Below are 87,019 nucleotides of genomic sequence, written 5' to 3'. Positions count from 1 at the left end.
GCCGAGAGGTCGGCAGATATGGGCTCAGGCGCGTCGTTCTACTTAGTCAGTAAGCGAACTTCTTACTGGCTTAGTAGAAAACCAAGCTTGTAGACTCGGAACTTTCGAGGCTTCAAGTTGTGTTCGCACCGATCCAGCCCATATCTGCCGACCGGTAAGGCGACCAGGCCACCAAGTTGCCTACTTTTAGGGCTACTGTTGTTGGTAGAACAGGCATGAGCCGTACTTTGGAACTTTCAACCCTTAGCTGTAAACTAAAAGGCACGTGATGGCTTCCCTCAAGGGGACCATCACGTGCCTTCTTAAATCAATTTAATTGGGAATTACTTCGTGAAATCAACAACCATCCGACCAACGATCGAGTTGTTCTTCATTTCATCGATGATGTCGTTAACTTCGTCGAGACGACGAGTTTGAACGATAGGGTGAACCTTGCCTTCAGCACCGAATTGGAAGGTTTCAGCTAAGTCTTGACGAGTCCCAACTAAGGAACCACGAACGGAGATACCGTCCAGAACCGTCTTAGCAATGTTCAATTCCATGTCCCCTTGAGGAAGGGCAACGGCAACTAACTTACCATCTGGCTTCAAGGCGTTAACGGATTGGGTGAAGGCGTCCTTGGTAACGGCAGTAACTTGGGCGTTATCAACACCGCCAACTTTTTCTTGAATCTGTTCAGCAACGTCACCATCATGACGGTTGATTAAGATTTCAGCCCCGTCCTTCTTAGCAGCAGCTAATTTGTCAGGGTTACCATCAACGGCGATAACGTGAGCGCCGAAGACGTTGTGTGCGTATTGGATAGCCAAGTTACCTAAACCACCGGCACCGACAACTTCAACCCATTGGCCTGGCTTCGTTTCGCCGACCTTCAAGGCCTTGTACATGGTAACACCGGCACAGGTCAGAGAAGTTGCTTCGATTGGGTCCAAGCCTTCTGGCACCTTAACGGCGTAGTTGGCATCAACGATACATTCTTCAGCCATAGCACCATCAACAGTGAAGCCAGAGTTCTTAACGTTACGGCAAAGCGTTTCACGACCGGACAGGCAGTATTCACAGTGGCCACAGCCCTTGAAGAACCAAGCGATAGAAACACGGTCACCAATCTTTAAGTTGTCAACGTCGTCAGCAACTTGGATAACTTTACCAACACCTTCATGGCCAATGATCCGGCCGGGTTGTTTGCCAAAGTCACCAGCGGCAACGTGTAAGTCGGTGTGACAAAGGCCACAATATTCCATCTTAACTAAAGCTTCACCGTGGGTAATGGGGCGGAGCGTAACGTCCTTAATGTCTACGTAACCATCAACTGAATCGCGAATAACTGCTGCTTTCATGAAAAATTCCCCTTTTCTATATTGTCTACAAGACCTAGTATACTTAATCCCCACACAAATTCAAGTGAAAATTTGAACAATTTGCCAATTAATTGATTTGCAGTACAATAATGTCTCTTATTTTTACGGGTTTAGAATGCCAATTGAGTTTTCTTACTAATGTGAAGTAAGTATATAGAAGCCCTTTCAAAAGCAACACTATCGGTAGAATACAACCGGTTGCAATTTCAAAAAATGCTTTATTCTATGATTTGATTTCTTACAGAAACGATAAATATGAGAGAGCTGACGGTTTTCGCATACAATTATGAGAAAATATGATAAAATTAAATGTTGAAATGAATATCGGACGGTCACGGTCGGTGAGGTTTAGCCGAAGGTGGCTGCAGCTAATTAGCCAGAGGAGTTAAAGCGCAATGAGTCGAATTTTAATTATTGAAGACGAAAAAAACCTTGCTCGTTTTGTCGAGCTTGAATTGAAGCATGAAGGATACGAAACCGATGTGCAGTTTAATGGACGGACCGGTTTGGAGGCAGCGTTATCGCAAGATTTCGATGTCATTTTGTTAGACTTGATGCTGCCGGAGCTCAATGGAATCGAAGTTGCTCGGCGGGTTCGCGAAGTTAAGAGCACACCAATTATTATGATGACGGCCAGAGACTCCGTGATTGACCGGGTCTCCGGTTTAGACCACGGTGCCGATGACTACATCGTTAAGCCATTTGCCATCGAGGAATTACTCGCACGTGTTCGGGCACTGTTACGACGGATTCATTTGGAAGGCGAACAGAAGAACACGAAGCAGACAACCGTAAAGTTTAAAGATTTAACGATTGAAAAGGAAAACCGAATCGTGCGGCGTGGTGATGAAGTCATCAACCTGACGAAACGGGAATACGAACTGCTCTTGGCCTTAATGGAAAACATTAACGTGGTTTTGGCGCGTGACGTGCTTTTGACCAAGGTTTGGGGTTACGAATCCGAAGTTGAAACAAACGTGGTGGACGTTTATGTGCGTTACTTACGAAACAAAATTGACGTGCCGGGCCAAAAGAGTTACATCCAGACGGTTCGGGGCACAGGGTACGTGATGCGTTCGTGAAATCGTCCGCAGCTGATTTAGCGGCAGATGAGGGGACACCAAAAGAATCTAAAGGGTTCCGCTTTTCCGTTAAGTGGGAGTGGGCTCTGTCCACCGCTTTTGGTGTTCTCGTCATCTTCGCGGTCATTGTCTTACTGATTTTTAATAGTTTTATGACGGTCCTCATGCGGCAGGAAAAGACGCACGTTGGGGATACCTTAAATGTCGTCGTTGAGAAGTTGAACACGCAACGAGAACCACTAACGGGCGCAGCGGTGAATAACTTATTGCGGCCTAAAGCGGTCTTGAATGAGGGCAAGAAACCAGCAGCTCCCTATACCAATGCGGTGATCACCAGTCTGGCTCGCGATAGTCAAACGGTGACCGTGTATGATCAGAATGGCAACCCGTTATTTACCACTCGGCAGGGAACCGTTCAGTTCAAACGGACTAAGCAACAACGGATTCAGACGCAAACGATTGCGCATCAAAAGAGCTTGGTCGGTCGGACACCAATTCGTTCTAAACAGGGAAATGTCATTATTGGCTACGTCCAGGTTACGGATAACTTGCGCGACTACCGAGCAACTCAGGTCAAGCTACTTCAGATTGAGGTGGTCTTGGGGCTTATGGCGGCTTTAGCAGCTGCCGTGTTAAGTTACATTTTGGCGACCTTTCTCTTGCGGCCAGTGGAAGCGATTCGAGAAACGATTCATGCCGTTCGTGAAGATCCCCAAACGGACATGCGAGTACCGGAAATGCATCACCAAGATGAGTTGAGTGACCTTGGTTTGCTGTTCAACAGCATGCTAGATACCACCCAGCGGTACATGGATCAGCAACAGCAATTTGTGGAGGATGTCTCACATGAGTTGCGGACGCCAGTGGCCATTATCCAAGGCCATATGGAAATGCTGGATCGGTGGGGCAAGGATGACCCCGAGGTGTTGAATGAGTCCATCAAGGCTTCCCTACAGGAAACTAAGCGGATGCAGAGTTTGGTTCAAGAGATGCTGGATCTACAACGAGCGGAACAGATCGAAGTGAACTACACCAACGAGGTTTCCGACGTAACGGAAGTCGTTACGCAGGTCTACGATAACTTTAAGATGATTCATCCGGACTATCTGTTTATCTTGGACGATGATGTGCATCAGCCGGTTCAGGCGCAAATTTACCGGAACCATTTGGAGCAGATCTTGATCATCCTGTTGGACAACGCGGTGAAATATTCGCAGAAACGCAAAGAGGTCCACTTGTCGTATGAGAGCGACTCCCGCAATATCGAGATTGCTGTTCAGGACTTCGGTGAGGGAATCTCGCAGGAGAACCGCGATCGGGTCTTTAATCGTTTCTATCGCGTGGATAAGGCCCGCTCACGGACGAAAGGCGGCAATGGACTGGGTTTAGCAATTGCCAAACGCTTGATTGAGGCCTACCATGGACACATTACGATTGAGAGTGCCTTAGGTCACGGGTCAGTCTTTCGGATCTCATTGCCGATCTTGGCGGATGCGGATGCAAAAATCCTTAACAAGAAAAAAGAACAGGCACAAGCAGCAAATGAAATTCCGGGCATTCAGTCCGAATTGTTGGTTGATGACTCGCAAGAAAAACCAAGCGATGATTCTCAGAAACGCACTGATTAAAGGACACACAATATGGCGCCACCGAATTTTCTCACTTACGAGAAAATTCGGTGGCGTCTTTTTTGGGTTGACACTGGATATAAAATTAGTTATTCTATGGTAACTACTTAGTTACTTGAGTAATTGACCAATACAGGGGAGCTTATCATGAAAATTTTAGGAAAGTTTTTAGCAGTTGTCGGCGTTTTAGTAGCATTAGCAGGGGTGGGAGCAATTGTATTACCCAATATGACGAAAAATAAGCATTCTGAGCTAGCGATGGCACTAGATAACGTGAATCCAATGGTCAAAACCGAGACGGTCTATGCATCAACGAATGCCAAACCAGTCCGGCATTTTATTGGCGGTGGTGGCGAAGATGAGTACACGTATCAATTGCTGACGTACAATTCAGCGGGTAAAGCGCGAACATTGACGTTTGATTCGCAATGGCGCTTGAAACCCCAGAAATATTTGAAGATTTCGACCAAGGGCCAGAATGTTGAGTCCTGGGGCGCAATTGCCAGGGAATCTGTTCCGAGTGGCGTTCGGCAGAATTTGATGATGGTGTAATGATATCAGTTAAAATAGTGAAAAGGGGGCAACGAACGGCAGATGACTTGGTTGTCAGACTTCAGGGTCACCAGCCAAGCACTTTTCGCTATACGCTTCAGCAATATATAATATATGCCACACACAAAACGGTCCTGAGATAAACATCTCAGGACCGTTGTTGCTTATTTGAAGGGATATTGTATCATGCAATTTCACCGAGGACGATTAAAATGCTATCTACAAATGATGAAAAAATGTGCCAATTAGGAATGACTGTCACCATTGGTACCCTTAGCAATCGTGATGTGGCGATGCCTTTTTTAGTTCTGCGAGTCAAAGAGAGGGTGATTAGCTTTAAACTGAGTCAATTTATCTGCGGCCGCGTTTGGGTTAGGGACGTTCGGGTGCATAAAAAAAGCCTGAGATTTTCGTCTCAGGCCCTAAATCTTCATCAATTATTTGCGATGTTGCTGTTTACCCGCGTTACGGTTGCGATTCTTTTGGCTCGTCTTTTGAACACTGGCTTGCTTAGCAGCCGGGGTAATAGGCTTAGGAACAACGGGTTGAACGGGAGCAGGTTGGTTCTTCATCTTCTCGGCGATGTCTTTACGAATCCGTGGCCGGTAGAAGTTGATGATCAACGTTTGTAGGCAGGCGAATAACCCACCGACGAAGAAGTACAGCCCTAATCCAGCTGGTGAACTGATTGTGAAGAACAAAATCATAACTGGAGAAAGGAAGAGGGTAAAGCGCATCTGCTTCTTCTGTTCTTCTGGCATGCCCAATAAGGACAGGTAGCCTTGTAACAAATAGGATAGGAAGGATAGGACAGCTAAGATCCAACTAGAGTGTCCCAGTGGGATGGTGAAGAAGACCGCCTTGGATAGTTCTGGTGAGTACCGAATAGCGGCGTACAGAGCAGCGAAAATTGGCATTTGAATCAACAGGGGCAGACAACCGATCCCACCAGTCATACTGATTCCGTTGTTCCGGTAAAGTGCCATCATGGCCTGACTAGCGGCCTGTTGTTCCTCTTGTGTTTTGGCGGCTTTCTGTTGTTTTTGTAAGGCCGTCATTTGTGGCCGGATCATGGAAACTTTTTCTTGTTGAACCGTAGCATCACGCATTTGCTTGACCATGATTGGTAATAAGACCATCCGGACGATCACGGTTAGAATGATAATGGCCCAGCCATAGCTACCACCAAAGATGTTGGCCAACCAGTCCATCACGTGTTGCCCAGGAATGGCCAAGTAGTCATAGACAAAGCCGTAGGGTTTACCGTTTTTGGTCTGCACACAGCCACTTAGAACTAGTGCCAGTGCCGCCAAAGCCGCGGTAACCGAAACTCTTTTGGAGATTTTCATTTTTATTTTGAACCCCTTTAGATAACATGTAGAGCGTAGACGCCCCCAAACGACCAAATTGCCGTTAACATCAAACATCTTACTTGATTTGAGGGGCTTTTTCAAATAATAATCCGAAAATCCCTAAAGTGATGAGCAGGACGGTCCGTGATATCTAGGTCCGTAATGACCACCCAGGGTGTTGTGCCTTGGCGGAGTTGCGCGATAAATGTGGCTAGTTGGTCGGGGTCACCGCTCGCCATGATGGCAACCTGACCGCTGGGGAGATTTTTGACGGTTCCCGTGATACCTAGCTGTTTAGCTAAGCGGGTCGTTGACCAGCGAAAGCCGACACCCTGAACCTGTCCGGTGACTAAAATATGCTTTGTTTCCAATTGGCGACCTCCTTTACAGGTGAAACTTTTAGGTTAATCATAACGCGCGGGTCCCAGTCTTGCCTAGTAGTATGGTAAGATTAAAGCGAAAGTGAAACTGAAAAACAGGTCACTAGTTGTGGGTGTGCCTGACGGGACTTATTGAAATCAATGAGCATGAATAAATTTGAGATGGGAGTCATCACCAGTGAGAGAAAAAATTACATCGGGTCAAAACAAAAAGGTCAAACAATGGCGGTCATTGACCAGCAAAAAAGGCCGCAAAGCGACCCAGACTTACCTATTAGAAGGTTGGCATTTAGTGCAAGAAGCCATCAAGGCGCACCAACTGTTGACTGCCATTATGGGAACAGCGGCGCAATTAGCCGACCATGCTGCTGAATTGCCGGCTGATGTGGCGATTTATGAACTAACTGACAGTATTGCCCAGACGTTGGGGGATACGGGAACGCCACAGGGGATATTTGCGACAGTTCCATTGCCAAAGGATACCGCTGGTGATCCCACAACGGCTAAAGGGGTGTGGCTTTTTCTCGATTACGTTCAGGATCCGGGGAATATTGGGACCATGGTTAGAACGGCAGATGCTGCTGGATTGACCGGCGTTGTCTTTGGCAAGGGGACGGCAAGTCGGTTCCTACCCAAAGTTTTGCGATCGATGCAGGGGAGTCAATTCCATATTGAGTTAGTTGAAGCGGACCTTCATGACTGGATTTCAACCTTTACAGGCCGCCAATTACCGGTCTATGGCACGAACCTTGACCCGCAAGCGAAGGACTATCGTGACGTTCCGGCATTAACGGCTGGTGCTATTGTAATGGGAAATGAAGGTAACGGCATGGCTCCTGACCTTCAGCAATTGACCACGCGAAACCTGTATATTCCGATTAAGGGACAAGCAGAATCTCTGAACGTGGCAGTTGCTGCTGGCGTGGTGATGTTCCGGCTGGTTGGTTAATCCGGACTGACGCGCTTGGTCGGGTCAGGTCGAACTGATGAGACCGATCCTCAGGAGAGATGCACAGCCTTGAGGGTGCCACCGCGCCACCGTTGACCGGATATTCTTTAAAAAATGGTAAATACCCTGACAAATAGAACGTAATGGTTGCAATTTACGCAAAAGAACGTATGATATAGGGTAATTAAGTGACTAAAAATCATAATTTAAAATGAAAAGGAAGCATTCTATGACCAAACTGACTTGGCGTGATGACCCCGAGTACCTTGCTTTAGTTTCTGATTTGTTGGCCAAGGAGCCGGTTCAACGCCTGGCGAATTATACCCAGCACCATCACTCTGACCGATTAACACACTGTATTTCAGTGTCCTACAACAGTTATTTGATCGCAAAGAAACTTGGTTTGAATACCCGGGCCGTTGCGCGGGGTGGGTTGTTACATGACTTGTTTTATTATGATTGGCGGACGACGAAGTTTAACTTGGGTTCGCATGCGTTTATCCATCCCCGAGTGGCACTCCGGAATGCTGAAAAGCTGACGGACCTGAGCCCGATGGAAAAGGATATCATCTTGAAGCATATGTGGGGCGCTACCTTAGCAACGCCGAAATACCGGGAAAGTGCGATTGTTTCTCTGGTGGATGATTACGAAGCAGTTCACGAATTCTGTGGTCCCGCCCGTAAACGTGTGGAAGCCCTGATGAGCAAACTCACGCCTAACGCCTAGTTTCAACGAAACGTGGATGGGAGGCAAAACTAATAATGCAAATGATATCACCAGATAAAAAGGATGAGCACACGGTTGATTTTGAACTGTGTCCTCGGTTCGAACAAACCTTCTCATTTCTGGGCAAGAAATGGAACGGCTTAATTATTGACGTTTTACTTCAAGAAGGACCACAACGATTCCGTGATCTGGCCCGGAAGATTCCGCGCTGTAGTGATCGGGTCCTAGTTGAACGGTTAAAAGAGTTGGAACTTAACGGCATTATTTTACGCCAAACGTTCCCGGACAATGCCTTGATCGAATACGAGTTAACGCAGAAGGGCCAAGAGTTTAAAGATATTATGACGGCTGTTCATGCGTGGTCTGATAAGTGGTATTGTCCAACCGAAAGTAACCAGAAGTAGGTTGACAGACCTAGCGAAGTTCGTTAGGCTTAAAATACGTAATATTTCAAAAGCGATGATGGAAAAGTAGTAGCCAGCGCGATTTGTCAGGAAGAGTTTGCCATGACTGGAAGCAAACTTCGGATTAGCGGGTGAATTCAGTTCCTGAGTTGGAATCGGGAGTCGTCAAGTTGACGATGAATGATTTTCCGGTAAGTGACCGTTATCACGACTGAGTGTGGTCGAAGTCTCTGGACTTTCGACTGAATCAGGGTGGTACCGCGAAGCTTCGTCCCTATATTTATGGGGAGGAAGCCTTTTTTATTGGCTTCAGACGCGGAATTGATGGAATGTTTTTGGTACTAGGATATAAAAAAATGGAGGATGACGTATGTCGTTAAAAGATAAATTAGACGAACTGCACCAACGCGGTCTGGCAGAAATCAAGAAGTCTACTGACCTAAAGGACGTTAATCAGGTGCGGGTCTCATTGCTGGGTAAAAAAGGTCCCATTACTGAAGTCCTACGGGGAATGCGCGACTTAGACGCCGAAGAACGGCCCAAGGTCGGTGCTTTTGCGAACGAAATTCGGGATGACTTGACGGCGGCTTTAACTAAGCGGCGAGAAGAGTTAGAAAATGCCGTGTTAAATGCACGGTTAGCCAACGAAACAATCGACGTGACCTTACCAGGGACGCCGGTAGCGAAGGGCGAACCGCACGTGATCCAACAGATCATTGACCAAATCGAAGATCTCTTCTTGGGCATGGGATACCAGGTGCTTAGCGGTCCTGAAGTTGAAGAAGACAAGTACAACTTTGAAATGATGAACTTGCCGAAGAACCATCCAGCTCGTGACATGCAGGATACCTTCTACATTACCAAGGAAATCCTGATGCGGACGCAAACCTCACCAATGCAGGCCCGGACGCTAGAGAAACATGACTTCAGTCAAGGCCCACTTAAGATGATCTCCCCCGGTGTCGTTTATCGACGTGATACCGATGATCCCACCCACTCTCACCAGTTCCATCAAGTGGAAGGGCTAGTTATTGACAAACACATCACGATGGCTGATTTGAAGGGAACCTTACAGGTCTTAGCGCACGAACTCTTTGGTGATAAATTCGACGTTCGGCTGCGACCTAGCTACTTCCCATTCACGGAACCTTCCGTTGAAGCCGATATCACCTGCTTTAACTGTGGTGGTAAGGGTTGTAACGTCTGCAAGAATACTGGTTGGATCGAAGTCCTCGGTGCCGGGATGGTGCATCCAAACGTCTTGAAGATGGCCGGTGTGGATCCCGACGTTTACGGCGGATTTGCCTTCGGGGTTGGTCCGGATCGGTTTGCAATGCTGAAGTACGGTGTCGATGACATCCGGAACTTCTACTTGAACGATGTTCGTTTTCTCACGCAATTCACAAAGAAAGGATAACCGCCAACCATGAAGATTTCATACAATTGGATTAAAGAATATTTAGATTTAGACGTTAAACCCGTCGACTTGGCGGAAAAGATCGAACGGACTTCCGTTGAAGTTGACGATGTGGTCACGCCCAGTGAAGGGTTAAAGAAAATCGTCGTTGGCCACGTCCTGTCCGTTGAAGCACATCCAGACTCAGATCATTTGCACATTTGCCAGGTGGATGTCGGCGAAGACGAGCCCTTACAAATCGTCTGTGGTGCCCCGAACATTGCCAAGGGCCAAATGGTCATTGTGGCTTTACCAGGCTCACGAATTGCGGGCAATGTGAAGATCAAGAAGTCTAAGATGCGTGGGATTCCCTCTGCCGGGATGATCTGTGCCTTACAAGAAATTGGTTTCTCCGATGACGTGGTGCCTAAGGATTACGTTGATGGTATCTACGTCTTACCGGCTGACGCAACGCCTGGGGATGACGTTTACGATTACCTGGGAATGAACGACAGTCTGATCGACTTAGACGTGACGCCTAACCGTGGGGACATGTTGAGTTTAAATGGGACGTTACGCGACTTGGCTGCCATCTATGACAAGCCAGTGACATTAGACCAACCCGAGGTTAAGGAAACCGGTGAGGCAATTGCTGATCAATTGACGATTCATGCCGATGCCGATTTGGCACCTCAATACCGGATGCGGTTAGTGAAGCAGGTAAAGATTACACCAAGTCCAATGTGGCTACAGATTCGGCTGTGGAACGCTGGCTACCGGCCAATCAACAACGTGGTCGATATCACGAACTACATTATGTTGAAGTACGGCCAGCCACTACATGCTTTCGACTATGACAAGTTTGCCGGACAAGATGTTTACGTTCGGAATGCCAAGGCGGGGGAAAAGTTAACGACGCTTGATGAAGGTGAACATGATCTAGACGACCACGACATCGTGATTGCAGATGACCAAGCCCCAATCGCCTTAGCCGGTGTCATGGGTGGACTGACCACGTCGATTACTGACGAAACGACTACGGTTGCAATTGAAGCCGCAGTCTTTGAGCATGATCACATCCGGAAGGCTGCCCAACGCCACAATCTGCATACAGACGCTTCCCAACGTTTCGAGCGGGGCATTAACCGTGCCGGTGTTCAGGATGCTTTAGATGCCGCTGCAGAAATGATGACGGACTTGGCAGACGGCGTCGTTCAGACGGGCACTGCTGTGGGATCGGACAATGTGCCGGAACCAGCCGTTATCCCACTGTCACTGACGCACGTGAATGCGGTCTTGGGCACGACTCTCGAGTTAGCTAAAGTCGTTCACATCTTAGAAAGCCTCGGCTTTACGGTTGCAACGGCTGGTGAAGACATGACGGTCACCGTCCCAATTCGGCGAAATGACATCCACATTCCAGCGGATCTTCTGGAAGAAATTGCGCGGATCTACGGTTACGATGAATTGCCAACGACTTTACCTACGGGGCGGATGACGATGGGAACGCTGACGAGTGCTCAGAAATTAATGCGGGCAACGCGGCATTCTTTAGAGGGCTTAGGATTGAACCAAGCTATTTCCTATGCGTTGACCACGGCTGACAAGGCCAAGATGTTCATGATGCAACCAAGTGCGGAGACTGACTTGGCTTGGCCAATGAGTACGGATCATGCCGTATTGCGGATGAACGTGGTGACGGGATTGTTAGACGACATTGCCTACAACACGGCACGGAAGGTGAAAGACGTTGCCTTGTACGAACAAGGACGGGTCTTTTACCGCGAAGATGGTAATGACCGGCCAAGCGAAGAAGAACACATTGCTGGAGCCATTACTGGGACATTGATGCCTGCCGGCTGGAACCAACCAGCTAAAGACGTTGATTTCTACCAAATCAAGGGGATCGTTGCGGCTTATCTGAAGGATATGGCTATCAACGGTGACGTGACTTATGAAGCCAATGCGGACATGCCAGAGATGCATCCTGGTCGGACGGCGGATATCTTAGTCCACGGTCACCGCATTGGGTTCATGGGCCAAGTTCACCCAACGATTGCGAAGAAGTTCAAGATTGGGGCCACTTATGTCTTTGAACTGAACCTCCAGGCCATTATTGATATGCCTAAACAGGAAAATCAATACGATGTGATCTCCCGTTACCCAGCAATTACACGAGACATTGCCATGTTAGTGCCAGATGAGGTCACGAACGACCAAATCGTCGCGTTGATTGAGAAGCGTGGCGGCGCGTTCTTACAATCCGTCAAGCTATTCGATGTGTACGATGGCGTGAAGGTACCAAAGGGCAAGAAGTCCTTAGCCTACACGTTGACGTATCAAGACAAACACGAAACGTTAGTCGATGATGCAGTTACTCAGGCCTTTGAAAAGGTTGAGAAGCGGCTCCAAGACGATTTAGGTGCTGAGATTCGTTAGTCTAAATACGTGTAGATTAGTAAGTTGCAAGTCGTTCAGAACTTGCTATCACCGCTAAAAACGATGCAAACTGAACAAGCCAAGACGTTGCCAATGCCCCCAGAATGGGTTGTGGCAACGTCTTTTGGTGTGAAATTAGTGATTGCCTGGGGATGACGGCTTGATGGGATGCGAAAACTGTGCCAGTAAGTTTAGGCGCTGCACATGCTGATCCATTACCAATACGAGGTTATCTGCTGGGAGACCGTGGAAAATGCTGACCGTTTCGAGCCAAAAGATTACATTTTCCTCAAAGTAGCGCTTTCCGGTTTCCGTGAACGGGGAAGTTCTGTATAATGGAGAAGACTATGGCATAGAACGGAGGAAATAAGTTGGATAATGGCACAAATCCCACCCCATCGCGGCAAGATTCGGGGAATAAACGCTCGTTTGTTCGGCGAATTATGGTTGGTGTGGTAAGCCTACTGGTCATTTTGGCCGTGGCGATTGGATTCATTGGGTATCATTATTTTCAATCAGCACTAAAACCGATGGATTCCAGCAACAATAACGTCGTTCAGGTTGATGTTCCTATGGGGGCGACGTCCAATAAAATTGGGCAAATTCTACAGGATAAAAAAGTGGTTAAGAGTGGTATGGTCTTTAACTACTACGTTAAATCAAATAAATTTACCAATTTCCGAGCAGGTTACTACCAGTTGAAGCCGTCGATGACGTTGAAACAGATCGCCAAGCAGTTACAAAAGGGCGGTTCAGCTGAACCAATTCAGAGTACAGCTGGCAAGGTCTTAGTTCGTGAGGGCGAGACGGTCGATCAGCTGGCTGCTGAGATTCCAATTCAGACGGACTTCACCAAAAAAGAGTTCATGAGTGTGATCACGGACAAGGCATTCTTTAACCAATTGGCAGCGAAACACCCACAGCTTTTGGGCTCAGCTAAACAGGCGAAAAATGTTCGGTACCGTTTGGAAGGTTACTTGGCACCAGCAACTTATCAAGCTGGCAAGAAGATGACCTTAAAGCAATTGATTACGGAAATGGTTGATAAAACGGATCAAAATTTGCAGGGCAGTTACGCGACGATCAAGAAGCAAAAGTTGACGGTGCAAGAAACGCTAACGCTGGCTTCGCTGGTTGAACGCGAAGGGGTGACCCAAGCTGACCGGAATAAGATTGCGGGTGTCTTCTTGAACCGGATTGATGCCGGAATGGCCTTACAATCTGATATTTCCGTTCAGTATGCCTTGAAGACGACGAAGAAGACCTTAACGTATAGTGACTTGAAGAAGAAATCGCCTTATAACCTTTACATTCATACGGGTTACGGGCCAGGACCTTTCGACAATCCAAGCGTTTCTTCCGTAAAGGCGGTCTTACACCCAACGGACCGGAAGAAGGGGTACTATTACTTCATCGCGAATACCAAGACGGGGAAGGTCTACTTCTCCGAAACTTATGCACAGCATCAGGAAAAAACGAGTTCATTAGCAAGCGATAATAAATAAAGGATGGCGACAGTGTTGGCAAACAAAAAGCGACCAATCATTATTGGGGTTACCGGGGGTTCTGGTAGCGGTAAGACGACCGTTAGTCGGGCAATCTTCAATCAGTTGATTGGACACTCCATTATGATCTTACAACAAGATTCGTACTACAATAATCAGGATGATATGACGATGGAAGAGCGGGCAGCCGTCAACTATGACCACCCCTTAGCCTTCGATACGGATCTCTTGGTTAAGCAACTGAAACAGTTACTGAATTACGAATCCATTGAGAAACCCGTTTACGACTACACCTTGTCAACGCGAAGTAAGGAGACGATTCACCAGGAACCACGGGATGTCATCATTTTGGAAGGTATCTTAATTTTGGATGATGAACGTTTGCGGGATCTCATGGACATCAAAGTCTTCGTTGATACCGATGATGATATTCGGATCATTCGCCGCATTCAACGGGATATGAACGAACGGGGTCGCTCGCTGGAATCTGTTATCCAGCAATACTTGGCAACGGTTAAGCCAACTTATCACCAATTCGTTGAACCAACGAAGCGTTACGCTGACCTGATTGTTCCAGAAGGTGGTGAGAATCAGGTGGCCATTGACTTGTTAGTCACCAAGATTCGGGCCATTTTGGAAGCCAGTGGGAATAAAGAAGTTTTTGACAATCCAGATACAAGCATATAGAATAGGACGGGTTAGCTGGATGACGGCTAACCTTTTCTAAAATTTAAAATTTAAAGTTGGTTCGCAGTGGCGGCCAATAACATAAAAAAGATAAAGGGGTGGCCAGTGTGGCACAAGACAAGATGTATCCAATGACTGAAGAAGGTAAGGAAAAGCTGGAAAAGGAGCTTGAGGACTTAAAAATGGTTCAACGGCCCAAGGTTATCGATCGGATCAAGATTGCCCGGTCGTATGGTGACCTTTCTGAAAATTCCGAGTATGAATCAGCTAAGGACGAACAAAGTATGTTAGAGACGCGAATCAGTACCGTTGAGCGGATGCTACAATACGCGCAGATCATCGACAATGATTCTACCGACAAGGATGAAATTACGGTCGGCAAGAAGGTGACCTTCAAGGAACTTCCCGATGAGGAACCTGAAGAATACACGATTGTTGGCGCCGCGGAAGCAGATCCAATGTCAGGTAAGATCTCTAACGATTCGCCAATCGCTAAGGGCCTCTTGGGCCACCGGAATGGGGAAGAAGTCACCTTCAACACACCAGGTGGCGACATGTCCGTTAAGATTTTAGCGGTTGAATAAACTTAAAAATTTCGGCTGAAAGTCGTGAATGGCGTCGCGGAGGGTAATTGCCGTGGCGTCATTTTTTTGACTACGGCGACTAGCCCAAATAGTCGCGGTCGATTGAGCACTTTACTGGCTAAGCACAATTAAATCGTGCATAATACAGTTTGTGAAATGATACTTGCCAAGGACCTCCTTGACGTGGTATAAATGATACTGAAAACGGATTCATAGTCTGCTTAAGAGGAGTCTTATAATTATGAAGATTACAGTTACTGATGCAGCCAGCAAATGGTTCCGTGATGAAATGGGAATGACTGGCCGGGGGATTCGTTTCTTTGGTAAGGTCTACGGCAAGACGCCCGTTCACCAAGGATTCTCTTTGGGAATGACCCCTGATGATAATCCGCGAGACCCCATCGTTACTGAAAAGAAAGACGATGTGACTTACTACATTACTGAAGGCGACCAATGGTTCTTCGTGGGGTACGACCTGACAGTTGACTATGACCCACAAACTGACGGCCCGACCTACATTTACGATGATAACGGTGAACTTGACCGTTAAATATAAAAAAATCTCACCACTGCGATTAGCGCACTGGTGAGATTTTTTTGACTCATTTACAAATCGTGTTTTACTGACGTTTTCGGAAGAACCACCAGCCACCGAGTAATCCGATGAACGTACCGCCGCTGATGAGCAGACCGGCATTTAAGAGTGGTGGCCAGTAGGCAAGTGTTACCGTCTGCTTGCCCTTAGGCAGCTTGACGGCAGTGAACATGTTCAACGTCTTGTAGGTCTTGACCGCCTTGCCGTTGACAGTAGCGTGCCATCCCTTGGAATAAGGGATTGAGGTGTTTAGAACTTGACCGGGTTGGGTCGTGGTAATCGTCCCACTGAAGTAACGATTTGAGTGCTTGGTTAGGTGCCAAGGGTGGGCTTGCAAGTGTTTGACCGCCCGTTGGAACGTGGCCGTATTCAGACGGTACAGTGTGAAGTTTTGGAGCCACAGCGACCCCTTCTTGAGCTGAATCGTGAGTTTCTGAGTCTTCCCTTTGGCATGATCAGCCGCACTCACTAGAATCGTGTTGCGATAAGTCTTGTATTGATCCAGTTGCTTGCCATTCAGGATGAAGGTCGCGTTGTCTGGATTAACGGTGGAGCCAAAAGTCAGGTAATAGGCATCATTGCTGGTTGGCTTAAATGTCAACGTGATCTTGGCGGGTTTCAGCAGGTTTTTCTTTTGCAGCATGGCCCCAGTGATCTTAGTTTGCTGACCAAGATTTTGGAAGTCGACCTGATTAAAGTTTTCTGCTGTGTAGAGGTGCTGATCATGCGCATTGCCAGTCAAAGCAGCTAGCCAGTTGGCCTGATATTGTGCAGGATCGGCCGTTTTATTCTTTAATGATAGAATCTGTGAGCTGGCGGCATACCCCATCGGCAGGGCGTAGGGGTTACGGTAAGTCGTGGCCCAGTGATCTTGGTTGGTGATACGGTAATCGGTTAGGTCGGCCTTATTGGTCGATGCTGGCAGAATGCTGGTCCCACCCAAAGCGCCCGCCAGTTGTTTTTGCTGGAAATAATATTTCATATTCAGCAGGGAATCGGTGACGAGTGTGCCATTACTGTATTCCACGAAGCCATCCCCGTCAGGGTTTCCAATGTTGCCGAAGAAGGCTGGGGTAGTCTTAGTCAGGACAGAGGAGAAGACACCGCCGCCATTGTAGCCCGTTTGAAAGGCATCCCCTTTAGTCCGTAAGAAGGTCTTGCCAATCCGGTAAGCACTGGTGTCTTGCTTTTGAACACGGTTAACTAAGCGTTGGAGTTCATTGGTATAATTACCATATTCACCTTGCGAGACGTAGCTGATGTTATTCAGTGAAATAAAGGCGTTGGCGCTGATTTCGGTGACCCCAATGACGAAGAAGGCCAGTGGGTAGATCCAGTGATAGTGAATCGGGAGCGTTATCAAGGCGAGGGCAAAGATGATAAATAGCAGGCCTAATAGCACTTGACTCCATGAGAGAAACGCGAACTTTTTCAGGTTGAGTGCAACGTAGGCACTGCCGGCCGCGACCAGTAAGGTGACAACGGCGATTGCCAGCCAACCAGGTTGAAAGTCGTTGGTCAGTGTTTGCGCGGCTAGCCAAATCAGCCAGAAACTGACGATAAATGAGAAGCGATACGGGTACCAAACGGGGAATTGACCAGCGTGCCACAGCAGATCCAGGGGTTGAACACACAAGGATAATGCGAGGAAAATGGTGATGAGGCCGGCCGTAAGCCGACTTCTGAGCCGAATGCGCCGATCGCTGAAGAAAAATAGGCTTCCTAGCAGGGCGATGGCGCCGATGAAGAGGTTGGCCGTCCCGTCAGGCATTTGGTCGAAGTTAAAGGCCCCCATAAAGAACTTCGCTAACATTTTGGGCGGGAAAAACTCAAATTTCCATTTAAAAGAGGTCACGGTGTATTGCGCCTTACTTTGGGAGAGTGACCACCAGGTCGGCAGCAGTACAAACGCAGCGAGTAGCCCACTAGCGGCCGAGGTCCAAGCAAACCGGAAAGTTTGACTCCAGAAATGCCGCCAATTAGTGAATCGGTCGACGGCAAACCAGATAAAGGCAAGAATCATAAAAAGGCAGATCATGTAAGCCATGTAGTAATTCACGACTAACATGATGGTCAGCCAGATGACGTACGTGTGCCATTTACCGGTCTGCATGAGCAGGTAGAGCCCGTAGAAAATCAACGGTAAGAGGTAGGCGGCATCAAGCCACATCACGTTCAGCTGGTTGGCAATCGACCAGCCCATTAAGGCGTAGGCCGTGGCGAAGGTAATGGCTTTCAAACCAGTCTGTTTCGTAGTTTTGTCCAACAACCAAGCGAAGGTCAATCCGGAAAGACCGTATTTGAAGACAGTCAGGAGGAAAACACCAGTTGTTAGGGACGTCCCCGGACACAGCAGTAAGATCCAGTTTAGTGGACTCAATAAATAGTACGACCAAGTTCCCAGCATCTCGCCCCCTAAGCCATTGGCAAAGGAGTAGAAGATGCTGCTGGGATCGTGCAGGAGTGCCCGCCTGAGGTAGGCGAAAAAGTCGATGTACTGTTGGCCTAAATCCACAGTTAACAGGCTACTAGAGCCAAATGGTGCCATTTGACGGTAGATAAAGTAGACGGTCATCAGAATAAAGGGCGTCAGAAAAGCCCCAAGTAGGGTAAATTGACGTTGGGTCAGTGACCAGCGTCTTTTTCGTGCTTGCAAATAAGCCACCTCAATCTTAAAAATAGTTGTGTTTCAAAAGTCACTCCAGGGCCAAGCAACGCGAGGTTGCCGAGTGGCAGTGTCAGTTGGCGTGGTGCTCACGGTAAGTGCCCATTTTACACAAATCCGGCCTTTGAAAAGTATTTCCAATATGCTTGTTTGCCTTCATAGTGTAATATACTAAAAGGAAACGTCACTTAATTAGCTTGAAAAGTTTAGATTTTGTAAAGAGCCCGACCAGTGACTAAACGGTTGCTTGAGTTATGCTAGAATGACTAGTGTTATTTTGTCTAGGCTTCTAGAATAGCATAAAATCATTAAATTTCGGTAGCGGGATAGTGACTAGCGATGAAGTTTGGTAAAATAGGTGCAGTACAATAAGGAGCAGAGCTGTTGTGAAGAATTTTTATAATCGCGTTAGTAACCGAAATCAACGGTCTAGTGGCGGTCCCACGAAGTCAGAGATCCCGTTTCGGTTAAACTTTCTTTTCATTATTGTTGCCCTGTTATTTGCGGCGCTGATTGGTCAGTTAGCGTACTTGCAGGTGATGTACGGGACGCAATTTAAGGCAGAGGTCAATTCGACCGATACCACGATTGAAACCACCAACGTTCAGCGGGGGATGGTTTACGATTCCACGGGTAAGGTCTTGGTTGGGAATAAGGCCCATCAAGCCATCTCCTATACCAAGGGGGTCAACGTATTATCGACGAGTATGTACGATATTGCGAACAAGTTGGGCCGTTATTTAACGGTTTCGACTAGTTCTCTGACGCCTCGGCAGGCCATCGACTACTATTTAACCGATCAAAAGCGGTTAAAGGCGGTTGAAGGAAAGCTGTCCGGGACGAAAGGGATGTCAACCACCCAGTTGTACAACAAGGCGTTGAGTTATTTACAGAATGATTCCTCATTTAAATTAACGAAAACGCAACAGAACGCGGCCGCTATTTTTGCGAAAATGAGTGGTGCCTATGCGCTGTCGACCACGTACATCAAGGATTCTGGCGTTTCAAGCACAGAAATCGCTCAAATTGGTGAGCATCTGTCTGAAATGCCTGGGGTTCAGGTGGGGACGAGTTGGTCACGGGATTATCCGAACGGGTCATCGATCAGGTCGATCATCGGGACGGTTTCGTCTGAAAAGACGGGGCTACCCAGTGATCGGGTCAATGAATTACTCGCACAAGGCTATTCTCGAAATGACAGTGTGGGGCAATCCTACTTGGAACAAGAGTACGAGTCCGTTCTGCGAGGAACTAAGGCTGAAAAGCAGGTTGAAGTTGCTGGTAACAACACGGTGACCAAGGAAGTTAAGAAGTACGGTGGTCAGAAGGGGGATAACCTACAACTGACTATCAATTCGAAATTCCAAAGTCAACTGCAGTCACTGGTTCATTCTGCGGAATCCGGTGCAGGTGGCTACTCAACCGGGACGTACGCCATCGTAATGAACCCGAATACGGGTGGTGTCATTGGGATGGCCGGGGTCGATCGTGATCCATCCACGGGCAAGATTACCACGAACGCTTTGGGTGCCATGAACAGTGATATTGTTATGGGGTCCGTTGTCAAGGGGGCCATGGTTTCTGGTGCGTTGATGGATGGTGTGATCACACCATCTAACAATACCTTGACCGATAAAGTCATTAACGTTGGTGGGGTCAAGAAGTCTTCTTGGTTTAACCATAGTGGGAGTGCCAACATTGCGGTCAATGCATCGACGGCGCTGGAAGTTTCTTCTAACTCCTATATGATGCAGTTAGCCATGAAGGAAGCCAAATTCAACTACGTTCCCGGCTCCGCTTTGACCATGGATACCGGTATCTTCGCTAAGGAACGGGGTTACTTTAACCAATTTGGGTTAGGGGTTTCCACCGGAATTGACTTACCAGGTGAAAGTACCGGATTGAAAGGGTCTAGCAGCTTCGCCCACATTGGAAATGCTTTGGATCTGTCCTTCGGGAACTACGACGCTTACACCGTTTTACAGGTTGGTCAGTACATGTCGACCATTGCTAACGGGGGAACTCGGATTGCACCACACGTGGTTGATTCTATTCGTGGGACCACGTCAACTGGTGAACTGGGGGCCGTCAAATCAACGGTGACACCGAAGGTCTTGAACCGAATCGGAATGACGACTGCTGAAAAGCAGCTGGTCACCGAAGGGTTATATGATGTGGTTCACGGTTCCAACACCTACAAGACTGGTGGGAGTTTATCCTCCATTTCACCAGGAATCTCGGCTAAGACTGGGACGGCGCAAACTTATTATAAGGGTCATGAGACCGTTACGCTGAGTTTGGCGTCTTACGCTCCTGAGAAGAATCCACAGGTGGTCGTGGCCTTGGCAATGCCGAACTTGGGGGTTAACGCCGAAGATAACAACATGCAATTGGCCAAAAAGATCTACGCAGCGTACTGGAAGACGGTTCAGTCTAAAACAACGATTGAGTAGGGCTTAAAGCCTAGTGAGGAAAGGTTTCTGACAGCTGTTAAGTATTTTTCCTTAACATATTTGGGATTATGACTGGTAATTGCGCCGGATTAATGGTAGTATATTACGAGTTAAGGGCTCTAGCCTGTAATTCTGAACAAGTTGGGAGGTTACCCACAATGCGTGTACACATCACTTTAGAATGTACAGAATGCCACGAACGCAATTACTTATCCAGCAAGAACCGGCGTAATAACCCGGACCGGGTTGAATTTAAGAAATACTGCCCACGTGACCGGAAAGTAACTTTGCATCGTGAAACTAAGTAAGGTACGGGCGAGAGTCCGCACCTTTTTTTGTAGCTAAAAGTTGAAGGGGCAACAGTAGTTTGACTAATGGTCGTCCTTGGATGGCTAATACGGATGGTACCCGACCGAATGATAGTCGGGCCGGTGCGAGCAACACATACGGGTTTCAGTCGATGGCTGTTGCTCGCGTGGTACTATTGATGCACCAGAATCGTTGCAAATATAAAGTTAAAGAGAATGAGAATTGATTAGGGAGGCGTCACCATGGCAACCAAGAAAGAATTGCGACAGCAGACGATTCAGGCACTCAAAACCATGCCGGCTGAGCAACGACTAGCTGCTAGTGATCAGCTTTATCAGCAGCTGTGGGCACTACCAGAGTGGCAAGCGGCTAGTAAGATTGCGACCACGATTAGTAGTGGCTTTGAACTGGCAACACAACCGATCATCGATCGCGCACGGGCAGAGGGCAAGGTCGTTGCCGTACCCGAGACGTTACCGCATCGGCAAATGGCTTTTCACGTGGTGGATGACCGCACAAACTTCGAGCGGAGCAAATTTGGCCTGTTAGAACCCGTTGATGGCGAAATTATTGCGCCAGACCAATTTGGGTTGATTGTCGTCCCAGGCCTCATTTTTGCGGCTACCGGTGAGCGATTAGGCTTTGGGGGCGGTTATTATGATCGCTACTTGCCAAAGACGACTGCGTTTAAGGTGTCACTGGCATTGCCTGCACAACAAGCGAGTCACCCCAATTGGACCGTTGAAGCATTTGATGTCAGATTAGATGCGGTTTTAGCCGCACAGTTATAGAATAGAAAGGAAGCCTCGTGGTGACGCAACTTAAGTATCGACTCAGCCGGCTTGATCAATATCCATTTATGACGGTCGGCTTGATTGTGATCATGGTGCTGGTGTACGGCGCCATGACTTTGGCCGGTGGTAGCACCGACGTCAACGTTTTGATCACGTTTGGCGCTAAGGTCAATGTCTTGATTCAGCAAGGCGAGTGGTGGCGGTTATTCACCCCAATGTTCTTGCACATTGGGTTTACGCATATCTTGATGAACATGATCACCCTGTACTTTGTGGGTATCCAGATCGAAGCGGCGTTTGGCCATACCCGATTTCTGGCGATGTTTCTGATTGCTGGAATTGGGGGAAACGTGGCCAGCTTCTGCTTCTCAGATAGCTTGTCCGCAGGAGCGAGTACCGCAATTTTCGGGCTATTCGGGGCTTTCCTGATGCTCGGCGAATCCTTCTGGCAGAATCCAGTTATTCGTCAAATTGCGCGAACGTTCATGGCCTTTATCATCATGAACTTGGCGTTCGATATCTTCACGCCGGGCATTGATATGGCTGGTCACCTAGGCGGGCTGGTCGTGGGCTTTTTGGTAGCGTATACAGTTGGTGTCCCTCGAATTGGTAAGGTTAGCGTAATCAAGAGAATTGTAGCGACTGTTGTTCTAATTGTTGGATTGGTCTGGCTGTATTTACACGGTATGGCGCAATAGTCAACGAAAATGACTCGTGCAATTTCACGGAGGTTGTGGCACAATGAAAACGTTATATGATGTTCAGCAGCTACTTAAAAAGTTCGGTATTTATGTGTACGTGGGCAAACGGCTTTGGGATATTGAGGTCATGGCACTAGAACTAGACCATTTGCGCCAGGCGCGCGTGGTGGATGATCATACTTTTGTGCAGGCCAAGGTGGTTCTGACGCATGAACACCGATTAGAAGAACAACGAGCAAGAGATAAACACCAATCCATTGGAGGGATTTAGAGTTATGGCACGGAATTTAATTGGAATCGATCTAGGTGGTACCACAACGAAAATGGCTTTCCTCTCTGTTTCTGGGGAAGTCTTGACGAAGTGGAATATTCCCACCGATATCTCTGATGAGGGCAGTCATATTGTCCCAAACATTATTGAGTCGATTAACCAACACATTACAAATTCAGAATTTAGTAAAGATGATTTTATCGGTATCGGGATGGGGACACCTGGTTCCGTAGATATTGAAAACGGAACGGTTATTGGTGCCTTCAACTTAAACTGGAAGAAACGGCAACAGGTTCGTGACCAGATCCAAGCGGGTATCGGTTTACAGTTTATCTTGGACAACGACGCGAACGTCGCCTCTCTGGGTGAATACTGGAAGGGTGCCGGTGAAAAAGATGCGGATGTGGTCTTTGTCACGTTAGGTACCGGTGTCGGCGGTGGGGTCATCGCTGGTGGCCGGCTCTTACACGGCATTAACGGTGGCGCTGGTGAATTAGGCCACGTTACGGTGCAGCCCAATGGTTACCTGTGTACGTGTGGCAAGCGTGGCTGTCTCGAACAATACGCTTCCGCTACCGGGGTCGTTCACGTCGCCGCTGACATGGCTAAAGACTTCATGGGCACGTCACGCTTAAAGGAAATGGAAGATAATCAAGAGAGTGTAACGTCTAAAATGATCTTCTACTTGGCCGACAATGGTGACATTTTGGCTAACCAAGTCGTTGACCGGGTCACGTTCTACTTAGGGTTGGCTTTGGCTAACGTTGCTAACATTTTGAATCCCGCTAACATTATCATTGGTGGTGGTGTTTCTAATGCCGGTAACACGTTATTACAGCCAACGACGCGTTACTTCCAAGAAAATGCTTTCCCAGCCGTTCGTGATTCAACGAAGCTCCGGTTGGCACAGTTAGGAAATGATGCAGGTGTTATTGGGGCCGCTTCATTGGCATTGCGGTTCCAAAAGAGTAACTAGTAAAAGCCAGGAAGGACGATTTAGTTTTGGTAATTGGTGCAATCTCCGGGATGACGATTTATACCATCATCCTGATCATTTTGTTAGTCGCATGGGGCGGTTGGGAATTAGCCACAGTCATTCGGCGTAATCGCGTCGCTACCCTTATCGACGAGGACACGTTTCAAGCGGGTCTCCGTAAGGCACAAGTTGTCGACTTGCGGGAAAAGAAGGACTTTGATGCGGGCCATATTCTAGGCGCCCGGAGTATTCCTTTCTCAACGTTTAAAGCCTACCATCAAGAAATTCGTGCGGATCTGCCAGTCTACCTGTATGATCAGGGGAAAACACTGAGCACCCGGGCTGCCTTGATGTTGGGTAAAGAAGGATACAATCAAATCTATATCTTAAAGACGGGTTACTCACGTTGGCAAGGTAAGACGAAAAAGACAAAATATTAGTCCTAAAGGTGCGACCGAGGATGGTGTACTGGTGCGGATGGTTCTTAGGTTTAACTGGTTTAATTCAGGATCAGGTGAAACCGGTTGTCCTCAGTCACACGTTTCGACAATAGCAGTTAAAAAAAGAGCGTCACGGATTTTTTCCGCGACGCTCTTTTTATATGGTGTAAGCGACTAACCGTTGTGAGCGGAATGGCTCTTGCGGTTTGCACGCTTCCGATTTTCTTCGAAACGTGATTCTTGGTCTTCAATGGGTTGAACGACCTTCTTTTTAAATGAAAAGACGGCACCAGCGACGGCACTAGCGGTTGCGACGACACCAAACAAAAATCCTTTTGTGAAATGTTTCATAGCATTCGACTCCCATCATTTAAGAATTTAGTTATCCGCTTCCATTATGCTGGTTTTGTGACTAAATTGCTAGTGATTTACAGCGATTCATGGTCAGATGAAGAATGGTCATGTTTAACCTGACTATCCGCATGAGGTGAGAGAAAGCAGACGGTTCAGTGTCGAGTCAAGGTAGCAGCAGTTGTAGGCAAACAGTCAGTCACATTGGTAGGGTTCGCTGACCTGACTTGATTGCAGCCGCGCCAACTCACGATTCGTTTTAAAGTCATGCAAGTTTTGTGGTAATCTTACTTATGAAGTCATTGACGAATTGCAAGTTAGTATTTAAATTTTTCAAGAGGAGTTGAAGCCATGTTTACCAAACAACCAACGCAGATCATTGCACACCGGGGGAGCAAGGGGACCCGTCCTGAGAACACGTTGCTGGCCTTTCAGGCGGCATTGGATGCGGGAGCTGATGGTATCGAAACCGACGTTCAACTGTCAGCAGACCAGCAGCTAGTCATTATGCACGATGAGCGGGTCGACCGGACGACTAATGGTGAGGGTTTTATCAAAGACCTAACGTTGACGCAACTAAAACGGTTAGATGCGGGGAGTCGTTTCAGTCCAGACTATGCTGGGACCCAGATTCCAACGCTAGATGAGGTCATTCAGTTGCTGATTGCGGACAATTTTACCGGCGTTTTTAACCTAGAACTTAAAACCAACAAGATTCATTATCCAGGGATCGAACAGCGTTTGGCTGCGTACTTTGAGCAACAACCAGTGCCCTTTCGGTTGGTATTCTCCAGCTTCCGGGCCAAGTCCATTTTGACATTACGGACCCTATATCCGCAGGCAGAATACGCGAAGCTCTTTAAAACGGCTGGACGTCAGGCAAAATTAATGCAGCGGCGTCACCAAGTTGGGGGCTTGCATCCGGATATCCACTGGGTGAAGGCCCATCGTTTCTGGTTACCCCATGCCCAACTGCGACCGTGGACGGTCAACAGTGAGGCGGACATGACGTACTGCTTGCGGCACCACTTTGCGGGACTGATCACAGATTATCCGGCCCGTGCCGTGGCACTGCGCACCAAAATTCAGGGAGGCGTATCATCTTGGAAAAGGTCTTAGCGATTGTAGGTCCGACCGCGGTGGGCAAGACGGCGCTCGCAATCGCGCTGGCGCAAAAGTTCAACGGGGAGATCATTTCGGGCGACTCCATGCAGGTCTACCGTCATTTGGATATTGGGACGGCCAAGGCAACGCCCACCGAACAGGCCCAGGCAACGCATCATTTGATCGATGTGTGTGACGTGACCCAGCAGTTTACCGTGGCCGAGTTTGTTGCGGCGGCACAGAAATTGATTCCGGAGATTCGCCAGCGAGGACATTTGCCGATTATTGCCGGGGGAACCGGGTTTTATTTACAGGCGCTCTTTGATGGCTTGAAGTTAGGGGCAGAAGCGCCTGGTGATGCCGATGTCCGGGCCCAACTCCGTGGGGTTGCTCAGGAAAAGGGGCCCCAGTACTTGTGGCAACGGCTAAACGAGCAGGATCCACAAGCGGCCGCCAAGATTCCGCAAACCAATGTGCGACGGACGGTAAGGGCGTTAGAGGTCATTCAAGTCACGGGGAAGCTATTCTCACATCAGGATAATGGCGGCCCCCAGTACGATGACTGCTACGTGGCACTAAACACTGATCGGGCTTTACTTTATCAACGAATCAATCAGCGGGTCGATCTCATGATCAAGGACGGTCTAGTAGACGAAGTCAAATGGCTGGTTAACCAGGGGGGAGCGACCCTTCCGCCGGCTACCGGTATTGGTTACCGCGAATTGATTCCGGTCATAAACCAACCCGATAAGCTAGCGACCGCTATCGATTTAATCAAGCAAGATTCGCGGCACTATGCAAAACGCCAACTCACGTGGTTTCGCAATCAGACAACGGCGACGTGGTATGATCTGGTCCAACACCCCGAACAACGTGCACAAATTGAAGCGCACGTTGCGCAGTGGCTGAAAAGCTGACGATTACTTAGTGCGTGTTAAAGGTTGAAAGCCTCAAAGCACGACCTACGCTTATTCTAGCAACAACAGTGGTCCTAAAACTAGGCAATTTAGTGGTCTAGTTGCCTTACCGGCCGGCAGATAGGGCTGAAAAATGGTAAAACCCAGCTTGAAGTCTCGCAAATCACGAGGGCTCAAGTTGGGTTTTCTACTAAATCAGGCAAATGTTCACTTACTGAGCACATGGAACACTATCCCTGATTCACGTCCTTAGTTCTTACAATTAATTAAAGAATTAAAGATTTTAGGGGTTCATGTCATAAAACGTGACATGTGAGCTTGACTCCCGTTTTCAGCGTGGTATGATGGCATCATAGTTAAAGGGGGCCGGTAGTGATGAAGGAAAAGGAATTGCGGCGTTCATTGGCTGTTTTGCCAATGGGAACCGTCATGAAATTAACGAGCTTAACAGCGCGTCAAATTCGTTACTATGAGGCTCAGGACTTGGTTTCTCCCGAGCGGAGTGACGGCAATCGGCGGTTGTACTCGCTAAATGACGTTGACCGCTTGCTAGAAATTAAGGACTACTTGGCCGATGGGGTCAACGTTGCGGGGATTAAAGCCATTTACGAGCAACAGCAGCGAGCCGCACAGGCAAAACAAGCGGCTGAAAAGCGACCATTGACCGATGAAGATGTCCGCCGTATTTTGCAGGATGAATTCATTCGTCAGAGCGGCTTCAGTCAACCGTCGTCAGGGCTACATCAGCAACGACCTCTTTAAACCGTGGTATTAGACGAGAAAAAAACTGACAGGGAGCGATTTTAATGGCAAAACCAGAATATTCCAAGGATGACATTCGTCAGATGGCAAAGGATGAAAATGTCAAATTCTTACGGTTAATGTTTACCGACTTATTCGGAACGATCAAGAACGTTGAGGTGCCAATCAGCCAACTTGGAAAGTTGCTCGAAAACAAGTTGATGTTTGATGGTTCTTCCATCGATGGTTTCGTTCGAATCGAAGAAAGTGACATGTACCTGTACCCAGACCTTTCAACCTGGATGATTTTCCCTTGGAGTACGGAACGGGGCAAGATTGCTCGAGTGATCTGTGAAGTCTACACAACGGATGGAAAACCATTCGCTGGTGACCCACGGAACAACTTGATTCGGGTCTTAAATGACATGCGTAAGGCCGGCTTCACGGACTTTAACATTGGACCAGAACCTGAATTCTTCCTGTTTAAAATGGATGAAAATGGCAAACCAACGACCGAACTTAATGACAAGGGGAGCTATTTTGACATGGCCCCAATGGACTTAGGTGAGAATTGTCGGCGTGAAATCGTTTTGACGATGGAAGAAATGGGCTTTGATGTTGAAGCAGCCCATCATGAAGTGGCCCCTGGTCAACATGAAATCGACTTCAAGTATGCGGATGCCTTGACGGCGGCTGACAATATTCAAACCTTTAAGTTGGTTGTGAAGACGATTGCGCGGAAGTATGGTCTGTATGCAACGTTTATGCCGAAGCCACTGGCAGGAATCAACGGCTCAGGGATGCATTTGAACATGTCGCTGTTCCACGGCCAAGGCAATGCCTTCTTCGACAAGGACGGCGGGGATATGCAGTTGTCTGAGGACGCTTATCACTTCTTAGGCGGGTTACTCAAGCACGCTCGGAGCTTTACGGCGATCTGCAACCCCATCGTAAACAGCTACAAGCGTTTAGTGCCTGGTTACGAAGCCCCAGTTTACGTCGCTTGGTCTGGGTCTAACCGTTCACCATTGATCCGCGTGCCAAATTCTCGTGGTTTATCAACGCGGCTGGAACTCCGGAGCGTTGACCCTGCAGCTAACCCATATCTGGCAATTGCGGCAGTTCTGGAAGCTGGTCTGGACGGGTTACGGAACAAGTTAGCACCACAAGAGGCCGTTGACCGGAATATCTACCGCATGGACGCTGAAGAACGTCAGGAAAATCACATCACCAACCTACCAGACACGCTACACAACGCGTTGAAGGATTTGGCTGCTGACGATGTCATGCGTGGTGCCATGGGTGAACACCTCTTCCAAAGCTTTATCGAAGCGAAGAATCTGGAATACAATTCTTACCGGACCCAAGTTTCTCAGTGGGAACGCGATCAGTACCTGGAATTGTACTAAACCGATTTAGAAATTAATCATAAAAAAATGTGTGGGCAAACGTCACGCGTACGGTCATCAGGAAACTGGGGCGGTAGGTGTGGCGTTTTCCACTTTCAGAACCATTAGGATCGCCACTGTTTAAAAAAATCCTTGTTTTCTGGCAAATTTCGTTCAAACTGCTTTATTCTATGAGAATTTTTGGTAACATGAACGTATAACCAAATGTTCACGGCAAGCGCTAGGGAACATCAGAATGAGGGATAATCCATGGAAAATCAAGAACAACAAGCTAGTGCAGCCGATGTCTTAACGCAGGCAATCGCCAATAAACTCGATTACTTAAGTACGTTGCAGGCGGCGGTTCAGCATGGCGATGACCGAAAAGTTTATGAACTTCTGGACCAAGCGCGCTACTATCAGGAAGTTAAGAAGACCCGACCAGCGCGGTCAGTCAACCATTTATCTGAGTTGGTCGATAACATTCATCCCCAAGTCAGTCATTATTTGAGCGACAACTTAATTGATTATTTAGGCCACATTTACCCATTCTTCTATTATGAGGAATACACCACCGGACTGTTCCACATTTACTTTGGAAACTGGTGGGATCGGCGATTATTCGGTGACCTCGATGTGATCAACGTTCAATTCCAATTTGACAAGAAGGAATACCAGAAGTTAAAGGACTCCTTTGCGTTAGAGAGTCAGAATCAACGGTTGAACACTGCCAAGATCGAGTCGATTGCAGCTGAGAGTGAAAAACTCCAAAACCTAGTCGATGCCCAAGCAACGCGGGACAACGAGAAGGCTCAGCTACGCGATCAATTAAAGGAAAACAGTCAACGAAGCAGTTTGCCGTGGGATTCCAGCAAGGTCAAGGACGAACGCCAAGGCATTATTGATCAGTTGACGAAGCTGGCTGATGAAGACGAAAAGGCCTTGAACGCACACAAACTGATCAAAGAAAATGACGATAAAATCTTGGTATTATCCAAGGAAGATACAATTCTTAGTTATGAAAAGCAGAGTATTCGGGATGCATTTGACGACTTTGAACACTTTGAAGCCCACAATGCGAGCTTATATGCCGACTACTTAAACAGTTTGTTAGGCAAGAGTGAGGGCGAGGTGAAGGCCGATGATTAACGAAAATGATCCGTCAACGTTGACCACCAGTGGTCGGCTACTCAACTATAACGAAGCCATCAAGGCAGGTTTGGAAACGGGATTGAAGTTTACCCGGTTAATGGATCAACTGATCAAGACCACGGATCCCGATGAATTGGTTAGTGCGGCAACGCAATTGGCCGATTTTGAATTGGATTCGGACTACGTGACCTTCCCGCATCAATATAGCAATTCGGACTACTATCTATTGTTTATGTCCCGAATGCTAGAATTACATGATCAAGGTAAAAATGTGATTCTGCAGTCGCGTGATCACCATGAAGAGTTGACGCAACAATTGACGCCACTGGGAGACCGTGGAACCTTTAACTTCCGGATTGAAACGTCGGAAAATGGCGGTGTTTTCTATCGGGAACGGGCAACGGGTCAATCCCTGTTTTACTTGAATTTGGAACGGAAAATGTTCCGCTTTAATAGCCACGCCTTGACCCAGCTGTTCATCATTGACCTCCATGATACGGTCCCGGCTGAAACGGTTAAGACGTCCGTACAGATTTTATTTGACTTTGCGCGATACTTAAAAGAAGACTACGGTTATTCCGTGGACTTTAACATTCTGGACATGGCCAACCGACAAAATTATGCGGTTCGTTCCGCAGATCTACCAGCTGGTGTTGTGGATCGTCTGTTCGTGACGGCGGCTCAAAACGACTACATGTTGACGAATGGGGTCAACGGCAATGGTGCTGAGATTGCCCTGGACAAGAATGTGGTGGTTGATATCTTCAACAACCAACTTGAAGGGCAACCAGAATGGGTCATCACCGTTCACGATGATGCGCAACAGGTCTCTTGGTTTGATATTTTGCTACAATATCCGTTCATGAGAGATTGGTACTTAGAAAACCTGAACGACTTGGAGATTCAGTCAGATCCGCTGATCTTTGGCTAGGAGGAGTTAGATAACGTGTTAGAACTATCGAAATTAGTCCAGCAGTCGATTGCCCTGGATGAACAGATCACAGTTGATCGTCAAATCGAGATGTCCCGGAAGCAACAGATTGAAAACGCCTACGTGGCCTTAGATATTGAACTCGCAGAAGTTGCCAATACATCGGAATGGTTCAAGGTGTGGAAAACGCATCGGGGCAAGGCCGATAAGGGTCAAACGCCACGGGAAACGTTACTGACGGAATACACGGATGCCATGGACTTCTTCTTTTTGGTTGCGGCCAAGAAGACCTGGACGCACCTGATCATGATCACAGAAGAAGATCTGACGGGGTTAGAGCAGAGTCGACCCGCCAAAGATCTGGACCAACAATACTTAATTCTAAAACGAATGGTGTTTAACAGTCACTTTGCTCACCGCCAAGAGGATTTCCGCCATGCTTGGCGACTGTTCCTGAAGTGGGGATTTGTTGACTTTGGCTTCAGCCAAGACGAGATTCAGGCGGCCTATGAAACCAAACGGCAGGTCAACTTGGACCGACAAGCGAATAACTATTAAGATTAGGGAGTTCTGGAGGTGTTTATTCAGAACTCTTTTTTTTTAACGGTGTCGATTAGACGCCATGATGATTGTGTTCATTTACTGGGTCATTTAGTAAGCCAGTAAAGCAGAGAACGAAAAACTTGTCAGCGGTGCTAAAAATCGGTATGGTTTTAAGTAAGCAATAAAATTGGTAAGGACGGAAGGGAGCGGGGAACTATCAGCCAATTAGACCCACGGGTGGTGCGGACCAACGAGCAGTTGCGTCAGGCACTTAGCGAATTATTACAGCAGCAGTCGTTACAGCAGATTTCGGTTCAGAAGCTGACCAGCACGGCGCAATTGACGCGAGGAACCTTTTATCTGCACTATAAAGACAAAACGGATTTTTATGAACAAACGGAACAACAAGTGATTGACGAATGGTTTGCGGCGGCCAGAACGGTGATCCCGTCCGACGAAAAGGCTGTGCGAGGTTTCGCACTGGGTCCCGCATTACGTTACGTGGATCAGCATCACCAGATCTTAACGGTCCTGTTGCATCCCCAATTCACCCAATTCCGGCCACGCTTACAGCAGCGGTTTGAACGGGAATTGTTGGCGTTTAGTCAACAGTTACCGGCGATGGCGACTGAGGAGTCACCAGTTGACATTCAGATCACCTTTTTGACGAGTGCCTTTTTGGGCCTAGTCGAGCATTGGCTGAATGACAATCGCCGCTATCGTTCCGAATTTTTAGCACAATCTTTTCGGCAATTGGCAACGCCAAATGTCACGCCCCTAGCGGCTTGGTTCGCCTTGGTAGGGACGGATATTGCGCGTCGTCCAGAAAAAAGCTTGACGTAGCTGACCCCATCAAGTATAATTTTCATGTTGTATTTGTGGACTTCCACAGCTGCAACCGCTCGGGACGAGTCATTAAGTTTTCCGCCTTGCGGAGCACTTGTTTTCGGCGAGTCTAAGTCTAAATATATAAGGAGGTGCACACACATGTACGCAATTATCGTAACTGGCGGCAAGCAGTACAAGGTCGAAGCAGGCCAAGCTGTTTACGTCGAAAAGTTGAACGTTGAAGCTGGTGAAAAGGTTACTTTTGACCAAGTTGTCTTTGTCGGTGGTGACAAGCCTAAGATTGGGACGCCAACTGTTGCAGGTGCAACCGTTACTGGAACTGTTGAAAAGCAGGGCCTGGAAAAGAAGGTTGTTACTTTCAAGTACAAGGCCAAGAAGGGCCAACATACGAAGAAGGGTCACCGTCAACCATACACTAAGGTTGTCGTTGATGCTATCAACGCTTAAAGCCTAAAGATTAAGAGAGGCGATCTCGATGATTCATGCGACGTTCCATCATGGAGCTAACCGAATCGATTCATTCCAAATCACTGGCCACGCTGACTCAGGTGAGTATGGTCAAGACATTGTTTGCGCTGCGGTCTCGGTGCTTGCGATTACGACGGTCAACGGTCTACAACGAATCGCTAAGATTCCAATCGACGTTGAGAATCGTGATCAGGAGGGTGGTTATCTGGAAGTCCACCTTCCACCAAAGCTGGAAGCAACGGCCGAATTAAAGGGACAAACACTCCTCCAGAGTTTTGCGGATGGGTTAAGAGATGTCGCCACAAATTATGCGGATTATATTAAATTCGTTGAAATAAAAGACTAAATTGCGGAGGTGAAACTTATGCTGATGAACATGAACTTACAATTCTTCTCTCACCATAAAGGTGGTGGGTCTACTGCTAACGGTCGTGACTCTGCTGGTCGTCGTCTTGGGACGAAGGCTGCTGACGGTTCTACTGTTACTGGTGGTTCTATCCTTTACCGCCAACGTGGGACGCACATCTACCCAGGCTTGAACGTGGGCCGTGGTGGTGACGATACGTTGTTTGCCAAGGTTGCTGGCGTCGTTAAATTCGAACGTCTTGGCCGTGACAAGCGTCAAGTATCCGTATACCCAGTTGCAGAAGAAGCAGCTAAATAACACGAGGTTTTCCTCGTAACGACTGAAGAGCTTGAGGCGAGACCAATTCGCTTTGAGTTCTTCTTTTTTCTCTATTAAAAAGGAGGATGGGTCAATGACATCACGAATTGAACGGTTGCAAGCACAATTTGCACCGCTGAGCATCGATAGTTTTCTGGTGTCCTCAGCTAGTAACCAGCAGTATTTGGCTGGCGCTAGTGTTGAAGGCGGCGACGGTTACTTGTTAGTGACGGCGAAACGGGCGGTCTTTATTACGGATGCCCGCTATCAGTCGGAACTAGCAGCGACCATGCCTGATATGCCGAAAATTATCACCCGTGACTATCTAAAGGCCGTTGAAGAGGTCTTAGAGGCCGATGACGCGACCGTGTTAGGCCTTGAGGATAGTTTGACCTTGGCAGAATTCGATTGGTTAGACGAGCATTTGATGAGCGACATCGTGCCGCTTGCCAATGTTGTTGACCAGCTACGCCAGGTCAAGGAACCGGCTGAACTGGCTGTGATTCGCCGGGCAACGGCATTGACCAGTCAGGGGGTCACGGCTTTGTTTGATGTTCTAGCTCCCGGGATGACCGAGCGCAAGGCGGCACAGTGGCTAGAACGTTGGATGCAAGACCACGGTGCGACGGGCCCCAGCTTTGGGACCATCGTTGCTAGTGGTGTGCGTTCAGCTTGGCCCCATGGTCAGGCAAGTGATAAAGTGATGGCAACCGGTGAGTTAGTGACCATTGACTGTGGTTTTTACGTGGATGGCTATACGTCTGATCTGACTAGAACGGTGGCTTTAGGTGATCCCGGTGTGGATCTTAAGGCGGCTTATCAGGCGGTACAGACGGCTCAAGAAAAGATCATTGCGGCGACTAATCCCGGTGCTACGGGTGATGAAATCGATCACGCGGGGCGGGATTTCTTGACGGAACAAGGTTACGGGGATGCCTTTATCCATGGTACCGGACACGGTATTGGGTTAGACATCCACGAAGGTCCGAATATTGGACGCGGCTGGCCGGATGTGATGGCGGCAAATGAAGTCGTCACCGCAGAACCAGGCGTTTACTTTGCTGGCAAGGACGGTATCCGCATTGAAGATGACGTGTTGGTCACTGAAACGGGGCATGAAGTCCTCACGACCGCGCCACGGAATTTAATTATTCTGTAAGTGACCCACGTATCTTGCTTTTTAGGGGTAAGAATTGATATTATAAAGAGGACATATTTTAGGAGGCTGAACACATTATGGCAATTTCGACTGCTGATTTTAAAAACGGTTTAACTATTGAAGTGGATCACGCAATTTGGCGCATCATTGAATTCCAACACGTTAAGCCAGGTAAGGGTGGCGCTTTCGTTCGTTCAAAGCTAAAGAACTTGCGGACGGGTGCTGTTCAAGAAAAGACTTTCCGTGCCGGTGCTAAGATGGAACAAGCTGACATTCAGACGCGTTCCATGCAGTACCTTTACGAAGATGGTGATAACCGGGTCTTCATGGATACTGATAATTTTGAACAAATTGAAGTTCCTGATGACCAAATCAAGGATCAACTTCCATACTTACAAGAAAACATGAACGTTGACTTGGTTCAATACGGTTCCGAAGTCCTCGGTATCGAAGTACCAAACACGGTTGTTTTGGAAGTTGTTGCAACGGAACCTGGTATCAAGGGGAACACGGCTTCTGGCGGTTCCAAGCCTGCTACCATGAACACTGGCTTAGTTGTTCAAGTTCCATTCTTCGTTAACGAAGGCGACAAGCTCTCTATCAACTCTACCGACGGGACTTACATTTCTCGCGCATAGTTTCACACACGTTTAATCAGTAAGGGAGGGTCAACGAATGGCAGAAGATACTAATATCATTTTAGAATCAAAGGAACCCGCTTTAGGCAAGATCGAAGTGGCACCGCAAGTCCTTGAAATTATTGTGGGCATTGCAGCTAGCCAAACTGAAGGTGTTGCTCGGATGCGGGGGTCTCTGGCAAACAGCGTCACGGAATTATTCGGTCGCAAGGAACAACATGGCAAGGGCGTTAAATTAGTCTTTGACGGCGACGAATTAGCAGTTGATGTTTACGTTTACTTGAATTACGGGGTTGCCGTGCCAAAGGTCGCCTTAGCCATTCAAGATAGCGTCAAGCAACAGTTGTTGTTCATGACGGACCTCGATTTACGTGAAGTTAACGTTCACGTGGAAGGCGTCATTCCCGAAAAGACGGCGCAACAGGTCGATCCTGATAACCTGTTTAACCAGAGCGATGAAGGAGACAGTGACCAATAGTGACACTTACACGACATCAAATTCGGGAACGGGCGTTTCAAATGTTATTTGCGTTGAACGCCAATCCCGATGCCGATCATGACGCGTTGTACCAACGCGTTCTGACGGACGACCCGAACCAAACCGTTCCCGTGCCAGCCTACCTGCAAACATTAGTAACAGGTGTCTTGGCACATCAAAGCGAATTGGACGCACAGATCGACCAGTACTTGAGTACCGGTTGGCAGTTGAAGCGAATTGCGAAGACTGACCTGGTGATTCTCCGATTAGCATTTTATGAAATTGACTACGTGGAAGAAGTGCCTGACCGTGTAGCTGTCAACGAAGCCTTGGAATTAGCCAAGAACTTCAGTGACGACCGTTCACGGCGGTTCATTAACGGTGTGTTAGCACATACCTTAGACGAACCTTTGGATTCACAATCTTAGTCATTAATTAGACTGACCGCTAAACTACTAGTGGTTGGTCTTTTTTTGGATTTGGCCTGCAAACGGCAAATCTGACGGTGCTAGCTGGTGCGCTATCCCAACAGTAGTGGTCCTAGAACTAGGCAACTTGGAGGTCTAGTCGCCTTACCGGCCGGCAGATATGAGCTAGAAACGATGCGAACACAACTTGAAGCCTTGTAAACCACGAGTCTACAAGCTTGGTTTTCTACTAAGCCAGTAAGCAGACCGCTTACTGACTAAGTAGAACGACGCGCCTGAGCTCATATCTGCCGACCTCTCGGCTTACATTGCGTTCTCATACAACTCTGAGAATAATCGTAACGGTCGTTATCAGTCGAATTCAAAAATGCCAGGTAGCTATGGTTTACAGCTGCTGTTTTGATAAAACACCGTCAGTGCCGGAGGAGGCCAGGGATGGCCCCAGCCGTGAAAGTGGTGTTAGTTGGCGACGAATTTTCAGCCAGCTTACAGCATGGGCGACTTTGGAGACACGTGGTTTTCGTGGCTTCAAATCGAGCGCGAAGACTGGTGTTCTGCCAGTCAGAAGCGTCCCCACAGCAGGCGGAATCCCTGGCAGCCGCAGTGCGCCCAATTTAGCAGTGTGACTGCTTACCAAGTGCCAATTACCAATACTGAGATGAGACCTGAATTTTATCTTTCAACTTGTAGTTATTAATTATGTAATGTTAAATGAACCATCTGAGACGGATGAGAAAGTCCCGTTTTGGAGTTGACTATGCTAAAATAGAACGTAACTTTGAATTTTGGGGAGGACAAGCTTCATGACGACGATCATTGATGGCAAACAACTGGCAAAAGAGGTTAATGCACGAACCAAGGACCGGGTAGCCGCCCTAACTGAACGCGGTGTCACTCCCGGATTAGTCGTAATTATTGTGGGGAATGATCCGGCTAGTGCGATTTATGTGCGCAATAAGCATAAAAAGGCAACCCAACTCGGCATCAACTCCATCGTGCGGGAATTGCCGGCAACGGTCAGCCAAGCGGAGTTAATCGCTGTCGTGCGGACGTACAATGCTGACCCGACGATCCACGGTATTTTAGTCCAATCGCCGCTCCCCGTGGGTCTAGACGAACAGGCCATTGTGGCGACTATTGATCCCGCCAAGGACGTTGATGGCTTTCACCCAGTGAATGTTGGCCGGTTATTTGCCAACTTACCTGGTAAATATCCCGTTTCCTGTACGCCACGGGGCATCATGACCATGTTGGACTCGCTACACCTCCATCTGCGCGGTAAGCGCGCGGTGGTCGTGGGTCGGAGCCGGATTGTGGGGCGGCCGATGGCAGCGATGCTGATCAATGCTGATATGACGGTCAGTGTGGCTCACGTTTACACCAAAAAATTGAGTGAGTTGACCCGTGAGGCCGACGTCCTAGTTGTCGCGACTGGGGTGACGCACCTGATCAAGCGGAATGATGTGAAGCCCGGCGCCGTTGTGATCGACGTGGGGATGGACCGCGATGAAAATGGCAAGTTGACCGGCGACGTGGACTTTGATGGTGTCGTTGACCGTGCCGGTGCGATTACACCCGTGCCAGGTGGTGTGGGCCCAATGACGATTGCGACGCTGATGCAACAGACAGTAGACCTATGTGAGTGGAGTGAGCAACTTGGCAACGACTGATTACCTAACAGTCACAGCATTAACCCAATATTTAAAACGAAAATTCGATGTAGACCCTTACTTGGGTAAGGTGTATCTGACCGGTGAAATCTCCAACTTTCGCTTGCGACCACACGCCCATCAGTACTTTAGTCTAAAGGACGACCACGCTAAAATCAGTGCCATTATGTTTCGTTCAGCGTTTGAAAAGCTAAAATTTACGCCAGAGACCGGGATGAAGGTGCTGGTGACCGGGCGGATTTCACTTTACGAGCCTAGTGGGAGCTATCAGATCTACGTGGAACGCATGGAACCGGATGGTATTGGTCAGCTCTATCAGGCCTATGAACAATTGAAGCAGAAGTTAGAGACGGAGGGCCTGTTTTCAGCGCCCAAACGTCCACTACCGCGCTTTCCTAAACGTATCGCGGTCATTACGAGTCCTAGTGGGGCGGTTATCCGTGACATTATTACGACCACGCGGCGGCGTTACCCCATTGCCCAGATCGTCTTGTACCCGGCGGTCGTTCAAGGTGATGGGGCGGCTCCTGATCTGGTTCGCCAGATTCAGCGGGTCAATGCAGCTGGGACTTATGACACCCTGATCATTGGTCGGGGTGGTGGGTCGATCGAAGATTTGTGGCCCTTTAACGAGGAAAGTGTGGCCCGAGCGATTGCCGCTAGTCAGATTCCGGTGATTTCATCGGTGGGGCATGAAACGGATACGACGATTGCCGATTTGGTCGCTGATGTCCGTGCGGCAACCCCAACGGCGGCGGCCGAACTGGCAGTGCCTGTATTGAGCGATGAGCTGTTAAAATTGCAACAGCAACGGACACGGCTCTTGAACGCGATGGCCAACCGCATCAACTTCCAGCAAGAACGCTTGAATAAGTTGATGACAGCCTACGTCTTTCGCCAACCTCAGCGACTGTACGAAACGTACGTCCAACGATTAGACCGGGCACAACAAGCACTAAACCGTAACGTGCAGACACAGGTCCAACAGGCGACACAGCGGTTCCAATTTGCCCGTCAAGGTTTGGCCGCCCAGTCACCGTTAGCACGCGTACAGCGTGATCAGCAGACCGTTGTGCAAACGACTGACCGGCTGACGACCGAGATGAAGCGTTACATGGCTAAGCAACAGGAGCACGTTGGTCAATTAGCCAGTGGCTTGGACTACCTAAGCCCACTGAAAATCATGGGCAGAGGATACAGTTACGTCACCCAAAGTGACCACGTCGCTAGAGTCACGGCCGATTTGCGGCCAGGACCGGCGACGATTCATTTGAGTGACGGTACAGCTGAGGCAGAAATTAAATCTATTAAACCAGCAACGGAGGATCAACATGAGTGAAGAAACGAAACCAACTTTTGAAGAAAATTTAACGACGTTGGAACAGATCGTCGCGCAACTTGAACAGGGTGATATTCCGCTGGAACAGGCCCTCGCCCAGTTTCAGAAAGGAGTGGCCTTGAGCAAGGACTTACAAACGACCCTGCAAGACGCCGAGAAGACATTGACGACCATGATGTCTGACGATGATCAAGAGGTTGCTTTTGAAACGCCACAAGGGGGCACGGGTGATGCCAAGTGATGCACGCTTAACGCAGTTCGAGAAGACCTGGGTGCCGTGGCTCAATGCGCCATTAGAGACGGCCATTGACGTAGACAGTGGTGATGATCGGTTGGCCGCAGCGATGAGCTATTCCGTGCTGGCCGGTGGCAAACGGTTGCGACCGCTATTGACGGTGGCAACTTTACAGGCGCTCGGTCACACGGTAGATCAGGAACGCGACTGGCGGCCGATTATGGCATTGGAACTGTTGCACACCTATTCGCTGATCCATGACGATTTACCTGCCATGGATAACGACGATTTGCGGCGGGGGGAGCCGACCAACCACGTGAAATTTGGTGCCGGAATGGCGACGCTGGCCGGCGATGGGTTATTGACGCTGGCCTTTCAATGGCTGACGGCCACCGACCTGCCCGCTAAGACGCAGGTGGCGTTAACGCAAGCATTGGCTCAGGCGGCTGGTCCTAATGGCATGGTCGCTGGTCAGGCCAAGGATATTCAATCCGAACACGTGGACCTGCCCTTAGCTAAATTACGGGTGCTCCATCGTGAAAAGACTGGGGCCTTGCTTCACTATGCGGTACAAGCGGGACTGATCTTGGGTGAGACGCCCCAGGAGCAGTGGGCGCCATACCTGCAGTTTGCCGATGCCTTTGGGCTGGCCTTTCAGATCTACGATGACATCTTAGACGTGGTCAGCACGCCAGCCGAATTGGGTAAGGCGACGCAAAAAGATGCTGGCGAGGCCAAGAATACCTATCCGGGTAAGCTGGGCTTGCAAGGCGCTAATCAAGCGTTGATCGATACGATTCAGGCCGGCAAAACGGCTTTGACACAATTACCAGCTAGCGAAGGACGAAGCCTATTGGCGGCCTTCTTTAGCTATTTTGATACGAAACGGGTGAAAGCATGAAGAAAAAACGGGTGGCGGACCTCTTAGTTGAACAGGGACTCTATACGTCGCTGGATGAGGCGAAGCGTGCCGTGATGGCCGGTGAGATTTTGGGAACCAATGAGGAACGTTTGGATAAGCCAGGGTCGATGATCCCAGCGGATACCGAACTTCATTTGAAAGGGCACCCCTTGCCTTACGTGTCGCGAGGGGGCTTCAAGTTAGCCAAGGCCCTTGAAGTGTTTGACATCGACGTGACCGACCGCATCGTCTTGGACATTGGGTCTTCGACTGGCGGCTTCACCGACGTCATGCTCCAGAATGGTGCGCAACTCAGCTACGCGTTGGATGTCGGCAGTAATCAGTTGGTTTGGAAATTGCGCCAGGACCCGCGGGTCATCGTGATGGAGCACACGAACTTTCGCTACAGTAAGTTAGCTGATTTTACCAAGGGTCAGCCGACGTTTGCCTCAATCGACGTGTCCTTTATCTCACTCGATATGATCTTGCCACCGCTGAAAGAAATCTTGGCGACCGGTGGGGATGTTGTCGCACTGATCAAGCCGCAGTTCGAAGCTGAACGGGGAGACGTTGGTGCTCATGGTATCGTGCGTGAACGCCGGGTCCACACGGCCGTGGTTCAAAAAATCATTGATTTTGCGGTCGCTACCGGTTATAGTGTGCTCGGTCTCGACTTTTCGCCGATTCGTGGTGGTGAGGGCAACATTGAATTTTTGGTTCACTTACAATCTGTCGATAAACATGCAGTCTGTGTAAGTTCAGTTTCCGTTGAAGAGACGATTAATGCGGCTTATGAAGGCCTTAAACAATAGATTATGAGAAAATTATTAGAATTTGCTTTCCAAATACTTAGGTCTGGTATATGATAAGATTATGCATTTTTATCACATAAAGGGGGGCCAGGTATGAAAAAGCAGGAACGCCAGCAATTATTGAAACGGTTGCTCACATCACGGGAAATCGAACGACAAGAAGACTTTGTTCGTTTGCTTGCTGAAGACGGCATTCACGTCACACAGGCAACGATTTCACGGGACATCAAGGAGATGCAGCTGGTTAAATTACCAGCGGAATCTGGCGGTTACCGTTACAGTTTACCCGTCCAAAAGAAAATTGATACCCAAAAGAAATTGCAGCGAACCTTGCAGAATGCCTACATATCCTTTGCGGTACAGGATCAATTTACGGTTTTGAAGGTACTTCCCGGTAACGGACCGGTGATTGCCTCGTTATTGGACCAGATGCGCTACGAATATGTTTTTGGCACGGTGGGCGACGATAGTTCCGTTCTGACCGTTTGTGTTTCCCATCAGGGTGCTTTACAATTAGAAAAGACGATTGACCGCATGCTTGCGGATTAAGAGCAGTGACCACGACTGACCGACCAGCACAGAGCTGAGCATCAGCAGTGGTCTTTTGTTTAGGGGGCAAAAAAGTGTTACAGGAACTATCAATTAAAAATTTCGCCATCATCGAATGCCTCGATGTGGTCTTTAAAAATGGGATGACGGTCCTGACTGGGGAAACCGGTGCGGGGAAGTCCATCATTATTGATGCAGTTGGCCTGTTAGCGGGTGGTCGTGGGTCCGCCAACTTTGTTCGAACGGGCATGGATAAGGCGGTCATTCAGGGAAGCTTCATTTTTCCTGCTGGTGGAACGACTTACAAAGTCTTGGATGAGCTGGGGATTGATCACGATGATGGCAATGTCATTTTACAGCGGGAAATTCATCGTAATGGCCGCAATACCTGCCGGGTCAATGGCATGCTGGTCAATACCAATACCTTGAAACACATTGGCGAAACGGCGGTCGATATTCACGGGCAAAATGAACACCAGGAACTGATGCAACCGGAAAAACATTTGGGGATGTTGGATGAGTTTGCGGCAGACCAGGTACACGACTTAAAGGCCCAGTATCAGACGACCTATCAGCAGTATACGCAATTGCGCGACACTTTAGAAAATAAGCGGGCTAATGAAAAAGAGTGGGCCCAGCGGCTGGACATGTTGAAGTTTCAGGTCAACGAGATCGAATCAGCCCAATTACAGCCGGGTGAGGAAGATGACCTGATTGCGGAACGGGACAGATTAGACAATTTCCAAAAGATCAATGATGCGCTACAACAGACGGCGTTAATTTTGACCGGGGAAGATACGACACCGGGCGTCAACGATCAAATCAGTAGTGCGATGCAAGCCATGCAGGCCATTGCCGACTTTGACCCCGCCTTCAAGCAGATTGCAGGTGGGCTGGAATCGGCTTACTATGCGCTGAGCGATGCCGTGAGTGACGTTTCGTCTCAACTGGACATGCTGGAGTGGGACGAAGGCCGCTTAGATGAAATCGAACGGCGATTGGAAGTCATCAATCAGTTGAAACGTAAGTACGGCGACTCAGAGGGCCAAGTCTTGAAGTACTTTGATCAGATTTCAGCGGAACTCAAGCAGATGCAATCGACCGATGAGACGGCAGATGATTTGGAAACGCAGGTTGCCAATCAACAGTCGGCCTTACTGAAGTTGGGAGAGAAGCTGAGTAAGGCTCGTCAGCAGGCGGCCCAACAGCTGGAACAAGCCATTCACGGAGAACTAGCCGACCTTTACATGGATAAGACAGTCTTTGCTGTGCACTTCACACGTTCAAAAAGCCAGCCGCTGCTGAGCACCGGACTGGATCACGTGGAATTTTATCTGCGAACGAATCCGGGTGAAGCCATGCGGCCGTTAGCCAAAATTGCCTCTGGTGGGGAGTTATCCCGGATTATGCTAGCCCTAAAGACCATCTTCTCTGAGTCACAAGGAGTCACCTCAATTATCTTTGATGAGGTGGATACCGGGGTCAGTGGTCGTGTAGCGCAAGCCATTGCCGAAAAAATTAGCGGTATTGCTAGAGAGTCACAGGTTTTATGTATCACTCATTTACCCCAAGTGGCAGCTATGGCCGATCACCATTACTTTATTGCTAAGAAAATTGTTGGTGATCGGACAGAAACGCACCTAACTCGATTAAGTGAGCAAGACCGTGTCAGCGAAATCGCCCGGATGTCTGCTGGAACACAGGTAACGAAGCTCGCGTTAGAACATGCAAACGAACTGCTTGATCTCGCGGATAAGGCGAAATCTAAACTTAAATAAAAAATTGAAAAGCAGGCCATCCGTAGTGGGAGTAGGCCTGTTTTTGTTTACGGGTTTAAACTAGTTAATGCCATTTATAAACTTTAACTTAAAATTGTTGTCTGTTTGGGATATAATTAGTTTCGAAGCGTAACAGTTAGCACGAGGGGTGTGAGTCAAATGTGGAAGAAAATTGGGGCAGTGTGTCTTGGATTACTAGTAACTTTGCTGATTGTTTGCGGGGGAAGTCTTCAGGCGAGTGCAGATAATATTACGTCACACACAACGGGGTTATCTCTGAAAACGGCCACCATTGAAAAATTAGTCGGTGGTGATCAAACTGAGAAGGTTGATTCCAACTCTGATTTGGAGGCCAGCCAAAACTATAAAATTACCTATAATTGGGGCATCGACGATGGTTTTATCGTGCATGACAAGGATACGGCTACCGTTGAAATACCGGCAACTGCCGATACAAATAACGTTGGCGATGTTTCTATTAAGGACAGTCATAATGACGCCCAAGAAGTCGGCACGTTTAAGGTGAATAAAGGAACGAACACAGGAACGATTACATTTAATGATAGGTTGAGCCATACGAACTCTGATCGAATAGGGGTGCTAGGTTTTACAGTGACTGGAACCAAGGCTGCTAGTGGTGATGGTGGTAGCAGTTCTGGTGGTCCAGGCTATGTTGTTAATAAAAACGGCTGGGTATACGGCGCGGAAGGGAACACAAATAAAATCCCGAAGGTATTGCAGTGGGATGTGCTCTTTAACGTTGGTGCGAGTCATATGGGGAAAACGACTGTGACGGACAAGTTGGGGGATCATCAGACTTATCGTCAAGGGTCGACGATGATCACGTATAAGGATGCAGATGGCAAGGAAATCATGTATACGGATGCCGATGGAAATAAGATCAGTGCGCCAGGTGACCCAGTCGATCCTATTATCAGCCCAGACGGTAAGACACTAACTTATATTTTTCCTGACGTTTCGACCAGTATCGAGGTCGAGTATCTGGTCGATGTCGATAGTAGCCTTACTGGAACCAATGGTGTCTTAAGCAATGGCGTCTCTGTTGCGAGTGATAATGGAATTACCGGTGATCCAGGTGGCAACGGTGCAGGGACAATTGAGAGCCCTGCTACTAGCCAAAAAGATATTTACTGGGGCGGATACGGTAACATTGATGGCAAGTACAAAGGCGCGATTGTTTTAACGAAAACGGATGAGATAACTAAGCAAGCGTTAAGTGGTGCTGAGTATACCTTATTTGACAGTGCCAATCAGGCGATAAGTACAGGAACAACTGATGATCAAGGTATCATCAAAATGTCGCATCTTAAATCAGGAGATTATTACTTCGTAGAAACCAAGGCGCCATCTGGTTATGCATTGAATCCAGACAAAGTAAACGTGACAATTACTGACAGTGACGGAGAAACACCAGTTGCTGTCTGGCCAGCTGATGAAAAAAATGGTGTCACCTTCACTAAGACCGATTCTGAAACCGGGAAAGTCGTTCCAGGGGCAACCTATGATCTTTACAATGGGACTGGAATTGTTAAAAGTGGTCTTAAAACGGATGCTAATGGTCAAATCCAGGTCACGGGACTAGCTGCCGGAAATTATTACTTTAAAGAAACAGCCGCGCCGATGGGGTATGAGGTCAATGATGCCACGGTGCCATTCACCATGACGTCGACCATGACGGCCTATGCGACAGTTACGCAAAAGGATACGCCGATTAAGACCACGGGGTCCGCAACCTTAACTAAACTAGGGTCTGACACCGGTTATGGTGTACCGGGCGCGATGTACGAATTACTGGCGGCTGACAAACAGACCGTTGTGAGTGAGCCGCAGGCAACGGATGGCAACGGTCGACTTACGGTTACCGGGTTGACATCTGGTACTTATTATTTCAAGGAAACTAAGGCCCCAGACGGATACTACGCGAACGAAGCGTTGGTACCGGTGACGGTGGATGCCAATCATGCGGCTGCCGCAACAGCGACCCAGACGGATACGGCCGTGCCAACGGAACCAGATAATTCATCATCAGTGATTCCGTCGAGCTCTTCAGTGATAACGAGTTCTTCATCGGTGCCATCGAGTTCGTCATCACTATCAACAAGTAGTTCCTCGTCGATTTCAACGAGCAGCTCGTCATCAAGCGCATCAAGTTCTTCATCGGTACCGTCGAGTAGCTCATCATCGATCCCATCGAGCTCTTCTTCAGTACCATCGAGTAGCTCTTCAGTGTCAACGAGTTCATCGTCGTCAACGACCAGCTCTTCTTCAGCATCAACGAGTTCATCGTCGACATCGACGAGTTCCTCTTCAGTGTCAACGAGTTCTTCATCGACATCGACGAGTTCGTCAACACCGAGTGTACCTTCTAATTCAAGCAGTACCTCGTCTAGTTCATCAGTGATGACTTCTAGCAGCAATCAGCAGACTAGTTCGTCGAGCGTGAAGACAACGACCAGTTCCACGTCAACCGGTTCTTCTTCCGCCGATGTTGTTACCGGTGGTGTTCCAGCGACTGGCTTGGCGCAGTCCTCATCGTCTAACACGATGGGTGGAGGTACCGGTGCTTTTGCCCACGATGATTCAGCCACTTCGTCATCGACACCGGTAAAGGATAAGACTAACCGTTACTTACCACAGACAAATGAAGAGAAGGGTGCTGGTGTCCTACTAGCTGGCGTGCTTCTGCTTGGATTTGGGACAAGTCTCTGGCGGTTACGGCAACATCGTGACTAATTAAGATTAAAGTGATAAACGGGCTACTTCCAACTGGAAATTATTCCAGTAGAGGTAGTCTTTTTGTTGGTCGCTGTTAACAAATCATTGTATAATTGATTTGTGAAAATAAAAACTTGGGGGCTTTATTATGAAACGCGGACTAGGTTTGGGGTTGGCCGTGATCTCATTAGGTGTCGTTGCTGGTTTTATGACGATGCAACCAGCTACTGGTCAGGCAGTTGCCACTGTTCGACCAACGCCGACCGCTGTACGAGGAAGTTGGTTTCAGGAACAGGATTTGAAATATCGGGTTAAGATTACCAAGTCAACATTTGTTTTTGGCGGTGGGTATTACGCTAGTAAAAAGTGGCATCCGATTGATCAGCAGTCGTATCAGGTTAGTCGTCGGGTCAAGCAGGGGACGTGTACCTGGAGCAAGCAGCCAAATGCAAATGGCTATTATACAGTTAAGGCCAAAAATGGCAAATTTTTGATTAAGGCCAAGAGTGGTATCTTAACGGTTAAGCAGTACCACAATGGTAAGGACGTTAATGGGTATCCGCTTTATTTTCATCACATTAAGAACGCTGCGGCAGTGTTGTCGGGCGAGACGAAATAGGCTAATTGAACCAACAAAGGACACGGTATCAGCAGTCACTAGCAATGGTGACGCTGACGCGGTGTCCTTTTGGCGATTACTTATTTGGCCCGTTGAATGGAACGTAACAGTTCTGGAATCACAATGGTAGCCAAAGTATGGCTCTGCTTTAAAATGAGGTGACCAGCGGTATCTTGTTTGAGATGGCCAACAACGGTCATCGGTGCACTGCCAGCGGGGGCTTTAAATTGAAGCTGAACTAAATAATGCCGGTCCAATGTTTGCTGAACAAAGTAGTCTAATTGAAACTTGGGCATTTGTGGATAGACAACTTGACCGTTAATGACGGGTAGGTCACTGAACAGATCCCGGTAAGCGGTAGCCACCCGATCAGACAGGGCAGACCGTTTTACAGTTACATTTTGCATGCTGATCACCTCGAACGTTTGTTTGTATTTTTATTATACGAACACGTGTTTGAGATTGCAAGCTTTTTTGTTCTGAATCTAAATTTTTTTGTTAGCGACGACTTTTTTTGAGAAATGGGCCACAGATGCAGTATTTATCCTTAAATAGTGGTAATATAGTAACCTATAGATTATAACTCAGGCCAAGCAATCTTGACTTTAAACGGTACGGTAGTCACAAGTCGCTGACGCGATGACTACGGTATCATAATTAAATTTTTTTGATGAAGGGATTTTTAAACGATGGCTAAACGTGGAATGCTCATTGTACTTTCAGGTCCTTCCGGCGTTGGTAAGGGAACGGTGCGTAAAGCGCTGTTTGAGACCGGTGCGACCGACTTTTCCTATTCCATTTCCATGACGACCCGGCAACCACGGGAAGGCGAAGTGAACGGTGTTGACTATTACTTCGTGTCCAAGGAAGAGTTTGAGGAAAATATTCGTAACGGAGAAATGCTGGAGTACGCCAAGTATGTTGACAACTACTATGGAACCCCGTTAAAATATGTAAATGAGACCCTTGATCAAGGCAAGGATGTTTTCTTGGAGATTGAAGTGAACGGTGCGATGCAGGTGCGGGCAAATTGTCCCGATGCCGTCTTCGTTTTCTTGACGCCACCAGATCTGATGGAACTTAAACACCGCTTGATTGGTCGGGGAACGGACGCCATGGACGTCATTAACAAACGCATCAAGAAGGCCGTTGGTGAAATTCGGATGATGCGGAATTATGACTACGCCGTTGTTAACGATGAAGTTAGCAAAGCAGTCGACCGGATTCAAATGATTATTCGCAGTGAACGGTTACGTGTGACCCGGGTCATGCCGGATTACGAACAAATGATTGGAGACGAATAAAAAATGCTACTTTATCCCTCAGTTGATGATTTATTAGCACAAGTTGATTCTCGGTACTCATTGATCATGTTAGCTAGCAAGCGGGCCCACGAGTTGGATGCCGGTGCTAAGCCACTTTTGACCGACTACAAGTCCCCCAAGACCATTGGCCGGGCTCTTGAAGAAATTGCGGCCGGCGCATTAATGATCGATCCGGACGAAAAGGATCTCAACGCTTAAGTTCTAGCGTTAGTTTTAAGACCAGGTTGCCGTTGGGTAATCTGGCTTTTTTTATCATGGCAAATGGAGGTTGGCTATGTTCGAAGAAAAACACATTACGTTAACAGTCAGCGGTAGCGTTGCGAGCTATAAGGCAGCGACTCTGGCTCGTGAGTTGCAGCGTGCGGGGGCAACTGTCCGCGTGGTATTGACGGCGAGTGCGGCAAAGTTTGTAACGGCGGCGACGTTTGCGGCCCTAACGAAACAACCCGTTTTGACTGATGAAGGCTGGTGGCAGGCGGATGGTCAAATCGGTCACATTGAATTGGCCGACTGGACGGATCTGGCGATAGCTGCCCCGGCATCGGCCAACTTGATGGCTCAATTTGCGAATGGCCTAGCCGATGATGTTGCCAGTGCGACTTGGTTGGCCACGGCTGCGCCCAAGGTAGTGGTGCCGGCCATGAACACGCACATGTGGCAGGCGGCGGCGACGCAACGGAATCGGCGTCAGTTGACGGCCGATGGTGTGCATGTGTTGTTGCCAGCGACCGGGCCCTTAGCGGAAGGCTATTCCGGACAGGGCCGTTTCCTTGAGCCAGCAGAAATCGTTCGTCAATTGGCACAATTACCCCTGTTTGGGGAGCAGTTCTTAGCTGGTAAACGTGTGTTGGTCACGGCCGGCGGGACGCGGGAACGACTCGATCCCGTCCGTTTTTTGACCAACGATTCCTCCGGTAAAATGGGGTATGCCGTTGCAGCGGCTGCCCAACAGGCTGGTGCCACGGTTACGTTGATTACAGCACCGACCAAGCTGACCGCGCCAGCCGGGGTTACCGTTGTGCCAATTCAGAGCACCGCGGACCTCGCTCAGGCCGTCTTGGATCGATTTCCAACTAACGATGCGTTGGTAATGGCTGCGGCCGTTGCGGACTTCCAACCCGTAGCGGTGGCTGACCAGAAGATCAAGAAGACGCCGGCCAACGATGAGTTCATTTTGAAATTAAAAAAGACACCAGATATTCTCAAAGAAGTTGCTAAGATCAAGCGGAGCGACCAAGTGACGGTCGGGTTTGCCGCTGAGACGCAGGATGTGTTGGTAAATGGGGAAAAGAAGCTCCAAACCAAGCACCTGGACATGCTGGTTGCCAACGATGTGTCGCGGGCGGACATTGGCTTTAACAGTGATGAGAATCAGGTGACCTTCATTTTGCCCGATGGCGTCACGGATCAGACACCGAAGACCAGCAAAAGGGTGATAGCACAAGCGTTGGTCAACCGAATTGCCCAATTATTCAAATAAAGTGAGGTGAGTACAATGGCCCAGATTGGTCAAATTTTAGTGGACGTGCCGACAATGCAAACGAACGACCCCTATTCTTACGCCATCCCAAGCGAGCTGGAACATCAGGTTCAGGTGGGGATGCGGGTCATTGTGCCGTTTGGTCGCGGCCACCGAGTCGTTTCCGGCGTGGTAGTCGGTTTAACCGACGTCACTAGTTTCGATGGCAAGTTAAAGCCGATTCAAGCCGTTTTGGATCTCGCTCCCGTGTTAAATGACGAGCTGCGGTCGCTAGCGGATTGGTTGGCGGAGACGACATATGCCTTTCGAATCACTTGTATCCAAACCATGTTACCGAATCAACTGAAGACACAAACGGAGCGGCGGGTTCAACCCACACAGACGCTGACGCCAAATGAAATGGCAACGTATTTTCCGGATGGTGCACCACGTGAATTCACGGACAAACTTGACGATGCCACAGTGGCCGGTCTGCTCAAACTTCAGCGCGCTGGCAAGGTCGAAATGATTTATCAGGTGAAGGACCGTTCTGCCGTCAAGACAACGACGGGTATCAAACCAGCGCTAACGCCGACTAAACTCCAAGAGATTCAAGCGGTAGTTGCGAAGCGGGCGCCAAAACAGGCCGACCTGCTGGCTTACTTACAGACGATGGCACCAGACACCTTGATTGCCCAAAGTACGGTAGTCAAGGCGGCACAGGTCAGCCCAGCGGTCATTGCTACGGCGGCTGACAAGGGGTGGCTAACTAAGTTGCCGTTAGAGGTCTACCGTGACCCGTTCCAACAGCCGGTTAAACCGACTCAACCACTGCAGCTGAATACGGAACAGCAAACGGCGGTTACGGCCATCAGTGCAGCGGTTGACGGCCATCAAGCGGAAAACTTCCTGGTCGAGGGGGTTACCGGTAGCGGGAAAACTGAAGTCTATCTTCAGAGCATTGCGATTGCCCTCCAACAGGGACGGACAGCACTCATGTTAGTCCCCGAAATTGCGTTGACACCGCAAATGGTCAACCGGGTTAAAGCCCGATTCGGCCAACGGGTGGCGGTTCTTCACAGTGGTCTGTCCAAGGGGGAACAGTACGATGAATGGCGCCGTATCGACCGCGGGGAAGCAACTGTGGTTGTCGGCGCCCGTTCGGCGGTCTTTGCCCCCGTCAAGAATCTTGGTATTATCATCATGGATGAGGAACACGAAACGAGTTATAAGCAGGATGAAAATCCACGGTACCATGCCAGAGACGTTGCGCTGTGGCGTGGTCGGTACAATGATTGTCCGGTCGTGTTGGGGAGTGCAACGCCGTCCTTAGAGACCCGTGCGCGGGCTGCCAAGGGGTTATACACCCGGCTGGTCTTAACCAAGCGGGTCAATGATCATCCATTACCGGCGGTTCACATCGTCGACATGCGTGAGGAGCTCAAGCAACACAGCGAGGGCGACTTTTCCGAACCGTTGCTCACGGCGATTCAAGCGCGACTTGATCGCAAGGAACAGATGGTGCTGATGTTGAATCGACGGGGATACTCGTCGTTTGTGATGTGTCGGGATTGCGGGTTCGTTCTCAAGTGCCCCAACTGCGATATTTCACTGACCCTTCATATGGATACGCACACGATGAAATGCCATTATTGCGGGCATGAAGAGGCCATTCCGCACGTTTGCCCGAACTGCCATAGTCGGAAGATTCGTTACTATGGTACCGGGACGCAGAAGGTCGAAGAAGCTTTGCAAAAGGAATTTCCGATGGCTCGGATTCTTCGAATGGATGTGGATTCTACCCGGAAGAAGGGGGCTCACGAACGGATCTTGCGGCAGTTTGGGCAACACCAAGCCGATATCTTGCTGGGAACGCAAATGATTGCAAAGGGGCTGGATTTCCCTAACGTCACGTTGGTCGGGGTCCTCAATGCGGATACAGCGTTAGGGCTGCCGGATTTCCGGGCTAGCGAGCGTACCTTTCAGCTATTGACTCAGGTCAGTGGCCGCGCAGGGCGAGCATCTAAGCCAGGAGAAGTGTACATTCAGACCTTCAACCCGGACCACTATGCCATTCAGTTGGCCCAGCAGCAGGACTATGAGCGTTTCTTTGTAACCGAGATGCACATGCGGCACCAGGGAAGTTACCCACCGTATTATTTTGCGGTTCAACTCACAGCCAGCCATGAAGATGAAGCCACGGCGGCCAAAGCGATGTATCAAATCGTAGCGGCTCTCAAGCAAGGTCTCAGCGATCAGGCCATTATCTTGGGGCCAACGCCCAAGGCAATTGCGCGGGTCAAGCGGAAGTATTATTATCAAGTTGTGATTAAATATAAAAAAGAAGCAAAGTTAAAACCAGTTTTGGAACAGATTCGTCAAGCCGCCCAGATTCCAGCACGGCATGGGCTAACCGTCACGATTGACTCGGAGCCGATGAACTTTATGTAATCGGACAGGCAGTGGCTACCCTTGAAGGAAATAGCTTAGTTGGTAGTGTGGGTGACGCACTCACCGTTGCCGACTGAGCGGGTGTGGCCACCACTAAATTTATTATCAAAAATGATCATCAAAATAAAAGTAATCGTCAAGAAAGTATGGTGTAAGTAATGACTTCAGTAATCTTTATGGGAACGCCCGAATTTTCAGCGCCCATCCTGAGTAGCCTGATTGATAAGGGTTACGATGTGTTGGCCGTTGTGACACAACCCGATCGTCGCGTTGGCCGGAAACACGTGTTAACGGCATCTCCGGTGAAACAGGTGGCTGTGGCACACGGAATCGAAGTACTCCAACCGCAAAAAATCTCTGGCAGTGATGAAATGGCGCGGGCTATCGAACTCGCACCGGATTTAATCGTCACGGCAGCGTTTGGTCAATTCTTGCCAACCAAGTTGTTAAAGTCAGCTAAGGTGGCGGCAGTCAACGTGCATGCCTCCTTGCTACCCAAATATCGTGGTGGGGCTCCCGTGCACTATGCCATCATGAATGGGGACAAGGAGACCGGTGTCTCCATTATGTTTATGGAAAAGAAGATGGATGCCGGGGATGTTTTGGCACAACAGGCGTTGCCAATTACGGATCAAGATGATGTTGGCAGCATGTTCAAGAAGCTCAGTGTGCTCGGACGAGACCTCTTACTAGCAACGTTGCCGAAGTTGCTGGCTGGTGAAATCACGCCGGTTCCTCAAGATGAGGACCAAGTAACCTTTTCACCAACCATCAAGTCCGAAGAAGAACGAATCGACTTGAATTTGAGTGCACATCTGATCGACTGTAAAGTACGGGCATTACGCCCGGCACCCATCGCCCATATTTATTTGAACGGTGTGCGGACGAAGTTGTGGCAAGTGACGGTCTTAGATGAAACGACCGATTTAAAGCCGGGGGCGTTGGTCAGTCATGACAAGCACCACTTGGCGATTGCAACTGGCGAACATGGTGTTCTCAGTTTGGATGAGATTCAACCGGCCGGGAAGCCCAAGCTAAGTATTACGGACTTCTTGAACGGGACGAGCGACGCACTGACAATTGGCGAACAGGTGGCTGAATAATGACGAAAAATACAACTCCTCGGGCTTTAGCAGTTGAAGCATTGACGCGGGTGGCTAACGGGGCTTACTCAAACTTACAATTGGAAACAACTTTAGAAAGCCACAACTTGAGCGATGTTGACCGGCGGTTCGTGACCAATTTGGTCTACGGGACGATTCAACATCAATTAACGCTGGACTACTATTTGGAAGGCTTCATCAAGCCTAACCAAAAAGTCTTGCCTTGGGTCAAGATGACCCTATTGGTGGCACTGTACCAAGAGATTTACTTGGACCGAGTTCCCAAGCGAGCCATCTTCAACGAAGCCATCCAATTGGCTAAGGACCGGGGCCACGAAGGGATTCGGCGCTTCGTCACTGGTGTTTTACACGCTATTGACCGTCAAGGGTTACCTGATATTAGTCAGATCAAGGATCCAATCAAACGATTGAGTCTAGAATATTCCGTGCCCGAATGGCTCGTGACGGCCGTTCAAGAGCAGGTCGGTGCTGATAAGGCGCTCAGCATTTTAGAGACGATCAACCAGCCAGCTGCACAATCCGTGCGGGTTAACGTGGCGATGGCCACGCCTGAAGAAGTGCGGCAATCGTTGGAAGATCAAGGCTACACGGTGACGCCCAGTGTGGTTGCCGGTAATGCCTTTCGTTTGGACGATAAGGCAGCCAACCAAAGCAATGTCTTTGAAACCGGTGAGCTGACCATCCAAGATGAGAGTGCCATGTTACCAGTTGAGGCCTTGCAGGTTCGTCCTGGCGACCAGGTCTTAGATGCCTGTGCCGCGCCCGGTGGAAAGACCACGCAGATTGCGGCGTTACTTGATGCCCATTCTGGTGGGAAGGTCACGGCCTTGGATCTACACCCGAAGAAGGTAACCTTGATTGAAAAGAATGCGGAACGTATGCACGTTGCCGACCGGGTCGATGCCGTGGCGTTAGACGCACGAAAAATCAACGATAAGTTGCCGAAGAAGGAATTCGACCGTATTTTAGTTGATGCACCTTGTTCAGGATTGGGACTGATTCGCCGGAAGCCGGAAATTCGTTACGAAAAGACACCGGCAGATATTCAACAGTTACAACGCGTTCAGTTAGGCATTTTGGATGTGGTTAGTGAGAAGTTAAAGCCTAACGGTATCTTGGTCTACAGTACCTGCACGATTCTCGACACCGAAAATGGTGAGGTCGTTGCTAAGTTCCTAGCGAGTCATCCTGATTTCGAATCCATGCGGGTCGAGACCAGTCAAAACGTGAAGGGTGACCGGAGCACGGACACGTTGAACATCTATCCAGATGATTTCGATTCAGATGGGTTCTTCGTGAGTGCCTTCCGCCGTAAAAAATAGGGGGAATAGGCTATGAAAGTCGCATACCGAACATCGATTGGGAAGCAACGCAATGATAACGAGGACTACGTGGACGTTTTTACGAACCAAGTGGGTCAACATTTAGCCATCATTGCGGATGGTATCGGTGGTCATCAAGGAGGCGATGTCGCCAGTGCCATGGCGGTGTCCCATCTTGGCCATGAGTTCGAGGAGACCAGTTTGAAGACGGCGAGTGCTGCTCGAAAATGGATGACGACCAAAATTACCGCGGAAAACCAATCGATCATTGATAAGTCCAACCAGTTTGCGGACTTGAACGGAATGGGAACGACCTTAGTGGCGGCGTTGTACTTCACTGATGAGGTCGTTATCGCCAATATTGGCGATTCACGGGCGTACCTGTACCGTGATCAACAACTGCGGCAATTGACAGAAGACCATTCGTTAGTCAATGAGTTGGTCAAGCGCGGTGAGATTAGTCGGCAGGCCGCGCGCCACCACCCGCAAAAAAACGTGATCATCCGCTCGTTGGGAATTTCTAATGACGCACGGTTTGATCTCAATACCTATCCCTTGGTGGCGGGTGATCAACTGTTACTCTGTACGGATGGATTGACCAATATGGTCGATGATCACCAGATTCAAGAGGTGTTGGCGAGTGACCAAACGACACAGGCCAAGTGTGACCTGCTGATCAACTTGGCCAATGCCGCTGGCGGGTTAGATAACATTACCGTCTTGATCATCACGAACTTCTCGCAGGAGGTGGCGGACTAATGCGAACGGGTTATACTTTAAATGGCCGTTATCGCATCATCCGCGCGCTGGGCGAGGGGGGAATGGCCAACGTTTATCTAGCTCATGACTTGATCTTGGACCGTGATGTTTCCGTAAAATTATTGCGGCTTGATCTACGGGACGATCCCAGTACGATTCGGCGTTTTCAGCGTGAGGCGTTAGCGGCGACCGAATTAGTTCACCAAAATATCGTGCAAGTCTACGATGTCGGTGAAGAAAATGGGATGCAGTATCTCGTTATGGAGTACGTCGAAGGAACCGACCTGAAGGCGTACATCAAGGATCACTTCCCGATTGCCTATCAGGAAGTCATTCAAATCATGGAACAGATTTTGGGTGCCGTGCAGACGGCGCACGAACATAACATTATTCACCGGGACTTAAAGCCCCAAAATATTTTGATCGATCAAAATCGCGTGGCTAAGATCACCGACTTTGGGATCGCGGTTGCTTTATCCGAACACAGCCTGACGCAGACGAACACGGTTTTGGGGTCCGTGCACTATCTGTCGCCAGAACAAGCACGTGGGGGGATGGCAACCAAGCAGTCAGATATCTATTCACTGGGAATTATTCTGTACGAAATGTTAACGGGAACGGTCCCCTTTGAGGGGGAAACGGCGGTCTCCATTGCGTTGAAGCACTTCCAATCGGAAATTCCATCGGTCAGAGAAATTGACCCACGAATTCCACAGGCCTTGGAAAATGTGGTCTTAAAGGCAACTTCTAAGCGCCCTGAGGACCGGTACACAGATGCAGCGAGTATGGCTGAAGACCTGAAGACCTCGTTGTCGCCGAAACGGGCGGGTGAATTGAAATTTACCCCGACTAGTGGTGACGATGGTGAGACGAAGGTCTTACCGCTGAGCGGGGCACTGTCTTCAGCACTCCCCCTTAGCGAGACCATGCCGGCAAAAGCCGAGACGAAGCCAACCAAAAAGGCAACTGAAGAATCCGTAGCTCCCAAGAAGGGCCGCAAGAAGACGCGACATCCGCGACGACGTAAGTTTCTGATGGCCGGGCTGGTCATCGTCTTACTGATTGCGGGTATCGTGATTGGGATGGCCCTCTTTCGCCCGCGGATGACCAGTGTGCCTGACGTCATTGGTAAGAAGGAAGCGACCGCCAAGACTGAACTCGTTGCGGCCCATTTAACGGCGGGAACCGTTCATAAAACGGCGAGTGCCAAGGTCAAAGTGGGCCGTGTTGTGCGGACCGAACCTCGTTCGGGCACGCAACTCAAACAGGAAAGTGATGTCGACTTATGGGTCAGCACCGGGCCAAAACGTTATCAATTAGCGGATTACCAGGGTGATTCCTATGCTAGTACGGCGGCTAAGCTTCAAGCGATGGGGTTCACCGTACATCGCGAGTCGGTCCACTCAACCAGTGTACCTGCTGGCAAGATCATGCAGCAGAGCATTGAGGCCGGCCAAAGTGTCGTTCCAGCAGATACGGATGTGACCTTTACCGTCTCGACTGGTTCCGAGACCGTGACCTTAGCGGACCTGACAGACAAGACTAAGGCGCAAGCTCAGAGCTATGCGTCGAATCACAACTTGAACCTGGCCTTTCAATACGCCTATTCAAGTGATGTCGAAAAGGGCCACGTGATCCGGCAGTCGCCGGGTGAAGGCGCGGTCGTTCAAGAGGGTGACGAGGTGACGCTGACGTTGTCTCGTGGCGCGGAGAGTGAAAGTAGCTCGAGCGTCGATCAGTTTAGTGTGAGCGTAAAGATCCCATTTGATGATAGCAGTGCGGACAGCTCGTCGACCGATGCGGCCGATGACGACAGCGATAGTAGTAGCAGTAGTAGCTCGGCCTCCAATCTGGTTCAAATCTATCTGCGCGATCAGGACCACAGTTTAAGTACGATATACAAACAAATGACGATTACGGCGGAGACGACCGTAACGTTGCCATTTACGGTCGCATCCGGGAAATCCGGGGCCTACAAAGTCGTTCGTGACGGGCATGTCATTGCTTCAGATAATCACGTGACGAAAAATTAATGAAAAAGCCTGCATTTAGAGCTCAGTTCTTTTATAATAAAAGAGGACTGAGCTTTTTTTGTTAAAATGATAAAGGAGGTGCTGCATGTCAGAGGGACAGATTCGTCAGTCGTTAAGCGGTTTCTATGACGTTTTTAGCGACGGTGAAATGTACCGAACCCGTGCCCGGGGCAATTTCCGTAAGCGGCGAATTACGCCACTTGTCGGGGACCGGGTAACCTTTGAGAGTTCATCACCCAAAGAGGGGTATATCTTAGAGATTCAACCACGAGACAACGCATTGACCCGGCCCCCGGTTGCTAACATTGATCAGGGAATCGTGGTCACGGCGGTGGCGGCGCCAGAGTTTTCGACGAACCTGCTGGATCGCCAGTTGATTGCGCTTGAGATCAGCCACATCGCACCGGTCATCTACTTTACCAAGACCGATTTGATTTCTGACGACCGATATCAAGCGTTTGAGACGTTAGCGGCGGGGTACCGTCAGGTTGGCTATCCGGTTGTGCTGACGCGTGAACCATTTGCTGAACCAGGATTAGCGCAATTGCGTGAGACGCTGGCCGACAAGGAAACGGTGATCATGGGACAGACTGGGGCCGGGAAATCGACCCTGTTAAATCACATCGCGCCCGACCTTGAGCTGGCGACCGGCGAAATTTCAACGGCGTTAAACCGTGGTCGGCACACGACACGTAAGGTGAGTTTGATGCCGATTGCGGGTGGCCTAGTGGCGGATACGCCGGGATTCTCGTCGTACGATACGCTGACCATTGATTATCGTGAACTCGCCCAATACTTTCCCGAGTTTGCCCGGTTGGCACCCGATTGCCGCTTCCGGGGGTGTGTGCACATCAACGAGCCGGGATGCGCCGTTAAAACCAGTTTAGCCGACGGACAGATTATGCAGAGTCGTTACGACAATTATTTGCAGTTAGTCACGTTGTTAAAGAACCAAAAACCAGTTTATAACAAAAAGAAATGAGGAATAGATTTTATGATTAAAGTAGCGCCTTCAATTTTAAGTGCGGATTACATCAATTTACAACCAGACGTTGAAAAGGTCGACAAGGGTGGTGCCGAGGTCTTACACATCGACATCATGGACGGCGCCTTCGTTCCAGCATTGTCATTTGGCCCTGGGGTCGTTAAGGCTCTACGTCCCGTTACGAAGATGGTCTTAGACGTCCACATGATGGTTCAAAACCCAGAACGTTACGTTGAAGACTTCGCCAAGGCTGGTGCTGACATCATTGGTGTCCACGTCGAAGCAACACCCCACATTCACCGGGCCTTACAGATGATTCAAAACGCTGGCGCAACGCCAGAAGTTGTCATCAACCCAGGGACGCCGGTTTCCGCTATTTTGCCCGTCTTAGACATGGTTGGTCAAGTCTTAGTCATGACCGTTAACCCTGGTTTCGGTGGTCAAAAGTTCTTGCACAGCACAGTTGCTAAGATTGCTGAACTGGACGCTATCAAGAAGGAAAAAGGCTACACCTTTGACATCGAAGTCGATGGTGGGGTCAACAATGAAACTGTTGTCGAATGTGCTAACGCCGGTGCTACCGTCGCCGTTGCTGGATCATACGTCTTCAATTCAGACGATCCAGTAGCCCGCATCAACGCGTTAAAGGAAGCTACTAAGTAATGCCACGGGGCGGAACGTTTAATCTATTAGTGGGCGGTCCGAAGGCTAATTGGCCGGAAGAACTCGTCGGCAAGGAAATCGTTGGCCCCTGGATTGGCGTTGATCGGGGGACATTACGGCTGATCGATCACAATATTCAACCAGTGGCTGCGGTTGGGGACTTTGATTCCCTGCAGCCAACGGAATTGCAGCGAGTAAGACGTAACGTGAAGGACATTCGCTCGAAGTCTGACCAAGACTTTACCGACACTCAGTTAGCTGTTAAGGTTGCACTGACCGACTATGGCGCTGAACACGTGGATATTTACGGGGCTACCGGTGGCCGACTGGATCACTTCCTCGCCAATTTATTTTTGGTGCTGGATCCCCAATACAAGCGGTATGCGAGTCGAATTCGGCTGATTGATAAGCAAAATACGATTACGTTTTATTTGCCGGGGCACTATACGGTCCAAAAGGAACCAGATAAAAACTATTTGGCCTTTGTTCCACTGACGCCCATCGACCATTTGACCCTGATCAACGAAAAATATACGTTACATGACGAACCGATTCCGTACCCCATCTCCTTTGCCAGCAATGAGTTTGTTGGTGAATCTGGTGAATTTCGCTTCGATACGGGGTTGCTCTGTGTTATTCAGAGTAAAGATACCTATGAAGCGCGGCACGAATAAGTTAACGATGTCGGAATAGATCACCTAAAAAGGATCTGAGACTTTTTGTCTCAGATCCTTTTTAGGTTGGCTAGCTTTTAGACGTGGTTCTTTCGAGACTGCAAGTTGTGTTCACACTTGCCCGAGAATTTTCAACCTTTGGACTAGGTGGTGAATAACAGGGGAATGGACGTAAATAGGTATCGGGAAGATAACGGTCGTATATTTTTTCTTGGCTGAGAGAAGCAGGCCAAAAACTATCTGGCCAATTTTGGAAATCATTTTTGGTGAGGTAGACGATATTTGGTGACCAGATTTGGAATGTTTCGGTATCGTTGCTAATTGAAGCAAGCGTCATTGCTTTTTTGACTGACAAATTGATGTCGTCGTTAAGAACGAAGGGGGGCTTTCAACTAACTAAGTGTTGATCATCAGGGGTTCACGTTAGTTTGAGCAGAACGGTTTTTAGCTGACTGGGACGAAAAAAGGGTAAAAAAAAGGCACAAACCAGTAAACTGGCTGTGCTTTCCTTTTATAACCGTGTCGTTAACTAGACGCGGGTTACTTTACCTGATTTCAAAGTCCGAGCCGAAATCCAGACCTTTTTCGGCTTACCGTCCACCAAGATGCGAACCTTTTGTAAGTTCGGCTTCCAAGCGCGACGACTTGAATTCAAAGCGTGGGAACGCTTGTTACCGAAGCGAGTCCGCTTACCGTTGAGAAAATCCTTTGCCATGGCGTAAACCCTCCTTTATGGATTCATTACTTTTAAAAAGCAGTGCTTTTTACTCACCTGACTAATTTACCATACTCTTTTGCGGAACGCAATGTTTTCTTTCAAGGAAATTTACTTGACACTCATTTACCGTCATGACGTGCATTTGGGAGTTCCTATTTCTATTTTGGCGTTGGTTGTGGTAAGATTAATTTCTGTTAAGATTCTATTTCCAGATAAGGAGGCTATTTCCATGGCCGTAAAGATTAAGACTCAGTACGGAACAATTGATATTACCAATGAAGTGATTGCGACCGTAGTTGGGGGTGCCGCGACTGATAATTATGGTGTCGTGGGCATGGCAAGCAAGAATCAGATTCGCGACAACGTTAATGATATTTTACGGCGTGAGAACTATGCGCGCGGTGTCGTTGTTCGCCAAGAGGAAAATGGGGTTGCTATCGACGTTTACGTGATCGTTAGTTACGGAACCAAGATTTCCGAAGTCTCACGTAACGTTCAATCTAAAGTCAAATATAACCTAGAAACAATGTTGGGAGTTACTGCTAACTCCGTTAACGTCATTGTTCAAGGGGTGCGGGTGTTGGCTGATTAGCCAGACGTACTGAAATCAAGGAGGATACTTAGTTGAAAGTAACAGAAATTACTAATCTTGAGTTTGGTAAGATGGTCCAAGCCGCCTCGCAAAAGCTAAACCAAAATGCTGATTTTATTAACTCATTGAATGTGTTCCCGGTACCAGATGGGGACACGGGGACCAACATGAGCCTGTCACTTCAAAGTGGGGCCAAGTACGAACGGGATGCTGATAGCACTGCCGTAGGGACGCTGGCAACTGCTTTGGCTAAGGGCTTACTGATGGGAGCTCGGGGAAATTCTGGGGTGATTCTATCCCAAATCTTCCGGGGCTTCTCCAAAAAGTTAGCGGCTAAGGACACACTGACTGCCCAAGATTTGGCCGATGGCTTCGCTGCTGGTGCTGAGACCGCCTATAAGGCCGTTATGAAGCCCACTGAAGGAACTATCCTCACTGTCGTTCGTGAAGGTGCTCAGGCCGGTTTAAATGCGGCTAAGAAGTCCGATGATGTTTTGGTCGTCATGGATGCCGTTTACGAAGCAGCCAAGGCTGCTCTGGCAACGACACCAGACCTCTTACCTGTTTTGAAACAGGTTGGGGTCGTCGATTCCGGTGGCCAAGGATTGACCTTTGTGCTGGAATCTTTCAATGACTCCCTAAATGGTCGGGTTGCCGAAGAGGGCGACTACAAGCCTGACGATGCTGAAATGGACGAAATGATCGACGCTGCGCACCACCAAAGTGTGCAAGGTAAGTTGGATCCAGACAGTATCAAGTACGGTTACTGTACTGAAATCATGGTCCGAATCGGTCGTGGCAAGCAGATCCAACACGAGTTTGACTACGATACTTTCTATAAGTATTTGGCCGGTCTCGGGGATTCCTTGCTCGTGGTCAATGATGAAGAGATCGTCAAGGTTCACGTCCACACGGAACATCCTGGAAAAGTGATCGCTTGGGGTCAAGAATTTGGTGACTTGGCGAAGGTTAAGGTCGACAACATGCGGATGCAACAAGAAACCATCATGGAACATGATGAAGAGGCTACTGCGGATGCAGGAGCCGTGGCAACCGCCGAAGAACCAGCCGATACGGCAATTATTGCGATTGCTGCTGGTGATGGTTTAGCCACGCTCTTTAAGAGTCTGGGTGTGACGTACGTGGTCAACGGTGGTCAAACCATGAATCCAAGTACGCAAGATATTGTGGATGCCATCAACCAGAGTCAAGCTAAGCGCGCCATTGTCTTACCGAACAACAAGAATATCTTCTTAGCTGCTGAGCAAGCCGCCAAGGTGGCTGACATACCAGCCGTAATCGTGCATTCCACGACGGTCTCCCAAGGGATGACGGCCATGCTCGGGTATAACCCGGATGCTGAACTCGCTGACAATCAGGCTGCCATGGAAGATAACTTGGCTGCCGTTAAGAGTGGTCAAGTTACCCATGCTATTCGTGACACGCAGTTGGACGGCTTTGACATTAAGGAAGGAAACTTCATGGGAATCGTCGATGGGACGATCAAAGTGACCGATGCCGACCTGTTGAAGACGGCCGTTGAGATGGTGAAGGCCATGCTCGATGATGAAAGTGAAATTGTGACGATTATTTATGGTGCCGACACGACGGCTGAAGTTGCCGATCAGTTGCAACAAGCCATTTTGGCACTAGATGATGAATTAGAAACGGAAGTTCACGAAGGGGACCAACCGGTTTACCCATTCCTGATTTCGGTTGAATAGTCGATTTGCCTAAGGCATGGACTGATGAATAGCGTTTTCGCTACTGACAGACCATTGCGGGTGATAACGGCAACACGGAGGGGTGTGGGACATTTTGTCTCATGCCCCTTCACTTGTGTTAAATAGGGACGACCCGCAACGATTTAAAATTTTGAGAAGGAGGTGATCGTGATGGCTAGTTTGAGTGACTCAGTGGGACTGTTGACGGGGGTTGGTCCTAAGCGGGTACAGGCATTAAGTGAGTTGGATATTCACAACGTCAATGACCTGCTAACGTACTTTCCCTTTCGCTATGAAGACTTACAGGCCAAGGACCCAGAAGAACTGACAGACCAAGCGAAGGTCACGCTAAAAGGGACGATTGCGGCGGCTCCGGTTTTGACCCGGTTTGGGCGTAAGAAGAACCGGTTGAACTTTCGCCTGTTACTCGACGAACACACCATTATTCCGGTGACCTTCTTTAATCAACCCTGGTTGCGCGATCAACTGGAGGTTGGCGCCGAGATTGTTGTTTATGGGCGGTATGATGCCAAACGACAAAGTTTAGCGGGGATGAAGATTCTTGCTAGCGCGGACAACGCGATGGGGTCGATCTATCCGGCCAACAAGGAAATTCGCCAGGCAACCATTAAAAAGCTGGTACAGGAGGCCTATGATCTCTATGCGCCAGTCATTGTGGATCTGATTCCAGAACCCTTGCGCGAACAGTATCGGCTGTTGCATCGCCACCAGATGATTCATGACATGCATTTTCCGGCAAACGATGCAGCAGCCCAGGCGGCGCGCCGGACGGCTAAATTTGAAGAGTTTTACGTCTTCGAATTGCGATTACAGATTGTGAAGCAACAGGATCACACGCTCCACGGGCAAGCCTTTGCCTACGATTTACCACAACTCAAGGCCTTCATTGACTCACTTCCTTACGAATTAACGACCGCTCAGAAGCGCGTGGTCAATGAGATCTGCTTTGATTTGAAGCGGCCAATTCACATGAATCGCCTTTTACAAGGGGATGTGGGGAGTGGAAAAACGGTGGTCGCAGCCATTGCCATGTACGCGGCAATTACGGCGGGCGCTCAGGCGGCATTAATGGCACCCACGGAAATTTTGGCGGAGCAACACGCCAATAATTTAGCGAAATTGTTCGCTGGATTACCGGTCAACGTGGCACTGCTGACCGGGGCAACCAAGCCAGCGGCGAGAAAGACACTCTTGCCCCAAATCGCCAACGGTGAAGTGAACCTGTTGATTGGGACACATGCACTGATCCAACCGGAAGTGGCCTATCATCATCTTGGACTGGCCGTGATCGATGAACAGCACCGATTCGGGGTCAATCAGCGACAGGCTTTACGTGAAAAGGGCCAGCAACCTGATGTTCTGGCGATGACGGCAACGCCGATTCCCCGGACACTGGCCATTACCGCATATGGTGAAATGGACGTGTCGGTCATCAACGAATTGCCGGCTGGTCGCCAGCCGATTCGCACGACTTGGATTCGCAGCAATCAGGTCGATGCGACACTGCGGCAGGTTAAGGCCGAGCTCAGTAGTGGCTCACAGGCCTACGTGGTGACGCCACTGATCGAAGAGTCTGAAGCTGTGGACATGAAGAACGCCGAGGCCATTTATGCGCGTTTTAAAGAAGAATTTGAACCCACCTACAAGGTTGGCTTGCTCCATGGTCGGATGAAAAATGATGAAAAAAATGCCATCATGGCAGCCTTTAAAGCTAACGAATTTCAAGTCCTGGTGGCAACGACCGTCATTGAAGTGGGAGTCGACGTGCCGAATGCGACGTTGATGATGATCTACGATGCCGATCACTTTGGTCTGGCCCAGCTCCATCAATTACGGGGCCGAGTCGGTCGGGGCAAGAAAGCTTCTGCTTGTATTCTTGTGGCGGACCCGAAGAACCAACTGGCGGTCGAGCGGATGACCACGATGACCAGCACCAATGACGGGTTTGTTTTATCCCAAAAGGATTTGGAATTACGAGGCCCAGGTGATATTCTGGGAAGAAAGCAGTCCGGTGTCCCTGAATTTAAAGTCGGCGATCCGGTCGCTGATCTAAATGTCTTGAGTGCAGCTCAGCAGGCGGCCAAGGAAACGGTTGCGGCACCGAACTGGGCGGATAAAGACGATAACTTGGCGTTAGCCGCCTTCTTGACGACGACCGCCCATCAAACAACTACGATGGATTAAGTGAGGAGATAAACTGATGAAAATTGCCGTTGACGCAATGGGTGGCGATTACGCCCCTACTGAAGTCGTAAAGGGTGTTGAATTAGCACGGGATGCCTACCCAGACTTAGAATTTTTACTGTACGGACAAGCAGAAAAGGTGACGCCGTTGCTCACGGACACCACGCGAATTACGGTGATGCCCGCACCAGAAGTGATCACAATGGAAGACGAACCTGTACGGGCTATTCGCCGCAAGAAGCAATCAAGTATCGTGTTGGCAGCCACGGCTGTCCGCGAAGGCGAGGCCGATGCTTTTCTGTCTGCTGGGAACTCTGGTGCGGTTTTGGCAGCGGGCTTGTTGATTGTTGGCCGAATCAAGGGCATTGACCGCCCCGGGCTGACGACGACTTTGCCGGTCCTGCAAAAATCAGATCAATCGAGCTTCGTGATGCTAGATGTGGGTGCAAATGCTGACACCAAGCCATTTAACGTGGTCCAGTACGCCGTCATGGGCCAGTACTATGCGCAATCCCTAATGGACGTGAAGAATCCCCGGGTGGGTCTGCTCAATAACGGAACCGAGGCCGACAAGGGTGACCAAAATCACCGGGCGATTCACGATGCCTTAGCTGGTATGGAAAGCATTAATTTTGTGGGTAACGTGGAGTCACGGGACCTGCTTAGTGGGGTTGCCGATGTCGTCGTTACCGATGGCTTTACCGGGAACGCCACACTCAAGGCCATTGAAGGAACGGCCTTGTCCATGTTGAAATTGATCAAGGGTGAAATCATGAGTGGTGGTCTCGGCGGTAAGCTGGGGGCAGCCATGCTGAAGCCCGTTTTCAAAAACGTTCAGCAGGCCATGGACTACTCACAATATGGTGGGGCCGTCTTGCTCGGCTTGAAGGCGCCCGTGGTTAAGACCCACGGTTCCTCTAAAGCCAAGACCATTAAAAACACGATTGCGCAGATTCACGAACTCCTGGAGACCCACAGTGCCGAACAACTAGTCAGTTACTTCGATCAACATACTGATGAAATGGCGGCTTTGAAAGAAGCTTTGAAGTAAGTCAAGTTCTCAGGGTGATCTGATTGGCTAAAAATGGGAGTCACGGCCGGACAAGCGGCGCCATGCTTGACTAACCGATAAATTGGCTAGACAAGGCCGGACAAAACGGTTAGACTACTTATTGAATACTGTGAGCGAGGGATTATAAATGACAAAAGCAGAAATTTTCGACAAGATTGCCGATATTATCGCCGATCGATTTGAAACGGATCGAGACGCAATCAACGAGCAACTGAATTTTAAGCAGGACTTGGACGCGGATTCCATTGATTTTGTGGAATTCGTCTTGGAACTGGAAGATACCTTTGGCGCAGAAATTTCGGATGAAGATGCCGAAAAATTGAATACCATTGGTGAAGTTGTGGACTACATTGACGCCCACCAAAATCAAGCAAAATAAAGTACCAAGCGAGTCCGGGCCGCAATTTTTCGTCCCGGGCTTTTTCAATCTGACTATAAAGAAATGAGGGAATTTACGCGTGATTGCTGGATTAAATGAAGAGTTAGCCAAAAATTTTGATATTCACTTTAAAGACCAGTCGTTACTCGACGAAGCGTTTACGCAAGCCTCGTACGTTAACGAACACCCAAATCAGGGGCTGAAGTTTTACGAACGAATTGAATTCTTAGGGGATGCCGTGATGCAGTTGGTCGTTTCCAACTATATTTTCCGACGTTACCCTAAGATGCCGCAGGGACGCTTAACGCGGCTACGGGCGGCCATGGTCAACGAACAGAGTTTTGCGAGCTTTGCACGCGAATGCCATTTCGACCAGTACATTCGGTTAGGACGGGGCGAGGAAAAGGCCCAGGCCCGACAACGTGACTCCCTGTTATGTGATATTTTTGAGTCCTTTATTGGGGCCTTGTACATGGATCAGGGGTTGGATAAAGTGGTCCCATTTGTGACGACGGTCGTCTTTCCCAAGTTAGACGAGGGTCGTTTCGACGAATTCTTCGATCACAAGACCGAACTTCAAGAATTGGTCCAAAAGAATGGATCGGTCACCATCGACTATCGCTTGTTGGATGAAGAGGGGCCAGATAATGATCGGGCCTTCAAGGTCGCCGTTTACGTGAATGACCAGTTGTTGGGGGAAGGAAACGGCCATTCCAAGAAGCACGCGGAACAAAATGCGGCGCGACATGCGCTGGAGAATCTGAAAGAAGAGTAAGGATGACTAACGATGCGGTTAAAGACATTAGAAATTAGCGGGTTCAAGTCCTTTGCGGATAAGACTCGGATTGACTTTTTGCCGGGAATGACCGGCATCGTCGGCCCTAACGGTAGTGGGAAGAGTAACATTTCTGAAGCTGTCCGTTGGGTTCTAGGGGAACAGTCCGCTAAAAGTTTGCGGGGCAGTAAGATGCCCGACGTGATCTTTGCGGGGTCAGCTGACCGACATCCACTGAATAGAGCAGCGGTTGCGATCACGCTGGACAATAGTGACCATTATTTAAAGAGTGACTATACCGAACTGACCATCAGTCGGGCGCTGTACCGAAATGGTGAAAGCAGTTATCAACTCAACGGGCAAGACTGTCGGTTAAAGGACATTACGGAACTCTTGATGGATTCTGGCATGGGTCAGGATTCCTTTTCCATTATTTCGCAAGGCCGTGTAGAGGCCATCTTCAATAGCAAGCCCGAAGATCGGCGCAACATCATCGAAGAAGTTGCCGGCGTCTACAAGTACCGTAAGCACAAGGAAAAAGCCCAACGAGAAATGGACGACACGATGGCTTATTTGAATCGAGTCGAAGACATCATTGCGGAACTCGAAGGTCGAATCGACCCGCTGGAGAAGCAGAGTAGTCTGGCGCAAGACTATCTGGATCAACAGGAGAAGTTTGCCCTGTTGGATCGGACACAGTTGGTGCGGCAACTACACACAGAGTTAGCAGAAAAGCAATCGGCCGATGCGCTTGTCCATGCCAAGCGAGACCAGGTCAGTCAGCATCAAGCCGCCGAAAAAGCACAGTTGGCAACGGTTCAGCAATTAAAACAGGAACAAGCTGACCATTTAGCCAGTAAAGATGCCTTACAAGCCCAATTGGTGACGGCGACCCAACGCGTGGAGCAAGCTCAGGGGCAGGTCAATCTGTCTGGCGAGCAACAACGGCACTTGGATGAGCAACAACGGCAAGCCAAGGACCAGTTGAGCGAATTAAACGAGCGGATCGCGACCAATCAGAAAGCGCTGACGGCCGCCAAGCAGCAGGCCAGTGAGTTAGTGGCAGCCATGAAAACGGCCCAGGGAGAGGTCAAGACCTTAACGGTGGCAACGGAACCCAAGACCGTCACGGCGTTACGCCAGCAACTAGAGGACTTGCGGACGACGTACTTTGATCAGAAGCAGCAGGTTGCGACGCTGCGGAATCAACGTCAGTATTTACAGCAGAACCAGGAACGATTACAGCAACAAGGTCAACGGGTGGCCCAACAGCTAGCGGACTTGCAGGCTAAGGCCCAGACGGCCCAAGCTGAGGTCACGACGCTGGCAGAACAGACCACCACGGTCAAAGACCAACTGAACCAAGCCGAGCAGGCCTTAGACACCGAGGCTGGTCAGTATCAGCAACAACAAAAGGCCTACCAACAGGCCCAGCATAATTGGCAAGCCGCTCTTGAAGTCTATCAACGGGCGCAAACGCAGGCAGCGAGCCTGCAGTCCGCTTCGGCTGAGTATGGTGGCTTTTACCAGGGTGTGCGGGCGATTTTGAAACAACGCGACCATTTCCGGGGGCTATTAGGGGCGGTTTCCGAGTTGCTCCAAGTCCCGGAACGGTACACGACTGCGGTGGAATATGCGCTTGGTGGTCAACTGCAACAGGTCGTGGTCGATGACGAAACGACGGCGAAGGCCGCGGTTAGTTATTTACGGGACCATAAAGCGGGTCGGGCAACCTTTTTACCACTGAGTACGATTCGTGGACGGCAGGTCGACCGGAGTACGCGGCAGTTATTGCGGGGACTTTCCGGCTTTCTAGGTGTCGGGAGTGACCTGGTCCAAATTACAGCCCAGGCCCAACCGATTTTGGAGTATCTCCTAGGGACCACGATTTTTGCGGCCAACCTGGACACAGCTGTCGATATTAGTCAGCGAATCCACCACCGGTATCGTGTCGTCAGCTTGACGGGTGATGTGGTCAGTGCCAGCGGGGCTATCTCCGGTGGTCAGTCACGCCAGAGCCACAGTAGTGTCTTGCGACAACAACAGGAGTTGCAGCAACTCCAGACGTCGATTACGGCCATGAAGGCTAAGTTGACGGCTCAGGAAACGAAGATCAAGCAACAACGCGCGGGATTACAGGACAGTGAGGCGCGGAGCCGAGATCTGCAGGCAAGTATCAATCGGCTGCAGCCGCAGTGTCGTCAGTTAGAAGACCAATTAGCAAATGCCCAAACAACGGCAGAACAGGCTGATCGGCAGGTGAAAGCCGCCGAATTGGAAATCAAACAGGCACAAGTGGCTACGGATGATCAGCAAGGTGAGTCGCTTGCAGCACAGATTACCGCCGGTGAACAGGACGTGGCGACGACCGAGCAACAGGTCAAGGATCTACAGGCCAAAATCACCACGGTGACGGCTGAACAAACACAGAATCAGACGGCTTTAACGGCGAAGCAGACCTGGCTAGCGGGTGCTAAGGAACGCCGGCAACAGCAGATCGGTACGGTTCACCAACTGGAAAAGCAGATTCAGGCCGACCAGGACCAGGTGGCTAAGGTGACTACTGAGCTACAACAATTGGCGAACCAGGAGTCATTAACGCCGGAACAGGCCCAAGAACAATTGGCAACGGCCCAGGCGACCCGACAAACGGTAGAGCAACAGGTAGCGCAAGAAAATGAGCAGGTCACCACTGCTAATGATGAATTGGCGGCCGCCGAAACGGCAAACCAACGAACCAGCGGGTTACTGCAGTTAGCTAACGATGACCTCCAAGCCGCACAGGTCAAGCAGACGCGTTTAGCGGCCTTGATCGATCAACAACAGAACCAATTGTCAGAAAAATATCACCTAAGTTTGGCAGCTGCTGAGCAGGATACCAGTGACTTACCAGCTGATGAGCTTGCGGTGCAACTCAAGTTATTGAAACGGGGATTGGATGAAATTGGTTCAGTTAACGTGAACGCCATTGCTGAATATAAAGAAGTCCGCGAACGTTATGACTTCCTGACGCAACAGCGGGATGACCTCTTAACGGCTAAGGGCCAGTTGACGACGACCATGACTGAATTGGATGGTCAGGTCAAGCGCCGGTTCAAGGCCAGCTTTGATCAAATTGCGGCGAAATTCACCGCCACGTTCCGCCAGATGTTTGGCGGGGGAACGGCGGAACTCGTCTTGACCGATCCAGATGACCTCTTAACGACAGGAATTGACATTATGGCCCAACCGCCGGGCAAGAAGTTCCAGAACATGGGGCTCCTTTCCGGTGGTGAGCGAGCACTGACAGCGATTACGCTCTTATTTGCAATTTTACAGGTGCAACCCGTGCCATTCTGTATCCTGGATGAAGTTGAGGCGGCGCTAGATCCGGCCAATGTGACCCGCTTTGCCCGCTACATTCATCAATTCCAAGACCAAACGCAATTTATCGTCATCACCCACCGGAAGGAAACCATGGTTCAGGCCGACATTTTGTACGGGGTGACCATGCAGGAGTCTGGTGTGTCTAAGATGGTGGCGGTGGATCTTGACCACGAGACCACTACGGAAAGGAAGCAATCCTAATGGGATTATTTGATATCTTCCGTCGGCGTGCCAAGCCGGCGAGTGAAGCACCAAAACCGGAATCAGAAGCAGAACCAGTAGCAAGTACGGCTACCACTAGCGAGAGCGTTGCGAGTGAAGCTAGTGTCACTAGTGAAGCCGAAATAAGTGAAGCAACGGTTGTGGCCAGTGAGTCTGAAACTAGCGAGCCGGTGATGAGTGAGGCCTCACCAGCGGCTGACGATGAGCAACCGACGAGTGAAGCGGTGGAAGAAGTAGCCAGTGAGGCGACAACTGAAGTTCCCGTAGAACCTACTAGTGACGCGACAAAAAATGAGTCGTCAGAACCGACTGGCACCTCAGCAACGGTTGCTGAACCCGTGTCTGCGGCTGAACCAACGGCCACGTCTGCGGCGACATCCGTTTCGGCAGCAACGCCGGTGAGTGAAGCCGTGACTGCAAGTCATGAGGAAGCAGAACCGGCAGTTGAGCAACCAGTTGAAGCTTCTAGTGAAGCGGAGACGACACCAGCGGCGCCTGCATCAAGCGCCCCCGCCGAAAAGCCGGTCAGTGATGAACAGCTTTACGACAAAGGGTTGGAGAAGACGCGGACGACATTTGGTCAGCGGTTGAACGCCTTGTTGGCTAATTTCCGTCACGTTGACGAGGGTTTCTTCGATGACCTTGAAGAGACCTTGATTGGTGCCGATGTTGGGTTCGACATGGCCGTGAAGCTCAGTGATGAGTTGCGCGATGAAGTGAAGTTACAGAATGCCAAGAAATCCCAAGATGTTCAGAACGTGGTTGTTGAAAAGTTGGTCGAAATTTACGATGCAGCCGGAAACAATGAGAGCACGGCCTTGAACATGGCGCCTGAAGGTCCTACGGTGATCCTGTTTGTAGGGGTCAATGGGGTCGGCAAGACGACGACCATTGGGAAAATGGCTAATCGGTTCCATCAGGAAGGTAAGAAAGTGCTGTTAGCGGCAGCCGATACTTTCCGGGCCGGGGCGACAGAACAGCTCGATGTCTGGGCTAAGCGTGCAGACGTCGACATTGTGACGGGGAAACCGCAATCGGACCCCGCTGCCGTCGTGTTTGACGCCGTGAAAAAGGCGAAGGACGAGGATTACGACATCCTGTTTGTCGACACCGCTGGTCGGCTACAAAACAAGGTCAACCTGATGAATGAGCTGGCGAAGATGAAACGGATCATTACTCGTGAAATTCCAGCAGCACCGCATGAAGTCTTGCTGGTGTTGGATGCCACAACTGGTCAAAACGCGCTGACGCAGGCGAAGTTGTTCAAGGAATCTACGGACGTCACCGGGATCGTCTTAACCAAGCTGGATGGAACGGCCCGTGGGGGAATCGTCTTGGCCATTCGTAACGAACTCCACGTCCCTGTGAAGTTCATTGGGCTTGGAGAACAGATCTCAGACCTACGACCATTTGACCCGAACGAATTTGTTTATGGCCTGTTTAAGGGCTTGATCGACGTTAAGGCATTGGATAAAAAATAAATTGTTTTGCGGCATAGGTGCTGTTCTTAGGGATGGCGCTTGGGCCGTTTTTTGGTCTATTGGAAGGTGGCGATGACGTGTGACGATGACAACTGTTTTAAGTAGTGGTTTTAATTTTTTTGATGCCATCTTTTACTTGCTAGTTTTGGGATTGATGTTGGCCTTAGTTGGAAGCCTTGGCTATTGGATTTGGAGACTGATTTTTGGCAAGCGAAGATAGTTTCTTAGCAGGACATAATTGTGGCGAGGTTTTGTATTCAAAAATGGGTAATCCATAAAAAATAGCGTTGTAAAATCCGATTGGGTTGACAACGCTTTTTGTGTTGCTTATAGTTTTTGAATCAGAATCAAGCAGGGATTCCAGGTATCCCAGAGAGTTGGCAAAATTTCTAACGGTTCGAAGCCCATTGCACGGTAGAAGGCATTGGTTTGGTCATAGGTGGCGTAATGACCGGGGGCAACTGTCTTGACTTGAAGGTAAGTATAGGTTTGACGGGCATTAGTGATGAGCACGGTCATGAGTTGTCGGCCGATGCCTTGGTGGTGATAGGCGCGTTTGATGCCCATACACTGAACTTCAGCGGTAGCGGTGCTGGTCGTGGCAAGGTCGATGAAGCCCACGATAGTTTGCCCATCGTGAGCAACCCATAGTGGCAGCTTGCGAGCAGCGTCCACATAGGCTGTTGTGGATGCTGGTAAGCCAAACCAGTCGGGAAGATCAGCGAGAACTTCTTGAACGATGGTGGCCTTGATAGTGGCATTGGTTTCACGCGTGATGGTGATTGACATGGTGACGACCTCCTGATAGGTAAAAAATGGGATGCTTGTTAATTAGTATGACCAGTTGCGCAAGAAAATACGACTTATTTCCCAAGAGTTAATGGCAACTGGAATAAATTCGCGCCATCCTTTTCAGTTAAAAACGAATTGATGTGGCTAATAGTCGTTCACTTTACCCGCAATCAGCGAAAAAAATTGACGAAACCGCTAAAAATCGGTACTCTAGTAGAGTGTGACACGAACTGGAGGACCAAGCATGGAGATTGAAAAAAACTATCGGATTAATTCCTTATTTGCGTTCTACCAGCCGCTACTGACCGCGAAGCAGAATAACTATATGCAATTGTACTATGGTGATGACTATTCTTTGGGCGAAATTGCTGAGGAGTATAATGTAAGTCGTCAGGCGGTCTATGATAATTTACGACGGACCGAAAAGATCCTCGAGGATTATGAAGCAAAATTGCATCTCTACCAAGAATTTACCGCGCGCAATCAACAGGCCGATGAGATTCAAGCGTACGTGGCGGATAATTATCCCCAAGATGCGAAGTTGAACCGGTTGGTTGCGGGTCTTGAAAATCTAGAAGAACAATGAAAGTTAGGTGGCAAAACGAATGGCGTTTGAAGGATTAACCGAACGACTACAGAACGCAATGCGCAAATTGCGGGGCAAGGGGAAAGTCTCCGAAAGTGACCTGCGAGAAACCATGCGTGAGATTCGGCTGGCATTATTAGAAGCCGACGTTAACTTTACCGTGGTCAAGGACTTTGTGAAGCAGGTCCGCGACCGGGCAATGGGGGCCGACGTCTTAGAAGGACTGAACCCTGCACAACAGATCGTTAAGATCGTTGACGAAGAGCTGACCAAGACCATGGGGGAAGAAGCCGTTCCCCTGAACAAGTCCGACAAGATTCCAACAATCATTATGATGGTTGGGTTACAAGGGGCCGGGAAAACGACCACTGCCGGGAAGTTGGCTCTGAAATTAAAGAATGAAGAGAACGCACGGCCATTGATGATTGCGGCCGACGTTTACCGGCCAGCTGCGATTGAACAGTTGGTGCAAGTGGCGGCCGGCATTGACGTGCCCGTCTTCCAATTGGGCACCGACGTGGACCCCGTGGAGATCGTTCGTCAAGGGTTAGCCCAAGCTGCCGAAAATCATAATGATTACATCATTATTGATACGGCTGGTCGTCTCCAAATTGACGAACAGTTGATGAATGAATTGGCCAACATTAAGGACCTGGCTCATCCGGACGAAATCCTGTTAACGGTCGATGCGATGACCGGGCAAAACGCTGTCGCAACTGCTGAAGGATTCAATGGCAAGCTTGACGTAACTGGGGTCGTTTTGACCAAGTTAGATGGGGATACCCGTGGTGGGGCTGCACTCTCAATTCGAGCAGTGACTGGCAAACCAATCAAGTTCATCGGGCAAGGCGAAAAGATGACCGATTTGGACGTCTTCCACCCCGACCGGATGGCATCACGGATCTTGGGAATGGGGGACATGCTGTCCCTGATCGAAAAGACCCAGAAGGAATACGACGAAAAGCAAGCTCAGGAACTGACTGAAAAGATTCAGGAAAACTCCTTTGACTTCAACGACTTCTTGGACCAGATCGAACAGATTCAAAAGATGGGGCCCATGGATGAGTTGATGAAGATGATTCCGGGGATGGCGAACAATCCAGCCATGAAGAACGTTCAGGTCGACCCGAAGGACATGGGGCATTTAAAGGCCGTCGTGTACTCCATGACACCTCAGGAACGGACGAATCCGGACCTGTTGAACCCTTCCCGTCGGCGCCGAATCGCCAGTGGGTCTGGCCGGCCAATTCATGAAGTGAACCGCATGATCAAGCAGTTTAACCAAATGAAGAAAATGATGAACCAAGTCTCGAAGGGGAACATGTCCGGGATGGAACAACTCATGGGCAACTCAGGCATGGGTGGCGGTGGCATCGGTGGTCGCATGCAAAAGATGGCCATGAACCGGATGTCCCGGCAAATGAAAAAGAACAAGAAGAAGCGGCTGAAGCGTAAGAAGCGGAAGTAGGCTTTAGTGAACAGGTTTGGAAATGGCAGAGTTAGTGCTGTTTCTGAACCTGTTTTTGTTTTGGGTGGATATTAACAGAGAAATGGCTGGGAATGATGGGGGTGAGTTGGTGGGAATTTTCACTTATAACTAAAGGTTGAAAGATAAAATTCAGGTCTCATCTCAGGGTGGGGAAGCATTCGTACCGTTAAATTAGGCGCACTCTGGCTGCCAGGAATTCCGCCTGCTGTGGAGACGCTTCAGCTGACATTGGGAAACACGGCTAAGAATTTCACACCATTGTTTCAATTACACCATGGATATTTTCATACCTTTTAGGTAGACGCAACCGAAAAACTCCGGTATACTACGACTTAAAGAACCAACCATAAGGGAGTAACTAGCAGATTAATCTGCGGTAATATCGTCAGCAAGAAGCCAATCCGGTATTGCCTTAAATAGTGAGACTTATGTGTGTCCACAAAATTTTTTGTGTGCATGCGTAGGTCTCATTTTCTTTTAGCCCCGGTTAAGGGAAAATGAGCTTACGAGTACACCTCAGGAGGAATGGCAAATGGCCAAAGTACCATTTTATCAGGAAACGGTTGAACAGCTGTATCAAAATTTACAGACTAGTGACCAAGGGTTAAGCTCACAAGTTGCCCAGCAACGGCTCGAGAAAAACGGCCACAACGCGTTGAACCAACAGAAGACGACGTCGCTACTGCAGAAATTTTTAGCGCAATTTAAGGATTTCATGATTATTGTGTTACTGGTGGCGGCCTTGATTGCCGGGCTAACCGGCGAAGTGGTCGATGCGGTCATCATCTTGTTGGTGGTGGTCTTAAATGCCATCTTCGGGGTGTTCCAGGAGGCCAAGGCCGAAGAAGCCATCAACGCCTTAAAGGAAATGTCAGCGCCTAACGCCACGATTCGCCGTGATGGTCAGGTGATGAGCGTGAAGAGTGACGAGTTGGTCGTGGGGGACATCGTCCTCTTGGAAGCCGGCGACATCATTCCCGCCGACCTGCGTTTGCTCGACGTTGCTTCCCTGAAGGTTGAGGAGTCCGCGCTGACTGGGGAATCCGTACCCGTGGAAAAAGCGGACACGGTCCTGACCGAAAATGATTTGGCTATCGGTGACCGGCACAACATGGCGTTCATGAACAGTAACGTCACCTATGGCCGCGCGACGGGGGTCGTTGTGGCAACGGGGATGCAGACGGAAGTGGGCCGGATCGCCGGCATGATTGAAGCCGCCGATGAGACCACGACGCCACTGCAGTCCAATTTGACCCAACTGGGAAAATCGTTAACCATTTTGATCCTGGTGATTGCCGCCATTGTCTTCGCGATGGGAATGTGGCGTCAGGCCGAGAGCCTGATCGACATGCTGTTAACGGCCATCTCGTTAGCCGTGGCCGCAATTCCGGAAGGCTTGCCCGCCATCGTCACGATTACCCTGGCGTTGGGGACGCAGCGGATGGCCAAGCGCCATGCCATCGTACGGAAGCTACCCGCTGTCGAAACCTTGGGGAGCACCGACATCATCGCTTCGGATAAGACCGGGACGCTGACACAAAACAAGATGACGGTTGAAAAGGTCTATGAGAACCTCGACCTTGCTGATGCGCACACGTTGAACTTTGATCGCAATGACCGCTTGGCCCAGGTCATGATTCTAAGTAATGACACTAAAATCACGACGGAGGGTCTCGCTGGGGACCCGACCGAGACAGCGCTGGTCCAGTATCAGTTGGACCGTGACTATCCGGTTGATCAGGTCTTGAAGGAAATGCCCCGGGTGGCCGAAATTCCCTTTGATTCCGAACGAAAATTAATGTCCACGGTTCATCCATTAGCTGACGGTCGCTTCTTGATTGCCGTCAAAGGTGCCCCGGACGAACTGCTCAAACGAGTGACCCGTTTAGCCAAGGCAGATGCGGTCGCACCACTGACTGCCAACGACCGGCAGACCATTTTGGCGACCAACCATGACTTGGCAACGCAAGCTTTGCGGGTACTTGCATTTGCTTACCGGATCGTCGATCAAGTGCCAACTGAGTTGACCAGTGAAAAAGTTGAAAATGAGTTGATTCTTGCCGGGATGGTCGGCATGATCGATCCCGAACGGCCGGAAGTTGCGCAAGCGGTGGCTGATGCCAAGTCCGCTGGGATTCGGCCAATGATGATCACGGGTGACCATCGTGATACGGCCGCCGCAATTGCTGCTCGGTTGGGGATCATTGAAAAGGGCGACACCGCCGCTGTGATTACCGGTGCCGAACTGGATGAAATGGACGATGCCACATTTGCCAAGCGGGTCGGGGATTACGCGGTCTATGCGCGGGTCGCACCGGAACATAAGGTGCGGATCGTCAATGCTTGGCAGAAACGCGGTAAGGTCGTTGCGATGACCGGGGATGGCGTCAATGATGCGCCCGCCCTAAAGGCCGCCGATATTGGTATCGGGATGGGAATCACCGGGACCGAAGTTTCCAAGGGAGCCAGTGATATGGTCCTGGCCGACGACAATTTCTCAACCATTGTGGTTGCCGTTGAAGAAGGACGGAAGGTCTTTGCCAACATTCAAAAGGCCATTCAGTATTTACTGTCCGCCAACTTAGGGGAAGTCTTGACCCTGTTCATGATGACCATGTTGGGGTGGCAAATTTTAGCACCGGTGCACATTCTGTGGATTAACCTGGTAACGGATACGCTGCCAGCAATTGCCTTAGGCGTTGAACCCATGGAACGAAACATCATGAAACAACCGCCGCGTGGACGGCAATCGAACTTTTTCTCTGGTGGCGTCTTCGGTGGCATCATTTACCAGGGCCTGCTAGAAGGGGGAATTACCCTGTTCGTTTACTGGTTAGCCTTGACGTACCCGGTACATGCCTCAGCCAGCTTAGTCCATGCCGATGCCTTGACCATGGCGTTCGCTACTTTAGGGTTGATTCAGTTGTTCCACGCCTTCAACTCGAAGTCGATTCACGGCTCAATCTTCACTGTCGGGTTGTTTAAGAATAAATTCTTTAACTGGGCAATCTTGATTGCCTTTGCCTTACTAGCGATGACCATCTTGGTGCCCGGTCTGAACAGCATGTTCCACGTTGCTCACCTGGATGCCTTCCAATGGGGGATCGTGTTGGCCGCCTCATTCATGATGATCGTTATCGTGGAAATCGTGAAGGTCTTCCAGCGCCGGTTGATGAAATAATGTTAAACCACAATGGTTTTGCTGGTTAAAATACACCGACCAAATAGTTAAGCGTCCACCTGGTGACTATCAGTTTTGATGGTTACCAGGTGGATCTTTGTATTTTAGAGACGTTGTGCGCTTGCTTTTAGATAAGGAAGCACACCATCATTGGCGGGCGATGGAATCCCTAATCGCCGCAGGTGAACTACTCGTCACTAAAGTAACGAGCTTCTAGGAACACCGCTGACTTACGTGATACTTACTGGGTATCACGTAGCGGTTACGGCTATCAACTAAGGACTGTTCCAGTCCAAGGCAGTTTGATATTTAAGTAGTCGCGGCCAAAATATTCTTAGCGGCGTTAACGTCCCTATCATGATTGGTTCCACAATTGGGGCAAGTCCATTTACGAATGGACAGTTCATGTTTGCCATCATCGTAACCGCAGTTTGCGCAAAGCTGACTGGTTTTCCAGGGATTTACAATCACTAGTCGCTTCCCATACCAGACACATTTGTAAGTTAGTTGACGACGAAGCTCACGCCAAGACTGGTTGGCAATGGACCGCGCAGGTTGATGATTTTTGAGAAGATTCTTGGTTTTCAAATCTTCAATTTTAATCACATCATATTGTTTGACGAGTTGGATTGTTAACTGATGCAGGTAATTATGGCGTTGGTTAGCGATTTTTTCGTTGTATTTTGCCACCATCAGTTTCGCTTTCTGATAATTTCTAAAATCGGTCAGTTCGCGGGGTTCGGGAACTTGATTGTGATGATCCCAGGCAATTTCTTTTTTCGCCTGACGTCGACGACGCGCTAACCGTTTTTCCCAGTAGTGTTTCTGCTTGGCAAGAAGCTTGTCAAAGCGAATTGTCGGTTGCTTTTGACCATCACTAGTGATCATCAAATCGGCTACACCTAAATCAATGCCCACCGTTTGACCAGTCTTAGCTAAGGGACTAGCTTCGGTTTCAACCAACAGTACCGCATAATATTTACCAGTTGCTGAAAGTTTGATGGTCGCATTTTTGAGCTGACCGGTAATCTCTCTCCCTGCTCTAAAGGGCATCAGGCCAACCTTAGGAATCCTGATAACACGTTCACTTTTGATGGCTAAGCTGGTCCCGGAAAATTTAACGTTGTAGCTTTGCTTAGGAAATTTACGCGACTTGAACTTAGGGAAACCAGCATTAGTTTCCTTAAAAAACTTTTGAAAAGCGGCCACCAGGTCATGACACGTCGATTGTAGACTGGTGCTTTCCGCTTCTTTTAGCCACGGATATTCTCGCTTTAACGCGGGTAACAAACTATTAAGGGCAAAGACGTTTAAGAACGGCGCCTGGGGATTGTTTTCATGACGATTACGCAGCATGTTTAGCATCTGGTTCCAAACAAATCGATTACAGCCAAAGTTAAGTTTAATCTTTAACTGTTGTGCTGAACTTGGGTAAATTCGTAGCTTAATGCCTTTCAGGACCATCCGCTCACCTTCTTTACAAAAAGTATATCACGGATGTTATGCTATACTATGTGTAATCACTTACAAAATAACTTATAAGAGGACATACATATGATTAAATATGAGCGTACTAATGTCTATGATTTTAACTTTCACTTGGTTTGGGTGACAAAGTACCGTAAACCGGTCTTTACGTCCCCTGAAAAGTGTTCGGCCTTGAAAAGCATTCTCGGTGAAATTGCCAAACGACACGCCATTGAAGTTTCTAGCTTAGAAGTTATGCCCGACCACGTGCACATGATTATTAGCTTCGCGCCTAAATACGCGCCTTCTTCAGTTGTAAAAGCCTTCAAAGGTGGTTCAGCCAAGCAATGGTTTAGGCAATTCCCTGAAACGAAACAGCAACTGTGGGGTGGTCACTTGTGGTCGCCCAGTTTCTTAATGAGCACCTTAGGTAATGTTTCAAAAGAAATTGTGACGCAGTACATTGATTCACAGTTAAACCAATACAATGGTGGTCGTCCAAGACGTTGATTCATCTCGGTATTGAAATACCGAGTTCTCTCAACTGACGCCACCTATAGAGTTTGAGTAACCCAATGTATGTTAAACTAATTCTAGACAAAATTCGGAAGGGATGTGACAGGTGTGGCATTAACGTATCAGGCGTGTTTACAAGCAACGCAGGTGGTCTTAGCGAGCGGTGCCGTGCCCACCATCGTGGGTGAGGCCGGTATCGGGAAGTCAGCCTTGGTGGCGGACCTAGCGCAGCAACGACACGCCAAACTCTTCACGACCGTGGTGAGTCTGGTGGAGAAGGGCGATTTAGTGATTCCCGTACCCCCACTGACCAGTGACTCGTTTGTCCAAACAGCGCGTTATGGGTCCCTGGCAGATGTGCAGTTTGGGTATTCACACACCTTAGTCGCCATGATTCGTTACGCCGAGGCTCATCCCCAACAGGAGATCATCTGGTTTCTAGATGAGTTTAACCGGGGGACACAGGCCGTCCAGAGTGAGTTGATGAACCTGGTCTTGCAGCGCCAGATCAATACGTTGACGCTACCCGAACAGGTCCATCTCATTTTAGCGGAGAACCCGGATGCGACCATGGCTGGCTTTGAACAGAGCCATTATGGCGTAACACCAGGGGATGCGGCCATTGCTGACCGGACGACCCGGCTGATTTTACGGGCCGACACAGCGACCTGGCTAGAATGGGCGACGACGCGGGTTAACGATAGACCGCGAATCGATCCGTTGGTGACGCAGTATCTGACGGACAACCCGGCTGACCTTCACGTGGTCGCCACGGCCAACGCTACGGACGATGACTTGCAGCCCACACCGCGGGCCTGGGAGCGTGTCTCCCGTGCGATTCGCGAGCTTGAGGTCCAACACCTCTTTAGTCAAACGGCGGTCGTCACGGCCATTATGCAAGGTAATTTAGGCATGACGGTGGGGACGGCCTTTGCTGGTTTTCTAATCGCGCAGCGTCCGGGATTGACCGTAGACCAGGCCTTTAGTGCCGAAGATGCAGTGAGCGTCTTTCAGCAGCTCGCGCCCGCTCAGCAGCAACGAATCCTCCTAAACTGCCTCGACGCGGGACAGACGTGGCCTTTAATGGTTGGCGGCAATGCTCAACGCTTCAGTGAACTGCTCACGAGCTGTGCGCCGGATGGTCAGTTTGCCATCGCCCAGCAGATGGCCGGGCAACAGCAACTTCTGGAAAATTTAGCAGCCGTCAAGGACCAACAACCCGGCGTCCAGCAACTTTATCGGTTGCTCACGACAATCGGGTTGCGGAGTAGTGAAATCGAGGTGTAGGCGATGGTGAGCTTAACACAGGACTTACAACGGTTACGCCAAGCCACGGCAATCGATCGTGATCGATTAGCTCAGGTGGCGTATCGCGATGCTGTGTTGTACCTGCTACAGCAAGACCCGTTCTACGGTCACGTGCTGAGTCAATTGGCCGTGACCATCCAAATGGGGTCTGCACCACTCAGCCTGAGTCCAACATCACAAGCGTGGCAATTACAGCTGAGCCCCAGCGCCTTGCAGCAAACCAGTTGGACCGGTTCCCAGTGGTTGGCGATGTTGCGGCACACGGTACTACACCTGCTGTGGCGTCATCCACAACGCTACGCTACCGCGGTACAGACCCCCGCACAGGCTGGCTTGGTTCGGTGGGCCACCGATGCGGCCGTCAATGATTATCTGATCGATTTACCGGCCGCTGCAATTACCAGTCAAAGATTAGCAGAGATGCTAGAAGAACCAGTTTTGCCGCAGCAGGATTCCGCGGTTTATTTGCAACAGCTTCGTCACTGGCAAGCACAAAAAAAGGTGACCCAGCAGCGATTAGCAACGGGCGGTCCCCAGGCGTTACCCCAAGTTCCCCAGCACGATGGTCACAGCGGCTGGCAGGGGGCGGACGATGCCGCGGCTGAGACGCGTGAACAATGGCGGGCGCAGCTCTTTATGACGGCTAGTCAGGCAATCTCGGCCAAACAACGGGGGACCTTACCTGGTCGCATTCAGGCGGCACTCACCCCCGTGGTGGCGGAACGGCCACTGGATTGGCGAGCCTTACTGAAACGGGGGTTGGGGCAGGTGCCGGCCGGCCGCCAACCCGCGTACGGCCGTTTTAACCGCCGCCAACCCACGCGCATGGACCTCCCCGGGGAAATTGTGCAGACCTGGCGTAAAATTGCCGTCTTTGTCGATGAGTCTGGGTCGATGGGCAATCGCGAGATCAGCTACCTCCTGGGACAAATGGCCTCGCTATTGGCCGTTTATCCGGCACAGGTGACCGTCTATCCCTTTGATACGGTCGTTGACCCAACACGGGCGTTCACCTTGGAGCGGCGACCACAGGCCCTTCAACGGACCGGTGGCGGTGGCACGCGATTTCAGGCGGTATTTGATGCCTTGCCGCGGTTACTTGCCGGGAGCACCAATCAACTAGTGGTCATCTTGACAGATGGATACGGTGAACAACAGCTCCGGCCAACACTGCCGGTGACGGTCTTGTGGCTCTTGACCAGTCCAAGCGATCAGTTTTCGGTCGTACGCGCCCCTGGGACCGTGGTCAGCTTGACGAGCGACCCACAGTGGCAGGCACTAAGGAGGCAATCATGAGTGATCTAACAGCAACTGAGTTACGCGATTTACTACAACAAACGCCGGCATATCGCAATGCCCGCGCCATTTTAAATGACGAGTGGGCCGCACGGGCCGAAGAAAACCCGTTGTTTCAAGCGCCAATGACGATTGCCGACCTGAAATTTGCGCGTGATCTACAAGCAGCTGGTGTTCAGCGAGGACCAGATTTTACTGATTACGCGATGGTTCAGCGGTGGATCGTCGCGAACCGAGCATCGCTAACGACCGACGATTTGGCCTGGTTACGCAAAGATTTTGATTAATTTGAGGGTGTAAAGAAAAAACCCTTTACATCATATCCAGAAACTGGTATATTATTACACGTTGAAAGAAATACAGGAGGTGTCTACATGTCAGTTAAGATTCGTTTAAAGCGGATGGGTTCTAAGAAGCGCCCATTCTACCGGATTGTGGTTGCCGACTCACGGAGTCCTCGTGATGGTCGTTTCATCGAACAAGTTGGAACGTACAATCCAGTTACCCAACCAGCTTCAATCACGTTGAAGGAAGAATCTATCATGAACTGGTTGAACAACGGTGCTCAACCTTCAGATACGGTTAAGACTTTACTCTCCAACGCTGGTATCATGAAGCAATACCATGAAGCTAAATACACTAAAAAGTAGTGATTAGCCATGACCGATTTTAAGGCATTAATTCTAGCAATTGTTAGCCCACTCGTTGAACATCCCGAATCCCTAGTGGTGACACCAGTCGAAACGGAACGCTTTTACGAATATCGGTTAGCCGTTCACCCGGACGATGTCGGCCGGGTCATCGGCAAACAAGGCCGCGTGGCGCAGGCAATCCGAACGATTGTCTACAGCGTTCGCGTTCAAGGCAATAAGCGGGTGCGTCTCATCATCGATGACCGCCCAACAAAGACTCTCGAGTGAGGCGGCAACGTTTCCTCGAGTTTTTTTGTTCCTAAAAATAAAATTATAAATGGTCGACTGGTCGCTCGGTAGTCACCCCAGTTTCGGGCCACAAGCTGGTGGTCGGTAAGGTGGAAGTGACGACCGAGTGGCCTAAATTTCAGACCGGCGCTAAGCGTCATCATAAATGAAACATTAAATAAGGAGGCATGTAACATGGCATATTATACGGTAGGAACTATCGTCAACACGCACGGGATCAAAGGTGAAGTCCGGGTCATCGCGACCACCGACTTTCCTGAAAGTCGATTTGCGGTCGGCTCAACGCTCTACGCCTTTCAAAAGGGCCAGACGACACCGGTGACGCTAACGGTAGCGACAATGCGGAAACACAAGAACTTTTATCTGCTGGGCTTTGAAGGCAAACCATCGATCAATGACGTCGAACTTTACAAGCAGAGTACGTTAAAGGTGACCGACAACGAATTGGAGACCGGGGACTTACAACCCGGTGAATACTACTATCACCAAATCGTGGGGTTGCAGGTCGTCACTGAAGAGGGCGAAGAGTTGGGTGAGATCAAGGAAATCTTGTCCCCCGGCGCTAATGATGTGTGGGTCGTTGACCGGCCAGGTAAGGACGACTTACTGTTGCCAAAGATTGACGATGTGGTCAAGAAGGTCGACTTGGATGCCGGTCAAGTCACGGTAGAATTAATGGAGGGACTCGAGTAATGCGCATCGATGTGTTAAGTTTATTTCCCGATATGTTCTCCGGCCCCATGCACGATTCCATCGTGGGTAAGGCGATTGAAAATGGTCATTTGACCATGCCCGTGACGAATTTTCGGGATTATTCGACCAATAAGCATGGGAACGTCGATGACTATCCCTTTGGTGGTGGCGCGGGAATGCTCCTGCAGCCCCAACCGATCTTCGATGCCTTGAAGGCGACCGAAGAACAAGCGGCGGCAGAAGGGTTGCCTAAGGGACGTGTAATCTTACTCGACCCTGCTGGCGTGACCTTTGACCAACACGTGGCTGAAGAATTCGCCCATGAGGAACATTTAACTTTCCTGTGCGGCCACTACGAGGGCTACGATGAGCGTATTCGGACGTTGGTGACCGATGAGGTGTCCTTAGGGGACTTTGTCCTGACGGGTGGCGAGTTAGCCTCAATGGTCATGATCGACGCCACGGTTCGGCTGTTGCCTGGGGTATTGGGCAACTCAGAGTCAGCACCCGGCGACTCATTCTCATCGGGACTCTTGGAATACCCACAATATACGCGACCAGCAGAGTTCCGGGGGATGAAGGTACCGGATGTCTTGATTAGCGGCAATCATGGAAAAATCGATGAATGGCGTGAAAAGGAAGCCCTGCGGCGGACCTATCAACGGCGACCAGACCTGATTGATCACAAAAAGTTAACGCAGCAGCAGAAGCACCTCTTGGCCGATGTTCGCATCGAAGAGGAGGAACGCCAGGCTGCTGAACAGGAGTCAAGAAAATAACCTTTACAGGCATTTCGAGATATGATACACTTACTTTTGGCTGTTTAGCCATAAAAACAATATTCCGCTGTCGAAACTGAGAATGAATGTTGGCGAAAGGATAGAATATATTATGCGCCAAAACAATTTAATTGCTAAGATCAACCAAGAACAATTACGGGACGATGTTCCAGACTTCCGTGCCGGAGACACTGTTCGGGTTCACGCCCGGATCGTCGAAGGTACCCGCGAACGTATCCAATTGTTCGAAGGTGTCGTAATCAAGCGTAAGGGTGCTGGCATCCAAGCAACTTACACGGTACGTAAGATCAGTAACGGTGTCGGTGTGGAACGGATCTTCCCATTACACTCCCCACGTGTTGCTAAGATTGACGTTATTCGTCAAGGTCGTGTACGTCGTGCTAAGCTCTACTACCTCCGTGAACTTAACGGTAAGGCAGCGCGGATCCCAGAACGCCGTCGCAACTAGTCACATTCAGAAAGGTCGGTCACTTCGGTGGTCGGCTTTTTTATTTGGTGTTTTTTAAGCCAGTCGATTCAAGCTGTGGGCCGCTGATGGCGGCGCTGGGCCAGCCAAGTTAAGAAGGAAATGACATCAAAGAGTAGCAGGTAGATCCAAGAAAATTTTAAGGAAAGCACGTTAGCTAAGGTGGCAAAAATCAACGCGCCTAAGGGGACCGTCAGTTGGACCACGGTGTAGAACGCACTAATGAGCGAACCAATGGATTGTTTGGGTAAGTCATTGATCATTTTGCCTTGGACCTGAGGATTCAGGATACCAAGCAGAACGCCGGAAATGACGACGATACCAATCAGGAAGACACGACTTTTTAGAAATAGGATATTTAAGGGCATGAGGCCGTATGTCAGGTAGATGAGGATGATGCCCTTAGAAATACTGAGGTGCCGCGTCAACCGTCCGGGGAGGAGTGATCCCAGAATGCCGCCGATTGATTCGACCATGCCAACTAAGGCCACCGTATAGCCATAATTACCAATTAACAACTGGGGTTGATGGGCGAAAGAAAGATTTAATAAGACGCCCTGACCAGCATCGACGAGGTTGATGGCCATGAAGACTTCGATATATTGGGTGAGGGTCGATTCGTGCTTAAGCTGGACAAAGTTGGCCTTGGACTGTTGAAAAAAGCGCTGAAAATGCGCTACTAGGCCCACCGTCTGGGGGATGTTGATGTGACTACTGGACAGTGTGGCAAAATGTTGACGAACGTGGAAGAGCAAAGCAAAGGCTAGGAAAAATGACACGGAATTGACGAGTGCAAAAAGACTGTAGTGATAGTGAAAGGCGGCGAGTAGGGCCGCACCGATGAGGCCACCAGTGATGGAGATTGTTGCGTTGATTCCGGACTCAAAGCCTTCTGCCTCGGCGATATCACCTGGTGCAACGATATCTTTAATGATAGCGATTGCGCCGTACGTATTGTAACTTGAGATGAGTTGAACGGACATGCTAAGCACCAAGATCAGAGCAAAGCCGCCCCAATTGGCTTGTCCGATCATTAGGAGACTGATCAGAACGTAGAAACTCCCTTGGACAATCCGGTTTCGGAGTTGTTGCCGAAAATGATTAGTCGTTTGGTCAGCCAAGTACCCCATCAGGATGTCCAAGAGAAGCGGTAAACTGCCCGCAACGGAGGCGACACTGATTGCCAGACTGGGGTGTGGCATATGCCGGGCATAGATGACGAAGACGATACTAAAGAGTGCGGAGCCAATGGCACTGACAATATTTGCCAGCATGAAGATTCGGTAGTGAAGGTTACGAAAGAAGACTTCCATTAATATGCGCTTCCTTAAGTGAGTGAGGCAGTTCATTGGGGGATGAATCAGCCGCTAATTGGTTAAGCCGTACTTGTCAATATGCTGACTATGCCGGGTGTGGCGATAGAAATCAAAAAATTGGACTGGTTTCAGTTCGTTT

General features: G+C 49.4%; 84 protein-coding genes and 2 other annotated features. Of the genes, 74 read left to right on the top strand and 10 right to left on the bottom strand.

Going from position 1 to position 87,019, the window contains the following annotated elements; genetic code table 11:
• Positions 1–323: 323 nt before the first annotated feature.
• A complete protein-coding gene (adhP, locus tag FAY32_RS03520; protein WP_143462077.1) occupies positions 324–1,340 on the bottom strand; it encodes an alcohol dehydrogenase AdhP in 1,017 nt (338 codons plus the stop codon).
• A 416-nt stretch (positions 1,341–1,756) separates the two neighbouring features.
• On the opposite strand from adhP, the gene FAY32_RS03515 reads away from it, so the two are divergent.
• The 3 genes from FAY32_RS03515 to FAY32_RS03505 all read left to right on the top strand — a co-directional run bounded on the left by FAY32_RS03515 (position 1,757) and on the right by FAY32_RS03505 (position 4,623).
• Entirely contained in the window at positions 1,757–2,443 is a 687-nt protein-coding gene (locus FAY32_RS03515; RefSeq protein ID WP_048736232.1) for a response regulator transcription factor, read from the top strand.
• Entirely contained in the window at positions 2,440–4,071 is a 1,632-nt protein-coding gene (locus FAY32_RS03510; RefSeq protein ID WP_143462076.1) for a HAMP domain-containing sensor histidine kinase, read from the top strand. The genes FAY32_RS03515 and FAY32_RS03510 overlap by 4 nt, the downstream gene beginning before the upstream one ends.
• Before the next feature lie 147 nt (positions 4,072–4,218).
• Positions 4,219–4,623, top strand: coding sequence for a YxeA family protein (locus FAY32_RS03505; RefSeq protein ID WP_143462075.1), 405 nt, complete (start codon positions 4,219–4,221; stop codon positions 4,621–4,623).
• A 437-nt stretch (positions 4,624–5,060) separates the two neighbouring features.
• Here FAY32_RS03505 and yidC read toward each other — a convergent pair whose 3' ends face one another.
• On the bottom strand, positions 5,061–5,972 hold the full coding sequence (gene yidC, locus FAY32_RS03500) for a membrane protein insertase YidC (RefSeq protein WP_143462074.1): 912 nt from the start codon (positions 5,970–5,972) through the stop codon (positions 5,061–5,063).
• 101 nt (positions 5,973–6,073) lie between these two features.
• Positions 6,074–6,346: an acylphosphatase gene (locus FAY32_RS03495; protein ID WP_143462073.1), complete on the bottom strand. Its 273-nt coding sequence runs from the start codon at positions 6,344–6,346 to the stop codon at positions 6,074–6,076.
• Between the two features lie 187 nt (positions 6,347–6,533).
• Between FAY32_RS03495 and FAY32_RS03490 the strand changes: the two genes are divergently transcribed.
• The 9 genes from FAY32_RS03490 (at position 6,534) to FAY32_RS03450 (ending at position 15,596) form a co-directional block, all read left to right on the top strand.
• Positions 6,534–7,304 carry a TrmH family RNA methyltransferase gene (locus FAY32_RS03490; protein WP_143462072.1) on the top strand — a complete coding sequence of 257 codons (771 nt, stop codon included), beginning with the start codon at positions 6,534–6,536 and terminating at the stop codon, positions 7,302–7,304.
• 229 nt (positions 7,305–7,533) lie between these two features.
• Positions 7,534–8,031: an HD domain-containing protein gene (locus FAY32_RS03485; protein ID WP_048736225.1), complete on the top strand. Its 498-nt coding sequence runs from the start codon at positions 7,534–7,536 to the stop codon at positions 8,029–8,031.
• Positions 8,032–8,066: 35 nt separating this feature from the next.
• Positions 8,067–8,435, top strand: a complete 369-nt coding sequence (locus FAY32_RS03480; protein ID WP_143462071.1) for a winged helix-turn-helix transcriptional regulator — start codon at positions 8,067–8,069, stop codon at positions 8,433–8,435.
• 46 nt (positions 8,436–8,481) lie between these two features.
• Positions 8,482–8,714 (top strand) — a binding site (T-box leader).
• A gap of 91 nt (positions 8,715–8,805) precedes the next feature.
• Positions 8,806–9,852, top strand: coding sequence for a phenylalanine--tRNA ligase subunit alpha (pheS, locus tag FAY32_RS03475; protein WP_143462070.1), 1,047 nt, complete (start codon positions 8,806–8,808; stop codon positions 9,850–9,852).
• Between the two features lie 9 nt (positions 9,853–9,861).
• A complete protein-coding gene (pheT, locus tag FAY32_RS03470) occupies positions 9,862–12,270 on the top strand; it encodes a phenylalanine--tRNA ligase subunit beta (RefSeq protein WP_143462069.1) in 2,409 nt (802 codons plus the stop codon).
• A gap of 371 nt (positions 12,271–12,641) precedes the next feature.
• Positions 12,642–13,775: an endolytic transglycosylase MltG gene (gene mltG / locus FAY32_RS03465; protein ID WP_143462068.1), complete on the top strand. Its 1,134-nt coding sequence runs from the start codon at positions 12,642–12,644 to the stop codon at positions 13,773–13,775.
• Positions 13,776–13,778: 3 nt separating this feature from the next.
• Entirely contained in the window at positions 13,779–14,462 is a 684-nt protein-coding gene (udk, locus tag FAY32_RS03460) for a uridine kinase (RefSeq protein ID WP_404820117.1), read from the top strand.
• A gap of 107 nt (positions 14,463–14,569) precedes the next feature.
• Complete coding sequence (gene greA, locus FAY32_RS03455) at positions 14,570–15,046, top strand: transcription elongation factor GreA (protein WP_143462065.1); 477 nt, start codon at positions 14,570–14,572, stop codon at positions 15,044–15,046.
• 241 nt (positions 15,047–15,287) lie between these two features.
• Positions 15,288–15,596, top strand: a complete 309-nt coding sequence (locus tag FAY32_RS03450) for a HesB/YadR/YfhF family protein (RefSeq protein WP_143462063.1) — start codon at positions 15,288–15,290, stop codon at positions 15,594–15,596.
• Positions 15,597–15,666: 70 nt separating this feature from the next.
• On the opposite strand, the gene FAY32_RS03445 is transcribed toward FAY32_RS03450, so the two are convergent.
• The gene (locus FAY32_RS03445) at positions 15,667–18,306 is read right to left on the bottom strand and encodes a YfhO family protein (RefSeq protein ID WP_225428276.1); all 2,640 of its coding nucleotides are present in this window, start codon (positions 18,304–18,306) and stop codon (positions 15,667–15,669) included.
• A gap of 386 nt (positions 18,307–18,692) precedes the next feature.
• Between FAY32_RS03445 and FAY32_RS03440 the strand changes: the two genes are divergently transcribed.
• The 7 genes from FAY32_RS03440 to FAY32_RS03410 all read left to right on the top strand — a co-directional run bounded on the left by FAY32_RS03440 (position 18,693) and on the right by FAY32_RS03410 (position 24,250).
• Entirely contained in the window at positions 18,693–20,759 is a 2,067-nt protein-coding gene (locus FAY32_RS03440; protein ID WP_143462060.1) for a peptidoglycan D,D-transpeptidase FtsI family protein, read from the top strand.
• Positions 20,760–20,917: 158 nt separating this feature from the next.
• Entirely contained in the window at positions 20,918–21,067 is a 150-nt protein-coding gene (gene rpmG, locus FAY32_RS03435; protein ID WP_011667723.1) for a 50S ribosomal protein L33, read from the top strand.
• A 243-nt stretch (positions 21,068–21,310) separates the two neighbouring features.
• On the top strand, positions 21,311–21,859 hold the full coding sequence (locus FAY32_RS03430; RefSeq protein WP_143462059.1) for a 5-formyltetrahydrofolate cyclo-ligase: 549 nt from the start codon (positions 21,311–21,313) through the stop codon (positions 21,857–21,859).
• Positions 21,860–21,879: 20 nt separating this feature from the next.
• On the top strand, positions 21,880–22,560 hold the full coding sequence (locus tag FAY32_RS03425) for a rhomboid family intramembrane serine protease (RefSeq protein ID WP_143462058.1): 681 nt from the start codon (positions 21,880–21,882) through the stop codon (positions 22,558–22,560).
• Between the two features lie 43 nt (positions 22,561–22,603).
• Positions 22,604–22,834, top strand: coding sequence for a YqgQ family protein (locus tag FAY32_RS03420; protein ID WP_048736215.1), 231 nt, complete (start codon positions 22,604–22,606; stop codon positions 22,832–22,834).
• Between the two features lie 4 nt (positions 22,835–22,838).
• Positions 22,839–23,810 carry an ROK family glucokinase gene (locus tag FAY32_RS03415; protein ID WP_143462057.1) on the top strand — a complete coding sequence of 324 codons (972 nt, stop codon included), beginning with the start codon at positions 22,839–22,841 and terminating at the stop codon, positions 23,808–23,810.
• Between the two features lie 26 nt (positions 23,811–23,836).
• On the top strand, positions 23,837–24,250 hold the full coding sequence (locus tag FAY32_RS03410) for a rhodanese-like domain-containing protein (protein WP_225428275.1): 414 nt from the start codon (positions 23,837–23,839) through the stop codon (positions 24,248–24,250).
• 174 nt (positions 24,251–24,424) lie between these two features.
• Here FAY32_RS03410 and FAY32_RS03405 read toward each other — a convergent pair whose 3' ends face one another.
• Positions 24,425–24,601 carry a DUF3042 family protein gene (locus FAY32_RS03405; protein WP_048736212.1) on the bottom strand — a complete coding sequence of 59 codons (177 nt, stop codon included), beginning with the start codon at positions 24,599–24,601 and terminating at the stop codon, positions 24,425–24,427.
• Positions 24,602–24,952: 351 nt separating this feature from the next.
• On the opposite strand from FAY32_RS03405, the gene FAY32_RS03400 reads away from it, so the two are divergent.
• The 24 genes from FAY32_RS03400 to FAY32_RS03285 all read left to right on the top strand — a co-directional run bounded on the left by FAY32_RS03400 (position 24,953) and on the right by FAY32_RS03285 (position 46,700).
• Entirely contained in the window at positions 24,953–25,720 is a 768-nt protein-coding gene (locus FAY32_RS03400; protein ID WP_143462056.1) for a glycerophosphodiester phosphodiesterase, read from the top strand.
• Positions 25,705–26,622, top strand: coding sequence for a tRNA (adenosine(37)-N6)-dimethylallyltransferase MiaA (gene miaA / locus FAY32_RS03395; protein WP_143462054.1), 918 nt, complete (start codon positions 25,705–25,707; stop codon positions 26,620–26,622). Before FAY32_RS03400 ends, miaA begins: the two co-directional genes overlap by 16 nt.
• Before the next feature lie 375 nt (positions 26,623–26,997).
• Complete coding sequence (locus FAY32_RS03390) at positions 26,998–27,384, top strand: MerR family transcriptional regulator (protein WP_143462053.1); 387 nt, start codon at positions 26,998–27,000, stop codon at positions 27,382–27,384.
• A gap of 44 nt (positions 27,385–27,428) precedes the next feature.
• Positions 27,429–28,772 (top strand): type I glutamate--ammonia ligase, encoded by a 1,344-nt coding sequence (gene glnA, locus FAY32_RS03385; protein ID WP_143462052.1) that lies wholly within the window; start codon positions 27,429–27,431, stop codon positions 28,770–28,772.
• A gap of 249 nt (positions 28,773–29,021) precedes the next feature.
• Positions 29,022–29,900, top strand: a complete 879-nt coding sequence (locus FAY32_RS03380) for an exonuclease SbcC (protein ID WP_143462051.1) — start codon at positions 29,022–29,024, stop codon at positions 29,898–29,900.
• Positions 29,893–30,834: a hypothetical protein gene (locus FAY32_RS03375; protein ID WP_143462050.1), complete on the top strand. Its 942-nt coding sequence runs from the start codon at positions 29,893–29,895 to the stop codon at positions 30,832–30,834. The genes FAY32_RS03380 and FAY32_RS03375 overlap by 8 nt, the downstream gene beginning before the upstream one ends.
• A gap of 15 nt (positions 30,835–30,849) precedes the next feature.
• Positions 30,850–31,392 carry a dUTPase gene (locus tag FAY32_RS03370; protein WP_143462049.1) on the top strand — a complete coding sequence of 181 codons (543 nt, stop codon included), beginning with the start codon at positions 30,850–30,852 and terminating at the stop codon, positions 31,390–31,392.
• Positions 31,393–31,617: 225 nt separating this feature from the next.
• Complete coding sequence (locus tag FAY32_RS03365) at positions 31,618–32,220, top strand: TetR-like C-terminal domain-containing protein (protein ID WP_225428274.1); 603 nt, start codon at positions 31,618–31,620, stop codon at positions 32,218–32,220.
• Positions 32,221–32,263: 43 nt separating this feature from the next.
• Positions 32,264–32,344, top strand: a sequence feature (ribosomal protein L21 leader region).
• A 20-nt stretch (positions 32,345–32,364) separates the two neighbouring features.
• Complete coding sequence (rplU, locus tag FAY32_RS03360; RefSeq protein WP_048736202.1) at positions 32,365–32,673, top strand: 50S ribosomal protein L21; 309 nt, start codon at positions 32,365–32,367, stop codon at positions 32,671–32,673.
• Between the two features lie 28 nt (positions 32,674–32,701).
• Positions 32,702–33,040, top strand: a complete 339-nt coding sequence (locus FAY32_RS03355; RefSeq protein ID WP_143462048.1) for a ribosomal-processing cysteine protease Prp — start codon at positions 32,702–32,704, stop codon at positions 33,038–33,040.
• Positions 33,041–33,064: 24 nt separating this feature from the next.
• Complete coding sequence (rpmA, locus tag FAY32_RS03350; RefSeq protein WP_269801535.1) at positions 33,065–33,358, top strand: 50S ribosomal protein L27; 294 nt, start codon at positions 33,065–33,067, stop codon at positions 33,356–33,358.
• A 94-nt stretch (positions 33,359–33,452) separates the two neighbouring features.
• Complete coding sequence (locus FAY32_RS03345) at positions 33,453–34,517, top strand: M24 family metallopeptidase (protein ID WP_143462047.1); 1,065 nt, start codon at positions 33,453–33,455, stop codon at positions 34,515–34,517.
• Positions 34,518–34,594: 77 nt separating this feature from the next.
• Positions 34,595–35,155 (top strand): elongation factor P, encoded by a 561-nt coding sequence (gene efp / locus FAY32_RS03340; RefSeq protein ID WP_143462046.1) that lies wholly within the window; start codon positions 34,595–34,597, stop codon positions 35,153–35,155.
• Positions 35,156–35,192: 37 nt separating this feature from the next.
• A complete protein-coding gene (locus FAY32_RS03335; protein ID WP_048736198.1) occupies positions 35,193–35,633 on the top strand; it encodes an Asp23/Gls24 family envelope stress response protein in 441 nt (146 codons plus the stop codon).
• Positions 35,633–36,061, top strand: coding sequence for a transcription antitermination factor NusB (nusB, locus tag FAY32_RS03330; RefSeq protein ID WP_143462045.1), 429 nt, complete (start codon positions 35,633–35,635; stop codon positions 36,059–36,061). The genes FAY32_RS03335 and nusB overlap by 1 nt, the downstream gene beginning before the upstream one ends.
• An 803-nt stretch (positions 36,062–36,864) precedes the next feature.
• Complete coding sequence (locus FAY32_RS03325) at positions 36,865–37,731, top strand: bifunctional 5,10-methylenetetrahydrofolate dehydrogenase/5,10-methenyltetrahydrofolate cyclohydrolase (protein WP_143462044.1); 867 nt, start codon at positions 36,865–36,867, stop codon at positions 37,729–37,731.
• On the top strand, positions 37,718–39,070 hold the full coding sequence (gene xseA, locus FAY32_RS03320) for an exodeoxyribonuclease VII large subunit (RefSeq protein WP_143462043.1): 1,353 nt from the start codon (positions 37,718–37,720) through the stop codon (positions 39,068–39,070). Before FAY32_RS03325 ends, xseA begins: the two co-directional genes overlap by 14 nt.
• Positions 39,063–39,311, top strand: a complete 249-nt coding sequence (locus FAY32_RS03315) for an exodeoxyribonuclease VII small subunit (protein WP_143462042.1) — start codon at positions 39,063–39,065, stop codon at positions 39,309–39,311. The genes xseA and FAY32_RS03315 overlap by 8 nt, the downstream gene beginning before the upstream one ends.
• On the top strand, positions 39,301–40,206 hold the full coding sequence (locus FAY32_RS03310; protein WP_143462041.1) for a polyprenyl synthetase family protein: 906 nt from the start codon (positions 39,301–39,303) through the stop codon (positions 40,204–40,206). The genes FAY32_RS03315 and FAY32_RS03310 overlap by 11 nt, the downstream gene beginning before the upstream one ends.
• Positions 40,203–41,018 (top strand): TlyA family RNA methyltransferase, encoded by an 816-nt coding sequence (locus FAY32_RS03305; RefSeq protein WP_143462040.1) that lies wholly within the window; start codon positions 40,203–40,205, stop codon positions 41,016–41,018. Before FAY32_RS03310 ends, FAY32_RS03305 begins: the two co-directional genes overlap by 4 nt.
• A 93-nt stretch (positions 41,019–41,111) precedes the next feature.
• Positions 41,112–41,567 (top strand): arginine repressor, encoded by a 456-nt coding sequence (locus tag FAY32_RS03300; RefSeq protein WP_048736191.1) that lies wholly within the window; start codon positions 41,112–41,114, stop codon positions 41,565–41,567.
• Positions 41,568–41,641: 74 nt separating this feature from the next.
• Positions 41,642–43,345 carry a DNA repair protein RecN gene (gene recN, locus FAY32_RS03295; protein WP_143462039.1) on the top strand — a complete coding sequence of 568 codons (1,704 nt, stop codon included), beginning with the start codon at positions 41,642–41,644 and terminating at the stop codon, positions 43,343–43,345.
• A 159-nt stretch (positions 43,346–43,504) separates the two neighbouring features.
• Entirely contained in the window at positions 43,505–46,099 is a 2,595-nt protein-coding gene (locus FAY32_RS03290) for a SpaA isopeptide-forming pilin-related protein (protein WP_143462038.1), read from the top strand.
• 130 nt (positions 46,100–46,229) lie between these two features.
• Entirely contained in the window at positions 46,230–46,700 is a 471-nt protein-coding gene (locus tag FAY32_RS03285) for a hypothetical protein (RefSeq protein ID WP_143462037.1), read from the top strand.
• Between the two features lie 80 nt (positions 46,701–46,780).
• Here FAY32_RS03285 and FAY32_RS03280 read toward each other — a convergent pair whose 3' ends face one another.
• The gene (locus FAY32_RS03280) at positions 46,781–47,107 is read right to left on the bottom strand and encodes a hypothetical protein (protein ID WP_143462036.1); all 327 of its coding nucleotides are present in this window, start codon (positions 47,105–47,107) and stop codon (positions 46,781–46,783) included.
• Between the two features lie 282 nt (positions 47,108–47,389).
• Here FAY32_RS03280 and gmk point away from each other — a divergent pair, with 282 nt between their 5' ends.
• The 11 genes from gmk (at position 47,390) to FAY32_RS03225 (ending at position 59,495) form a co-directional block, all read left to right on the top strand.
• On the top strand, positions 47,390–48,004 hold the full coding sequence (gene gmk / locus FAY32_RS03275) for a guanylate kinase (RefSeq protein WP_143462035.1): 615 nt from the start codon (positions 47,390–47,392) through the stop codon (positions 48,002–48,004).
• 3 nt (positions 48,005–48,007) lie between these two features.
• Positions 48,008–48,223 (top strand): DNA-directed RNA polymerase subunit omega, encoded by a 216-nt coding sequence (gene rpoZ / locus FAY32_RS03270; RefSeq protein ID WP_020089007.1) that lies wholly within the window; start codon positions 48,008–48,010, stop codon positions 48,221–48,223.
• A gap of 76 nt (positions 48,224–48,299) precedes the next feature.
• Positions 48,300–49,505: a bifunctional phosphopantothenoylcysteine decarboxylase/phosphopantothenate--cysteine ligase CoaBC gene (gene coaBC, locus FAY32_RS03265; RefSeq protein ID WP_143462034.1), complete on the top strand. Its 1,206-nt coding sequence runs from the start codon at positions 48,300–48,302 to the stop codon at positions 49,503–49,505.
• Positions 49,506–49,520: 15 nt separating this feature from the next.
• Positions 49,521–51,935: a primosomal protein N' gene (priA, locus tag FAY32_RS03260; protein WP_143462033.1), complete on the top strand. Its 2,415-nt coding sequence runs from the start codon at positions 49,521–49,523 to the stop codon at positions 51,933–51,935.
• Between the two features lie 158 nt (positions 51,936–52,093).
• Complete coding sequence (fmt, locus tag FAY32_RS03255) at positions 52,094–53,038, top strand: methionyl-tRNA formyltransferase (protein WP_143462032.1); 945 nt, start codon at positions 52,094–52,096, stop codon at positions 53,036–53,038.
• Positions 53,038–54,381, top strand: coding sequence for a 16S rRNA (cytosine(967)-C(5))-methyltransferase RsmB (gene rsmB, locus FAY32_RS03250; protein ID WP_143462031.1), 1,344 nt, complete (start codon positions 53,038–53,040; stop codon positions 54,379–54,381). Before fmt ends, rsmB begins: the two co-directional genes overlap by 1 nt.
• A gap of 12 nt (positions 54,382–54,393) precedes the next feature.
• Positions 54,394–55,140, top strand: a complete 747-nt coding sequence (locus FAY32_RS03245; RefSeq protein WP_143462030.1) for a Stp1/IreP family PP2C-type Ser/Thr phosphatase — start codon at positions 54,394–54,396, stop codon at positions 55,138–55,140.
• Positions 55,140–57,173: a Stk1 family PASTA domain-containing Ser/Thr kinase gene (gene pknB / locus FAY32_RS03240; RefSeq protein ID WP_143462029.1), complete on the top strand. Its 2,034-nt coding sequence runs from the start codon at positions 55,140–55,142 to the stop codon at positions 57,171–57,173. Before FAY32_RS03245 ends, pknB begins: the two co-directional genes overlap by 1 nt.
• A gap of 85 nt (positions 57,174–57,258) precedes the next feature.
• Positions 57,259–58,155, top strand: a complete 897-nt coding sequence (rsgA, locus tag FAY32_RS03235) for a ribosome small subunit-dependent GTPase A (protein ID WP_143462028.1) — start codon at positions 57,259–57,261, stop codon at positions 58,153–58,155.
• Between the two features lie 12 nt (positions 58,156–58,167).
• The gene (gene rpe, locus FAY32_RS03230; protein ID WP_143462027.1) at positions 58,168–58,821 is read left to right on the top strand and encodes a ribulose-phosphate 3-epimerase; all 654 of its coding nucleotides are present in this window, start codon (positions 58,168–58,170) and stop codon (positions 58,819–58,821) included.
• Positions 58,821–59,495, top strand: a complete 675-nt coding sequence (locus FAY32_RS03225) for a thiamine diphosphokinase (protein ID WP_143462026.1) — start codon at positions 58,821–58,823, stop codon at positions 59,493–59,495. The genes rpe and FAY32_RS03225 overlap by 1 nt, the downstream gene beginning before the upstream one ends.
• A 529-nt stretch (positions 59,496–60,024) precedes the next feature.
• Here the strand turns inward: FAY32_RS03225 and rpmB are convergent.
• Positions 60,025–60,210: a 50S ribosomal protein L28 gene (rpmB, locus tag FAY32_RS03220; RefSeq protein WP_048736175.1), complete on the bottom strand. Its 186-nt coding sequence runs from the start codon at positions 60,208–60,210 to the stop codon at positions 60,025–60,027.
• A 232-nt stretch (positions 60,211–60,442) separates the two neighbouring features.
• On the opposite strand from rpmB, the gene FAY32_RS03215 reads away from it, so the two are divergent.
• The 8 genes from FAY32_RS03215 (at position 60,443) to ftsY (ending at position 72,029) form a co-directional block, all read left to right on the top strand.
• Positions 60,443–60,805, top strand: a complete 363-nt coding sequence (locus FAY32_RS03215) for an Asp23/Gls24 family envelope stress response protein (RefSeq protein WP_020088996.1) — start codon at positions 60,443–60,445, stop codon at positions 60,803–60,805.
• A 32-nt stretch (positions 60,806–60,837) separates the two neighbouring features.
• Positions 60,838–62,529: a DAK2 domain-containing protein gene (locus FAY32_RS03210; RefSeq protein ID WP_143462025.1), complete on the top strand. Its 1,692-nt coding sequence runs from the start codon at positions 60,838–60,840 to the stop codon at positions 62,527–62,529.
• A 171-nt stretch (positions 62,530–62,700) separates the two neighbouring features.
• Positions 62,701–64,734, top strand: a complete 2,034-nt coding sequence (gene recG / locus FAY32_RS03205) for an ATP-dependent DNA helicase RecG (protein ID WP_143462024.1) — start codon at positions 62,701–62,703, stop codon at positions 64,732–64,734.
• A gap of 16 nt (positions 64,735–64,750) precedes the next feature.
• Positions 64,751–65,785, top strand: coding sequence for a phosphate acyltransferase PlsX (gene plsX, locus FAY32_RS03200; protein ID WP_143462023.1), 1,035 nt, complete (start codon positions 64,751–64,753; stop codon positions 65,783–65,785).
• A gap of 148 nt (positions 65,786–65,933) precedes the next feature.
• Positions 65,934–66,185: an acyl carrier protein gene (acpP, locus tag FAY32_RS03195; protein WP_143462022.1), complete on the top strand. Its 252-nt coding sequence runs from the start codon at positions 65,934–65,936 to the stop codon at positions 66,183–66,185.
• Positions 66,186–66,264: 79 nt separating this feature from the next.
• Positions 66,265–66,960, top strand: a complete 696-nt coding sequence (gene rnc / locus FAY32_RS03190) for a ribonuclease III (protein WP_143462021.1) — start codon at positions 66,265–66,267, stop codon at positions 66,958–66,960.
• A gap of 12 nt (positions 66,961–66,972) precedes the next feature.
• Positions 66,973–70,527 carry a chromosome segregation protein SMC gene (gene smc / locus FAY32_RS03185; protein ID WP_143462020.1) on the top strand — a complete coding sequence of 1,185 codons (3,555 nt, stop codon included), beginning with the start codon at positions 66,973–66,975 and terminating at the stop codon, positions 70,525–70,527.
• Positions 70,527–72,029, top strand: a complete 1,503-nt coding sequence (gene ftsY, locus FAY32_RS03180; protein ID WP_143462019.1) for a signal recognition particle-docking protein FtsY — start codon at positions 70,527–70,529, stop codon at positions 72,027–72,029. The genes smc and ftsY overlap by 1 nt, the downstream gene beginning before the upstream one ends.
• A gap of 327 nt (positions 72,030–72,356) precedes the next feature.
• On the opposite strand, the gene FAY32_RS03175 is transcribed toward ftsY, so the two are convergent.
• Entirely contained in the window at positions 72,357–72,818 is a 462-nt protein-coding gene (locus tag FAY32_RS03175; RefSeq protein ID WP_143462018.1) for a GNAT family N-acetyltransferase, read from the bottom strand.
• 247 nt (positions 72,819–73,065) lie between these two features.
• On the opposite strand from FAY32_RS03175, the gene FAY32_RS03170 reads away from it, so the two are divergent.
• The 3 genes from FAY32_RS03170 to FAY32_RS03160 all read left to right on the top strand — a co-directional run bounded on the left by FAY32_RS03170 (position 73,066) and on the right by FAY32_RS03160 (position 78,077).
• The gene (locus FAY32_RS03170) at positions 73,066–73,407 is read left to right on the top strand and encodes a putative DNA-binding protein (RefSeq protein ID WP_143462017.1); all 342 of its coding nucleotides are present in this window, start codon (positions 73,066–73,068) and stop codon (positions 73,405–73,407) included.
• 19 nt (positions 73,408–73,426) lie between these two features.
• Positions 73,427–74,875 (top strand): signal recognition particle protein, encoded by a 1,449-nt coding sequence (ffh, locus tag FAY32_RS03165; RefSeq protein WP_143462016.1) that lies wholly within the window; start codon positions 73,427–73,429, stop codon positions 74,873–74,875.
• A 553-nt stretch (positions 74,876–75,428) separates the two neighbouring features.
• Positions 75,429–78,077, top strand: a complete 2,649-nt coding sequence (locus FAY32_RS03160) for a cation-translocating P-type ATPase (RefSeq protein ID WP_143462015.1) — start codon at positions 75,429–75,431, stop codon at positions 78,075–78,077.
• Between the two features lie 309 nt (positions 78,078–78,386).
• Here FAY32_RS03160 and FAY32_RS03155 read toward each other — a convergent pair whose 3' ends face one another.
• Positions 78,387–79,541 carry an RNA-guided endonuclease TnpB family protein gene (locus FAY32_RS03155; protein ID WP_143462014.1) on the bottom strand — a complete coding sequence of 385 codons (1,155 nt, stop codon included), beginning with the start codon at positions 79,539–79,541 and terminating at the stop codon, positions 78,387–78,389.
• Positions 79,542–79,631: 90 nt separating this feature from the next.
• Here FAY32_RS03155 and tnpA point away from each other — a divergent pair, with 90 nt between their 5' ends.
• The 9 genes from tnpA (at position 79,632) to rplS (ending at position 85,546) form a co-directional block, all read left to right on the top strand.
• On the top strand, positions 79,632–80,054 hold the full coding sequence (gene tnpA / locus FAY32_RS03150; protein WP_143462013.1) for an IS200/IS605 family transposase: 423 nt from the start codon (positions 79,632–79,634) through the stop codon (positions 80,052–80,054).
• Positions 80,055–80,168: 114 nt separating this feature from the next.
• Entirely contained in the window at positions 80,169–81,347 is a 1,179-nt protein-coding gene (locus FAY32_RS03145; protein ID WP_143462012.1) for an ATP-binding protein, read from the top strand.
• 3 nt (positions 81,348–81,350) lie between these two features.
• On the top strand, positions 81,351–82,664 hold the full coding sequence (locus FAY32_RS03140) for a vWA domain-containing protein (protein ID WP_143462011.1): 1,314 nt from the start codon (positions 81,351–81,353) through the stop codon (positions 82,662–82,664).
• The gene (locus tag FAY32_RS03135) at positions 82,661–82,951 is read left to right on the top strand and encodes a hypothetical protein (protein ID WP_143462010.1); all 291 of its coding nucleotides are present in this window, start codon (positions 82,661–82,663) and stop codon (positions 82,949–82,951) included. The genes FAY32_RS03140 and FAY32_RS03135 overlap by 4 nt, the downstream gene beginning before the upstream one ends.
• Positions 82,952–83,038: 87 nt before the next feature.
• Positions 83,039–83,314 carry a 30S ribosomal protein S16 gene (gene rpsP / locus FAY32_RS03130; RefSeq protein ID WP_020088982.1) on the top strand — a complete coding sequence of 92 codons (276 nt, stop codon included), beginning with the start codon at positions 83,039–83,041 and terminating at the stop codon, positions 83,312–83,314.
• Positions 83,315–83,323: 9 nt separating this feature from the next.
• Positions 83,324–83,584 carry a KH domain-containing protein gene (locus FAY32_RS03125; protein ID WP_125686938.1) on the top strand — a complete coding sequence of 87 codons (261 nt, stop codon included), beginning with the start codon at positions 83,324–83,326 and terminating at the stop codon, positions 83,582–83,584.
• A 195-nt stretch (positions 83,585–83,779) separates the two neighbouring features.
• Complete coding sequence (gene rimM / locus FAY32_RS03120; protein ID WP_143462009.1) at positions 83,780–84,298, top strand: ribosome maturation factor RimM; 519 nt, start codon at positions 83,780–83,782, stop codon at positions 84,296–84,298.
• On the top strand, positions 84,298–85,077 hold the full coding sequence (trmD, locus tag FAY32_RS03115) for a tRNA (guanosine(37)-N1)-methyltransferase TrmD (protein ID WP_125686934.1): 780 nt from the start codon (positions 84,298–84,300) through the stop codon (positions 85,075–85,077). Before rimM ends, trmD begins: the two co-directional genes overlap by 1 nt.
• A gap of 112 nt (positions 85,078–85,189) precedes the next feature.
• Entirely contained in the window at positions 85,190–85,546 is a 357-nt protein-coding gene (gene rplS, locus FAY32_RS03110; RefSeq protein ID WP_048736156.1) for a 50S ribosomal protein L19, read from the top strand.
• A 68-nt stretch (positions 85,547–85,614) separates the two neighbouring features.
• Here the strand turns inward: rplS and FAY32_RS03105 are convergent, their stop codons facing one another.
• A complete protein-coding gene (locus FAY32_RS03105; RefSeq protein WP_158727530.1) occupies positions 85,615–86,877 on the bottom strand; it encodes an MFS transporter in 1,263 nt (420 codons plus the stop codon).
• Between the last annotated feature and the right edge of the window lie 142 nt (positions 86,878–87,019).

Origin of the sequence: Levilactobacillus enshiensis, from assembly GCF_007115095.1 — a bacterium.
Classification (GTDB): domain Bacteria; phylum Bacillota; class Bacilli; order Lactobacillales; family Lactobacillaceae; genus Levilactobacillus; species Levilactobacillus enshiensis.
Note: the sequence above shows the minus strand (reverse complement) of the source record. Positions and strands in the feature narration are given on the sequence as shown.

Coding starts and splice junctions, on each gene's coding strand:
- pknB (WP_143462029.1), top strand. CDS start 55,140: ATGCGAACGGGTTATACTTTAAATGGCCGTTATCGCATCATCCGCGCG.
- FAY32_RS03305 (WP_143462040.1), top strand. CDS start 40,203: ATGAAGAAAAAACGGGTGGCGGACCTCTTAGTTGAACAGGGACTCTAT.
- FAY32_RS03245 (WP_143462030.1), top strand. CDS start 54,394: ATGAAAGTCGCATACCGAACATCGATTGGGAAGCAACGCAATGATAAC.
- FAY32_RS03105 (WP_158727530.1), bottom strand. CDS start 86,877: ATGGAAGTCTTCTTTCGTAACCTTCACTACCGAATCTTCATGCTGGCA.
- acpP (WP_143462022.1), top strand. CDS start 65,934: ATGACAAAAGCAGAAATTTTCGACAAGATTGCCGATATTATCGCCGAT.
- fmt (WP_143462032.1), top strand. CDS start 52,094: ATGACTTCAGTAATCTTTATGGGAACGCCCGAATTTTCAGCGCCCATC.
- FAY32_RS03335 (WP_048736198.1), top strand. CDS start 35,193: ATGGCAGAAGATACTAATATCATTTTAGAATCAAAGGAACCCGCTTTA.
- FAY32_RS03450 (WP_143462063.1), top strand. CDS start 15,288: ATGAAGATTACAGTTACTGATGCAGCCAGCAAATGGTTCCGTGATGAA.
- FAY32_RS03355 (WP_143462048.1), top strand. CDS start 32,702: ATGATTCATGCGACGTTCCATCATGGAGCTAACCGAATCGATTCATTC.
- udk (WP_404820117.1), top strand. CDS start 13,779: ATGGCGACAGTGTTGGCAAACAAAAAGCGACCAATCATTATTGGGGTT.
- rplU (WP_048736202.1), top strand. CDS start 32,365: ATGTACGCAATTATCGTAACTGGCGGCAAGCAGTACAAGGTCGAAGCA.
- gmk (WP_143462035.1), top strand. CDS start 47,390: ATGGCTAAACGTGGAATGCTCATTGTACTTTCAGGTCCTTCCGGCGTT.
- coaBC (WP_143462034.1), top strand. CDS start 48,300: ATGTTCGAAGAAAAACACATTACGTTAACAGTCAGCGGTAGCGTTGCG.
- FAY32_RS03285 (WP_143462037.1), top strand. CDS start 46,230: ATGAAACGCGGACTAGGTTTGGGGTTGGCCGTGATCTCATTAGGTGTC.
- FAY32_RS03515 (WP_048736232.1), top strand. CDS start 1,757: ATGAGTCGAATTTTAATTATTGAAGACGAAAAAAACCTTGCTCGTTTT.
- FAY32_RS03175 (WP_143462018.1), bottom strand. CDS start 72,818: ATGTCAATCACCATCACGCGTGAAACCAATGCCACTATCAAGGCCACC.
- smc (WP_143462020.1), top strand. CDS start 66,973: ATGCGGTTAAAGACATTAGAAATTAGCGGGTTCAAGTCCTTTGCGGAT.
- trmD (WP_125686934.1), top strand. CDS start 84,298: ATGCGCATCGATGTGTTAAGTTTATTTCCCGATATGTTCTCCGGCCCC.
- plsX (WP_143462023.1), top strand. CDS start 64,751: ATGAAAATTGCCGTTGACGCAATGGGTGGCGATTACGCCCCTACTGAA.
- FAY32_RS03380 (WP_143462051.1), top strand. CDS start 29,022: ATGGAAAATCAAGAACAACAAGCTAGTGCAGCCGATGTCTTAACGCAG.
- pheS (WP_143462070.1), top strand. CDS start 8,806: ATGTCGTTAAAAGATAAATTAGACGAACTGCACCAACGCGGTCTGGCA.
- rpsP (WP_020088982.1), top strand. CDS start 83,039: ATGTCAGTTAAGATTCGTTTAAAGCGGATGGGTTCTAAGAAGCGCCCA.
- FAY32_RS03505 (WP_143462075.1), top strand. CDS start 4,219: ATGAAAATTTTAGGAAAGTTTTTAGCAGTTGTCGGCGTTTTAGTAGCA.
- FAY32_RS03160 (WP_143462015.1), top strand. CDS start 75,429: ATGGCCAAAGTACCATTTTATCAGGAAACGGTTGAACAGCTGTATCAA.
- rpoZ (WP_020089007.1), top strand. CDS start 48,008: ATGCTACTTTATCCCTCAGTTGATGATTTATTAGCACAAGTTGATTCT.
- tnpA (WP_143462013.1), top strand. CDS start 79,632: ATGATTAAATATGAGCGTACTAATGTCTATGATTTTAACTTTCACTTG.
- rplS (WP_048736156.1), top strand. CDS start 85,190: ATGCGCCAAAACAATTTAATTGCTAAGATCAACCAAGAACAATTACGG.
- FAY32_RS03135 (WP_143462010.1), top strand. CDS start 82,661: ATGAGTGATCTAACAGCAACTGAGTTACGCGATTTACTACAACAAACG.
- FAY32_RS03290 (WP_143462038.1), top strand. CDS start 43,505: ATGTGGAAGAAAATTGGGGCAGTGTGTCTTGGATTACTAGTAACTTTG.
- FAY32_RS03400 (WP_143462056.1), top strand. CDS start 24,953: ATGTTTACCAAACAACCAACGCAGATCATTGCACACCGGGGGAGCAAG.
- FAY32_RS03375 (WP_143462050.1), top strand. CDS start 29,893: ATGATTAACGAAAATGATCCGTCAACGTTGACCACCAGTGGTCGGCTA.
- rsgA (WP_143462028.1), top strand. CDS start 57,259: ATGTCAGAGGGACAGATTCGTCAGTCGTTAAGCGGTTTCTATGACGTT.
- FAY32_RS03420 (WP_048736215.1), top strand. CDS start 22,604: ATGAAAACGTTATATGATGTTCAGCAGCTACTTAAAAAGTTCGGTATT.
- rpmA (WP_269801535.1), top strand. CDS start 33,065: ATGAACATGAACTTACAATTCTTCTCTCACCATAAAGGTGGTGGGTCT.
- rimM (WP_143462009.1), top strand. CDS start 83,780: ATGGCATATTATACGGTAGGAACTATCGTCAACACGCACGGGATCAAA.
- FAY32_RS03300 (WP_048736191.1), top strand. CDS start 41,112: ATGAAAAAGCAGGAACGCCAGCAATTATTGAAACGGTTGCTCACATCA.
- yidC (WP_143462074.1), bottom strand. CDS start 5,972: ATGAAAATCTCCAAAAGAGTTTCGGTTACCGCGGCTTTGGCGGCACTG.
- recG (WP_143462024.1), top strand. CDS start 62,701: ATGGCTAGTTTGAGTGACTCAGTGGGACTGTTGACGGGGGTTGGTCCT.
- rpe (WP_143462027.1), top strand. CDS start 58,168: ATGATTAAAGTAGCGCCTTCAATTTTAAGTGCGGATTACATCAATTTA.
- FAY32_RS03390 (WP_143462053.1), top strand. CDS start 26,998: ATGAAGGAAAAGGAATTGCGGCGTTCATTGGCTGTTTTGCCAATGGGA.
- FAY32_RS03480 (WP_143462071.1), top strand. CDS start 8,067: ATGCAAATGATATCACCAGATAAAAAGGATGAGCACACGGTTGATTTT.
- FAY32_RS03485 (WP_048736225.1), top strand. CDS start 7,534: ATGACCAAACTGACTTGGCGTGATGACCCCGAGTACCTTGCTTTAGTT.
- FAY32_RS03405 (WP_048736212.1), bottom strand. CDS start 24,601: ATGAAACATTTCACAAAAGGATTTTTGTTTGGTGTCGTCGCAACCGCT.
- FAY32_RS03140 (WP_143462011.1), top strand. CDS start 81,351: ATGGTGAGCTTAACACAGGACTTACAACGGTTACGCCAAGCCACGGCA.
- FAY32_RS03345 (WP_143462047.1), top strand. CDS start 33,453: ATGACATCACGAATTGAACGGTTGCAAGCACAATTTGCACCGCTGAGC.
- ffh (WP_143462016.1), top strand. CDS start 73,427: ATGGCGTTTGAAGGATTAACCGAACGACTACAGAACGCAATGCGCAAA.
- efp (WP_143462046.1), top strand. CDS start 34,595: ATGGCAATTTCGACTGCTGATTTTAAAAACGGTTTAACTATTGAAGTG.
- pheT (WP_143462069.1), top strand. CDS start 9,862: ATGAAGATTTCATACAATTGGATTAAAGAATATTTAGATTTAGACGTT.
- FAY32_RS03315 (WP_143462042.1), top strand. CDS start 39,063: ATGAGTGAAGAAACGAAACCAACTTTTGAAGAAAATTTAACGACGTTG.
- glnA (WP_143462052.1), top strand. CDS start 27,429: ATGGCAAAACCAGAATATTCCAAGGATGACATTCGTCAGATGGCAAAG.
- FAY32_RS03155 (WP_143462014.1), bottom strand. CDS start 79,541: ATGGTCCTGAAAGGCATTAAGCTACGAATTTACCCAAGTTCAGCACAA.
- FAY32_RS03215 (WP_020088996.1), top strand. CDS start 60,443: ATGGCCGTAAAGATTAAGACTCAGTACGGAACAATTGATATTACCAAT.
- ftsY (WP_143462019.1), top strand. CDS start 70,527: ATGGGATTATTTGATATCTTCCGTCGGCGTGCCAAGCCGGCGAGTGAA.
- rpmB (WP_048736175.1), bottom strand. CDS start 60,210: ATGGCAAAGGATTTTCTCAACGGTAAGCGGACTCGCTTCGGTAACAAG.
- rsmB (WP_143462031.1), top strand. CDS start 53,038: ATGACGAAAAATACAACTCCTCGGGCTTTAGCAGTTGAAGCATTGACG.
- FAY32_RS03170 (WP_143462017.1), top strand. CDS start 73,066: ATGGAGATTGAAAAAAACTATCGGATTAATTCCTTATTTGCGTTCTAC.
- priA (WP_143462033.1), top strand. CDS start 49,521: ATGGCCCAGATTGGTCAAATTTTAGTGGACGTGCCGACAATGCAAACG.
- adhP (WP_143462077.1), bottom strand. CDS start 1,340: ATGAAAGCAGCAGTTATTCGCGATTCAGTTGATGGTTACGTAGACATT.
- FAY32_RS03310 (WP_143462041.1), top strand. CDS start 39,301: ATGCCAAGTGATGCACGCTTAACGCAGTTCGAGAAGACCTGGGTGCCG.
- FAY32_RS03430 (WP_143462059.1), top strand. CDS start 21,311: ATGGCAACCAAGAAAGAATTGCGACAGCAGACGATTCAGGCACTCAAA.
- FAY32_RS03280 (WP_143462036.1), bottom strand. CDS start 47,107: ATGCAAAATGTAACTGTAAAACGGTCTGCCCTGTCTGATCGGGTGGCT.
- FAY32_RS03125 (WP_125686938.1), top strand. CDS start 83,324: ATGACCGATTTTAAGGCATTAATTCTAGCAATTGTTAGCCCACTCGTT.
- FAY32_RS03325 (WP_143462044.1), top strand. CDS start 36,865: ATGACGACGATCATTGATGGCAAACAACTGGCAAAAGAGGTTAATGCA.
- rpmG (WP_011667723.1), top strand. CDS start 20,918: ATGCGTGTACACATCACTTTAGAATGTACAGAATGCCACGAACGCAAT.
- FAY32_RS03225 (WP_143462026.1), top strand. CDS start 58,821: ATGCCACGGGGCGGAACGTTTAATCTATTAGTGGGCGGTCCGAAGGCT.
- FAY32_RS03415 (WP_143462057.1), top strand. CDS start 22,839: ATGGCACGGAATTTAATTGGAATCGATCTAGGTGGTACCACAACGAAA.